This is a genomic window from Sphingobium sp. BYY-5 (assembly GCF_022758885.1).
In the GTDB taxonomy this organism is placed as follows: Bacteria; Pseudomonadota; Alphaproteobacteria; order Sphingomonadales; family Sphingomonadaceae; genus Sphingobium.
Genome location: NZ_JALEBH010000001.1, coordinates 3,231,773 through 3,344,015 on the forward strand (window position 1 = coordinate 3,231,773; position 112,243 = coordinate 3,344,015).

116 protein-coding genes (2 of these 116 cut by a window edge) are annotated in these 112,243 nt (G+C 64.6%); 69 read left to right on the plus strand and 47 right to left on the minus strand.

Annotation, left to right across the window (positions count from 1 at the left end):
* Together MOK15_RS15545 and MOK15_RS15550 are read left to right on the plus strand one after the other, a co-directional pair.
* A protein-coding gene (locus MOK15_RS15545; protein ID WP_242932428.1) for an RHS repeat-associated core domain-containing protein crosses the window boundary here: on the plus strand, positions 1-3,143 show its 3' portion. The gene continues 1,024 nt to the left of window position 1, outside the view; 3,143 of the gene's 4,167 nt are visible here — the last part of the coding sequence; the start codon falls outside the window, past its left edge; the stop codon is at positions 3,141-3,143.
* 818 nt (positions 3,144-3,961) lie between these two features.
* A protein-coding gene (locus tag MOK15_RS15550) for an IS630 family transposase (RefSeq protein ID WP_242929986.1) occupies positions 3,962-4,908 on the plus strand; the annotation gives its coding sequence in 2 pieces (ribosomal slippage) (positions 3,962-4,298 and positions 4,298-4,908; 948 coding nt in all).
* Positions 4,909-4,972: 64 nt separating this feature from the next.
* On the opposite strand, the gene MOK15_RS15555 is transcribed toward MOK15_RS15550, so the two are convergent.
* The 5 genes from MOK15_RS15555 to MOK15_RS15575 are packed head-to-tail and all read right to left on the minus strand — an operon-like array spanning position 4,973 to position 10,612.
* Complete coding sequence (locus MOK15_RS15555) at positions 4,973-5,242, minus strand: GIY-YIG nuclease family protein (protein ID WP_242932429.1); 270 nt, start codon at positions 5,240-5,242, stop codon at positions 4,973-4,975.
* Between the two features lie 51 nt (positions 5,243-5,293).
* On the minus strand, positions 5,294-8,074 hold the full coding sequence (gene polA, locus MOK15_RS15560) for a DNA polymerase I (RefSeq protein WP_242932430.1): 2,781 nt from the start codon (positions 8,072-8,074) through the stop codon (positions 5,294-5,296).
* A 40-nt stretch (positions 8,075-8,114) separates the two neighbouring features.
* Complete coding sequence (locus MOK15_RS15565) at positions 8,115-8,840, minus strand: anti-sigma factor (RefSeq protein WP_242932431.1); 726 nt, start codon at positions 8,838-8,840, stop codon at positions 8,115-8,117.
* Positions 8,830-9,351, minus strand: coding sequence for a sigma-70 family RNA polymerase sigma factor (locus MOK15_RS15570; RefSeq protein ID WP_242932432.1), 522 nt, complete (start codon positions 9,349-9,351; stop codon positions 8,830-8,832). Before MOK15_RS15570 ends, MOK15_RS15565 begins: the two co-directional genes overlap by 11 nt.
* A gap of 7 nt (positions 9,352-9,358) precedes the next feature.
* The gene (locus MOK15_RS15575; protein WP_242932433.1) at positions 9,359-10,612 is read right to left on the minus strand and encodes a glycosyltransferase family 1 protein; all 1,254 of its coding nucleotides are present in this window, start codon (positions 10,610-10,612) and stop codon (positions 9,359-9,361) included.
* A gap of 272 nt (positions 10,613-10,884) precedes the next feature.
* On the opposite strand from MOK15_RS15575, the gene MOK15_RS15580 reads away from it, so the two are divergent.
* Positions 10,885-11,688 carry a transporter gene (locus tag MOK15_RS15580; protein ID WP_242932434.1) on the plus strand — a complete coding sequence of 268 codons (804 nt, stop codon included), beginning with the start codon at positions 10,885-10,887 and terminating at the stop codon, positions 11,686-11,688.
* An 8-nt stretch (positions 11,689-11,696) separates the two neighbouring features.
* Here the strand turns inward: MOK15_RS15580 and MOK15_RS15585 are convergent, their stop codons facing one another.
* Entirely contained in the window at positions 11,697-12,830 is a 1,134-nt protein-coding gene (locus tag MOK15_RS15585; RefSeq protein WP_242932435.1) for a serine hydrolase, read from the minus strand.
* 174 nt (positions 12,831-13,004) lie between these two features.
* Here MOK15_RS15585 and MOK15_RS15590 point away from each other — a divergent pair, with 174 nt between their 5' ends.
* The gene (locus tag MOK15_RS15590; RefSeq protein WP_242932436.1) at positions 13,005-13,844 is read left to right on the plus strand and encodes an alpha/beta hydrolase; all 840 of its coding nucleotides are present in this window, start codon (positions 13,005-13,007) and stop codon (positions 13,842-13,844) included.
* A 78-nt stretch (positions 13,845-13,922) separates the two neighbouring features.
* On the opposite strand, the gene nadB is transcribed toward MOK15_RS15590, so the two are convergent.
* The 6 genes from nadB to MOK15_RS15620 all read right to left on the minus strand — a co-directional run bounded on the left by nadB (position 13,923) and on the right by MOK15_RS15620 (position 22,539).
* Entirely contained in the window at positions 13,923-15,527 is a 1,605-nt protein-coding gene (gene nadB, locus MOK15_RS15595; protein WP_242932437.1) for an L-aspartate oxidase, read from the minus strand.
* 118 nt (positions 15,528-15,645) lie between these two features.
* Complete coding sequence (locus MOK15_RS15600) at positions 15,646-16,584, minus strand: ABC transporter ATP-binding protein (RefSeq protein WP_242932438.1); 939 nt, start codon at positions 16,582-16,584, stop codon at positions 15,646-15,648.
* 383 nt (positions 16,585-16,967) lie between these two features.
* Complete coding sequence (locus MOK15_RS15605; protein ID WP_242932439.1) at positions 16,968-18,506, minus strand: Ppx/GppA family phosphatase; 1,539 nt, start codon at positions 18,504-18,506, stop codon at positions 16,968-16,970.
* 5 nt (positions 18,507-18,511) lie between these two features.
* On the minus strand, positions 18,512-20,650 hold the full coding sequence (locus MOK15_RS15610; protein ID WP_242932440.1) for an RNA degradosome polyphosphate kinase: 2,139 nt from the start codon (positions 20,648-20,650) through the stop codon (positions 18,512-18,514).
* 3 nt (positions 20,651-20,653) lie between these two features.
* Complete coding sequence (locus tag MOK15_RS15615) at positions 20,654-21,316, minus strand: chromosomal replication initiator DnaA (protein ID WP_242932441.1); 663 nt, start codon at positions 21,314-21,316, stop codon at positions 20,654-20,656.
* Positions 21,313-22,539, minus strand: a complete 1,227-nt coding sequence (locus tag MOK15_RS15620) for a heavy-metal-associated domain-containing protein (protein WP_347567228.1) — start codon at positions 22,537-22,539, stop codon at positions 21,313-21,315. The genes MOK15_RS15615 and MOK15_RS15620 overlap by 4 nt, the downstream gene beginning before the upstream one ends.
* A gap of 359 nt (positions 22,540-22,898) precedes the next feature.
* Between MOK15_RS15620 and purM the strand changes: the two genes are divergently transcribed.
* The 4 genes from purM (at position 22,899) to argB (ending at position 26,958) form a co-directional block, all read left to right on the plus strand.
* A complete protein-coding gene (purM, locus tag MOK15_RS15625; RefSeq protein WP_242932442.1) occupies positions 22,899-23,993 on the plus strand; it encodes a phosphoribosylformylglycinamidine cyclo-ligase in 1,095 nt (364 codons plus the stop codon).
* A gap of 86 nt (positions 23,994-24,079) precedes the next feature.
* The gene (gene purN, locus MOK15_RS15630) at positions 24,080-25,030 is read left to right on the plus strand and encodes a phosphoribosylglycinamide formyltransferase (protein WP_242932443.1); all 951 of its coding nucleotides are present in this window, start codon (positions 24,080-24,082) and stop codon (positions 25,028-25,030) included.
* A gap of 263 nt (positions 25,031-25,293) precedes the next feature.
* Positions 25,294-25,926: a queuosine precursor transporter gene (locus tag MOK15_RS15635; RefSeq protein ID WP_242932444.1), complete on the plus strand. Its 633-nt coding sequence runs from the start codon at positions 25,294-25,296 to the stop codon at positions 25,924-25,926.
* A 126-nt stretch (positions 25,927-26,052) separates the two neighbouring features.
* The gene (gene argB / locus MOK15_RS15640; protein ID WP_242932445.1) at positions 26,053-26,958 is read left to right on the plus strand and encodes an acetylglutamate kinase; all 906 of its coding nucleotides are present in this window, start codon (positions 26,053-26,055) and stop codon (positions 26,956-26,958) included.
* 35 nt (positions 26,959-26,993) lie between these two features.
* Here the strand turns inward: argB and MOK15_RS15645 are convergent, their stop codons facing one another.
* Entirely contained in the window at positions 26,994-27,518 is a 525-nt protein-coding gene (locus tag MOK15_RS15645; protein WP_242932446.1) for a GNAT family N-acetyltransferase, read from the minus strand.
* A 131-nt stretch (positions 27,519-27,649) separates the two neighbouring features.
* Here MOK15_RS15645 and MOK15_RS15650 point away from each other — a divergent pair, with 131 nt between their 5' ends.
* The 5 genes from MOK15_RS15650 to MOK15_RS15670 are packed head-to-tail and all read left to right on the plus strand — an operon-like array spanning position 27,650 to position 30,441.
* Positions 27,650-27,940: a YggT family protein gene (locus MOK15_RS15650; RefSeq protein ID WP_242932447.1), complete on the plus strand. Its 291-nt coding sequence runs from the start codon at positions 27,650-27,652 to the stop codon at positions 27,938-27,940.
* Positions 27,937-28,260 carry a DUF167 family protein gene (locus MOK15_RS15655; RefSeq protein WP_242932448.1) on the plus strand — a complete coding sequence of 108 codons (324 nt, stop codon included), beginning with the start codon at positions 27,937-27,939 and terminating at the stop codon, positions 28,258-28,260. The genes MOK15_RS15650 and MOK15_RS15655 overlap by 4 nt, the downstream gene beginning before the upstream one ends.
* Positions 28,257-29,150, plus strand: a complete 894-nt coding sequence (folD, locus tag MOK15_RS15660; protein WP_242932449.1) for a bifunctional methylenetetrahydrofolate dehydrogenase/methenyltetrahydrofolate cyclohydrolase FolD — start codon at positions 28,257-28,259, stop codon at positions 29,148-29,150. The genes MOK15_RS15655 and folD overlap by 4 nt, the downstream gene beginning before the upstream one ends.
* The gene (locus MOK15_RS15665) at positions 29,147-29,824 is read left to right on the plus strand and encodes a hypothetical protein (RefSeq protein WP_242932450.1); all 678 of its coding nucleotides are present in this window, start codon (positions 29,147-29,149) and stop codon (positions 29,822-29,824) included. Before folD ends, MOK15_RS15665 begins: the two co-directional genes overlap by 4 nt.
* A complete protein-coding gene (locus MOK15_RS15670; RefSeq protein ID WP_242932451.1) occupies positions 29,821-30,441 on the plus strand; it encodes a MarC family protein in 621 nt (206 codons plus the stop codon). Before MOK15_RS15665 ends, MOK15_RS15670 begins: the two co-directional genes overlap by 4 nt.
* 44 nt (positions 30,442-30,485) lie before the next feature.
* Here the strand turns inward: MOK15_RS15670 and MOK15_RS15675 are convergent, their stop codons facing one another.
* Positions 30,486-30,932: a DUF4188 domain-containing protein gene (locus MOK15_RS15675; RefSeq protein ID WP_242932452.1), complete on the minus strand. Its 447-nt coding sequence runs from the start codon at positions 30,930-30,932 to the stop codon at positions 30,486-30,488.
* A 75-nt stretch (positions 30,933-31,007) separates the two neighbouring features.
* On the opposite strand from MOK15_RS15675, the gene MOK15_RS15680 reads away from it, so the two are divergent.
* Positions 31,008-31,553, plus strand: coding sequence for a TetR-like C-terminal domain-containing protein (locus MOK15_RS15680; protein WP_242932453.1), 546 nt, complete (start codon positions 31,008-31,010; stop codon positions 31,551-31,553).
* 173 nt (positions 31,554-31,726) lie between these two features.
* Here the strand turns inward: MOK15_RS15680 and MOK15_RS15685 are convergent, their stop codons facing one another.
* On the minus strand, positions 31,727-32,407 hold the full coding sequence (locus tag MOK15_RS15685; protein ID WP_242932454.1) for an OmpA family protein: 681 nt from the start codon (positions 32,405-32,407) through the stop codon (positions 31,727-31,729).
* A 150-nt stretch (positions 32,408-32,557) separates the two neighbouring features.
* On the opposite strand from MOK15_RS15685, the gene MOK15_RS15690 reads away from it, so the two are divergent.
* Positions 32,558-33,874 carry a hemolysin family protein gene (locus tag MOK15_RS15690; protein ID WP_242932455.1) on the plus strand — a complete coding sequence of 439 codons (1,317 nt, stop codon included), beginning with the start codon at positions 32,558-32,560 and terminating at the stop codon, positions 33,872-33,874.
* A gap of 641 nt (positions 33,875-34,515) precedes the next feature.
* Here the strand turns inward: MOK15_RS15690 and MOK15_RS15695 are convergent.
* Complete coding sequence (locus MOK15_RS15695) at positions 34,516-35,139, minus strand: cytochrome c family protein (protein ID WP_242932456.1); 624 nt, start codon at positions 35,137-35,139, stop codon at positions 34,516-34,518.
* A gap of 173 nt (positions 35,140-35,312) precedes the next feature.
* Here MOK15_RS15695 and MOK15_RS15700 point away from each other — a divergent pair, with 173 nt between their 5' ends.
* The 6 genes from MOK15_RS15700 to MOK15_RS15725 all read left to right on the plus strand — a co-directional run bounded on the left by MOK15_RS15700 (position 35,313) and on the right by MOK15_RS15725 (position 39,424).
* Complete coding sequence (locus MOK15_RS15700; protein WP_242932787.1) at positions 35,313-36,203, plus strand: prephenate dehydratase; 891 nt, start codon at positions 35,313-35,315, stop codon at positions 36,201-36,203.
* Positions 36,204-36,380: 177 nt separating this feature from the next.
* Complete coding sequence (locus MOK15_RS15705) at positions 36,381-37,109, plus strand: sterol desaturase family protein (protein ID WP_242932457.1); 729 nt, start codon at positions 36,381-36,383, stop codon at positions 37,107-37,109.
* 11 nt (positions 37,110-37,120) lie between these two features.
* Positions 37,121-37,540: a DUF2141 domain-containing protein gene (locus tag MOK15_RS15710; RefSeq protein WP_242932788.1), complete on the plus strand. Its 420-nt coding sequence runs from the start codon at positions 37,121-37,123 to the stop codon at positions 37,538-37,540.
* Between the two features lie 164 nt (positions 37,541-37,704).
* A complete protein-coding gene (locus MOK15_RS15715; protein ID WP_242932458.1) occupies positions 37,705-38,616 on the plus strand; it encodes a tetratricopeptide repeat protein in 912 nt (303 codons plus the stop codon).
* A 5-nt stretch (positions 38,617-38,621) separates the two neighbouring features.
* Positions 38,622-39,236 (plus strand): LON peptidase substrate-binding domain-containing protein, encoded by a 615-nt coding sequence (locus MOK15_RS15720; protein ID WP_242932459.1) that lies wholly within the window; start codon positions 38,622-38,624, stop codon positions 39,234-39,236.
* Positions 39,233-39,424 carry a Trm112 family protein gene (locus tag MOK15_RS15725; protein WP_242932460.1) on the plus strand — a complete coding sequence of 64 codons (192 nt, stop codon included), beginning with the start codon at positions 39,233-39,235 and terminating at the stop codon, positions 39,422-39,424. Before MOK15_RS15720 ends, MOK15_RS15725 begins: the two co-directional genes overlap by 4 nt.
* Before the next feature lie 57 nt (positions 39,425-39,481).
* Here MOK15_RS15725 and MOK15_RS15730 read toward each other — a convergent pair whose 3' ends face one another.
* From MOK15_RS15730 to MOK15_RS15740, 3 genes are all read right to left on the minus strand, one after another.
* Complete coding sequence (locus MOK15_RS15730; RefSeq protein WP_242932789.1) at positions 39,482-39,922, minus strand: RidA family protein; 441 nt, start codon at positions 39,920-39,922, stop codon at positions 39,482-39,484.
* Positions 39,923-39,987: 65 nt separating this feature from the next.
* The gene (locus MOK15_RS15735) at positions 39,988-42,621 is read right to left on the minus strand and encodes a TonB-dependent receptor (RefSeq protein WP_242932461.1); all 2,634 of its coding nucleotides are present in this window, start codon (positions 42,619-42,621) and stop codon (positions 39,988-39,990) included.
* A gap of 246 nt (positions 42,622-42,867) precedes the next feature.
* Positions 42,868-43,467 carry a TlpA disulfide reductase family protein gene (locus MOK15_RS15740; protein ID WP_242932462.1) on the minus strand — a complete coding sequence of 200 codons (600 nt, stop codon included), beginning with the start codon at positions 43,465-43,467 and terminating at the stop codon, positions 42,868-42,870.
* Positions 43,468-43,510: 43 nt separating this feature from the next.
* On the opposite strand from MOK15_RS15740, the gene argH reads away from it, so the two are divergent.
* From argH to MOK15_RS15760, 4 genes are all read left to right on the plus strand, one after another.
* Positions 43,511-44,881, plus strand: a complete 1,371-nt coding sequence (argH, locus tag MOK15_RS15745; RefSeq protein WP_242932463.1) for an argininosuccinate lyase — start codon at positions 43,511-43,513, stop codon at positions 44,879-44,881.
* Positions 44,878-45,135: a hypothetical protein gene (locus tag MOK15_RS15750; RefSeq protein WP_242932464.1), complete on the plus strand. Its 258-nt coding sequence runs from the start codon at positions 44,878-44,880 to the stop codon at positions 45,133-45,135. The genes argH and MOK15_RS15750 overlap by 4 nt, the downstream gene beginning before the upstream one ends.
* A 157-nt stretch (positions 45,136-45,292) precedes the next feature.
* On the plus strand, positions 45,293-46,555 hold the full coding sequence (lysA, locus tag MOK15_RS15755) for a diaminopimelate decarboxylase (protein WP_242932465.1): 1,263 nt from the start codon (positions 45,293-45,295) through the stop codon (positions 46,553-46,555).
* Positions 46,555-47,313, plus strand: coding sequence for a bifunctional precorrin-2 dehydrogenase/sirohydrochlorin ferrochelatase (locus MOK15_RS15760; protein WP_242932466.1), 759 nt, complete (start codon positions 46,555-46,557; stop codon positions 47,311-47,313). The genes lysA and MOK15_RS15760 overlap by 1 nt, the downstream gene beginning before the upstream one ends.
* 3 nt (positions 47,314-47,316) lie before the next feature.
* Here the strand turns inward: MOK15_RS15760 and MOK15_RS15765 are convergent, their stop codons facing one another.
* Positions 47,317-47,910, minus strand: coding sequence for a TetR/AcrR family transcriptional regulator (locus MOK15_RS15765; protein ID WP_242932467.1), 594 nt, complete (start codon positions 47,908-47,910; stop codon positions 47,317-47,319).
* A gap of 155 nt (positions 47,911-48,065) precedes the next feature.
* Here MOK15_RS15765 and MOK15_RS15770 point away from each other — a divergent pair, with 155 nt between their 5' ends.
* From MOK15_RS15770 to MOK15_RS15780, 3 genes are read left to right on the plus strand one after another with little or no spacing between them, the layout of a single operon-like run.
* Positions 48,066-49,580, plus strand: coding sequence for an efflux transporter outer membrane subunit (locus MOK15_RS15770; RefSeq protein ID WP_242932790.1), 1,515 nt, complete (start codon positions 48,066-48,068; stop codon positions 49,578-49,580).
* Positions 49,573-50,718 carry an EmrA/EmrK family multidrug efflux transporter periplasmic adaptor subunit gene (locus tag MOK15_RS15775; protein WP_242932468.1) on the plus strand — a complete coding sequence of 382 codons (1,146 nt, stop codon included), beginning with the start codon at positions 49,573-49,575 and terminating at the stop codon, positions 50,716-50,718. The genes MOK15_RS15770 and MOK15_RS15775 overlap by 8 nt, the downstream gene beginning before the upstream one ends.
* A 13-nt stretch (positions 50,719-50,731) precedes the next feature.
* Positions 50,732-52,261, plus strand: a complete 1,530-nt coding sequence (locus MOK15_RS15780; protein WP_242932469.1) for a DHA2 family efflux MFS transporter permease subunit — start codon at positions 50,732-50,734, stop codon at positions 52,259-52,261.
* Between the two features lie 3 nt (positions 52,262-52,264).
* Here MOK15_RS15780 and MOK15_RS15785 read toward each other — a convergent pair whose 3' ends face one another.
* The 16 genes from MOK15_RS15785 to flgB form a co-directional block, all read right to left on the minus strand.
* Positions 52,265-53,848: an ABC-F family ATP-binding cassette domain-containing protein gene (locus tag MOK15_RS15785; protein WP_242932470.1), complete on the minus strand. Its 1,584-nt coding sequence runs from the start codon at positions 53,846-53,848 to the stop codon at positions 52,265-52,267.
* A 202-nt stretch (positions 53,849-54,050) separates the two neighbouring features.
* Complete coding sequence (locus tag MOK15_RS15790) at positions 54,051-54,740, minus strand: tetratricopeptide repeat protein (RefSeq protein ID WP_347567229.1); 690 nt, start codon at positions 54,738-54,740, stop codon at positions 54,051-54,053.
* Complete coding sequence (locus tag MOK15_RS15795) at positions 54,691-55,593, minus strand: hypothetical protein (protein WP_242932472.1); 903 nt, start codon at positions 55,591-55,593, stop codon at positions 54,691-54,693. Before MOK15_RS15795 ends, MOK15_RS15790 begins: the two co-directional genes overlap by 50 nt.
* A 114-nt stretch (positions 55,594-55,707) precedes the next feature.
* A complete protein-coding gene (locus MOK15_RS15800; protein WP_242932473.1) occupies positions 55,708-56,742 on the minus strand; it encodes a flagellar motor protein MotB in 1,035 nt (344 codons plus the stop codon).
* Positions 56,743-56,745: 3 nt separating this feature from the next.
* Positions 56,746-57,609, minus strand: a complete 864-nt coding sequence (gene motA, locus MOK15_RS15805) for a flagellar motor stator protein MotA (protein WP_242932474.1) — start codon at positions 57,607-57,609, stop codon at positions 56,746-56,748.
* A 122-nt stretch (positions 57,610-57,731) separates the two neighbouring features.
* Positions 57,732-58,577 (minus strand): flagellin, encoded by an 846-nt coding sequence (locus tag MOK15_RS15810; RefSeq protein WP_242932475.1) that lies wholly within the window; start codon positions 58,575-58,577, stop codon positions 57,732-57,734.
* Positions 58,578-58,594: 17 nt separating this feature from the next.
* Positions 58,595-59,932: a flagellar hook-associated protein FlgK gene (gene flgK, locus MOK15_RS15815; RefSeq protein ID WP_242932476.1), complete on the minus strand. Its 1,338-nt coding sequence runs from the start codon at positions 59,930-59,932 to the stop codon at positions 58,595-58,597.
* Positions 59,929-60,249 carry a rod-binding protein gene (locus tag MOK15_RS15820; protein ID WP_242932791.1) on the minus strand — a complete coding sequence of 107 codons (321 nt, stop codon included), beginning with the start codon at positions 60,247-60,249 and terminating at the stop codon, positions 59,929-59,931. The genes flgK and MOK15_RS15820 overlap by 4 nt, the downstream gene beginning before the upstream one ends.
* Positions 60,249-61,343, minus strand: coding sequence for a flagellar basal body P-ring protein FlgI (locus tag MOK15_RS15825; RefSeq protein ID WP_242932477.1), 1,095 nt, complete (start codon positions 61,341-61,343; stop codon positions 60,249-60,251). Before MOK15_RS15825 ends, MOK15_RS15820 begins: the two co-directional genes overlap by 1 nt.
* Positions 61,344-61,531: 188 nt before the next feature.
* A complete protein-coding gene (locus MOK15_RS15830; RefSeq protein ID WP_242932792.1) occupies positions 61,532-62,212 on the minus strand; it encodes a flagellar basal body L-ring protein FlgH in 681 nt (226 codons plus the stop codon).
* A gap of 9 nt (positions 62,213-62,221) precedes the next feature.
* Positions 62,222-63,010: a flagellar basal-body rod protein FlgG gene (flgG, locus tag MOK15_RS15835; RefSeq protein ID WP_242932478.1), complete on the minus strand. Its 789-nt coding sequence runs from the start codon at positions 63,008-63,010 to the stop codon at positions 62,222-62,224.
* Between the two features lie 81 nt (positions 63,011-63,091).
* Entirely contained in the window at positions 63,092-63,835 is a 744-nt protein-coding gene (locus MOK15_RS15840; protein WP_242932479.1) for a flagellar basal body rod protein FlgF, read from the minus strand.
* A gap of 31 nt (positions 63,836-63,866) precedes the next feature.
* Complete coding sequence (locus tag MOK15_RS15845; RefSeq protein WP_242932480.1) at positions 63,867-64,709, minus strand: flagellar hook-basal body complex protein; 843 nt, start codon at positions 64,707-64,709, stop codon at positions 63,867-63,869.
* A gap of 39 nt (positions 64,710-64,748) precedes the next feature.
* Positions 64,749-65,408, minus strand: coding sequence for a flagellar hook capping FlgD N-terminal domain-containing protein (locus MOK15_RS15850; protein WP_242932481.1), 660 nt, complete (start codon positions 65,406-65,408; stop codon positions 64,749-64,751).
* Positions 65,405-65,815, minus strand: a complete 411-nt coding sequence (gene flgC, locus MOK15_RS15855; RefSeq protein ID WP_242932482.1) for a flagellar basal body rod protein FlgC — start codon at positions 65,813-65,815, stop codon at positions 65,405-65,407. The genes MOK15_RS15850 and flgC overlap by 4 nt, the downstream gene beginning before the upstream one ends.
* A 2-nt stretch (positions 65,816-65,817) precedes the next feature.
* Entirely contained in the window at positions 65,818-66,186 is a 369-nt protein-coding gene (flgB, locus tag MOK15_RS15860) for a flagellar basal body rod protein FlgB (protein WP_242932483.1), read from the minus strand.
* Positions 66,187-66,429: 243 nt separating this feature from the next.
* On the opposite strand from flgB, the gene MOK15_RS15865 reads away from it, so the two are divergent.
* The 8 genes from MOK15_RS15865 (at position 66,430) to fliA (ending at position 72,713) form a co-directional block, all read left to right on the plus strand.
* Entirely contained in the window at positions 66,430-67,098 is a 669-nt protein-coding gene (locus tag MOK15_RS15865) for a MotA/TolQ/ExbB proton channel family protein (protein WP_242932484.1), read from the plus strand.
* Positions 67,095-67,580 carry a flagellar motor protein MotB gene (locus MOK15_RS15870; RefSeq protein ID WP_242932485.1) on the plus strand — a complete coding sequence of 162 codons (486 nt, stop codon included), beginning with the start codon at positions 67,095-67,097 and terminating at the stop codon, positions 67,578-67,580. The genes MOK15_RS15865 and MOK15_RS15870 overlap by 4 nt, the downstream gene beginning before the upstream one ends.
* A 40-nt stretch (positions 67,581-67,620) precedes the next feature.
* Positions 67,621-68,229 (plus strand): flagella basal body P-ring formation protein FlgA, encoded by a 609-nt coding sequence (locus tag MOK15_RS15875; RefSeq protein WP_242932486.1) that lies wholly within the window; start codon positions 67,621-67,623, stop codon positions 68,227-68,229.
* 46 nt (positions 68,230-68,275) lie between these two features.
* On the plus strand, positions 68,276-68,554 hold the full coding sequence (gene flgM / locus MOK15_RS15880; RefSeq protein ID WP_242932487.1) for a flagellar biosynthesis anti-sigma factor FlgM: 279 nt from the start codon (positions 68,276-68,278) through the stop codon (positions 68,552-68,554).
* 11 nt (positions 68,555-68,565) lie between these two features.
* Complete coding sequence (locus MOK15_RS15885) at positions 68,566-68,874, plus strand: hypothetical protein (protein WP_242932488.1); 309 nt, start codon at positions 68,566-68,568, stop codon at positions 68,872-68,874.
* 143 nt (positions 68,875-69,017) lie between these two features.
* A complete protein-coding gene (locus MOK15_RS15890; protein WP_242932489.1) occupies positions 69,018-69,836 on the plus strand; it encodes a lytic transglycosylase domain-containing protein in 819 nt (272 codons plus the stop codon).
* 10 nt (positions 69,837-69,846) lie between these two features.
* Entirely contained in the window at positions 69,847-71,967 is a 2,121-nt protein-coding gene (flhA, locus tag MOK15_RS15895; protein WP_242932490.1) for a flagellar biosynthesis protein FlhA, read from the plus strand.
* 14 nt (positions 71,968-71,981) lie between these two features.
* A complete protein-coding gene (gene fliA / locus MOK15_RS15900; RefSeq protein WP_242932491.1) occupies positions 71,982-72,713 on the plus strand; it encodes an RNA polymerase sigma factor FliA in 732 nt (243 codons plus the stop codon).
* Positions 72,714-72,876: 163 nt separating this feature from the next.
* Here the strand turns inward: fliA and mdoH are convergent, their stop codons facing one another.
* From mdoH to MOK15_RS15915, 3 genes are all read right to left on the minus strand, one after another.
* Positions 72,877-74,763 carry a glucans biosynthesis glucosyltransferase MdoH gene (mdoH, locus tag MOK15_RS15905; protein ID WP_242932492.1) on the minus strand — a complete coding sequence of 629 codons (1,887 nt, stop codon included), beginning with the start codon at positions 74,761-74,763 and terminating at the stop codon, positions 72,877-72,879.
* 64 nt (positions 74,764-74,827) lie between these two features.
* Entirely contained in the window at positions 74,828-76,312 is a 1,485-nt protein-coding gene (locus MOK15_RS15910; RefSeq protein ID WP_242932493.1) for a glucan biosynthesis protein, read from the minus strand.
* 228 nt (positions 76,313-76,540) lie between these two features.
* A complete protein-coding gene (locus MOK15_RS15915) occupies positions 76,541-77,374 on the minus strand; it encodes a flagellin (RefSeq protein ID WP_242932494.1) in 834 nt (277 codons plus the stop codon).
* Positions 77,375-77,687: 313 nt separating this feature from the next.
* On the opposite strand from MOK15_RS15915, the gene MOK15_RS15920 reads away from it, so the two are divergent.
* From MOK15_RS15920 to queE, 26 genes are all read left to right on the plus strand, one after another.
* Positions 77,688-78,947, plus strand: a complete 1,260-nt coding sequence (locus MOK15_RS15920; RefSeq protein WP_242932495.1) for a sigma-54 dependent transcriptional regulator — start codon at positions 77,688-77,690, stop codon at positions 78,945-78,947.
* Positions 78,948-78,960: 13 nt separating this feature from the next.
* Entirely contained in the window at positions 78,961-79,320 is a 360-nt protein-coding gene (gene fliE, locus MOK15_RS15925; protein ID WP_242932496.1) for a flagellar hook-basal body complex protein FliE, read from the plus strand.
* A 3-nt stretch (positions 79,321-79,323) separates the two neighbouring features.
* Positions 79,324-81,072: a flagellar basal-body MS-ring/collar protein FliF gene (gene fliF / locus MOK15_RS15930; RefSeq protein WP_242932497.1), complete on the plus strand. Its 1,749-nt coding sequence runs from the start codon at positions 79,324-79,326 to the stop codon at positions 81,070-81,072.
* Complete coding sequence (gene fliG / locus MOK15_RS15935; RefSeq protein ID WP_242932498.1) at positions 81,065-82,081, plus strand: flagellar motor switch protein FliG; 1,017 nt, start codon at positions 81,065-81,067, stop codon at positions 82,079-82,081. Before fliF ends, fliG begins: the two co-directional genes overlap by 8 nt.
* Positions 82,074-82,709, plus strand: coding sequence for a FliH/SctL family protein (locus tag MOK15_RS15940; RefSeq protein WP_242932499.1), 636 nt, complete (start codon positions 82,074-82,076; stop codon positions 82,707-82,709). Before fliG ends, MOK15_RS15940 begins: the two co-directional genes overlap by 8 nt.
* A complete protein-coding gene (locus tag MOK15_RS15945) occupies positions 82,706-84,034 on the plus strand; it encodes a FliI/YscN family ATPase (RefSeq protein WP_242932500.1) in 1,329 nt (442 codons plus the stop codon). The genes MOK15_RS15940 and MOK15_RS15945 overlap by 4 nt, the downstream gene beginning before the upstream one ends.
* Positions 84,031-84,456: a hypothetical protein gene (locus MOK15_RS15950; RefSeq protein ID WP_242932501.1), complete on the plus strand. Its 426-nt coding sequence runs from the start codon at positions 84,031-84,033 to the stop codon at positions 84,454-84,456. The genes MOK15_RS15945 and MOK15_RS15950 overlap by 4 nt, the downstream gene beginning before the upstream one ends.
* Positions 84,449-86,266, plus strand: a complete 1,818-nt coding sequence (locus MOK15_RS15955) for a flagellar hook-length control protein FliK (RefSeq protein ID WP_242932502.1) — start codon at positions 84,449-84,451, stop codon at positions 86,264-86,266. Before MOK15_RS15950 ends, MOK15_RS15955 begins: the two co-directional genes overlap by 8 nt.
* A gap of 29 nt (positions 86,267-86,295) precedes the next feature.
* Entirely contained in the window at positions 86,296-86,901 is a 606-nt protein-coding gene (locus MOK15_RS15960) for a flagellar basal body-associated FliL family protein (RefSeq protein ID WP_242932503.1), read from the plus strand.
* Between the two features lie 54 nt (positions 86,902-86,955).
* On the plus strand, positions 86,956-87,840 hold the full coding sequence (locus tag MOK15_RS15965) for a FliM/FliN family flagellar motor switch protein (protein ID WP_242932504.1): 885 nt from the start codon (positions 86,956-86,958) through the stop codon (positions 87,838-87,840).
* Entirely contained in the window at positions 87,837-88,172 is a 336-nt protein-coding gene (gene fliN / locus MOK15_RS15970; protein ID WP_242932505.1) for a flagellar motor switch protein FliN, read from the plus strand. Before MOK15_RS15965 ends, fliN begins: the two co-directional genes overlap by 4 nt.
* A gap of 98 nt (positions 88,173-88,270) precedes the next feature.
* Positions 88,271-88,534 (plus strand): flagellar biosynthetic protein FliO, encoded by a 264-nt coding sequence (locus tag MOK15_RS15975; RefSeq protein ID WP_242932506.1) that lies wholly within the window; start codon positions 88,271-88,273, stop codon positions 88,532-88,534.
* A 124-nt stretch (positions 88,535-88,658) separates the two neighbouring features.
* Positions 88,659-89,432 (plus strand): flagellar type III secretion system pore protein FliP, encoded by a 774-nt coding sequence (fliP, locus tag MOK15_RS15980; protein ID WP_278254309.1) that lies wholly within the window; start codon positions 88,659-88,661, stop codon positions 89,430-89,432.
* A gap of 120 nt (positions 89,433-89,552) precedes the next feature.
* A complete protein-coding gene (gene fliQ / locus MOK15_RS15985) occupies positions 89,553-89,825 on the plus strand; it encodes a flagellar biosynthesis protein FliQ (protein ID WP_242932507.1) in 273 nt (90 codons plus the stop codon).
* Positions 89,822-90,604: a flagellar biosynthetic protein FliR gene (gene fliR, locus MOK15_RS15990; protein ID WP_242932508.1), complete on the plus strand. Its 783-nt coding sequence runs from the start codon at positions 89,822-89,824 to the stop codon at positions 90,602-90,604. Before fliQ ends, fliR begins: the two co-directional genes overlap by 4 nt.
* Position 90,605: 1 nt before the next feature.
* Positions 90,606-91,739, plus strand: a complete 1,134-nt coding sequence (locus MOK15_RS15995) for a flagellar type III secretion system protein FlhB (protein WP_242932509.1) — start codon at positions 90,606-90,608, stop codon at positions 91,737-91,739.
* 8 nt (positions 91,740-91,747) lie between these two features.
* Positions 91,748-92,887: a glycosyltransferase family 87 protein gene (locus MOK15_RS16000; RefSeq protein WP_242932510.1), complete on the plus strand. Its 1,140-nt coding sequence runs from the start codon at positions 91,748-91,750 to the stop codon at positions 92,885-92,887.
* Between the two features lie 65 nt (positions 92,888-92,952).
* The gene (locus MOK15_RS16005; RefSeq protein WP_242932511.1) at positions 92,953-93,408 is read left to right on the plus strand and encodes a hypothetical protein; all 456 of its coding nucleotides are present in this window, start codon (positions 92,953-92,955) and stop codon (positions 93,406-93,408) included.
* Positions 93,409-93,499: 91 nt separating this feature from the next.
* Positions 93,500-94,915, plus strand: a complete 1,416-nt coding sequence (gene fliD / locus MOK15_RS16010) for a flagellar filament capping protein FliD (protein WP_242932512.1) — start codon at positions 93,500-93,502, stop codon at positions 94,913-94,915.
* A gap of 18 nt (positions 94,916-94,933) precedes the next feature.
* A complete protein-coding gene (locus MOK15_RS16015; protein WP_242932513.1) occupies positions 94,934-95,329 on the plus strand; it encodes a flagellar protein FliS in 396 nt (131 codons plus the stop codon).
* Positions 95,330-95,488: 159 nt separating this feature from the next.
* The gene (locus MOK15_RS16020) at positions 95,489-96,685 is read left to right on the plus strand and encodes an aspartate aminotransferase family protein (RefSeq protein WP_242932514.1); all 1,197 of its coding nucleotides are present in this window, start codon (positions 95,489-95,491) and stop codon (positions 96,683-96,685) included.
* Between the two features lie 102 nt (positions 96,686-96,787).
* The gene (argF, locus tag MOK15_RS16025) at positions 96,788-97,717 is read left to right on the plus strand and encodes an ornithine carbamoyltransferase (protein WP_242932515.1); all 930 of its coding nucleotides are present in this window, start codon (positions 96,788-96,790) and stop codon (positions 97,715-97,717) included.
* A gap of 164 nt (positions 97,718-97,881) precedes the next feature.
* The gene (locus MOK15_RS16030) at positions 97,882-98,754 is read left to right on the plus strand and encodes an Hsp33 family molecular chaperone HslO (RefSeq protein ID WP_242932794.1); all 873 of its coding nucleotides are present in this window, start codon (positions 97,882-97,884) and stop codon (positions 98,752-98,754) included.
* Positions 98,755-98,905: 151 nt separating this feature from the next.
* Positions 98,906-99,310, plus strand: coding sequence for a hypothetical protein (locus MOK15_RS16035; RefSeq protein ID WP_242932516.1), 405 nt, complete (start codon positions 98,906-98,908; stop codon positions 99,308-99,310).
* 66 nt (positions 99,311-99,376) lie between these two features.
* Entirely contained in the window at positions 99,377-100,069 is a 693-nt protein-coding gene (queC, locus tag MOK15_RS16040; protein ID WP_242932517.1) for a 7-cyano-7-deazaguanine synthase QueC, read from the plus strand.
* A 12-nt stretch (positions 100,070-100,081) separates the two neighbouring features.
* Positions 100,082-100,729 (plus strand): 7-carboxy-7-deazaguanine synthase, encoded by a 648-nt coding sequence (gene queE, locus MOK15_RS16045; RefSeq protein ID WP_242932518.1) that lies wholly within the window; start codon positions 100,082-100,084, stop codon positions 100,727-100,729.
* Positions 100,730-101,282: 553 nt separating this feature from the next.
* On the opposite strand, the gene MOK15_RS16050 is transcribed toward queE, so the two are convergent.
* The 3 genes from MOK15_RS16050 to lipB form a co-directional block, all read right to left on the minus strand.
* The gene (locus tag MOK15_RS16050) at positions 101,283-101,978 is read right to left on the minus strand and encodes a hypothetical protein (RefSeq protein ID WP_242932519.1); all 696 of its coding nucleotides are present in this window, start codon (positions 101,976-101,978) and stop codon (positions 101,283-101,285) included.
* 105 nt (positions 101,979-102,083) lie between these two features.
* Positions 102,084-102,380: a hypothetical protein gene (locus tag MOK15_RS16055; protein ID WP_242932520.1), complete on the minus strand. Its 297-nt coding sequence runs from the start codon at positions 102,378-102,380 to the stop codon at positions 102,084-102,086.
* A gap of 61 nt (positions 102,381-102,441) precedes the next feature.
* Entirely contained in the window at positions 102,442-103,149 is a 708-nt protein-coding gene (gene lipB, locus MOK15_RS16060) for a lipoyl(octanoyl) transferase LipB (protein WP_242932521.1), read from the minus strand.
* Positions 103,150-103,229: 80 nt separating this feature from the next.
* On the opposite strand from lipB, the gene MOK15_RS16065 reads away from it, so the two are divergent.
* Positions 103,230-104,024: a glycerophosphoryl diester phosphodiesterase membrane domain-containing protein gene (locus MOK15_RS16065; RefSeq protein WP_242932522.1), complete on the plus strand. Its 795-nt coding sequence runs from the start codon at positions 103,230-103,232 to the stop codon at positions 104,022-104,024.
* Here MOK15_RS16065 and MOK15_RS16070 read toward each other — a convergent pair.
* Genes MOK15_RS16070 through MOK15_RS16080 form a run of 3 tightly spaced genes read right to left on the minus strand, consistent with a single transcriptional unit; the run spans position 104,006 to position 105,949 of the window.
* Complete coding sequence (locus tag MOK15_RS16070; RefSeq protein WP_242932523.1) at positions 104,006-104,605, minus strand: GNAT family N-acetyltransferase; 600 nt, start codon at positions 104,603-104,605, stop codon at positions 104,006-104,008. The genes MOK15_RS16065 and MOK15_RS16070 overlap by 19 nt on opposite strands.
* Positions 104,606-104,609: 4 nt before the next feature.
* Complete coding sequence (gene hemF / locus MOK15_RS16075) at positions 104,610-105,494, minus strand: oxygen-dependent coproporphyrinogen oxidase (protein ID WP_242932524.1); 885 nt, start codon at positions 105,492-105,494, stop codon at positions 104,610-104,612.
* Positions 105,491-105,949 carry a TrmH family RNA methyltransferase gene (locus MOK15_RS16080; protein ID WP_242932525.1) on the minus strand — a complete coding sequence of 153 codons (459 nt, stop codon included), beginning with the start codon at positions 105,947-105,949 and terminating at the stop codon, positions 105,491-105,493. Before MOK15_RS16080 ends, hemF begins: the two co-directional genes overlap by 4 nt.
* A gap of 206 nt (positions 105,950-106,155) precedes the next feature.
* Here MOK15_RS16080 and petA point away from each other — a divergent pair, with 206 nt between their 5' ends.
* The 5 genes from petA (at position 106,156) to MOK15_RS16105 (ending at position 110,634) form a co-directional block, all read left to right on the plus strand.
* Positions 106,156-106,722 (plus strand): ubiquinol-cytochrome c reductase iron-sulfur subunit, encoded by a 567-nt coding sequence (gene petA / locus MOK15_RS16085; protein WP_242932526.1) that lies wholly within the window; start codon positions 106,156-106,158, stop codon positions 106,720-106,722.
* An 11-nt stretch (positions 106,723-106,733) separates the two neighbouring features.
* Entirely contained in the window at positions 106,734-108,026 is a 1,293-nt protein-coding gene (locus MOK15_RS16090; protein ID WP_242932527.1) for a cytochrome b/b6, read from the plus strand.
* 13 nt (positions 108,027-108,039) lie between these two features.
* A complete protein-coding gene (locus MOK15_RS16095; protein ID WP_242932528.1) occupies positions 108,040-108,888 on the plus strand; it encodes a cytochrome c1 in 849 nt (282 codons plus the stop codon).
* A 72-nt stretch (positions 108,889-108,960) separates the two neighbouring features.
* The gene (locus tag MOK15_RS16100; protein ID WP_242932529.1) at positions 108,961-109,497 is read left to right on the plus strand and encodes an adenine phosphoribosyltransferase; all 537 of its coding nucleotides are present in this window, start codon (positions 108,961-108,963) and stop codon (positions 109,495-109,497) included.
* A 54-nt stretch (positions 109,498-109,551) separates the two neighbouring features.
* Positions 109,552-110,634, plus strand: a complete 1,083-nt coding sequence (locus MOK15_RS16105; protein WP_242932530.1) for an endonuclease/exonuclease/phosphatase family protein — start codon at positions 109,552-109,554, stop codon at positions 110,632-110,634.
* 3 nt (positions 110,635-110,637) lie between these two features.
* On the opposite strand, the gene MOK15_RS16110 is transcribed toward MOK15_RS16105, so the two are convergent.
* Both MOK15_RS16110 and MOK15_RS16115 read right to left on the minus strand, forming a co-directional pair.
* Positions 110,638-111,264 carry a 5'-methylthioadenosine/S-adenosylhomocysteine nucleosidase gene (locus MOK15_RS16110; protein ID WP_242932531.1) on the minus strand — a complete coding sequence of 209 codons (627 nt, stop codon included), beginning with the start codon at positions 111,262-111,264 and terminating at the stop codon, positions 110,638-110,640.
* Positions 111,265-111,590: 326 nt separating this feature from the next.
* Entirely contained in the window at positions 111,591-112,136 is a 546-nt protein-coding gene (locus MOK15_RS16115) for a TetR/AcrR family transcriptional regulator (protein WP_242932532.1), read from the minus strand.
* 95 nt (positions 112,137-112,231) lie between these two features.
* Here MOK15_RS16115 and MOK15_RS16120 point away from each other — a divergent pair, with 95 nt between their 5' ends.
* Positions 112,232-112,243, plus strand: the 5' portion of a protein-coding gene (locus MOK15_RS16120) for an SDR family oxidoreductase (protein WP_242932533.1). 813 nt of this gene lie beyond the right edge of the window; only the first 12 of its 825 coding nucleotides appear in the window; it begins with the start codon at positions 112,232-112,234; the stop codon falls past the right edge of the window.

Below are 112,243 nucleotides of genomic sequence, written 5' to 3' on the forward strand. Positions count from 1 at the left end.
TCACCGACCCGCTCAACCACGTCAGCACCTATGTGTTCGACATTGCTTCGCAACGAATGACTTCGGCAACCGATGCGACGAGCAAGACGAGCAGTTGGCAATATGATGGCAATGGGCGTGTCACTCAGGCCACGGCTCCCGAAGGCAATTACACGCAATATAGCTATGACGGCTATGGCAACGTTACCCAGACTACATCCGTTGCCAAGTCAGGAAGCGGTCTTGCGAATCTGTCCACATCAGCATCCTATCCCTGTTCGAGCACGGCGACCTGCGACAAGCCGCAATGGACCAAGGACGCCAAAGGCAACCAGACCGACTACGCCTATAATCTGACCACAGGCACCCTCAGCGCCATCACGGCTCCTGCCGATGCCGCTGGCAGACGCCCAACCACGACCTATAGCTATACCGCCGTCAATGGCGTGCAGATGGTAACAGGCAGTTCGATCTGCGGGACTGCCGCTTCTTGCACTGGCACAGCCAATGAGCGCAAGGCCAGCATAGCCTATAACGCCAATGGCTTGCCCACGACGATCACTGTGCAGGCCGGGGATGGATCGGTCATATCATCCATTACCAACGCCTATGACGATGTCGGCAACGTCATCAGCGTGGATGGCCCGCTGGCAGGCAGCGACGACATCGTCACCTATCGTTATGATGCCAATCGTGAACGGATCGGTATCGTGTCCGCTGATCCCGATGGCGGGGGTGCGCTCAAGCGCCGTGCGGTGCGGAACAGCTATGATGCGAAAGGTCGTCTGACGCTTGTGCAAACCGGTACCGTCACGGACGCAAGCGATACCGCATGGAATAATTTCGCGGAAAGTTATCGCCTTACCAAAGTCTATGACGCGGTCGACCGCATCTATCGGCAGACCATCTGGTCGAATGGCGTTGATTATGCTGTGGCCGACTATGTGTATGATGGCGCGAGCCGCCTATCCTGTTCGATCAGATATATGGATCCAGCACAATGGGGACCACAGGCCACGAGTTGCGCGCCGCTGCAAACCAATGGACCCAAAGGCCCGGATCGCGTCGTAAAATATAGCTATGACAATGCCAATCGTCTGCTCAAGACGACCAATGGCTATGGTTTGGCCGAGCAGTCGGACGATGTGACGGTCGCCTATACCAACAACGGCCAACAGCAGAGCGTGACCGACGCCAATGGCAATGTCACGACCTATGGCTATGATGGCTTCGATCGCCTTTCCTCCACGACCTATCCGGGGGGCAGTTATGAGCAACTGGGATACGACGCTAACGGCAATGTAACCTCGCGCCGCCTGCGCGATGGGCAGATCATCAACTATGGCTACGACGCGCTCGATCGTATGACGTCGATCGATCGGCCTGCCGGCGAATATGACACCAATATCGCCTATGACCTCTGGGGTGACGTGAACACCGTCAGCCGTCCGGCCGACGGCGTCACGCAAACATTTGCCTACGACGCCTTGGGGCGGGTGCTGAGCGAAGGGCAACCCTTCGGGGCGATGAGCTATCAATATGATGGCGCTGGTCACCGCACGCGGGCGACGTGGCAGGACGGCTTCTATGTGAACTATAGCTATCTTGTAACCGGCGAGATGAGCGCGATCCTCGACAGCGGGAACAATGTACTGGTGACCTTCGGCTATGACGATCTGGGCCGGCGGACCAGCCTGTCCCGCGCCAACGGGACGACGACCAGTTACAGCTATGATCCTGCCTCACGCCAGTCGCAACTGGTGCAGGACCTGGCGGGCACCGGGCAGGATCAGACCCTGACCTTCGGCTATAATCCGGCAAACCAGATCAGCAGTCGAACCGCATCCAACGACACCTATGCCTGGAACGGGGTCTATAACATCAACCGCGCCTATACGGTGAATGGTCTCAATCAATATACAAGCGCGGGAGCAGCGAGCTTCAGCTATGACACACGCGGAAACCTGACGGGCGACGGCACGACGAGCTTCGGCTATACCGTCGACAACATGCTCAAGACCGCGAGCAACGGGGTAAGCCTCTATTATGATGCGCTAGGCCGCCTGTCGGAATATGACACGACCGTCTCGACGCGGATGATGTATGATGGCGCCAATCTTGCTGCGGAGATCGCCAACCCGTCAGGCGCTGTGCTCCGTCGCTATGTCTATGGCCCCAACAGTGACGAACCCCTGATCTGGTATGAAGGTTCGGGTACGGGGGATCGGCGCTGGCTGCATGCCGACGAGCGCGGCTCTATCATCGCCGTCACCAATGACAGCGGCGGCGCTATCGCCATCAACACCTATGATGAATATGGCATCCCCAAGAACGGAAACCTTGGCCGCTTCCAATACACAGGCCAGAAATGGCTCGCTGAACTGGGCCTCTATGACTATAAGGCCCGCATGTACTCGCCCACCCTCGGACGGTTCATGCAGACCGATCCCATCGGATATGGCGATGGGATCAACTGGTATAACTACGCCAAATCCGATCCGGTGAATGGAGCAGATCCAACCGGACTATATATGATCTACGATTGCAGATGGCATAGTTGTTCAGGCGGAACTGGCGGCCTCGGAAATCTAGGATCGAACAACTTCAATGTGGATGGAATGCTCGGCGCCGGAGGAGTTGGCGGTGGCAATGCTGGCATAGGTGGCGGCGGTGCTGGGGGAACCGGTAATACGCCTGGAGGTTCAACGGCGCAGCCAGGCGATCTCGTCGTGAATGGGCAAAGGCCATCGCAGCCGCTGTCATCTCTCGGAGCAGATGCCCGGCTTTCCGACCTCAATCTGATAACGGTCACGGCACACCCAACACCAGTTTATCGTGCTATTGATGACACTGAACTTGCTGCAATGGCTGGAAACGGCATGCGGTTTGTACCGTCGCCGGGAGGTTTGGAAGTAAAATATTTTTGGCCAAGGCCAGAGTACGCTTTCGCATTCGGGAAAGAATATATCAGGCAGGGTTGGGTTGGCACTCCCGTTCACATCGTGGCTTCTACATTGCCGGCCGGCATGAACTATTCTACGGTAAATGTTGCCGATTTATCGCGATACGGCATGGCAAACGTTTACGCGATAACCGTACCAAATTCCGATCTTTACAAAATTTCTCCTGCAACTGTAATTGGATATGTTCCTTTTAAGAGATGATGCCATGAATTGTGTCTTGCAACTTAATACAAATCAGGCCTTGAACATTAGCAAAGGCGCCAGATGTGAATATCTGACGAAATTCGCAAGTGGAAATCACTTTGTTTCCGTGAATGTTGTGGAGGCATGGCCTGAAAAAGGAATAATATTTGGACAAGCTAGAGTTCTTATCGATGATTTATTGCCTCCCCTGGTTGGTGAAGTCATAGGTCTCAATGAGTCAGACGTTCGGGGTTGGCTCTTGCTTATGCCGGATCACAATGAGGCAAGCGCGAGCGAGGGACGTTAGCAAGACAAATGGGTTCCCCTTTTTTGGAACCAGCCTATTGCTTATGCATCATAATTTGGGGAGATAGGCAGCGCTGCCTGCGATGCAAGTGTCGCCGTCGTCGCGTCAAGGCATTGATGTTACGGGTGGAATGCGTCACACGCAGTAACCGGGAGCGGACTGCATCAACGGGCAACCGGCTGCGATCGTGCCGATAAAAATGGTTCGATTGCAATCTGGAAGAATGAAAGAGCAATCGTTCAGCTGCAAAACTGGCCGACGCAGGATCGATGCCGTCTCGTTCCATTCTGAAAAATACCACTATATCCCGCAAACAATGTGGGAATAACCGTGGCTTGAAATCTAAGATCAAGAGATTTAACATATAGAAACAACGCGATAAATCTCTGGAGTGACTTTCTCCACTAACGCTGCGTCAGATCAGATTGCAATTTCTAGAGCGGTTTCCGCACGAACTGAATCGGCAGGGGTTCCCTTTGCTGCGCTGATGTGATTCACGCTGTCTGCTGGTGGCAGGAGGCCAGCATGGATGGCACGAACGCTTTCACAGGACCTGCGGGACAGGGTCATTGCTGCGATTGATGGGGGTTTGAGTTGTCGGGGTGCGGCTGACCGGTTTGGTGTCAGCGCATCGAGCGCGATCCGCTGGCGGCAACGCGCGCTGGAACATGGTGAGGCTGTCGCCAAGCCACGTGGCGGAGACCGGCATTCGAGCAGGATCGAGGCGCATGGCGGCTTCATCCGTGAACTACTTGCCGAACAGGGCGACATGACCCTTGTCGAAGTTCAGGCTCGGTTGATCGAGCGGGGCGCCCCGGTCGGGATCGGCACGCTGCATCGCTTTTTCGTGCGCCACGGCATCACGCGGAAAAAAAGACCGGGCACGCGATCGAGCAAGACCGTCCCGACGTCCTGAAGCAGCGTCGCCACTGGTTCGACGGTCAGCTCGATCTGGAACCAGAGCGCCTGGTCTTCATCGACGAGACCTGGACGGCGACCAACATGACCCGCAGCCATGGCCGCTGCGCCAAAGGCGAGCGTCTGCGGATGGGCTTCCCGCACGGCCATCGCAAGACGACCACGCTGGTGGCCGGCCTGCGCATGACCGGCATGATTGCGCCGATGGTGCTCGACGGCCCGATCAACGGCGACTGGTTCGAAGCGTACGTAGCTCAAGTGCTCGTGCCGGAACTGCGACCGGGCGACATCGTAATCATGGACAATCTGTCGAGCCACAAGCGCACGTCGGTCCAGGTGCTCATCGAGGCCGCAGGTGCAGCCCTGCGCTTCCTTCCACCCTACAGCCCGGACTTCAACCCAATCGAGAAGGCGTTCTCCCGGCTCAAGGCAATGCTGCGCAAAGCAGGCGAGCGAACCGTTAGCGGACTTTGGGGCCTGATCGGAAAGCTCGTCGATATCTTCCAGCCCGACGAATGCGCCAATTACTTCAAATCGTGCGGATATGAGCCTGAATGAGTGGAAACCGCTCTAACGAGTTACAACAATGGTGGTCCTGCGAAAGCTGGCATCTCCCTTTTCTTCATTCCAGATGCAGTTCCTCGAACAAATCCCGCCAAGTCGGATTGATCGTTTCGATCAGTTCGACCTTCCACGCACGTTTCCACGCCTTCATCGCTTTTTCGCGAGCAATTGCGTCCATGATCGTCTCATGCCGCTCCGCGTAAACGAGCCGATCGAGCCGATAGCGTCGGCAGAAATCGGAGCCTGTGCCGTCGCGATGCTGCATGGCGCGATGCGGCAGGCTCGCCGTCACTCCGATATAGAGCACGCCAAAAGCCCGGTTCGTCATGATGGACGTTCGCTGGAATGACGAGGTTGGGGAGCAACTGGAAGTTGGGCTTTAATGCGCCGCGCCCCAGCTCGGCCCCGTGCCGATTTCCACGCCCAGCGGTACGGAGAGCTTCACGATCGGCTCGGCGGCCGTCTCCATCACCTGCCGGATGACTGCGCTCGCTGCCTCGACATCGCCCTGTGGCAGTTCGAACACCAGTTCGTCATGCACTTGCAGCAGCATCTTCACGGCCGGTAGCCCCGCCGCCTCCAGCGCCGGTCCCATGCGGGCCATCGCGCGCTTGATGATGTCGGCGCTGGTGCCCTGGATCGGGGCGTTGATCGCGGCGCGCTCTGCGCCCTGGCGTTCATGCTGGACCGGCGCCTTGATGCGCGGGAACCAGGTCTTCCGCCCGAACAGGGTTTCCGTATAGCCGCGCTCGCGCGCCTTCTCGATCGTCTCGTTGATGTAGATGCTGATGCCGGGGAAGCGTTCATAATAGCGGGAGATCATGTCTTGCGCCTCGTCCGCGCTGATCTCCAGCCGGCCGGCGAGGCCCCAGCGCGAAATGCCGTAGAGGATGGCGAAGTTGATCGTCTTGGCCCGGCCGCGCGTGTCGCGATTGACCTCACCGAACAATTCCTGCGCAGTGCGGTTGTGGATGTCTTCGCCCTGTTCGAACGCCTGCTTTAGCGCGGGCACATCGGCCATATGCGCCGCCAGCCGCAGCTCGATCTGGCTATAGTCCGCCGCCAGGATGACATTGCCCGGTTCGGCGACGAAGGCATGGCGGATCTGCCGTCCTACTTCGGTCCGGATCGGGATGTTCTGAAGGTTGGGATCGGTGGACGACAGCCGCCCCGTCTGCGCCCCGGTCAGCGAATAGCTGGTGTGGACGCGGCCCGTATCCTTGTTGATCTGCGCCTGCAGCGCGTCGGTATAGGTGGACTTGAGCTTGGATAGCTGTCGCCAGTCCAATATCTTGGCCGCGATCGGCGCGCCCTGCGCCTTGAGCTGTTCCAATATGGTGACGTCGGTGGAATAGGCGCCCGACTTGCCCTTCTTGCCCCCCTTATAGCCCATCTTGTCGAACAGGATGGCGCCCAGTTGCTGGGTGGAGCCGATGGCGAAGGGCTGGCCGGCCAGTTCGTGGATTTCCGTCTCCAGCGCGGCGATGCCGGCGGTGAATTCGGCCGACAGGCGGGACAGCGCCTCGCGATCGACCTTGATCCCCGCAAGCTCCATCCGCGCGATCACGCCGACCAGCGGCCGGTCGACCAGTTCATAGACGCGGTTCGCGCCCTCATTCGCGACGCGCGTCTTGAACTGCTTCCACAGGCGCAGCGTCACGTCCGCATCCTCGGCGGCATATTCGGTGGCGCGGTCCAGCGGCACTTCGGCGAAGCTGATCTGGCTCTTGCCGGTGCCGACCACCTCCTTGAAGCTGATGCATATATGGTTGAGATGCACCCGCGCGGCTTCGTCCATGCCATGGCCGGCGAGCGATTGCCCGGCGTCCAGATCGAAGGACATGACGATGGTGTCGTCAAAGGGGGCGATTTCGATACCGTGGCGACGCAATACGGTCAGATCATATTTGAGATTCTGCCCGATCTTGAGGACGGAGTCGTCCTCCAGCAGCGGCTTGAGCCTGGCCAGCACCAGCGCCTTGTCGAGTTGTTCCGGCCGCTCGGCGAACATGTCGGTGCCGCCATGGCCGACGGGGATGTAGCAGGCGGCGTTCGGCCCGACCGCCAGGCTGACGCCGACCAGCGCGCAGGACACGCAATCGAGCATGTCCGTCTCGGTATCGACCGCCACCAGACCTTCGGCGTGGGCGGCCGCGATCCAGCGGTCCAGCGCCTCTTCGGTCACGACGGTTTCATAGAGGCTGCGGTCGATCGCCGGTTCTTCCGTCGGCACGGGGGAGGAGGGGCTGGCGGTCGTCGCCGTCGAAGCGGCCGCCACCGCGACCGCCGCCGCCGGTGCGCCCAAACGGTTGAGCAGCGTCTTGAAACCATGATGCGACAGGAAAGCCTGTAACGGCTCCTTGGGAATGCCCTTGAGAGTCAGGTCGTCCAGCGGTTCGGGCAGGTCCATCGCGTCGTGCAGCGCCACCAGCCGCCGCGACAGGCGCGCCATGTCGGCATGGGCGATGAGGTTTTCCTGCATCTTCGACTTCTTCATCGAAGGGGCGGCGGTGAGCACGCTTTCCAGATCGCCATATTCGGTGATGAGCTTGGCGGCGGTCTTCGGCCCGATGCCCGGCACGCCCGGCACATTGTCGACGCTGTCGCCCATCAGCGCCAGCACGTCGCCCAACTGTTCGGGCAACACCCCGAACTTGCCCACGACATAATCAGCGCCGCGCCGCTCATTCTTCATCGTGTCGTACATGTCGACGCCGGGCTGGATGAGCTGCATCAGATCCTTGTCGGAACTGACGATGGTGACATGCCAGCCCGCCGCGACCGCCGCCCTGGTGTAAGTGGCGATGATGTCGTCCGCCTCGAACCCGGCCTCCTCGATACAGGGGAGGGAGAAGGCGCGGGTCGCGTCGCGGATCATCGGGAATTGCGGGACCAGATCCTCGGGCGCGGGCGGGCGGTTCGCCTTATACTGGTCGTACATATCGTTGCGGAAGGTGTGGCTGCCCTTGTCCAGCACCACGGCCAGATGCGTCGGCCCTTCCGCCTTGCCCAGTTCCTCGGCCAGTTTCCACAGCATCGTGGTATAGCCATAGACGGCGCCCACCGGCTGGCCATGCTGGTTGGTCAGCGGGGGAAGCTGGTGATAGGCGCGGAAAATATAGCCGGAGCCGTCGACAAGGTAGAGGTGATTCTGGGTCATGGGCGATGGGATAGCGACTAACGGCTATCCCCTCCAGCCTTCAGGACCAGTCGCGCGTCAATGCCTCCGCCGTCGCGTCGATCAGCTGCGGCTCGATGCTGCCGGTCAGTGCATAGGATATGTCGCCGCGCCGCCAATAGGCGACGGATTCAGCCCCTTCCCGCACCGCGTCGGGCCGCTCCGGCGCTCGGCTGCGCTCGCGCAGGGCAAACAGCGAGAAATCTTCCCCCGCATTGGTCCTGACCGCCACCACCAGCGCCGGTCCACGCTCGGTGGGGAAAAGCTGAACGTCGGTCACGCGCCAGTCCTTGGGCAGATGCGGCATGGCGATCCGGGTGTTGGACGCGATTTCGCGCGCGTTATAATGGGGCGTTTCCACCTGCGACACCATTGCCGCGCGCATCATCGCGATCCGGTGTGAATTGACCGCATAGTCGATATAGTCAGGCGGGCCTGAGGGACGCAGGAAGACCAGCGCCAGGCTGGCCGCCGCAGCCAGCGTGCCAACGACCGGCAGCGACCGGCGCCACAATGGCCGGGGCGCCGCTGCCCGCAACCGCGCGGCCGTTTCGGTCATCCTATCGGATGCGCCGCCGGGCTGGGGCACGATCAACTGCAGCGCGCTGCGGGTAGACAGGTCCGCCATCACCTGTGCGGCCTGGTCGGGATGGCGCGACAGATGCGTTTCCACCACGAAGCGGCGGGAAAGGTCGAGCTGGTTATCGACATAGGCGTCGATCTCCAACGCGCTGACATCATTGTTCATCCCGTCCTCCCACCAGCCGAAGATGCTTCCCGGCCGTTCCCGTCTGTCCTTCACGCAGCGCCCCGCGTGCGCGCGACAGCCGCGACATGACCGTGCCGATCGGCACGCCCAGCACGTCGGCCGCTTCCTGATAGCTCATGCCCTCGACCGCCGTCAGATGCAGTACCGCGCGCTGGGCGTCGGGCAGGGCGGCAAAGCCCCGCGCAATCTCCTTCAGCCGGACATGCTCCTCCTGTTGCGGGTCGATGCTCGCCTGGAGGGTTTCGGCGAAACGGTCGTTGCGCCGCGCCTCGGCCACCTGCCGCCGCTTGCCCGACACGAAGACATTATGGACGATCGCCAGCAGCCATCGGGTGCGGCTGCGTTCGGGCTGGTAAGTGGCCTTGCGCTCGATCGCGCGCAGCAGCGCATCCTGCACGACATCATCGGCATCCTGGTCGTCACGCGCGAGCGCGCGGGCGTAGCGTCGCATTGCCCGCAGATCCGCCTCCATGTCGTGCTGATCGTCCATCGCCTGCTTATCCCGTGCCGGCCCGCGGCGCGCAAGCCGGGAGCGCGGCTGGTGAGCCCTTGTGCGGCAGCAGGCGGGCATAGGCCTGCGCCACGCTATCCAGCACATCCTCCCAACGATGCCTGGCCGCCGCGTCCGCCGCCGCCTGGCGCAGTGCGGTCAGCCGGCGCCGATCGTTCATCAGCCCGATCGCCGCTTCCGCATAGGCGTGCGAGTCGGTGGGCTGCAGCAACAGGCCGGTGTGGCCATGGTCGATCAGCGCGGTGGCGCTTGGTACATCGGCCGACAGAACCGCCAGGCCCGACGCCATCGCCTCCAGATTGACGTTGCCGAACGCTTCGGTGACGCTGGGGTTGATGAGCAGGTCGGCGCTCGCTACGGCGCGGCCCAGGTCGGCGCCGCTCATATGGCCGGTGAAGGTGGCGTTGGGCAAGCGCTGCGCCAGCCAGGACCGGGCCGGTCCTTCGCCGACGATCAGCGGCCGGACATGATGGCCCTGCGCCCGGATCGCGGCGATCGCGTCGGTGAAGACGCCCAACCCCTTTTCCAGCACCAGCCGCCCGAAGAAGAGCGGCACGATATCGCCTTCCTCATAGCCATGAGCGGCGCGGAAGGCGGGATCGCGCAGGGTCGGCGCAAAATCGCGCGGATCGATACCCCGGCCCCATACGGCCAGGCGATCCGCGCCATGCACCACCGCCATCTCGTCCCGGATCGGCGCGGTGGGGGCGAGGATCAGGTCGGCGTCGCCATAGAAACGGTCGAGATAGCGCTCGATCGTCCCGCGCAGGAAGGAAAGGCGATAATAATCGAGATAGGTCTCGAACCGTGTGTGCAGGCTCGCCACCACCGGGATGTTGTGGGCGCGGGCATATTTCTGCGCCTGCCGCCCCAGCCGATCGGGGCAGGACAGATGCACGATATCGGGCGCGAAGTCGTCGAGGTCGCGCCTTACTCCGGATGTCAGGCCGATGGCGACGCGATATTCGGGGCGGCCCGGAATGGCGAGCGAAGGAACCGATCGCACCTCTCCCACCGATTGAAACGCGGGCCTGGGTGCGGTCGGCGAATAGATGCGCACATCCATGCCGGCCTTGTACAGAAGATGGCCGACCAGCCGATTGAGCGCCCGGTTCGCGCCATCGCGCACACAGTTATAATTGCCCGAAAAGAGTGCGACGCGGATTGGCTTCCGGCCGGGAAGGCCGGGACGGAAAGCGATGACATTGCGATCGTTGGAGAAGCGAGAAGGTGCGTTCATCCCCGGCATACGCACGCGGACCGCTGTTTATTCCCTCAGGCACGCACTATTGCTTCCGTCCGGTTTCTTGTACGGGTGCAGGCACAAGCGGAAAGCTAGTGGTCCGATTCTGACATTGGACACCGCTTGAGGCTAGGTGGTTCTCGAATGTCAGAATCTCCTCGGACCACTAGAAATATTTGTTTCTAGTGGATTTTACGATTTTGACATTTGCAGACCCATCCCAACCGCCAGGGAATGCAAATGTCAAAATCAATCCACTAGGGGGCCTTATGAAGGCGCGCATTGCGATGGTTCTGGCGGGACTGTTTCTCGCTCCGGCATCGGCTCATGCGCAGGAGGAGCGCGCATTGTGCGCGGATCGGCCGGGCCTTGGCACCCCGCCCTGCACGGTGGAGCCGGGGCGCATCGTCATGGAATTGGGGTTGGGCGACTGGACGCGCGAAAGCGATGCGCAGAGCCGCACCGACACGATGGAAGCCGGTGAGCTGCTGATGCGCGTCGGCCTGACCGACAGTCTGGAGGCGCAGTTGGGTTGGACCGCTTATGGCCATGTCCGCTCGCGCGACCGGATCAGCGGCCTGATAGACCGGAGCGACGGCGTCGGCGACGTGCGTGTCGCACTGTTGCAGAATCTGCGAAGCCCCGACGGTTCCGGCTTTTCGATCGCCGTCATGCCCTATGCGACCGCACCGGTGGGTGGCGCGGCGATCGGGGCGGGGGATTGGGGCGCGGGGCTGCTGGTGCCGATCAGCTTCGATCTGGGCGCGGGCCTGTCACTCGGCCTGACGCCGGAGGCCGACGTGGCGATCGATGAAGATGGCGACGGCCGTCATCTCGCTTTTGGCAGCGTCATCGGGCTGGGCATGGCATTGGGGGAGACATTGTCAGCGACGGTCGAGACGTCTCTGATGCGCGATGACGATCCCGACGGTCACAGCACGCAGGCGCTGGGTGGCCTGTCGCTCGCCTGGCAACCGTCGGACGCCATCCAGTTCGACATTGGCCTCAATATCGGACTGAATGAGGACAGCCCGGACAGCGAAGTCTATCTGGGTATCGCCCGCCGTTTCTGAGCGCGGCTTCAGCGCGTCTCGTGATTGGCCGCCACCGCCTTGGCCACCGCCTGCATCAGCGCCCAGCGTTCCGGGATCGGCACGGTGGTCGATCCGATCATCACCGCCACCGCATAGCTGGTGCCGTCCGGCGCGGTCATGATGCCGATGTCGTTAAAGCCGGTCGAGCGCGGCGGCAGCTCCTGCCCCGTGCCGGTCTTGTGCAGATAGGACCAGCCCGGCGGCACGCCGCCCTTGATCCGTTGCGGCCCGGTCTTCGCTTCCGACATGATCGACATCAGCAGCCGGGAAGAGGGGGAGGAGAGCATGTCGCCCTGCTTCAACTTGGCCAGCGCCTGGACAATGGAGGAAGGCGCTGCGCCGTCCGGCGGGCTGGCGAGATAATTGTCGAGCGCCTTCACGCGCACCGACATGGGCAGCCTGGCGCGGGCGGCGTAGAAATTGCGGCCGATCGAATAATCCTGCCGCCAGTCGAGACCTGCGGTCGCCGATTGCAGCAGCCGCTCGCCCGGCCCGAAACGGATATCCTTTATCATCCGCCGCGCCAGATAGCCGCGCACCGCGTCCGGCCCGCCGACCGCGCGCAGCAGCGTGTCGTTGGCGGTATTGTCGCTCTGCGTCATCGCCCGGCGCATCAGGTCCGAATAGCTGGTGGTCCAGCTTCCATTTTGCAGCATGGCCGCAGACGGCTGATGGAACAGGGTCAGGTCGCTACGGGTGATGGTGGCGGTATCGGCCAGGCGCAGCTTGCCCCTGTCGACCGCGTCGAGGAAGGTCATCGACACCCACAGCTTCGACACGCTCTGCTGCGGGAAGAGGAGGTTGCCGTTCCAGGCGACGGTCCAGTCCGCGCCGATGCGGCGGACGGCGATCCCGACCCTGCCGTTGAAGCTCTGCCCCAGGTTGCGCACCACATGCACCAGCGCCGGGGGAGGCGCTTCGTTTTGATCGACGTCGCGATAGGGTTGCGGCGGATTGGCGACCGGCCTGATCGGCCAGTTGTTTGTGGTCGGTTGCGCCCTGCGTGGCGGGACCGATGCGGCCTGGGCAGGCGGCGGTTCGGGTGCGCTCACGCAGGCAGACAAAGCCGCCATCAACAGGACGAGGCGCGCGGACCCGCCCCGGTTTTCGTTCGATATCATTCGCGTCCCCGCACTTTATGGTTCCATTAGGGGTGGTCCCCCGTGTGTCCGGCAAGACTCATGCGATGAACGATTCTACAAATGCGATGTAAGGAGGCTGAACGGTGCAACCCCTTGATCGTGGGCAGCGGTCGCTCAGTTGCGGTTCAGCGGCGGACGGGCAATAGCGGCACCATGACAATGGAACTGGACAGGCGGCGGTTGGTGCTGGGAGCGTTGGCGGCCGGAGCGATGTCGGCCGCCGCCCCCGCATGGGCGGCCCCCTTCGCGTCGCGCCGTATCGCCATGACCGTGCGCGGGGCAGGGGGCGACGTGCTGCTGATCCCCGGCCTCGCCAGTGGTCCGGGTATCTGGAACGGCGTGCTGGGCGCATTGCCGGGCTATCGTTTCCATCTGGTCCATGTGCGCGGCTTTGCCGGCCTTGCGCCGGATGCCAATGCCAGCGGCGCGTTGCTCCAGCCGATAGCCGATGAGATTGCCCGCTATGTGGCGGCCGCCGGTCTGAAACGTCCCGCGATCGTCGGTCACTCGATGGGCGGCACGCTGTCGATGCTGCTGGGTTTGAAGGGGCTTGCCGGTCGCGTCATGGTGGTCGACATGCTCCCCGCCGGCGCGGCGATGGTCGGCGGCACGGCGAACGGTCTGGGTTTCCTCGCCGATCAACTGAGCGGCTATTTCACCGGCACGGCGGCGGGGCGTCGCTATCTGGCGCAGATGGTCGCCCAGGCGCCCGGCGCGCAGGGCAGCGATCCCGACGTCATCGCCAACGCGCTGCGCGACCTGGCCAATGTCGATCTTGGCCCGCAACTGCCCCGCATCGCCGCGCCGCTGGAGGTCGTCTACGCGGTGGGATCGGACGCGGAACAGGCCGCCGCCATCACCAGTCGCTTCCGGGCCGCCTATGCCCCCAAGAAGGACGCGCTGCTCAAGGCGATCGGCCCCAGTGGCCATATGGTGATGGGCGACCAGCCTGCCCGCTTCAACGCGGCGCTCAAGGATTTTCTGACAGTCTGACATGCGTCAAGCTGTGGGGCGGACCAATTTCCGTTCGCTTCGAGCGTAGTCGAGAAGCGAACGGAGCGGTGAGGGCATTCACGGCGTCAGCACCGTATCGACCGCGTTCGGCAGCGTTTCGGGATAATCCAGCGTATAGTGCAGCCCACGGCTTTCCTTGCGGTGGAGCGCCGAGCGCACCACCAGCCGCGCGACTTCCAGCAGGTTGCGCAGTTCGATGAGGTCGGACGTCACGCGGAAATTGCCGTAATATTCGTCCACTTCCCTGGACAGCAGGTCGATGCGATGCTGCGCGCGCTCCAGCCGCTTGGTGGTGCGGACGATGCCCACATAATCCCACATGAAGCGGCGAATTTCCTTCCAGTTATGCTGGACGATGACTTCCTCGTCCGAATTGGTGACGCGGCTTTCGTCCCATGGCTGGATCGGCGGCGGGGCGGGAAGCTCGTCCCAATGGGCGCGGATATGCCTGGCCGCCGCTTCGCCGAAGACGAAACATTCCAGCAGTGAGTTGGACGCCAGGCGATTGGCGCCGTGCAGCCCGCTTTCGCTCACTTCGCCCGCCGCATAGAGGCCGGGCAGGTCGGTGCGGCCGTCCAGGTCGATGACGACGCCGCCGCAGGTATAATGCTGGGCCGGGACGACCGGGATCGGTTCCTTGGTGATGTCGATGTCCAGGTCCAGCAGCCGGGCGTAGATGGTCGGGAAGTGATGCTTCACAAAGTCGGGGTCTTTGTGACTGATATCCAGATGGACATAGTCGAGGCCCAGCCGCTTGATCTCATGGTCGATGGCGCGGGCCACCACGTCGCGCGGCGCCAGTTCCTCACGCGGGTCGAAGCGCGGCATGAAGCGCTCGCCGCCGCCCGGCACGCCGGGGGGGAGTTTCAGATGACCGCCTTCGCCGCGCACGGCTTCGGTAATCAGGAAATTCTTGACCTCCAGATTATAGAGGCAGGTCGGGTGGAACTGGTTCATCTCCATGTTCGACACGCGGCAGCCCGCGCGCCAGGCCATGGCGATGCCGTCGCCGGTCGCGCCGCGCGGCGCGGTGGAGAAGAGATAGGTGCGCCCCGCGCCGCCCGTGCAGAGGATCGTCGCGCGGCCCAGCAGCGCATCGACCCGCTTCGTCTTCTTGTTGAAGGCATAGACGCCCCAGACATGACCGTCGCCCGAATAGCGCTCGCCATGGCGGGAGGTGATGAGGTCGATCGCGACCATATCCTCCATCAGTATGATGTTCGGATTGGCGCGTGCGGCCTTGAGCAAGGCGACCTGCACCGCATGGCCGGTGGCGTCGTCGACATGGACGATGCGGCGGTGGCTGTGCCCGCCCTCGCGAGTCAGGTGCCAGCGTTCGCCAAATTCCTCCCCGCCGTTGAAGGGGACGCCCAGCGCCGCCAGCCGGTCGATCGCGGCGGGGGCTTCGGACACGACGAACTCGACGGTCGCGCGGTCATTGAGGCCCGCGCCCGCGACCATCGTGTCGTGGATATGCGCCTCGAAACTGTCACCTGCGTCGAGTACGGCGGCAATGCCGCCCTGCGCCCAGTTGGTCGATCCGCCATCGAGCGCGCCCTTGGCCAGCACCAGCACCTTGCGGTCCTGCGCGAGGTTGATGGCGGCTGTCAGCCCGGCCGCGCCGGAACCGATGATGACAACGTCATGGGTGGTGGTGGGCATCTTCGTCCTAGCGCTTTTCTATTTCCGTTCGGGCTGAGCCTGTCGAAGCCCAGTCCTTTTCTTCAAAAAAGTACAGCCCTTCGACAAGCTCAGGGCGAACGGGGAAATAACGAATGCTTTAAGCAGCCGCCGTCAGATTCAGGAACACATCCTCAAGGTCCGGGTCGCGCGTCACCACGTCGACGATCGACAGGCCGCTGGCCTGCACCGCGCTCAGCACCTGGCCGGCATTGGCGCGGTCCTTCATATAGGTGATGGTCAGCGTACGATCGCCCGACAGCTCGATCTTTTCGAAGCAGGGGGCATCTGGCGTTACGGTCACGTCGCGGTCGACCGTCACCTGCACCACCTTTTCCTGCGCCATCGCCAGCAGTTCGCGGGTCGGCTTGTCGGTGATGACCTTGCCATGGTTGATGATGCCGATGCGGTCGCACAGTTGCTCGGCTTCCTCCAGATAGTGCGTGGTCAGCACGATCGTCACGCCCTGCGCATTGAGTTCGCGCACATAGGCCCAGAGCTGCTGGCGCAGTTGCACGTCGACGCCCGCGGTCGGCTCGTCCAGCACCAGGATCGGCGGGCTGTGGACCATCGCCTTGGCCACCAGCAGGCGGCGCTTCATGCCGCCCGACAGGGTGCGGGCATAGGCGTGCGCCTTGTCCTCCAGATGGACCGCGCGCAGCAATTCCATCGACCGGCGCTTATCCTTGGGCACGCCGTAGAAGCCGGCCTGATTGTCGAGCGTCTCGAACGGGGTGAAGAAGGGGTCGAACACGATTTCCTGCGGCACGATGCCGATGCTGTTCTTCGCGTTGCGCGGGTTGGCGTCGATATCGAAGCCCCAGATGCGCACGTCGCCCTCGGTCTTGTTCACCATGCCGGCCAGGATGTTGATCGTGGTCGACTTGCCCGCGCCGTTCGGTCCCAGCAGGCCGTAGATCTGCCCGCGCGGAATGGAGAGATTGATTCCGTCGAGCGCGCGCTTGCCACCCTTATAGACCTTGGTGAGGTTGCGGATCTCGATCGCGGACTCTGGCGCGGGTGCGGGAATGTCGGTCATCGCTGATCTCTATGGGGATCGAAGGGGACGAAAGAAAGGGGCTGATTATCCTGTCGGGACGCGACAGTCGAAGTTCACAGTGTCGTGGGGCTATTTTTGTCCCGATTTGCGGGAATCGCGCCAGGAAAGCGACGCCGAAGCAACAGGGACGCGACACTTACGCGCCAGCGACGCGACGCATGGTCCGTGCGGGGATGACGATTGGGGGATCAGAGATCGGATAACCACCCCAAGCATCCCGTTTACCTAGAACATCGAGCTTTAAATAAGAACCGTTCGGGCTGAGCTTGTCGAAGCCCCGCCCTTCTCTTCAAGAAAGAATGGCCCTTCGACAAGCTCAGGGCGAACGGAGGTAAGGTGATCCCGATTTAAGGCAGCACGCTCTAACTGGCGACGTCCCTGCCTTGTCCGCCCAATATCGCATATTTCACGCCCATCGCCTGGGCGAGGTGGCGCAGGCGGCGTTCCACTGCTTCGCCGTAGAGGTCGGCGTCCTCGTCGCGCAGATGGAGGTCGATGCGATCGCCATGGCGTTCCAGGTAGGAAATGGCGAGCGGGCCTTCGACGCCGCCTGAAAGCCGCTGAGCCAGGCGGATCGCCAGCCCCCAAAGCGCGGCGCGGCGCAGGGCTTCGGGCCCGGCGATATTGTCGAGGTCCGGCGGGGCGGACAGGCCGCCGCCGAAATGACTGTACAGCGCCTGTCCCAGCATCGCCCGTTCGATCGCGGTGATGCCGACCCAGTTGCTGTGCAGCGCGATCTCCACGCCGCGTTCGGCGCGGAAATCGGGATTGGCGCGCCAACTGACGTCGGCGAGCAGGCAGGCGGCGCGGCGGATGCGGCGCGCGGCGGCGTCATCGTCGGGGAAGAGCGGCGCGATCCAGCGGTCGATACGGTCGCCATGGCCGCGAAAGCGCGCCTGCGCCTCCCCCTCCGCCTCGGCGGCGACGAGCAGCGGATCATGGGCGCGAATGTCGTCGGGCAGCGCTTCGTAGAGCAGCCCTTCGCGCAGGCCATAGGCCGAAACGATCATGCGCGCGGATTTGAGCTGACGCACCACCACCGACAGCAAAGCCGCCGCATCGGGCAGGGTCGGCACGCGCGATCCGGTCATGGCCGGGATCTGCTTCAGGCGCGCCTTGTCGACATGGGACACGATGCGGGTCAGTTGCTCGGCGCGAGCGGCGCTCATCTCATATTGATGGATGACGGGCAGCGGGAAATGGGTAAGCTGCATGTCGAACCGGGCGAGGGCGCGCCACGATCCCCCGACCAGGTAGAAGGGTAGGTCCGGTTCGGGCCGCCAGCCAGCCTTGTCGAGCATCTTGGCGACGGTCCGCTCCAGCGCACGCGGTCCCTTGACGCGGATCTGCGGCAGGCGCAGCACGCCAAGCGGCAGCGAGATGGTCTGTTCGATCGCGCCGCCCCGCACCCGCGCCAGTTCCAGGCTGCCGCCGCCCAGATCGCCGACGATGCCGTCCGCATCCGGGATGCCGGACAGCACGCCCATCGCCGCGCCGATCGCCTCCTGCGCGCCGGACAGCAGTTCGACGGTGAGGCCCATATCCCTGGCGCGGGCGATGAATTCGGCGCCATTGGTGGCGTCGCGCACGGCGGCGGTGGCGACGCAGCGTATGTCCGTCACCTTCATCGCCTGGCAGAGATGGGCGAAGCGACCCACCGCGCGCAGGCCGCGATCCATGGCGTCCGGTTCCATCGCGCCTGTCTTCGCCAGTGAGGCGCCCAGGCCCGCCATCACTTTTTCATTGAAGAGGATGAAGGGGATGCGGCGCGGCCCGTCATAGACGACCAGGCGCACGCTGTTGGAGCCGATGTCGATGATGGCGGTGCGCGCATGGGCTGGTTCGGGCGATGTCGCCATGGTTTCGGCTGCGGCGCGGACACGGCTCAGCATCGAGTTCATCAGGCTCAAACCCTTCCGCGCAGGCGCAGGATCGGCACGGCTTCATTGTCGAACGCCGCCCCGCGCCCGGACAGCGATGGGTTGGTCATGAAATAGCGGTGCAGGTTGAACGGCTTGTCGCCCGGTTCCAGCCGGTGATATTGCCCGTCGCGGTCCAGTTCCCAACTCTGTTCGCTATCGATCAGGTTGGCGACCATCACCTGGTCGAGAATCTGGTCATGGACGGTCGCATTTTCCACCGGCGCCAGAAATTCGACGCGACGGTCGAAGTTGCGCGGCATCCAGTCGGCCGAACTGATATAGACCTTCGCGCCATTGTTGGGCAGCGCCTTGCCGTTGCCGAACACGGTGATGCGGCTATGTTCCAGGAAGCGGCCGACCACCGACTTCACCCGGATATTTTCCGACATGCCCGGCACGCCGGGACGCAGGCAGCAGATGCCACGGATGATAAGGTCGATCTGGACGCCTGCATTGCTGGCCGCATAGAGTTTCTCGATGATCGCCGGGTCGACCAGACTATTCATCTTGGCCCAGATGGTTCCCGGCCGCCCGGCGCGGACATGGTCGATTTCCGCATCGATGCAGGCGCACAACGTATCGCGCAGGTCGCGCGGCGATATGACCAGCTTCTCCAGATGCTGGGGTTCGACATAGCCGGTGATGTAATTGAACAACGCCGCTGCGTCCCGGCTATAGGCCGGATCGGCGGTGAAGAAACTCAGGTCCGTATAGATGCGCGCGGTGATCGGATGATAATTGCCGGTGCCGAAATGGCAGTAGCTGCGGAACTGCTCGCCCTCGCGCCGGATGACCATGGAGACTTTGGCATGGGTCTTCCAGTCGATGAAGCCATAGACGACCTGTACGCCCGCGCGCTCCAGCGCGTCGGCCCACATCAGATTCTGTTCCTCGTCGAAACGGGCCTTCAGCTCGACCACGGCGGTCACGGACTTGCCCGCCTCCGCCGCGTCGATCAGCGCGCGGATGATCGCGGACTGCTTGCCCGCGCGGTAGAGCGTCTGCTTGATCGCGACCACATCGGGGTCGGACGCTGCCTGCTTCAGGAAGGAGATGACGACGTCGAACGCCTCATAGGGATGGTGGACGACGATGTCCTTGGCGCGGATCGCGGCGAAACAGTCACCGCCATATTCGCGGATGCGCTCAGGGAAACGGGGCACATAGGGTTCGAATTTCAGGTCGGGGCGGTCGGCATCGACGATGCCGGAAAGGTCGCCGATGCCGATGAAACCTTCCACCTCGACCACGCTCGCCTCATGGCCCTGGAGCATGTCCTGCAACATCTCCTCGACTGGTTCGGGGATGCGTTCCTCTATCTCCATGCGGATCACGCGGCCGCGACGGCGGCGCTTGATGGCGCTGCGGAAATAGCGGACCAGATCCTCCGCCTCTTCCTCAATCTCGATGTCGCTGTCGCGGATGATGCGGAACACGCCACTGTTGCGGACGCGATATCCGGGGAAGAGATCGGCGGAAAAGCGGCGAATCACCGCCTCCAGCGCCATGTAGCGCGCCGGGTCGTCGGGGATGCGGACGAAGCGGGCGAGCGAGGAGGGGATCATCACCAGCTCGCGGATCGGCTGCTTGTCCGACAGCCGTTCCAGGTCGAAGACGATCGACAGCCCCTGATTGGGGATGAAGGGGAAGGGGTGCGCCGGGTCCAGCGCCTGGGGCGTCAGGATCGGGAATATCTGCGTCAGGAAATGCTCGCGCAGCCACTGGCTGCATTCGGCATCCAGGTCAGCCGAAGGACCGATCACCTCAACGCCGACCTGCACCAGTTCGCCATGGAGCGCGCCCCAGACCTTCTGCTGGGCCTGCATCAATGTGTCGGTGGCGTCGGTGATGGCGCCGAGCTGCTGCGCCGGGGTCAGCCCGTCGGCCGAACGCATGTCGACATCCTGCAACTGCTGCCCTTTGAGGCCGGCGACGCGGACGGAGAAGAATTCGTCGAGATTCGCGCCCGAAATGGACAGGAAACGCAGCCGCTCCAGCAAGGGATGGGCGCGGTTCATCGCCTCTTCCAGCACGCGCTGGTTGAAGGCCAGCCAGGACAGCTCGCGGTTGAAATAGCGCTCGCCGGTTGGCGAAAGGCTGGCAATGGGATCGGCTTCGGCCACGGATTACTCGCGCTGGTCGGTGGAAGGATCGGGCGGCACTATAGGCAAAAAGCCCGCAGATTGCAGGGTCTCTTTCGCCATTGCGACGGAAATCTTACGACCGGATGACAGTGCCTCCCGGTCGAGCAGTCGCGTCACCTCCGCGATCGCGCCATAACGGCGCTCGACCCGGCGCAGCAGCCAGTCAGGCACATCGGGCGCGTAGCTGGCCCCGGCGAGGTCGAAAGCGCGGCAGATGAGCGCGCGCGCCAGCGCTTCGTCCGGTTCCTCGATCGCAATATGAGGGACTGCGGCAAGGCGCGATCGCAGGTCGGGCAGCGCCACGGTCCAGCTTGCGGGCGGCGCATGGCCGATCATCAGCAGCGGGCGGCGGTGCGTCTGCGCCTCGTTCCAGGCGTGGAACAGATAATGTTCGTCCTGCCCGGCGCTCTTCCCCTGGGCGTCATCGATAATCTCGCCCCCGCTCATCTGCGCGAAATGACCGGCCAGGGTCGAACGGCCGGATAGCGGCGGACCGGTCAGCACGCTGACCGACAGCGGCCAGTCGCGCCAGCGTTCCAGATGGGCGACGGCCAGGCGGTTGGCGTCGCTGACCAGGAAATCGCCCGCGCCCGCGGCGTCCCCACCGCTGGCATGCCATTCGAAGGGCAGGCTGATCTGGCTCATTGCGACGGCGGGGATGCCTGCCGCCGCGTGATCCGCAGGGTCGTGCCCGAAACGGCGACCTGATAGCCGCGCGCCTGCAACCCGGCGCGCAAGGTCTCCACCGTGCCTTCGAAGCTGACCTGCATGACCGATGTGCCGCCCAGCGCCAGGCTGCTGGTCGCGGCCGAGCGGACGCCGGGGATGCCACGCACCGCCGATTCGCCCGCGCCGACCGATCCGACATCGGGCGTGTCGAACTGGATCGAGAAGCTCGTCGTACCGCTCGCCACCGTGGGCTGGTCGATGGCCTCGATTGGTGCTTCGGTCGCGCTCTCGATCGCCAGCGCCCTGGGATCGACCGGCGTTTCGATGACGAGCGAGGCGTCGGGGCGCAGGCGGCCGTCATTGAGCGCGCGGATATAAAGCTCGTCGATCCGGCGGGCGCCTTCGTCCATCATCTGCGGGATACCGCTGTCGTTGGACGCGCGCAGCGTGGCGCTGCCGATCAGGCTGTTGTCGGGACCGTAACGCGCGGTGAAGGTGCCGGTGACGGGACCGCCGGGATAGGCGCGGTCGAGCCGCACGATCGGGATCACCACGTCCGCCGCGCCATATTGGTCGAGCAGCACCCGCCACCAGAGGCGTCCGCGCCGTCCGGTCTGGCCGGCGTTCAGCAGAATCGGGTCGGCGATAGACCCCGCGACGCGGACATAGTCGATCGCGCTGTCGCCGGTGCGGTAACGCGCCCAGGCCTTCTGCCATTCATTGATCCGCTCATAGGACACGGCCGATCCGCCGTCCCACAGCACCGGAATGACCAGCAGCGGCGGCGATCGCATGACATTGCCCGACACGCCCAGCAACTGGCCGGTGCGGGCGCGGTCGAACAGGATGCCCAGCGTCGCGACATAGCGGTTGGGGCCGGACTGTTCATATTCGACCTCGATGCCCGATATCATCGCTTCGAGCTGCGAATCGGACAGGGCCGGTGCGCCACCGTCCCCATGGGTGCGGGTCCAGAGCATCCGCCACGCCTGCCGCTGCGCCATGCGCCAGCCGGCATAGCGGGCGCTGTCGGCATCCTTGGCATAGACGTCGACCTTCACGTCGCGCACTTCGAAATCGCCGCCGCTGGCGATGGGCGGCACGCCGCGTTCCCCCTCCATCTGCGCGAACAGGGCCGCGGCACCCAGGCCGATGCCGATGGCGATCGCTATCTGGACGGGCCGCGAGAACAGGCGCAGCGCGGCGCCGGACTGGAACGGCCTAAGGGACCGGAAGGGGCGGGCAAGGGTCTGGCTCAAACTCACGCGCGCCCTTTTGGCGGGATTTGCCCGACATGCCAAGCGGCAACCTTCGCGGCTCGACCCATTCCCCCTCCATTCGCCCTGAGTTCAGTCGCCCATAAAATCCTCCCCTGCAAGGGGAGGGGGACGTGGAGGGGTGTCCCGCTGTCGATAGGGTGACACCCCTCCGTCTGGCCTTCGGCCATCCACCTCCCCTGCCAGGGGAGGATTTGTGGTGGCGCACCATTCCACCCAGGGCGACTTCCCGCAACATCGAAGGTTCCCCTTTTTGCCCCTTTGCTCTAGGGGCCGGGATCATGAGCGAGAACGAATCCTACAGCTACGCCAAGGCTGGCGTTGATATCGCCGCGGGCAACGCCCTTGTCCGTGCCATCGCCCCGCTGGCCAAGGCCACCCGCCGCCCCGGCGCCGACGCCGAACTGGGCGGCTTCGGCGGCTTTTTCGACCTCAAGGCCGCCGGCTATGACGACCCGCTGCTGGTCGCGGCCAATGACGGCGTGGGCACCAAGCTGAAGCTGGCGATCGACCATGATCGCCATGACGGCGTGGGCATCGACCTGGTCGCCATGTGCGCCAACGACCTGATCGTACAGGGCGCCGAGCCGCTTTTCTTCCTGGATTATTACGCCACCGGCAAGCTGGAGAGCGGCGTTGCCGAGCGCGTCATTGCTGGCATCGCCGAAGGCTGCCGGATCGCGGGCTGCGCCCTGATCGGCGGCGAGACCGCCGAAATGCCGGGCATGTATGCCGATGGCGACTATGATCTGGCCGGCTTCTGCGTCGGTGCGGTGGAACGCAGCAAGGCGCTGACCGGCAACAGGGTGAAGGCCGGCGACGTGCTGCTGGGTCTCGCTTCGTCGGGTGTCCATTCCAACGGTTTCTCGCTGGTTCGCCGCCTCGCCGCCGACAAGGGCTGGAAGCTCGATCGCCCGGCGATCTTCGACAATGAAGTGCTGCTGATCGACGCGCTGATGGCGCCGACCCGCATCTATGTGAAGAGCCTGCTGCCGCTGGTGCGCGCGGGCCTCATCAATGCGCTGGCCCATATCACCGGCGGCGGCCTGCTGGAAAATATCCCGCGCGTCCTGCCTGACGGCGCCCATGCCACGGTGGACGCCGATGCGTGGGCACAGCCCCGGCTGATGGCCTTCCTCCAGGCGCAGGGCCATATCGAGCCGGAGGAAATGGCGCGCACCTTCAACTGCGGCGTCGGCATGGTGCTGGCCGTGGATGACGCGCATGTCGCTGCCGTGACCAAGGCGCTGGAGGACGCGGGCGAAACCGTCTTCCGCATCGGCGCGGTCGAGGCGGGCGACAAAGGCTGCACCGTTAAGGGCAGCCAGGAAACATGGAGCGCGCAGGCCGACTGGTCGGCGACGCATCTGGGCTGATCCTCACACACAACCTCCGTTCGGTTCGAGCTTGTCGAGAACGGCGCGCAGGGTTCTCGACAAGCTCGAACCAAACGGGGTTGGGTATGAACAAGGCAAAAGTCGCAGTCCTGATTTCCGGCCGTGGCTCCAACATGGCCGCCTTGCTCTATGCGGCGAAGGCGGAGAGCTGTCCCTATGAGATCGTGCTGGTCGCCGCCAATGATCCCGATGCCGCCGGGTTGACGCTTGCCGCCGCCGAAGGGATCGCGACCTTCGGCCAGAGCCACAAGGGAATGAAGCGCGCCGAATTCGACCGGATCATCGACGCGCAATTGCGCGAGGCGGGCGCGCAATATGTCGCGCTCGCCGGCTATATGCGCCTGCTCTCCCCCGAATTCGTGTCCGGCTGGGAAAACCGGATGCTCAATATCCATCCCAGCTTGCTGCCCAAATATAAGGGCCTCGACACGCACCAGCGCGCCATCGACGCAGGCGATGCCCATGCCGGCTGTTCGGTCCATATCGTCACGGCCGAACTGGACGATGGCCCGGTGCTGGGGCAGACCCCGGTCGCGATCCTGCCCGGCGACAGCGCCGACAGCCTCGCCGCGCGTATCCTGATCGCGGAGCATCAGCTTTATTCCCGCACCCTGGCCGATTTCGTCACCCGCGAGCGCCAGCCCGACTGGCTGCTGAACAAGGTGCGCGAAGCCGCGCTGGCGCTGCCGCAGGCGGACGAGATCGTCTCACACGGGATGCCCTGCTTCGGTATCGTCAAGGGCAAGAAATTCGCCTATTTCACCCGCGATCATCATGGCGACGGCATCATCGCCGTTCTGGTCAAGACCACCGCGCCCGACGAACAGGCGATGCTGATCGAAAGCGACCCGGCGCGCTATTATCGTCCCGCCTATTTCGGCGTCGACTGGGTCGGCATCCGTCTTGACCTGGGCGACACCGACTGGGATCATGTGGCGGAACGGCTGCACGCAAGCTGGCGCCAGATCGCGCCCAGGAAGCTGCTGGGCCTGATGGACATCGCTGACCCGTTTTAGGGCTGACCCGTTTTAGAGGCGTGTGGACGCTTCATTTTCCTTCGTCATGTCGGGCTTGACCCGGCATCCCGCTTCTTTCTTAAGCGCAACCGGAGAAGAAGCGGGACCCCGGATCAAGTCCGGGGTGACGGTTGTATAAATGGCTGGAAATGGTCGATTGCAGTCATCCTCCCCTGGCAGGGGAGGATGAATAGCCCACTTCCGCTCGTCGGCGGTCATGTCCCTATCTTCCCCAGCCGCGCGAATCCCGGTAAGGGCTGACGATGACTACGACCTCCGCGCCCATCCGCCGCTCTCTCTTCATCTTTTCCATCCTGTACGGCGGCATGGTGTGCATGGCCGGCGTGCTGGGGGTGAAGCAGGTGGCGCTGGGGCCGCTGGCGGTGGAGGCGGGGATTTTCGCCTTTCTGCTGCTGGTGATCCTGTCCAGCGCCGTGTCCGAACTGCATGGCCAGAAGACGGCGACCACGCTGGTGCGTCTGGGCTTCGTGCCGCTGCTGGTGTCGGCCGCGCTGATCCACATCGTTATCGCGCTGCCGCATGATCCGGGCATGTATCCCCCCGCGATCGACGCTTTCCCGATCGTCGTGGGTCAGGGTTCGCGCATGATGCTGGCGGGGCTTATTTCGTACGGCGCGTCGCAGACGCTCAACGTCTTCATCTTCTCCAAGCTGTCGCGCGGAGAGGGGAAGCTGGTCTGGCTGCGCGGCATGATCGCCAGCGTCATCTCGCAAGTCGTCGACACTTTGCTGTTCATCACCATCTCCTTCCTGGGCGAGCGGCCGATCCTGGACCTGATGGTCGGACAGATGATCGCCAAGGTGATCCTGTCGATCATCCTGGTGCCACCGCTCATCTCGCTGGCGGTGTCACTGGGGCGTCGGCTCGATCGTTGAGCATTTTCCAGTTGACCGGTACGGTCGACGGCTCGGAAAATGCGGTGGCAAAAGCAGGAGCGTTTCCGCTTGTGCGGAAAAGCTCTTTTCTTGCGGTAGCGGGCATATGGCCTTAAGCGCGCGCGCATGAACAGCAAGCACGCCCCCGATCCGGCCCTCCTCGCCAAGGCTGAAACCCTCGTCGAAGCGCTGCCCTATATGCAGCGTTATGCGGGCAAGACCTTCGTTGTCAAATATGGCGGCCACGCCATGGGCGATCCGGAAGCGGCGCGCGATTTCGCCGAGGATGTGGTGCTGATGAAGGCGGTCGGCATCAATGTCGTCGTCGTCCATGGCGGCGGGCCGCAGATCGGCGCGATGCTCAAGAAGCTGGGCGTCGAATCGCAGTTCGTCGGCGGCCTGCGCGTCACCGACTCCGAAACCGCCAAGATCGCCGAAATGGTGCTGGCCGGTTCGATCAACAAGGAAATCGTCGGCTGGATCGCCGGCGCGGGCGGCCGCGCGGTCGGCATATCGGGTAAGGATGGCGGCCTGGTCCTGTGCGAAAAGGTGCTGGGCAAGCGCGAGGCGGATCCCAATTCGGGGATCGAGCGCAATGTCGACCTGGGCTTTGTCGGCGATCCCGTCTCGGTCGATCGCCGGATTCTCGACACGCTGGCGCAGGATGGCATCATCCCCGTCGTCGCCCCGGTGGGCATCGGCACGGACGGCCATACCTATAATGTCAACGCGGATACCATGGCGGGTGCGATCGCGGCGGAGCTGAAGGCGTCGCGCTTCTTCCTGCTGACCGACGTGCCGGGCGTGCTCGACAAGCAGGGGCAGTTGCTGACCGACCTCGACCCGGAGGCGATCCATGGGCTGGAGGCCGACGGCACGATCAGCGGGGGCATGATCCCCAAGCTGGAAACCTGCGTCCGCGCGGTCGAGAGCGGGGTGGACGCCGCCGTCATCCTTGACGGCCGGGTGCCGCACGCGATGTTGCTCGAAATCTTCACCGATCGCGGCGCGGGTACGCTGGTGCGGAAGTAAGACGATCTCTCCCCCCTCCCGTTTACGGGAGGGGATTATGAGCGCATCAGCACCCTCGGATCACGCCACGCTATCCGCTTTTCCGCCAGCGTCCGGCCATCCGGCCCCGGCTTGTCCCAGTCCTCCACTTCCACGCCGCCACGCGCCGCGTAAAAGCCGCGCGCCGCGACATTGTCAGTGTAGCACCAGAGGAACAGCCCCGCATCTGGCCAGCCTTCTATCGCCCAGCGGACCGCCTGGTCCAGCAGCGCGGTGCCGATCCCGCTCCCCTTGGCGGCGGGCAGCGCGTGGAGATTGTCGACCAGAGTGCCCCAGCGCGGATCGGACCCGCCGATGACGCAGGTGAAGCCGATCGGCTGTCCCTCCCGCTCGGCGATGATGACCCGCTGCCCCAGTTGCGGCGCTTCCAGCCGCTGCGTCCAGGTCGCCAGCCGATTCGCCTCGATCCCGCCCGCCAGATAGGCCGGGTCCATGATATGGGCATAGGCGATGCGCCAGCTTTGCACATGCATGGCGGCGATCAATGGGGCGTCGGCGGGGGTGGCGTGTCGGAAGTTCATGGCTTCCCTATAGCGCGTGCATCGAATTTGTCCCGTCGTTGGTGGAATATGCATCGCATAACGCTGGTGCCGGGGCTTGTGGCGGAGGTGCCGCCTCGGCTAGAGCGGCCACATATATCAACGGAGACACCATGGCCTACGCGCTCTATCAGATCATCGTCATCCTTCTGGATGTGCTGTGGTGGATCATCATCATCCAGGCGATCATGAGCTGGCTGATCGCTTTCAATGTCGTCAACATGGGCAATGACTTCGTCCGCACGGTGATGGTCGCGCTCGATCGGATGACCGCGCCGATCTACAACCCGATCCGCCGGGTGATGCCGGACCTGGGCGCGCTCGACCTGTCGCCCATGGTCGTGCTGCTCGCCATCCTCATCATCCGTCAGGCTGTGTTGCCGCCGCTCTTCGGCATGGTGTGACGGCCTGGAGCCAGTCCGGCGACGACCTGCTGCTCAGTGTCCGGCTGACCCCCGGATCGGCGAAGGAAGCGGCCGGCGGCGGCTGGACGGACGGGAAGGGCGCGCGCTGGCTGTCCGCCCGCGTCCGCGCCGTGCCGGAAAAGGGCAAGGCCAATGCGGCCTTGATCGCCCTGCTGGCGAAACGGCTGGATTGGTCCAAAGGCGCGATTTTGCTGGAATCGGGCGACACCAACCGGCTAAAGCGGCTGAGGATCATTGGCGGAGGCAATGCGTTGACGCGCCTGACCGCCCTCATCGAAACATGGATAGAAACGACATGACCATCGGCAAGATCATCGACGGCAAGGCCTTTGCGGCGGGACTGCGCGACAAGGTGGCCGAGGGCGTCGTGGGCTTCGTCGCACAGGCCGGTCGCAAGCCGGGGCTGGCGGTCGTGCTGGTCGGCGAAGATCCGGCGAGCAGCGTCTATGTCCGCTCCAAGGGCAAGATGACTGTCGCTTCCGGCATGGAGAGCTTCGAGTTCAAGCGCCCGGACAGCATCGGCGAGGATGATCTGCTCGACCTGATCGAGGAGCTGAATCACGACGAGCGGGTCGACGGCATATTGGTCCAGTTGCCGCTCCCCAGCCATATCGACGAGGCCGCCGTGATCGGCGCGATCGACCCGGCCAAGGATGTGGACGGCTTCCATGTCGTCAATGCCGGCCGTCTCGCTACGGGGCAGGAGGCGCTGGTGCCCTGCACGCCGATGGGCTGCATCATGTTGCTGAAGGACGAGCTGGGCGACCTGAGCGGCCTGGAGGCGGTGGTTGTCGGCCGCTCCAACATCGTAGGCAAGCCGATGGCGCAGTTGCTGTTGGCGGAGAATGCGACCGTCACCCTGGCGCACAGCCGCACCCGCGACCTGGCCAGCGTCGTTCACCGTGCGGACATCGTCGTCGCCGCCGTCGGCCGGGCGGAGATGGTGAAGGGCGAATGGATCAAGCCCGGCGCGACCGTGATCGACGTCGGCATCAACCGCATCACCGATACCGAGGATGGCAAGAGCCGCATCGTCGGCGACGTCGCCACCGCCGAAGCGCTGGCCCATGTCGGCGCCATCACCCCGGTACCGGGCGGCGTCGGGCCGATGACCATCGCGGTGCTGCTGCGCAATACGCTGGTCGCCGCCCATGCGCGCGCCGGGCTGGCGAAGCCCGAGGGGCTGTGAGGGCGCGACTTGCCCTGCTGACCTTGGGGGCCGTGGTGCTGCCCGCTGCCGTGATGGCAGCGAAGCCGCCTTTGCGTTTCCAGCCTGATCCCAGTTCCGTGATCGCGGCGGAGATCGCCTTCAACCGGCTGGCGCAGGAAAAGGGGCAATGGACCGCGTTCCGTGAGACCGCCGCCGAGGATGCGGTGATGTTCGTGCCGCAGAAGGTGCTGGCGCAGGATTGGCTGAGGAAACAGGCCGATCCGCCCGCTTCGGTCAAATGGGCGCCGTCGATCGTCTATGTGTCCTGCGACGGCAACCTGGCCGCCAGCACTGGCGAATGGACACGGCCCGACGGATCGGTCGGCTATTTCACCACCATCTGGCGTCGCGGCAAGAAGGGCCGCTGGCAGTGGATTCTCGACCATGGCGACACGCTGGCCACCCCGCGCGCGACGCCGGAGTTCCTGACCGGCAAGGTCGCCACCTGCAAGCGCGGCGCGCGTCCGGATGGTCCGCCGCCGCCGCCGCCGCCGCCGGGCGGCAAACCTGGAGAGATCGCCCCGCCGCCGGACGAAAGTCTGGTCTGGACCGCCGATGCCGCTGTCGACAACAGCCGTCGCGTCACCGTGAGGATGTGGACCGGCGAGGCCTATGAAACCGTCATCGACGACCGGGTGAAGGCTGGATCATGACCGCTTTGTTCCTTTCCGCCTTCGTCACCCTGTTCGTGGTGATCGACCCGCCGGGCTGTGCGCCCATCTATGCCAGCCTGACCGCAGGGGCGAACCAGGCGCAGCGCCAGGCGATGGCGATCCGCGCGGTCGGCATTGCGGCGGCGATCCTGCTGGTCTTCGCGCTTTGGGGCAAGCAATTGCTGGGCGTGCTGGGCATTGCGCTCGACAGCTTCCGCATTGCCGGCGGCATCATGCTGTTCATGATCGCCATGGACATGGTGTTCGAAAAACGCACCCAGCGGCGCGAGGACCGGGCGCAGAAGATCAGCACCGAAGAGCCGCATGTCGAGGATGTCTCGGTCTTTCCCATGGCGATGCCGATGATCGCCGGGCCGGGATCGATCGCCACGGTCATGCTGCTGATGTCGCGCGCCAACGGCCTGTCGGAACGGATGGTCGTGCTGGGCGCGGTGGTGCTGACGCTGGCGCTGATGCTGGGCGCGCTGCTCGCGGCCGGGCCGTTGATGGCGATGCTGGGGCGCAAGATCGAGGCGGTCATCACCCGCCTGCTGGGCGTGCTACTGGCGGCGCTGGCAGCCCAGTTCGTGATTGACGGATTGAAGGCGAGTTTTTAGAGTAGCGGTCGAGCATAAGAAACCTTCCCCTGGCAGGGGAGGGTTTAGGTCCGTTTCATCCGCGATCGTGCTGAGAGGAACGGACCGACGGGCGCCAGCGGCGGCGCGAAGCGGCCGAAGCCGATAGGCTGGGGCATGTCGATATAGACCGCCTCCATCATGCCGTTGCGGCTATATGTTTCATGCCAGAAGCCCGCGCCGCCATCACCCCTGGCGAAGTCGCGCCACCAGCCGATATGGGGCATGGCGCAGGTGAAGCGCTCCAGGCTGTCGAGGTCGCGCCAATATTGGCGGATGCCGATATGGTTCCAGGCAAAAAGAAACTGTTCATGGCCCAGCAGCCCTTCGGGCGGGTCACGCTCGATCCTGCGCAGGCCGCGGCCGATGCGCAGCAGCGACAGCAGGCCGCGCAGGCGTGACACGCGGAAGCCGAGCAGGATGACGATCAGATCGGGATAGACGTCGAGGTCGACGGATTGACGGACTTGCATGATAGGACTCGGCGATGTTTATGATGTAAACATACCCAGGAATGATTACGGTGTAAACATGCTATGGCCAAAGACATGACTTCATCGCTGCACGCTCGTCTGGTCGACTGCGCGCTTGCCCTGTTGGAAGCGGGAGAAAGCGATCTCAGCCTGCGCGCGGTGGCGCGATCGGCGGCAGTATCGGCCATGGCGCCCTATCGCCATTTCGCCGACAAGGCCGCGTTGATGGCGGCGGTGGCCCTGCGCGGTTTTGCGATGCTGGAGGCGGATGCAGCCACCGCCGATTCCATCGGCGATTCGGCTGCGGACGCTCTGACGGGGCAGGGATTGGCCTATATTGCCTTCGCTCGTCGGCACCCGGCGCTGTTCCGGCTGATGTTCGCCGATGGCGCGGGCCTGGAATTGCCGCATGAACAATGTCTGGGCGCCTATGCGCTGATGGTGCGGCGGGTGGCCGAACTGGCGCCCGATCAGGCCGGGGCAGGGGTGCTGACCTGCTGGGGATTGGTCCATGGCCTCGCCACATTGGCGCTGGACGGCCGTTTGCCGCCCGATCCGGCGACGGAGCGGGCGGCATTGGAACTGATGACGCAGGCGCTTGCCGCCCGCGCCGGGGCCTAGCTCAGATCGACATTCAGGTTAAAGCGGAAGCCTTAGCCTCATTCTCAACGTCATGCCGGACTTGATCCGGCATCCAGAGTCGGAGGCGACGCCTTTTGTGGCCCTGGATGCCGGATCAAGTCCGGCATGACAGCTTGGGAAGCGCCAAACTGTGAATGTCGATCCGCCCTAGCTCAGCCCTTCACGTCGGCTTCGGTGACAGGCGCGATCTTGATTTCGACGCGGCGATTGGCGGCCTTGCCTTCCTCGGTCGCGTTCGACGCGATCGGCTGGCTCTCGCCAAAGCCGCGGGTGCCGATACGGGCCGACTGGACGCCGTGGCCGATCAGATAATCGGCGACCGATTGGGCGCGGCGTTCCGACAGCGTCTGATTATAGGCGTCGGAGCCATCGCTGTCGGTGTGGCCGTACACGTCGATATAGGTTTTGGGATATTGCGCCAGGACCGATGCGACATCGTTCAGCGTCGGCTGGAACTGCGGCTGCACGTCCGCCTTGTTGAACGCGAAGGTGATGCCCGACGGCATACGGAGCAGGAGATTGTCGCCGTCGCGAATCACGTCGACGCCGGAGCCGGCGGTTTCCTCACGCAGTTTACGCTCCTGCGCGTCCATATAGGCGCCGACGCCCGCACCGGCCACTGCGCCGATGCCCGCGCCCAGGATCTTTTCAGTGCGGTCGTTGCGGCCGCCGACCAGATCGCCCAGCAGATAGCCGCCCAGTGCGCCGCCGATGCCGCCGATCGCAGCCTTGGAAATGCTCCGCTGGCCCGTCTCCGGGTCGGTGGTGCAGGCGGTCGTGGCGAGCATCGCAGCCAGGCCCGCGGCGCCGATGATGCGGTGAGAAATCCTCATGATCCTGTTCCCTTGTCGTATCGCCCGGTGGAGCGGATGCCCCCAACAATAACTGAGCTGCGCGTCTTGTTCCACAAGCGAACTGAACTGGCGATGATGCCGATGTTGTGAAATTGAAAGATTAGCGTTTATAGGAGGAAGCTGACCGCCATGGCCACGATCCCCCCTCCCAATCCGACGCCCTTCCCCTGGGTAGACCTTGTCATCATCCTGGCGCTTGTCGCCGTGAATGGTGTCTTCGCCATGTCGGAGCTGGCCATCGTGTCCGCCCGCAAGCCACGGCTGCAGGCGATGGAGAAGGCCGGGCGCAGCGGCGCACGGACGGCGCTGGCGCTGGCGGCGGACCCCGGCAAGTTCCTGTCCACCGTCCAAATCGGCATCACCCTGATCGGTATCCTGTCGGGCGCCTATTCGGGCGCCAGCCTGGGCGGGCCGGTGGGCGATCGCCTGGAAGGGTTGGGGCTTTCCCCCAACACCGCCGAGAATCTGGGCTTCGTGCTGGTCATCGGCCTCACCACCTATGCGTCCCTTATCGTCGGCGAACTGGTGCCCAAGCAATTCGCGCTGCGCCAGCCCGAACCGATCGCCGTGCTGGTGGCGCCGCCGATGCTGTGGCTGGCGAAGCTGACCGGTCCGGTCGGCTGGGTGCTGGATGCGTCGAGCAGCCTGATCTTCAAGCTGCTGGGGATGACCCGCGAATCGGAAAACCATGTCACCGCCGAGGAACTGCACCTGATCGTCGCGGAGGCGAGCAAGTCGGGCGTCATCGAGGAAAGCGAGCGGGCGATCATCTCCGGCGTCGTGCGCCTGGCCGACCGGCCGGTGCGCGAGGTGATGACCCAGCGCATGGATGTCGACTGGATCGACATCGCCGCCGACGAGGCGACGATTCGCGCCGAACTGCTCGACACGCCGCACACCCGCCTGCCGGTGGGGCGCGGGTCGGTGGAGGATATTATCGGCATCGTCCAGGCGCGCGACATCATGGCCGCCCTGTTCCGGGGCGAGCCGCTCAACCTGGAAACGCTCATGCGCAAGGCGGAAGTGGTGCCGGATCAGGTCGACGCGATGGACGCGCTGGAAGTGCTGCGCCGGTCCGACGTGCCGATGGTGATGGTCCATGACGAATATGGGCATTTCGAGGGAATCGTGACCCCCGCCGACCTGCTGTCCGCCATTGCCGGCCATTTCGCGTCCGACCGCGACGCCTATGACGAACCCGATCTGGTGGAGCGCGAGGATGGCAGCCTGCTGGTGTCGGGCCAGATGCCGATCGACCAGCTAGCCGAGCGGATCGGCATCAACCTGTCGGAAGATCGCGACTATGCGACGGTCGCGGGCCATGCGCTGTGGCTGCTCAAGCGCCTGCCCGAAGTGGGCGATTTCGCCGAGGATCAGGGCTGGCGATTCGAGATTGTCGACATGGACGGGCGCAAGATCGACAAGCTGCTGGTGGCGGCGCGATAGGGCGGGGCTGGAGGCGCTGGGGGACTGGAAGCGTTAGTTAGCTGCCGTTGGCCATGTTAGACTCGTTCGTCTGAAGGGGGGCGTTATTTTGCTGATCTACGGTATCGTTATGACGCTAAGCTGCCTCTCGCTGGCCCTGTGGCCACACAAGCGAGCGCAGACCGTTGAAACCCGGATTGCGCAGGGTGACAACGAGTTCTTTGAGGAACAGCGCAGCTACCAAGCCTACCCTTGGTTGCGTGATCCGAAGCGCCTTCGCATCGCCGGAGTTGTCGGAACAGTTTGCGGGCTAATCTTTTGCGCGCTTGAACTCTACCGTCCTAGCTAGGTCCGCAATGGGCGATTATGCCGAATGATTTTTACCGCGTAAGGTCAGCTATCGCCGGTCATCTCCCCAAAAGCTGACTGACTAAAATCCACCCTTATCCGTCATGCCAGCGTAGGCTGGCATCTCAGGCAATGACGCGCCAAGTCGCTTGAGACCTCGGCGCTGACCTTTGGTCGCCCTTCGGGTTGCTGGGGTGACGATCGAGAATATGGAAAACACTCCACCCTTTCCTGTCGTCTCGCGCGGGCCTTGGCCCGCCTCTAGGAATAGCGGGCCTGTTGCGATGAGCCATTCTCATCGCAACAGGCGGTCATCATTCGCTGGTGTTGGTGGCGTTTGCGGCCGGGGCTTCGGCGGCGTTGGCCGCATTGCCGGGCGCGGCGGCATTGGCGCCTTCCGCAGCCGGGGCCGCATCGGCGGCGGGCAGGGGCAGGTTCGACCCTTGCGTGTTGAGCCATGCGATCAGGTTGGCGCGGTCGGCCGGATTGCCCAGGCCGGCAAAGGTCATCTTGGTGCCCGGCGCAAATTCACGCGGGCTTTTCAGCCAGTGATCCAGCGCGTCGAAGCTCCAGTTGCCGCCCTTGCTCTTGAGCGCTTCGGAGAAAGCGAAGCCGCCCTTGCCCTGGCCGATGCCTTCGCCGACCGTGGCGTAGAGATTGGGACCGATGCCGTTGGCTCCGCCCTGGTTGACGGTGTGGCAGGCCGCGCATTTGGCGAAAACCTTCTCGCCCGCCGCGACGTCCGCGCTGGCCAGCAGGGTGTTGAGGCTGGGGCCGCTGGCGGCGCCTTCGCCCTCCGTCTCGACGCCCTCGATGGCATAGCCCATCTTCTCTGGCCGTTCGGACGAATAATATTTCGAACTGATGATCGCACCACCCAGGGCGATGATCCCCGCAAACAAAGCCCAGCCCGCAACGGTATTGAAACGATCGCCCATCTCGCTCGACTTCCCTAAGATTTTTGTTCTGGAGACTGTCGGATGCGCCCCCTCTTGTGCGTTGCCATAATGGGGGACACGCGGTGAAGCAAGCCGGGTTCAACCCTATTGCGCTGTCGTGGCGGAGCAATGCTTGCGCGAAGGCGGCGGAAACCTTAAGCGCGCTTGCGTTCATGGAAAATTATCCCGCCCCCGCCCGTGCAATTGTCGCGGATCTCGCCGCCAAGGCCGCCGCCGATCCCGTCCGCGCCGTCGCTTATCAGGGTGCGCCTGGCGCTAATTCGCATCTGGCGGCGCTCGGCTATGCGCCCGATTGCGTGCCTCTGCCCTGCTTCGCGTTCGAGGATGCGATCGACGCCGTGCGCAGTGGCCAAGCCGCCCGGGCGATCATTCCGATCGAGAACAGCCTGCACGGGCGGGTGGCGGACATGCATTTCCTGCTGCCCGAATCGGGCCTGTCGATCGTCGACGAATATTTCCTGCGCATCCGCCATTGCCTGATGGCGCCGGATACGACCCCGGTGAAGAGCGCGATCAGCCATCCGCAGGCGCTGGGCCAGTGCCGCCATTATCTGCGCGAACGCGGCATCCAGCCGGTCGCCTATGCCGACACGGCGGGCGCGGCGGCGCTGGTGGCGGAAACGAAGACGCCGGGCGAAGGGGCGATCGCGCCCTATCTGGCGGCTGAGCTGTACGGCCTGCGCCTGATCGCCGAGAATATCGAGGATAGCGACGACAATATGACGCGCTTCCTGGTGCTGGCGCGCGAATCGAAGATGCCGGTCGCCAATGTCGGCCCGGTCATGACGACCTTCCTGTTCGAGGTGAAGAATATCCCCGCCGCGCTGTACAAGGCGATGGGCGGTTTCGCCACCAACGGGGTCAATATGACCAAGCTGGAAAGCTATCAGCGCGGGGCGAGCTTCGCCGCGACGGAATTTTATTGCGATATCGAAGGGATGCCCGGCGACCCGGCGGTCGACCGCGCGCTGGCCGAGCTGGAATTCCACACCAAATGGGTGCGGATGCTGGGCAGTTATCGCCAGGGACGGCCTCGGACCTAGGATCGGCCGAGCTTCCGCCCATACGGGCCTGCAAAGCGCGCTTTTCTGCGTTCCGGTGCTCACGTACTTTTAGTACGCTGCGCTCCGTTACTCGAAAATCACGCTTTTCGGCTCCGTCTGGACGAAATCTCGACCAATCCTGTTCGTGACGGCGGCAGAAGTCTGTATAGCCGCCCCATGGTCGCAGCCATCCTTCTGTCCGCCCTGGCGATGAGCGTCATTGTCGGCGTGCGCTATCTGCTGGCGAGCGGCGGGTTTGCGCTGGCGACGCGGATTCGCCAGCCGGGCCTCTATCGCGGTCTGGAGAGGCAGATGGGGCGGGAGATCGGCTGGTCGCTGCTGTCCGCGCTGATCTATGGCGTGCCGGCGGGCGTGGTCGCCTGGGGCTGGCAGGCGCGGGGCTGGACCCGCATATACAGCAACCCGGACAGCTACCCGCTCTGGTATCTGCCCGTTTCGATACTGCTCTATCTCGCCGCGCACGACACATGGTTCTATTGGACCCATCGCTGGATGCACCGGCCCAAACTGTTCCGGATTGCCCATGCGGTCCATCATGCCAGCCGCCCGCCCACGGCATGGGCGGCGATGAGCTTCCATCCGTGGGAGGCGATCACTGGCGCGGTGGTGATCCCGGCGCTGGTCTTCCTGATCCCGATCCATGTCGGCGCACTGGGACTGGTGCTGACGATCATGACCGTCATGGGGGTGAGCAATCATATGGGGTGGGAGATGTTCCCGCGCTGGATGGTGCGGGGGCCGCTGGGCGCATGGCTGATAACCGCCAGCCACCATCAGCGGCATCATGATATATATCGTTGTAATTACGGACTTTATTTCAGATTTTGGGACAGGTTGTGCGGCACCGACAAGGGGCTGGGCGACTTTGCGAAAGGGCAGGCGTGACGCGATATATCATGGTGCTGGCGGCGATGACGGGTCTGGTGGGCGCGGCCCCGGTCGGCCAGCCCCAGCCGCTCAGCATGGGGCTGGAGGGGTTGCGGTCGACCAAGGGGCAGATACTGGTCTGCGTCACCCGATCGCCCGACCATTTCCCCGATTGCAGCAAGGACCCGGACAAACGGCATTTCACCGTTCCGGCATCGGGCGGACCGTTGCCGTTGGGCCAGTTGGCGCCGGGCAATTATGCCATCGCCATCATCCATGACGAAAATAGTAATGGCAAGCTGGACACCTTCGCCGGTATCCCGCGTGAAGGCGTGGGCTTTTCGCGCAATCCCGCGATCCGCTTCGGCGCGCCCAGCTTCAAATCGGCCAGCTTCACCGTGGCGGGCGCGGCGGTCGAACAGGATATCAAGCTCAAATATTTCCTTTGAGAGTGGGTTTGTTTGAGAATGCGCGGAAGAGCGCATTTTCAAACAAACCCTACCGCGTCGGTGCGCGGCGCGTGCTCATCTTGCCTTGTCCCAGAGGGGTGACGCCCCACATAAGGCGCTGTATGACGGCGGCAAGTTGGACCGCATAGGCAGGAGATAGAAGCGTGGCGACCCTGGGATTGAGCGACACCGAAAAGACGGCGTTGGAAGCGTTTCGCCAAGATGTGGTAGAGCCTTCGCGCACGCAATTGGTGATCGTCGACTTCTGGGCGGAATGGTGCGGTCCCTGCAAGCAGCTCGCCCCGGTGATCGAGAAGGTGTGCGAGGAATATGCGGCCAAGGGCGTGAAGCTGGTCAAGGTCAATGTCGACGAAAATGGCTTCATCGCCAGCCAGTTTCGCGTTCAGTCGATTCCCACCGTCTATGCGGTGTTCCAGGGCCAGCCGGTCGCGGACCTGAGCCAGGCGCGCACCGAGGGGCAACTCAAGCAATATCTCGACCAGCTATTGGCGCAACTGCCGATCGAATCGGACGAAAAGGCGCTGGCGCAGGAAGTCGCGCCGCTGATCGCCATGGGCGAGGAAGTGCTGGCGGGTGGCGAGCCTGAGCGCGCTTTGTCGGTGTTCACCCAGATCGCCCAAATGGCGCCGGATAATGCCGAAGCCGCTTCGGGCCAGGTGCGCGCGCTGGTGGCGCTTGGCGAACTAGACGAGGCGGAGGCGGTTCTGGCCGCGCTGCCCGATGAGGTGGCGAAGCATGGCGCGATCGACCAGGCGCGCGCTGCCGTCGCGCTGGCGCGGGACGTGAAGCCTGTCGCCGACCTTTCGGGGGTTGCGGCGAAGGTGGCGGCTGATCCCGACGATCATGCGGCGCGTTTCGAACTGGCGGGCGGCCTGATGGGCAATGGCGACCGTGACGGCGCTGCCGATGCACTGTTGGAAATCGTGCGGCGCGACCGGGCGTGGAACGACGGGGCGGCGAAGGCGCAACTGCTCAGGATTTTCGAGGCGGTCGGGCTGGAAGACCCCTGGGTCGCCGGGCAGCGGCGCAAGCTGTCGCAGATCCTCTTTTCCTGACGCCCATGCCGCTGACGCGCGTCTCGATCTTTCCTTTGGCCGGTGCGCTGCTGCTGCCGGGCATGGAATTGCCGCTGCATATTTTCGAGCCGCGCTACCGGGCGCTGATCCATGACGTGATGGCGCGCGACCGGCGTATCGGTATGATCCAGCCGCGCGGGGAGGGGCTGGCCCCTCCTCTGTTCGACATGGGCTGCCTGGGCCATGTCAGCCATATCGAGGCGCTGGACGATGGGCGGTTCAACATCATCCTGACCGGCCTTGCCCGCTTCCGCGTGGTGCGCGAACTGGCGGTGGCGACGCAGTTCCGTCAGATCGAGGCCGATGTGGAGCAGGCGCCACAGGAGGACGAGGTGCTGTCCGCCGTCGAGCGCGCCGCGCTGGAGATGGAATCGCGGCGCTTCGCCGAGATATTGGGCTATGTGGTGGACTGGACCGCGGTGTCGGGGCTGGACGACACGGCCCTGGTCAACGGCATCGCCCAGATCGCGCCCTTCGACCCGGCGGCCAAGCAGACCCTGCTGGAGGCCGACACCCTGTCCGAGCGATCGGAACGGATCATCCAGTTGATGCAGATCGTCGGCCGGATCGAGCGCGGCGGCGGAGCGACCATGCAATGAATGGGACAATGAACGAGGTTGCGCCGATCGATCCGTGGCTGCTGGAAAAGCTGGTCTGTCCGGTGACGCGCACGCCGCTGCGCTGGGACGCGGCGCGCGGGGCGCTGGTGTCGGATGCGGCGGGCCTGGCCTTCCCGGTGCGCGATGGCGTGCCGGTGCTGGTGGTGCGGGAGGCGTGGGCGTTTTGATCGCTATCCGCAAGCCTGCTGTTCCCCGGCCTGCGCCGGGGAACATCTAGATTCTCATCACCCGAACGCCGCGATGCATTCCACTTCCAGCGGTGCGCCCATGGCCAGTCCGTCTGCGCCGAAAGCGCTGCGGGCGGGGAGGCGTTTTCCTTCGAAATAGGGCAAATAGGCGGCGTTGAAGCGCGGCCAGTCGGCCATGTCGTCCAGCATCACCGTGCATTTGACGACATGGCCAAAGTCCAGGCCATTATCCTTCAGGATTTTGCCGATCGACTCCATGGCGTTCCGGACGGCCGCGTCGAACCCTTCCTTGTGGCGGTCCATCCCCTCGGGCACCTGGCCGATCTGGCCCGACAGGAAGAGGATATCGCCCGCGCGCACGGCTGGGGAGAAGGGGAGCTTGGCCGGAAGAGGCTGCGGCGCGGGGGCGGGCTGGGCCAGCGCGGGCGGGGCTATCGCCACGGCGAGAAGGGCGGCCGCGGTCAATATCTTCATCATCGTCTCCCAAGAAAAGGGCCGCACCTTTTCAAGTGCGGCCCGAAAATTCCACATTCTATCGATGCTTACCAGTTCACGTTGATACGGGCGTAATAATAGCCGCCATTGATGCCATAGGGCGAGAAGTTCGGATAGAGATTGGTCGAGTAGGTGCGTGAATTGCCGGCGAGCTGTGGCCCGCGGATATTGGCATAGGAGCGTTCGGTCGGATATTTGTTGAACAGATTGTTCGCACCGATCGTCAGCTTGATCGGTTCGGCAATCTTGTAGCCCAGTTCCAGGTCGGTGACGAACGCCGCCTTGGCATAGACGCGGGTGTCGGCGCCCGCCAGCGGCCCGTTGCCCGCCGACACTTCCAGCGCATAGACCGAGCTATAATAGCTTTCGCGCAGGTTGGCGCTGAACTTGCCCAACGACCAATAGGCACCCAGCGTCGCCCGGAATTTGGGCGTGCTGTTTTCGAGCTGGGCGATGCTGTAGCGATCGATCAGCGCGGCGCCCGCGACGTTCAGGGTCGATGGCGGTGCGGCGACATTCAGCACCTTGTTCTTGTTGTAGTTGGCCGTGTAGGACCAGTCGACATTGCCCCAGTCGCCCAGGTTGGTCGAATAGTTGGCGACCAGATCGACGCCGGTGGTGCGCATCTTCACGCCATTAGCGAAGGTCTGGACAGAGACGCTGCCGTCGATGTTACGCGTGCCGTTCGTGTTTTCCAGCACATAGGTCGGGATTTCCCCGCCCAGGGCGCCCCGTACTGCGTCCAGCACCGCCTGCTGGTTGTTGAGCGCATAAGCGGCGGCGTTGAAGGCGTTGCAGCGATTGGCGTCGAACGCGCCGGATTCCCGGTAGCCTGCCGGACAGAAGGGACCACGGAAGCCGTAGAAGGAAGAGGAGATCACGATGCGGTCGCGGATCGTGATATGATAGGCGTCCAGCGTCACGGTCAGCTTGGGCAGCGGGTTCAGCACCAGGCCGGCGCTGAAGTTGGTGGACTTTTCAGGCTTCAGGCCGCCAAAGCCCAGCGACTGGGCCGCCGCCGAACTGGCGGGCAACACGCCGCTGATGCCGCTGGGGCCGACATTGATGCCCGAATAGCCGCCTTCCGCCAGGGTCGGCGCGCGGAAGCCGGTGCTGACGGTGCCGCGCACCGCGATCGCATCCGAGAAATCATAGCGGCTGGTCAGCTTGAATACGGTGGTGTCGCCGAAGTCGCTATAATGTTCGTGGCGCACCGCGCCGTCGACCAGCCAATTTTCCGTCGGCTTCAGGCTGATGTCCAGATATTGCGAGAAATTCTTGCGCGTATATTTGCCCGCGTCGTTCGGGCTGTAGCCGAAGAAGGACTGGGCACCGGCGCCATAATAGGACGCTGGGTCGCCCGACACGATTTCATAGGTTTCGCGCCGATATTCCAGACCGCCCGCGATGTTGATCGGTTCGGCCAGGCCCACGTCGAACTGGTGCGTCAGGTCGAGCGTGTTGCTCCATTGCGTGCCGATGAAATCGCCATTGTGAAATTCGGTCGGGGTGAAGCCGGTGTCGCGATAAAGCTGCGAATTGCCGGAATTTTCGACATGGACGCGAATGATGTCCTTGCCATAGGTCGAGGCGATGTCGAAGCTGGTGGCGCCGACCATGCCCTTGAAACCGCCGGTGAAGCTGTAATCGGTTTCGTCGATCATTTCGCGCGGCTGGAAACCGCCGGGGTAGAGAAGGACAGTGGTTTCGTTACCGTTGCGGTCGGCGGGCGCGACGAAGCTGCCGTCCGGATCGACCGTCTTGGAGATCACGGTCGGGTTGCGGGTGTTTTCCCAGGCGCGGGCCTTTTTATGGCCGTAGCTGCCGAAGCTATAGGCTTCGAACTCGCCAAATTCATAGCCGGCATTGTAGCTGACGATCGTCTGGTTGATCTGCGGATCGCCGGCGATGCGGTTGGTGTAGGGATAGCCGGGCAGGTCGGCGATGGCGGGATAGCGGCCGACCATGGATGTGGCTTCGGGGTTGACGTCGCCGCGGAAGCTGTATCCCTTGCGCTTCTTCTGCGCGGCGATGTTCAGATAGGCGCCCTCGAACGGGGCGAGGCCGATGTCGCCGCCAATGGCGTAGGTGCGGCCGCCGCCGTCATAATATTCGCCTGCCGTCGCATTGAGCGATCCGCCATGGTCGCGCTTCTTCTGGATGAAGTTGATGACGCCCGCGATCGCGTCCGTGCCGTACTGGGCGGCGGCGCCGTCCTGCAGCACTTCGACGCGCTCGATCGAATCGGGCGAGATGAAGCTGATGTCGGGTGCGGCGCTGCCGCCATAGGGGCCGCCCGCGACCGAGACGTTGGCGGTGCCGTGGCGGCGCTTGCCGTTGACCAGGATCAGCGTGTGGTTGGGCGACAGGCCACGCAGCTTCATCTGCAGATTATGGGCCTGAAGGTCGGAACCGAAGGCCTGGGCCTGCACTGACGGCAGGTTCTGGGCCAGGCTCTGGATGATGTCGGGCGACCCGGTGCGCTGGATCGCGTCCGCGCCCAGCAACTGGATCGGCGCCGGGCTGTCTGCGGCCTTCATGCCGGTGAGGCGCGTGCCGGTGACGATAATGGCGGCGCCGCCATCGGCCTGCGGTTCCTGCGGCGCGTCCTGTGCCAGGGCGCAGGCGGACCAGGACGACGCCAGGACCAGTGAAAGCTTCAATGCGGATAGTCGCGTCATTCATGCCCCCTTTTTTGCATTATCGATGACAGGGGGATGAACGAATGGTTTCAGAGAAGCCGCTATTGCACCGCACAATTTTTAGAAGAGAGCGAATATTTCAAGTGCCAGCCGCGCCAAAGTGGCATTCTTGTCTATTGGTCGGCGATTTATAACTTTATATCGATGCCGATGCATTTGACGCGAAACTGGCATGGTGGATTTTTCTGCTTCGTTCGTTTTGGCGGTCCGCTGATCGGTGAAGGGTCAGGTGGCCAGCGCCGCGTCGATCAGCGCCTTGGCTTCCGGCCCTTCCCAATCCATCGCGCCGATCACGCGCACCATTTCCTTGCCATGGGCGTCATAGATGACGGTGGTGGGGAGGAGGCCGGTCGCATAGTGGAAGCCGAAATGATTCTCCGGATCGGCATAGCCCTTGAGATGGGGCAGCTTGTGCTTTTCGAAGAAGGGCTTCACCGCCTTCATGCCTGTATTGTCCTGCGAAATGGTGAGGACGGCCAGTCCCCTGGCGCCGTGCGCAGCGGCGATGCGGTCGAGCGTCGGCATTTCCGCGACGCAGGGTGTGCACCAGGTCGCCCAGAGATTGACCAGTAGCGGCCGGCCGGCGAAATCCTGCAACGTCTTTTCCCCGCCGTCGGGATCGAGGAAGGCGAAGTCGGGGGCGGGGGCACCCGCCTTGCTGCGGTCCAGCTTGTAGTTGAAGGCGCTGTCCTTCTTGTCTGCGGCGACACCCTTTACCTCTCCGGACGTCGCGGGAACCTCTTCGCTGATGCCCGCATTGTCTTGCTCCGGGGGCGGGGATTGCCTATCGCAGGCCGCCAAAGCGGCAGGCAGGAGCAGTATCATTAGCGCGCGGAACGACGATATCACGGGAGCAGGCTCCAACAGCATGTGGGGCGGCCGGTTTGCCGCCGGCCCGGCATCGATCATGCGTGAGATAAATGCCTCCATCCCCTTCGACAAGCGATTGTGGAAACAGGATATCGCCGGGTCCAAGGCGCATGTCGCGATGCTGGCCAAGCAGGGCATCGTCGAGGGGCAGGATGCGCAGGCGATCAGCGACGGGCTGGACCGCATCGCTGCAGAATATGAAGCCGATGGCGTGCCGGTGAACCTGGACCTGGAAGATATCCATATGGTCACGGAGTCGCGGCTGGCCGAACTGATCGGCCCGGTGGCGGGCCGCCTGCACACCGCGCGCAGCCGCAACGACCAGGTGGCGACCGATTTTCGCCTGTGGGTGCGCGACGCCATCGACGAGGTGGAGGCGGGGCTTGGCGGCCTGCAACGCGCGCTGGTCGCACGGGCGGAGGAGAATGCCGACGCGGTGATGCCGGGCTTCACCCATCTGCAATCCGCGCAGCCGGTGACTTTGGGCCATCACCTGATGGCCTATTATGAGATGGTACGCCGCGACCGCAGCCGCTTCGCCGACGCGCGCGCGCGCCTCAACGAATGCCCGCTGGGCGCGGCGGCGCTGGCCGGCACCGGCTTTCCGACCGATCGTCATGCGACGGCGGCGGCGCTGGGTTTCGCCAAGCCGACGGACAACAGCCTGGACAGCGTCAGCGATCGCGACTTCGCGCTCGATTATCTGATGGCGGCGACCCAGGCGTCGCTGCATCTGTCGCGGCTGGCGGAGGAGTTCATCATCTGGGCGAGCCAGCCCTTCGGCTTCGTGAAACTGCCCGATGCCTATTCGACCGGCAGCTCGATCATGCCGCAGAAGCGCAATCCCGACGCGGCCGAACTGGTGCGCGGCCATGCCGGGCGGATCATGGGGTGCATGACCGCGCTGTGCGTCACGATGAAGGGGCTGCCGCTCGCTTATTCCAAGGACATGCAGGATGACAAGCCGCCGGTGTTCGAGGCGCATGACCTGCTGGGCCTGTCGATCGCGGCGATGACCGGCATGATCGAGACGGTGACGTTCCGCACCGACCGGATGCGGGGGTTGGCCGAAAGCGGTTTCGCCACCGCGACGGACCTGGCCGACTGGCTGGTGCGCGAGGGCGGCATTCCGTTCCGCGAGGCGCATCATATCACCGGCCGCGCGGTGGCGGCGGCGGAAACGGCGGGCGTGCCGCTTGACCAATTGCCGATCGAGACGCTGAAAGAGATTGACGCGCGGATCGACGATCGCATCTATGCGGTGCTGACGGTCGACGCCTCTGTCGCCAGCCGGCAGAGCCATGGCGGCACCGCGCCGTCACAGGTGCGCGCGCGCATCGCGCAAGCCAGGGAGGAACTTGGGTCATGAAGAAGCGGACGCTTGTCGGGCTTGGCATGGTCGCACTGGTGCTGACCGCCTGTGGCGGGCGTCAGCCGCTGAAACCGGTGCAGGGGCAAAAGCTGCCCGCCATACCGGTGGGCGCGCCGACCGCGCCGACCGCCGCAGACCTGATGCAGCCGTCGATCCAAGCGCGCCCGGAGCGCAGCGTGGAATTGCTGACCCAGTCGCGCCAGCGCGGCAATGACGAATTCGAACTGCCGCCCGAAGCGCATCCGAAATAAAAGAGACTCACCCAGGAGCCGTTCGCCCTGAGCCTGTCGAAGGGCTGCTTTTCTCTTCAGGAAAGTGCAGGGCTTCGACAAGCTCAGCCCGAACGGAATTGGGGTTTGTCCCGACTAACGCATAGCATTTTTTAGATCGAAGACGCAGGAACAGACCTTGGATCATTTCACCTATGTCGACGGCGCCATGCAGGTGGAGCAGGTGCCGATGGACGCGATCGCGCAGGCGGTCGGCACGCCTGTCTATATCTATTCGACCGCGACGCTGGCGCGTCATGTCGGCGTATTCCGCGAAGGCCTGTCGCAGCTTGCCGACCCGCTGATCGCCTTTGCGGTCAAGGCCAATCCCAATGCGGCCGTGCTGGCGACGCTGGCGAAACTGGGGCTGGGCGCGGACGTGGTGTCGGGCGGGGAATTGCTGCGCGCGGTGGCGGCGGGGATTCCAGCCAGCCGCATCGTCTTTTCCGGCGTCGGCAAGACCGCCGAAGAAATGCGCCTGGGGCTGGAGCAGGGCATCTACCAGTTCAATGTGGAAAGCGAGCCGGAAGCCGAAATGCTGTCCGCAGTGGCGCTGTCCATGGGGAAGGTGGCGTCCGTCGCCTATCGCATCAACCCCGATGTCGATGCCGGCACCCATGCCAAGATTTCGACCGGAAAGTCGGAAAACAAGTTCGGCATCCCCTATGACCGGGCGATCGAAAGCTATGCCGCCGCGCGCGCTCTGCCCGGCCTGGATGTGCAGGGCGTTGCTGTCCATATCGGCAGCCAGTTGACCGACCTTGCCCCGCTGGAAGCGGCCTTCATCAAGGTCGGCGCGCTGGTCGCGGCGCTGCGGGCGGAGGGGCATGATATCCGCACCGCTGATCTGGGCGGTGGCCTGGGCGTGCCCTATGATCCCGCGCAGCCGTTGCCGCCCAGCCCGGCCGACTATGGCGCGATGGTGAGCCAAGTGACGCAGGGCTGGAACGTCCGGCTGATGTTCGAACCCGGCCGTGTGATCGTCGGCAATGCCGGTGCGCTGCTGTCGCGCGTGGTGCGGGTGAAACAGGGCGCGCAGGCGCCTTTCGTCATTGTCGATGCGGCGATGAACGACCTGATGCGCCCCAGCCTTTACGACGCCTGGCACGATATCCGCGCGGTGAAGCCGGTGGGTGCGCGGGAGACCGCCAACGTTGTGGGGCCGGTGTGCGAGACGGGCGACACCTTCGCCATGCACCGCGACATGGACGTGGTGCGGGCGGGCGATCTGGTCGCCTTCATGACGGCGGGCGCCTATGGCGCGACCATGGCGGGCACCTATAATAGCCGGCCGCTGATCCCCGAAGTGCTGGTGTCCGGCGACAAATGGGCGGTGGTGCGGCGGCGCCCGCCGATCCAGTCGCTGATCGACGGCGACATCATTCCCGACTGGATTGCCTGATGAAGAGCCTGCCCGTCTTCCTGGCGTTGACGGGTCGACCGGTCATCCTGACCGGCAAGGGCGAAGCGGCCGATGCCAAGCGTCGCCTGCTGGAGCGGGCGGGCGCGCGCATCGTCGGCGAAGAGGATGGGGAGGCGCGCATCGCCATCATATCCGACGGCGATGAGGCGGTGGTGGCGCGGCTGCGCGGGCGTGGCGTGCTGGTCAATGCGACCGACCGGCCGGACCTGTGCGATTTCACCCTGCCCGCGATCGTGGACCGTGATCCGGTGCTGATCGCCATCGGCACGGGTGGCGCATCGGCGGGCCTGGCCAAGGCGCTGCGGCAACGGCTGGAGGTTTTGCTGCCCGCGCGGCTGGGTGCGCTGGCGGAGGCGCTGTTCGGCGCGCGGGCGGCGATCCGGGTGCGGTGGCCGGATGCCGGCGATCGACGGCGGGCGATCGACGCAGGGCTGGCGCCGGGCGGGATGATCGATCCGCTCAAGGAGGATGTGGCCGGGTCCGTTTCCGCCTGGTTGGCGCAGAGCGGTGATCCTGTGGCGTCCCGGCTGGAAAGGATCCGGCTGCTGTCGGGCGATCCGGACGATCTGACGCTGCGTGTGGCGCGGCTGCTGGGGGCGGCCGATCGCGTTTACCATGGGGCTGGCATACCCGGAGCGATCCTCGATCGGGTGCGCGCCGATGCGGTGCGGATCGTGGCGGAGGGAGCGCCGGAGAATCCGGGTGCGGGGCTTTCGCTCTGGCTGGAGCTGGGCTGACGGTCAGCCTTGCGGTGGCGCTCCGTCGGGCGCGTAGGCGCGCATGAAAAGATCGACGGCGAAGGTCGCGTCCTGCTCGATCTGTGCGGGGTCCGGTTCCTTGATCTGGGCCATCAGCAACTGATGATGGCTGCCCGCCATGCAGAGCGACATGAGCGCGCGGGCCGCATTCGTCGTATCGGCGGTGCGGAGCTGGCCGCGGGCCATGGCGCCTTCCAGAAAGTCGGCCAGCATGGCCCGTGTGTTGCGGGGTGCGAGTTCGAAGAATATCTGGCTGAGTTCCGGGAAGCGGCCGCCTTCCGAGATGATGAGCCGGTGCAGCGCGATGGCTTCGGGAGACGTGACCTTGGTAATCAGGCTGATGCAGGCGCGGTGGAGCGTGAGCGCCAAATCTCCTTCCGGATCGAGGATTTGCGAAAGCCGGGTGCGATAGGCCCCCGCCACCCGGTCAAGCACGGCGGCGAACAACTGGTCCTTTGAGGGGAAGTAATTCCACAAGGTCCCCTTCGACCCGCCCAGGGCCGCGGCAATGCCCGACATGGTCGTGCCGGCATAGCCATGATCCATGAAATAGTCCTGCGCCACCGTCAGGATCATGTCCCGGCGATCCCGGCGACGCGCTTCCCTGCGGCCACACATCAAGGGCGTTTTGCTTCCCGTCATAAAATCGTACTATATAGTACGCTAATACTGTTGACAAGGGTTCGCAACAGGCCCATTGGCGATTTTCATACTCTATGGTACGATTTTTTATGGCGATGAGTCGTATGGCTTTTTCCTCCCGCATGATGCTGGCGACGACGACGGCGATGTTGTTGTCGGCCTGTGCCGCAATCCCCAATCTTGGCCCCAAGCCTGCGATTCGCGCGCCTGAAAGCGTGGCCGCGCAGCAGAGTCTGGCCGCGCCCGATGCCGCCTGGCCGGACGAAGGCTGGTGGACCGCTTATGGTGATCCGCAACTGACCGCGCTGATCGAGGAAGGGTTGCGCAACGCACCCGACATGGCGGTTGCGGCGGCGCGCTTCCGTCAGGCGCAAGCCATGGCGCAGCAGGCGGGGGCAGCGGTCCTGCCATCGGCCAATCTGGAGGCCAGCGGCGCGGCGACCAAGCAGAGCTACAATATGGGCATGCCCAAGGAGTTCGTGCCGCAGGGTTGGCTCGGCACCGGCCGGGTGGCTCTGGACCTGGGCTTCGACCTTGATATCTGGGGCAAGAACAAGGCAGCGCTGGCGGCCGCGACGTCCGACGCGCGCGCGGCGGAGATCGACGCACGGCAGGCGCGGCTGGCGCTGACCACCGGCATTGCCGACGCCTATGCCGATCTGGCCCGCCTCTATGACGAGGCGGAAATTCAGCAGCGTACGCTCGACATCCGCATGGCGAGCCAGAAGCTGGTCGCCGACCGGCGGCAAAATGGCATGGAAACACGCGGCAATGTCCGCCAGGCCGACGCCACCGTTTCCTCGGCCAAGGCGCAACTGGCCGGTGCGCGTCTGGCGATCCAGTTGCGACAGCATCAGATTGCCGCGCTGATCGGGGCGGGGCCGGATCGTGGCCTGTCGATCACCCGGCCGCAACCGGGCAAGCTCGCGCCGCTGGGATTGCCCGGCGACGTCACCACCAATCTCGTGGCGCGGCGTCCCGACATTGCCGCCGCGCTGGCCCGCACGGAAGCGGCGGCCAAGCGGATCAAGGTGGCGCGGGCCGATTTCTTCCCGGCAGTGCGGCTGAGCGCGCTGATCGGCATTCAGTCGCTCGGCTACAACACGGTTTTCGCCAATGGCGGTGCGGTCGGTTCGGCCCAGCCCTTCGCCAATAGCCTGTTCAAGAAAGACTCGATCTTCGGCAATGCCGGTCCTGCGATCAGCCTGCCCATTTTCCAGGGTGGCTCGTTGCAGGGCCAGTATCGCGGCGCCCGCGCCACCTATGACGAGGCGGTCGCCACTTATGACAAGACCGTGCTGGGCGCTTATCAGGAGGTGGCCGACGCGGTGACGAGCCGTCGCACGCTGGACCAGCGGCTGACGGACGCGCGCGCTGCGCTGACCGCTTCGGGCGAAGCCTATGACGTGGCGCGCAAGCGTTATGCAGGCGGGCTTTCCACCTATCTCGACGTGCTGACTGTCGAGGATCAACTGCTTTCCGCGCGGCGATCGGTTTCGGATCTGGAAGCCAGCGCCTTCTCGCTCGATATTGCTCTCATCCGGGCGCTGGGCGGTGGCTTCACCGCCGGCGAACCTCTCTCCAAGGACCAACCGCATGGCTGACGCCGCTCTCGAAACCAACGACGCTCCCGATGCGACGCAGGAGGAGCGCCAGTCCGCGCGCAAGACATGGCTGATCCGCCTGGCGCTGGCGGTCATCGTCATCGGCGTCATCTGGGCGGCCTGGTATCTGCTGGTGGGGCGCACCCATGTCAGCACCGACAATGCCTATGTGAATGCGGAAATGGCACAGGTGACGCCGCTCGTTTCGGCGCAGGCGATCGAAGTGCTCGTCAGCGACACCCAGGCGGTGAAGAAGGGCGACATCCTGGTCAAGCTGGACCCGACCAATGCGCAGATCGCCGTGGCGCAGGCGGAGGCCGACCTGGCCGAAGCGCGCCGCCGTTTCCGCCAGACCGTCGCCACCAGCGGATCGCTGACCGCGCAGGTCGACGCACGCGGGGCGGACATCGTCCAGTCGCGCGCGCAGCTCGCCACGGCGCAGGCGAATTTCGACAAGGCGCGGATCGACCTGCAGCGGCGCGAGGCGCTGGTCGGCGATGGCGCGGTGTCGGGCGATGAAGTGACGATAGCGCGCAACGGCTATGCCGCCGCCAAGGCCGCGCTCGACCTGGCCCGCGCAGGCGTGAAGACGGCCGAAGCGACGCGCGGCGCGGCGACTGGCCAGTTGGAAGCCAATGACGCGCTCGTCCGCGGATCGACCATCGACACCGACCCGGCCGTGATGGCCGCGCAGGCGAAACTGGATTCGGCCAAGCTGGACCTGGACCGCAGCATTATCCGCGCGCCGGTTGATGGCGTTATCACCAAGCGGCAGGTGCAGGTGGGGCAGCGCGTGGCGCAGGGCAGTCCGATCATGACCATCGTCCCGCTGGCGCAACTCTATGTCGACGCCAATTTCAAGGAGCGCCAGTTGCGCGACGTGAAGGTGGGGATGCCCGCGAAAGTCACGTCCGACCTTTATGGCGGCGGTGTGGTCTATCATGGCAAGGTCGTCGGTTTTTCGGGCGGCACCGGATCGTCGCTGTCGCTGATCCCGGCGCAGAACGCGACCGGCAACTGGATCAAGGTGGTGCAGCGCCTGCCGCTGCGGATCGCACTCGACCCCAAGGAACTGGCCGAACACCCGTTGCGTGTGGGCCTGTCGATGGAAGTCGAGATCGACCTTTCCGGGAAGTGAGGACGGTCGGGCGATGAGCGGCGACGACGATATCTTCTCGCGGCTTTCGCCGCGCACCCGGACTCTGGCGGGGCTGGTGCTGGCGCTCAGCAACTTCATGGTGGTGCTCGACCTTACCATCGCGAACGTCTCGGTCCCGCACATCGCCGGCAACCTGGGCATCTCGCCCGATCAGGGAACGTGGATCATCACATCCTACGCCGTGGCGGAGGCGATCTGCGTGCCGCTGACCGGCTGGCTGGCCCAGCGGTTCGGCGTGGTGCGCATGTTCACATGGTCGATGGTCGGTTTCGGCATCTTTTCGCTGCTGTGCGGCATGTCGATGACCCTGGGGATGATCGTCGCTTGCCGCATCGGCCAGGGCATTTGCGGCGGGCCAATCATGCCCATGTCGCAGACGCTGTTGATGCGCGTCTTTCCGCCGGAGGCACGCCCCAGGGCGATGGGCCTGTGGGCGATGACGACCCTGCTGGGGCCGGCCATGGGGCCGATCATCGGCGGCTATATCAGCGACAATTGGAGCTGGCACTGGATCTTCTTCATCAACCTGCCGATCGCGGTGCTGTGCGTGTTCGCGGCGCAGGCGCTGCTGCGGCCGGTGGAGACGGACACCGCCAAGATACCGATCGACAGGGTCGGCCTGGTGCTGCTGGTCTTCTGGATCGGCTGTCTGCAGGTCATGCTGGACATTGGCCGCGACCATGACTGGTTCAGCGATCCGATGATCGTCGCGCTGGCCATTCTGGCGGCGATCGGTTTCGTGGTGTTCATCATCTGGGAACTCACCGAAGAACATCCGGTCGTCGATTTGCGGGTGTTCCGGCATATCGGCTTTTCGTCCGGCGTCTTTTCGCTGGCGCTATGTTTCGGCGCCTATTTCTCCGGCATCGTCGTCATTCCCCAATGGTTGCAGATGACCCAGGGCTATACCGCCACCTGGGCGGGTATCGTGACGGCCTTCACCGCCATGGCGGCACTGATGTCGGCGCCCTTCGCCGCGCGCTTCATGGGCAAGGTCGATCCGCGGATCATGATTTCCGGCGCGGTCTTCTGGCTGGGCCTGATGACCCTGTGGCGGGCGCACTGGACCAGCGGCATCGATTTCTGGACCATGGCCGCGCCGCAATTCATCCAGGGCTTCGCCATGCCCTTCTTCATGATTCCGCTCACGACGCTGACCCTGGGGTCGGTGCTGCCGAGCGAGACCGCTTCCGCCGCGGGGCTGCAGAATTTCCTGCGCACCATGGCGATCGCCATCTCGACATCGCTGGTGCTGACCGGATGGGGGGATGCGCAGCGTGTGTCGCGTAACGAGCTGGCGGGCGTGTTGCAGCCGGCCGACGCGCAGGCGCAGCTGAGCAGCCTGGGCTTTTCGACCGAGCAGATTCGGCAGACCATCTCCAACATCGTCGAGCAGGAGGCGATCGTCATCGCGGTCGATCATGTCTTCTTCATATCGGCCCTGGTGCTGTTCGCCGCCGCCGTGATCGTCTGGCTGGCGCCGCGCCCGAGCGGGGCGGTCGATACGTCGGCAGCGCACTGAGCGTCAGGATGCGGGGAGTGCGATCCGGCGGGTGATGCCGATCGCATCGAGGAAGGCCGGGTCATGGCTGACCACCAGTAGCGCGCCGTCATAGGCGGCAAGTCCCTGTTCGATCGCGGCGATCGAATCGAGGTCGAGATGGTTGGTCGGCTCGTCCAGCAGCAGAAGCGGCGGCAGCGTCGTTCCGCCCAGCACGCAGGCCAGGGCTGCGCGCAGCTTCTGTCCACCGCTCAGCGTCTCCACCCGTTGTAGCGCCAGATCGGCGCGGAATCGGAAGCGCGCGAGCGCGGCATGAACGGCGTTGCGGGTCGCGCCGGGATGCAGCCGGGCGAAATTGTCGGCGATGGTGGCGTGGGGATCGAGCAGGCCGGCATTTTGATCGAGCAGCGCCAGTGCGGCCGGGCGATGGATGTGACCGGATAGCGGTGTGATGTACCCCGCGATTAGATGGAGCAGGGTCGATTTGCCCGCGCCATTGGGACCAGTGATGGCGATCCGCTCCGGCCCGGCGATACGGAGGTTGAGGTTACGCAGCGGCGGGTCGGCGGGGTCATGCCCTGCGGTCACATCTTCCAGCGCCAGCAGGATGCGGCCCGGCGGCACCTGCGCGGAGGGGAGGGTGACGGTGAGCGGAGCGAGGATTTCGATCTGCCCGCGCGCGTTGGCGATGGCTGCCTGCGCTTCCGCACGCTGGCGATCGGCGCGACGAGCGGCGTCACCGCCGGAGCGTTCGGCCAGGTCCTTTCGCTTGCCGATCAGGATGCGGGGCATGTCGCCCTTGGCCGCCTGACGTGCGCCCGCGCCGTCGCGGCGCTGCTTGCGCTCGGTGGTGAGCTGAGTTTTGCGGACGAGATCCGACGCCTGACGTTCGGCATTGTCGAGCGCGTGTCGGGCGGCGGCCAGTTCCACATTCTTGCGCGTTCGGTAGGCCGACCAGTTGCCGCCATAGCGGGCGATGCCAAGGCTGGTCAGTTCGGCGATGGCGTCCATGGTCTCCAGCAGCATGCGATCATGGCTGACGACGATCGCGCCGCCCCGCCAGCGTTGCAGCAGGGCGATCAGAGCCTCGCGTCCCCCGGCGTCGAGATGATTGGTCGGCTCGTCCAGCAGCAGCCAGTCAGGCCGGACGAAAATCGCCGCCGCCAGTGCGGCGCGGGTGCGCTGGCCGCCGGAGAGATAGGCCAGCGACGTGGCGGGATCGACGCACAGGCCCACCTCTGCCAGCGCATCGGTAAGGCGGGCGGGCAGGGTCCAGTCGCAATCCTCCAACTCCTCCATCGTGGCGACGCCCGCCTCCGCCTTGTCGAGCAGGGCGAGGGCGGCGCGGGCATCGAACAGGTCGGCGATGCTCTGGCCGGGATCAGGCTCCAGCGTCTGGCGCAGGGTGGCGATGTTGCCGTCGACGCGGACTTCGCCGGTCGCTGGCTGGCGCTCGCCCGCGATCAGCGCGAGCAGGGTCGATTTGCCGACACCATTGCGGCCGATCAGGCCGATGTGTTCGGGAAGGAAGCGGAAATCGAGGCCGGAAAGAACGGGCGTCCCGTCAGGCGCGGACCAGCCGAGGTTCGAAAGGGTGATGGCAGGCATGGACAATAACTTTCCTGAAAGCAGAGCGAGCGGGCTGAGCGTTCAGGGTGATGTCTATGACGGCGATCCTTTCGAAATGGGTGAGGCGCCGATGTAGAGAAGCGCGCGCAGGGTGGCAAGCCGTCTGGGATATGTGGGGGAGCGGCGGAACGGAGTGGATGGGGAACAGAAAGCCCTTGCCAACCCTGAATATCGATCGGTGCTAGTCGAGCCTGCTCGTTTCAAGCGCGGTCAGCGCCTGCGCGGACTTGCCATGGCCGAGGGCGGCGGCCTGCTGCATCAAGGCAAGGGCTTGCCGCCGGTCGGCCGCGCCGCCTTCGCCGCGGATCATCATGGCGGCGAGATTGAACATGCCGTCCGGGTCGGATCGGTTTGCCCCTTCCTGAAACCAGCGCCGGGCCATGGTCGGGTCTTTGGGCAGGATCGCGCCTTCGTAGAAATAGGTGCCCATCGCCACCATGGCGGCCGGATCGTCGAGCAGCGCGGCGGACTTGTAGAAGCCGATCGCAAGCTGTTGATCGGCCGTCACGCCGTCGCCCAGGTCATAGGCACGGCCCAGCGCATACAGGGCGCCGGGATGTTCGTGCCTGGCCGCCGCCTGGAACCAGGCCAGTGCGCGTTTCTTGTCGGCGCGAACGCCTGCGGCGCCGTCGAACAGGAGCTGGCCGAGCGCGAATTGCGCAGATGCCAGGTCGAGCGTTGCGGCTTGCTTGTAGCACGCCATGGCTTTCTTCACGTCGCGCGCACCACCAATGCCGTCGCGATAGAGATCGCCCAGCCGCTTGGCAGCGGGGATATGGCCGACATCGCGCGCACGTTCGAACCATCGGCGGGCCGCCGCCTCATCCCTGGGGATATCGCGGAAACCCGTCAGATAGAGATTGCCCAGGATGACCGCAGCCTCGTTCCGGCTGGTCCGGGATGAACATCGGCGTGTCCCGGGTCGGGTTGAAAGATGCCGTCGCGGCCTTTTTGAGCCATGTCACGGCTTCGGCCGGCTCGGATTGCTCCTTCAATCCCTGCAGATAGATTTTACCGATGAAGAGCGCGGCTTCATCGCCCCCTTCATTCCATTGCAGCTTGTGTGCGGCCTGTCTGAACCAGTCGAGCGCTTCGCGATAGCGCCCCTGGTCGAACAGGGCGAAGGCCATGGGCAAGCTTTCGTCCCGCACGGCGATTTCGCTCCGTCCGCCGCCTGGCGGTGGCGTCGGCCCGGTCATGACCGAACCCGCTGCGGCCCGCCCAGCCATGCTGCTAATTCGATCCAGGCCCATATTGTCCGCGCGGCCACCCCGCGTATAATTGCTGCGACAGGCCAGGATCGCCGCGTCCAGGCTGCTCCCGCCCGCATCAGGGGCGAGGTTGACGACAAGCCGACGGACGCCGAACCGGGTCTTTGGCAGCGTCGGCAGGGCCGATCCTTCGGTGACGGCAGGTGGCGCATTATAATCGGGATTGCGGGGGAAGCGCGTCGACAGATAGGCGGTGGGGAGCAGCAGGTCGTTTCCGCCCACAGCGCCGTACAGGGCGGCGAAATGGGGATCGCGCATGAGCCTTTCGCAGGTCGCCCAGCGCGGCGCCTCCGCCATGGGTGCGCCCGTCACCAGCAGATCGCTTCGCTTTTCGGCCGGGATGTTGGCGGGTGGCCGGGCAAGTGCTGACGTCGCGCCTGCGCCCAGACCCAGCGCGACCAGCAGGCCGCCGCTTATGATGTCGATAAAGAGGCTGGCCTTACTGCACTTCATCCTTGCCTCTCCCGACGATATTCTGCGGTCGTCCGAACAAAGGCAAGTTTAGCATGATGGCGGTAGGAGGCAACTTGGCGTTAAGGCGGCGATATTCCATCGCCGCCCGCTATTTCAATTCTTGCCCGGAGCGGCCGGGTTGATGAGCGCCGCGTTGGCCGGGAGGCCGGTGCCGCCCATGTCGAGCCGCCTGGCCTGTTCCCTGGAGATGCGGGCCGGGTCGTCGCGCTCCTTGATCGCGGCCCTGCTGTCCTCGTCCAGTCCCGCCTCGTCGTCGGACGCATCGCTGCCGTTGGTCCAGCCCAGGATGATCGACATGCGCCGGTTGCGCGGATCATAGGCGTCATCCTTCACGAAAGGCTCGCGGTCGGCGATGCCCTCGATCCGGGCGAAGCGCTCGTTGCCGACATCGGCGTCCGCCAAAGCCTGGCGCGTCGCTTCGGCACGGGCGGAGGAGAGGCGCCAATTGTTCATCGTCCGGCCTGCCGCATAAGGCAGGGCGTCGGTATGGCCGCGCACGATCAGCGGGTTGGGCATGGTCTGCAACACGGTGGCCACTTCGCGCACCAGCGCGCGCGCCTGTGGCAGGAGCCGGTCGGTGCCCATGGCGAACATTGCGAAATCCGCCTCGTCGATCAGGTCGATGCGCAGCCCTTCGCGCGTCTCGGTGAAGCGCACATTCCTGCGCAGCTTCGCCATGCCGTTGCGCATCATGCGCGCTTCCAGTTCCTTCTTGATCGCCTCGAACTTCTTCCGGTCGGCCGCGCGCATCGCCTTGCCGCCCTGTTCCCTGGTTCCGGAAGCGTCGCGCGGAATGGTGATGCTGAGGTTCCCCTGTCCGCCGGTGGTCGGGTAATTTTCCTTGCCCATGATGGAATCGCCGCCCAGCAGGCCGGTCGATCCGGCCGACGCCATCTTCAGTTCGACCAGGGTCGGGGTGAAATAGTCGGCCAGCGCCTTGCGCTGTTTTTCGGTGGTCGCGCCCAGCAGCCACATCAGCAGGAAGAAGGCCATCATCGCCGTCACGAAGTCGGCATAGGCGACCTTCCAGGCGCCGCCATGATGGCCGCCATGTGCTTCGACGATGATCTTCTTGACGATGATCGGCCGGGGTTCCGGCTCGTTCGCGCCGCGTTTCTTGTCGGCCATGGCTTATTTGCCCCGCATACCGTCGAACACTTCGGCGAAGGCCGGCTGGTTCGCGTGGGTCAGGCTGGACCGTGCAGCCTCGATCACCAGGGGCTGGGGATGGCCGTGCAGCGAGGCGATGATGATCTGCTTGACGACATGATAGATGGCGCCGTCGGCCTCGATCACCGCGCGGCAGCGGTTGGCGAAGGGGTTGACCATGCCATAGGCGAGCAGCACGCCCAGGAAGGTGCCGACCAGCGCCGATCCGATCATTGCGCCCAGGATCGCCGGGGGCTGGTCGATCGCGCCCATGGTCTTCACCACGCCCAGCACCGCCGCGACGATGCCCAGCGCGGGCAGGGCGTCGGCCAGGCCCTGGAGATTGTTGGCGGGCTTCAGCGCTTCGTGATGATGGGTCTTGAGCGCATTATCCATCACCTCCTCGACCGCGTGCGGATCGAGCGTGCCGGACGATATCACCACCAGGCGCAGCGTGTCGCTTATCAGGTGGATCAGCGTCTTGTCCTTCATCAGCTTGGGATATTCGCTGAAGATGGTCGAACTGGCCGGGTCTTCGATATGGGGTTCGAGCGCCACCGGCCCTTCGACGCGCAGCGTCTTCATCAGCTTGCTGACCAGGAAGATGCAGTCGAGGAAATCCTGCTTCTTATATTGCGGCCCCTTGAACACCTTGCCCAGCCCGCCGCCCAGCGCCTTCAGGTCCGCGCCGCTATTGCCGATAATCAGCGCGCCGATGGCCGCGCCGCCGATGATAATCATTTCATGCGGCAGGGCGTGCAGCACCGGGCCGATATCGCCGCCGGTGAAGATGAAGCCGCCGAACACCATGCCCAGAAGCACGACAAGGCCGATGATTGCGAACATGAAAATCCCCGAATTGCGCCTGGAGGCGATGGCTCCGTCGGCGTCTTGAAAGCGCCAGTCCGTTTCTGGTTAATACGGATTGGTTAGCATTCGCTTTAGGACGGGGCCGCCCTTTTTCCGTCTTACTTGATGAGGTCGAACAGAGTCTGCTGGTTGATGCGGGCGAAGGCCGATTGCGCGGCTTCAAGCTGGAGCAATTGTGCCTTCACATTGGCGATCACTTCCTGAAGGTCGGTCGATTCCAGATCGGCGCGGCGTTCGCTCAGGTTCAGATCGACATTGGTCAACCGCTCGCCAATGGTTTCCAGCCGTTCGCCGCGCACGCCCTGCTTGGCCTGCTGCACGGTGATATGGCTCTGCGCTGCCTTGACCCCGGTGAGCGAGGAAGCGATGTCGCTGTCCACGCCGCTTTCGATCGCGGCGATGCTCTGGGCCAATATGGCGTCGATCGACATGGGCGCGCCGTCGACGTCGATACCTTCCGACACCTCTTGTCTCGTGCCCACGACCGCCAGGTTCAGACCGCGGCCGACCGGTACAAGCACGCTTTGTCCGTCGTCGAACACCGGCGCGCCCTGATAATCCTTCTGGTTCAGCAGTTCGTTGACCGTGGTCTGGATCGTCTTCATCTGCTCCACGATGGCGGCGCGGCCGGCGTCGTTCAGCGATCCGTTGCGGGCCGATGTCACCAGTTCCTGGGCATGGGTCAGCAGATTGTTGATTTCCGACAGATTATTCTCGGCCGTGGTGGCGCGGGTGCTGCCATGGCTGACATTGGCCTGCCAGGCTGCCTGTTGCGCCTGGGCGCGACCGACATCCGATAGCTGCACCCAGGCGAGCGCATCATCGGACGGCTTGGTGAGCGTGATGCCGGTCGAGATGGCGGTCTGGCCGGCGATGATGTCCTGCGACAATTTCTGCTGCCGGCGGATTTCGGCGAGCAGGATCTTGTTGGTGATGCCTACCATGGGTCAGCCCTTTCCGGTCACATGATCTGCAGGATGGAATCGATGGTTTCCTTGGCCATCTGCAATATCTTAGCGGATGCCGAATAGGCCTGCTGGATGCGCAGCAGATCGGCCGCTTCCATGTCGAGGTCGACGCCGCTCACTGCCTCGCGCGCGGCGACCGCCTGATCGTTGCGGCTGGTTGCAGTGTCATATTCCGCCTTGGTCGCGCCCAGTAGGTTGGCATGGCTCGCGACCAGGGTAGTCCAGCCCTGTTCGACGCTGCCATTGCCGCGCAGCGTCGCGCTGACCGTCAGCAGATTGCCGTTGAGCGTGCCGTCCGCTGATTTGAGCGCCAAGTCGGCGGGTTGGACGTCGAGCGCGGCCATCGTGGCCGCACTGCCGCTCCAGGCGAGCAGCGCGCCGCCCGCTGCGCCGCTGTCGGTCACACCCTGGGCGTGCCAGGCATTGACGTCAGTCACAAATTGCTCGGCTAGCGTGTCGAGGCTGGCGCGCCGGTCGGCCACCGTGCCGGCGGAGGAAAAGAGGCCGCCCAGCGTACCGCTGCCGGGCGCGGTCAGCGCCGTCCCGTCCGCCAGGCTGAGCGCCAGCGTGCCGTCGGCATTGGCGGCGACCGACAGGCTGGTTGCGCTGTCGCCGCTGACCAGCGTCTGCCCGCCGAAGCTGATCTGCACGCTGTCGTGCGCGCCGAAGCCGATGGTGACGTTCAGGTTTGCCGACAGATCCTGCAACGCCGAGTCCCGGCTGTCGAGCAGTTGCGCATAGGCCGACGTGCCCGGCTGCGCGCGCAGCAGGCTATTGTTGATGTCGGCCAGCGCGTCGAGGGAGCGGTTGATCGTGTCGACCGATGCCGTCGCTTCGGTGGCGATGCCTTCGGAAACGAGCTTGAGGTCGGCGGCGGTGTCGTTGAAGGCCTGCGACACGCGGCTGATGCTGTCCAGCGTGGTGACGCGCAGCGACGTGTCGGTCGGGCTGGCGGCCAGCTTCTCCATATTCTGGAACATGCCGGTCATGAGCTGGCCGACGCCGATGCTGCTGTCGTTCATCGCGTTTTCGGCATCGGTCAGCCAGCGCAGCCGCGCTGTCGCGCTGCCCAGCGTCATGCCGGTCTGGCGGACGCTCGCGTCCAGATAGGGGTCGGACGCGCGGTTGACGCTCAGTACCTGCGTGCCGCCGAAATTGGCGCGCGCGACGTAGAGCGACATGGTGGCGGTCGACGAACCGGATTCGGCGGTCGTCACCGTGCGGCGGGCGTAGCCGGGGGTGCTGGCGTTAGCGATGTTTTCCGAGATGGCCGCCATCGCCGTGCGGTTGGCCTTGACGCCCGAAGCGCCGATGATGAACAGGTCGCTCATGCGCCGGCCGCCGGGGTGGAGGCGTCGGAGACGGGCTGGTCGCTCACCCGGTCGCCAAACTGCTTCAGCAGCAATTCGGCGATGCCCAATGCGCCCTTGCTCGCCATCGCGTCGGCGGTGTGGGCGTCGGCCATATCGCGGAACTGCTGTGTAGCGCTGGAATCACCGATGCCCTCCGCGAGGCTCGCCGATCGCATCGCGCCGATCATCTGGCGCAGGAACACGGCCTCGAACTGTTGCGCCACCTTGCCGAGCGCGGCCTTTTGCGAAGGAGCGGCGCCGGTCGCGCCGGCGGCATTCGTCGAGTTAATCTGCATCACAGCACCACCAGCTCCGCTTTCATCGCGCCCGCCTGCTTGAGGGCCTCCAGGATCGCGACCATGTCCGCCGGGGAAGCCCCGATCGCATTGACCGCCTTCACAATATCGGCCAGCGAAGCCCCACCTTTAAAATTAACCATAGGTTTTTTCTGTTCGTCGATGCTGATGCTGCTCGATGGCTCCACTGCGGTCTCGCCCCGGCTGAAGGGGGCGGGCTGGACGATGCGCGGGCTTTCGTTGACGCTGACGGTCAATTTGCCATGCGCGACGGCGGCCGGATGGATCTTCACCGCACCGTTGATGACGACCGTGCCCGTGCGGGCGTTGACGATGACGCGGGCGGGGGCGTCGGCCGGGATGATCTCGATATTCTCGATCATGCCCATCATCAGGATACGCTCTTCGGCGCCCGGCGCGGCGTCGATCGCCACCGACACGGCATCGGTGGCGCGCGCCCGGCGATCGCCGAAGCTCTTGTTGATGCCGTCCGCGACGCGCAACGCGGTCGTAAGGTCGGCCTCGGCCAGGTTGAAGGTCAGGCTGGGCGCAGTGTCGAAACCGGTGGCGACCGCGCGTTCGACCGTTGCGCCCTCGGGAATGCGGCCGGCCGACGGGATGTTGACCGACACCTGGCTGCCGTCCGCGCCGGACACGCCCAGGCCGCCGACGGCGAGGTTGCCCTGGGCCATGGCGTAGATGTCGTTGTCCGCACCGCGCAGGGGAGTCATGATAAGCGTGCCGCCGCGCAGCGACTTGGCCTTGCCCAGCGCGGAGACGGTGACGTCAAGCCGCTGGCCTGGCTTGGCGAAGGCGGGCAGGTCCGCCGTCACCAGCACCGCCGCCGCATTTTTGAGCGCCGGGTTGACGCCCGGCGGCAGGGTGAGGCCGAAGCGCGAGACGACGCCCCTCATGCCCTGGGTCGCATATTCGATACTGTCGTCGCCGGTGCCGGCCAGGCCAACGACAATGCCGTAACCGGTGAGCTGGTTGGGACGCACGCCCTGGAAGGTGCCAAGATCCTTGATGCGTTCGGCATGGGCGGGGGCGGTGAAGGAAAGCGCGATGAAAAGCACGAGAATGAGGCGCGTCATCCATCCTCCCCTGTAAGGTTCAGCAGAGGGACGTGACTCTGCTGAAGGGGACCGCTCGCGAAGCGAGTGGTGGAGGGGTGCTTCCCTCTCGATAGGATGACACCCCTCCGTCAGGGCTACGCCCTGCCACCTCCCCTTAGAGGGGAGGATGAGAGGAAGGCGCGTGAAGAGGGTCACTGGGCTCTCCATCAGAAGGGACTCAGCGCGGAGAAGAAGCGTTGCAGCCAGCCCTGACGGCTGGCGTTCGCGATTTCGCCCTTGCCCTTGTAAATAATCTTGGCGTCGGCCACGCGGGTCGACGCGATGCGGTTGTCGGGCGCGATGTCGGCCTGACGGACGAGGCCGCTTATCTGGATAAATTCGTCGCCGCGATTGAGCGTCAGCGCCTTCTCGCCCTTCACCAGCATGGTGCCGTTCGGATAGACCTGCGCCACCGTGACGGTGATCTCGCCGGTCAGCGCGTTGGACTGGCTGGCGGCGCCCTTGCCCGTGAAGCTGTTCTGGCCGCCCATGGCGACATCGCTGGCGGAAAAGGCCTTGGAGAGCACGCCGGTCGTCGGCGGGTTCAGGCCCAGCGATCCGTTGCGGTTGGTGTCGGCGCTGGTGCTCTTGCTCGCCTGGGTGCGTTCGACCAGGACGATGGTGACGACGTCGCCGACGGCTGTGGCCCGCGCGCCGCTGGTCAGCGGGGTATAGCCGATCGATGTCTGGAAGATGGAACCGTTCGCGGGCGGCGCGGCCGGTTGCGCCACGACCGGCGCATAATAATCGCGCTCGGTGTCGCGCTTGGTCTTCTTGGCGGCCCCGACGGGCGAGGCGGCCAGTGCGATCAGCGAGACAGCGGCGATGGTGGCGGGGTACAGGTGCATCATCCAGGCTCAGATATTCTGGTTGACGTACTGGAGCATTTCGTCGGTCGCCTTGATCATCTTCGAATTGACCTCGTAGGCGCGCTGGGTCTCGATCATGTCGACCAGTTCTTCGACGATGTTGACGTTCGACGTTTCCAGATAGCCCGATCGGATGACGCCCCGACCCTCCAGCCCCGCGACGCCGACCTGCGGTACGCCGCTGGCGGCGGTTTCGACCAGCAGGTTGCCGCCGGTCGACTGCAGACCGGCCGGGTTCATGAAGCTGGCCAGTTCGATCTGGCCGAGCTGGCTGGGTTCGCTTTCGCCCTGCAACGTCGCGGACACGGTGCCGTCATTGCCGACCGCGACGGATGTCGCCCCCTGCGGCACGGTGATTTGCGGGATCAGCGGCAGGCCGTCGCTGGTGACGACGGTGCCTTCGGCGGTGACGCTGAAATTGCCGGCGCGGGTATAGGCGATGGAGCCGTCGGGCTGCTGCACCTGGAAATAGCCCGACCCCTCGACCGCCATGTCCAGCACATTGGTGGTCTGGCTGAGCGTGCCCTGGGTGTTGATCTTGCTGGTGCCCTGGAGCGCGACGCCCGAACCGAGGTTGAGGCCGTTGGCGAACCTGTTCTGGCTGTCCGAATTGGTGCCCGCCTGGATGATCTGCTGATAGGCCAGCGTCTCGAAGTCGGCGCGATCCTTCTTGAAACCGGTCGTGTTGACGTTCGCCAGATTGTTGGCGATCACGCGCATCTTCGTGTTCTGCGCGTCAAGGCCGGTGCGGGCGACATGAAGGGCGGCGTTGCTCATCGTTCAATCTCCGTGCGGCATTCCAGAAGGATGCTCATGCATCCATCGCAGCAAGATGCGTGCCAATATTAACCATGCGCCTCAGCTATCGAGGCGCATCAGCGAAGCGCCGCCGTCATCCATCTGCTTGGCGGTGTCGATCATCTTCACCTGGGTTTCCCAGGCGCGGCTTGCCTCGATCATCTGGATCAGGGCCTGGGTCGAATTGACGTTCGACCCTTCGAGCGATCCGGATGTGACGCTGGCCAGTGGATCGGACGGCAGCGCGCCGCCATTCACCTCGCGGAACAGGCCGTCATTGCTCTTGGCGATGCTGGAGCCGGCGGCGTTGACCAGCTTCAGCCTGTCGATCTGCTGCGGATTGGCGGGGTCGCCGCCCTGCGGCACGCCCCAGATGCCGCCATCCTTGGCGATCGATACGCTGTCCATCTGCGGCAGGATGATGGGGCCGCCTTCGCCCAGCACGGCCAGGCCGTCGCCGGTGGTCAGCAGGCCGCTATCGGTGATGCGCAGGTCGCCGCGGCGCGTATAGGCTTCGCTGCCGTCCGTGGCCTGAACGGCGAGCAGGGCATCGCCGTTCATCGCCACGTCCAGCCCGTTGCCGGTTTCGATGACCGCGCCTTGCGTCATGTCGGCGGCGATCACCTGTTCCGAAGCCTGAGCGCGGGTATCGAAGGTGTCGCCCTTGATCCAGCGCGTTTCGGCATTGGCGATTTCGGCGCGGAAGCCGACGGTGTTGACGTTCGCGAGATTGTTCGCGACCGACGCCTGCCGCGCCATCGCGCCGCGCATGGCCGTCAGAGCCGTGTTGACGAGCCGGTCCATGAGCTGCCCCTTCTATCTCTTGCCTGACGGTTCAGGTGCGCAGGTTGACGATGGTGGTGGTCAGCGTGTTTGCCGCCTCGATCGCCTTGCTGTTCGCCTGGAAATTGCGCTGCGCCGCGATCAGGTTCACCAGTTCCTCGGTGATGTCGACGTTGGAGCGTTCCAGCGATCCGGAATTGACCGCGCCGAACAGGCCCTGATTGGCGGTGCCCAGCATCGGATCGCCGCTGGCCACCGTCGACGTCCAGTGCGCGTCGCCCTGCTGGCGCAGGCCTTCCTGACTGTTGAAGGAGGCGAGGGCGACCTGGCCCAGATAGACGGTGCTGCCGTCGGCATAGACGGCTGAGACGAGACCTGCCTTCGATACGCCGACGCTGGTGAGTTGCGCGCCGCCGGCTGCGCCGTTCAGCGTGGTCGGAATTTGCAGGTCGCTAAGGTCGGCCGGGGTCGCGCCGGTCGTGGCGCCGGTCGGGACGCCGGTCTGGGGGTCGACCGCAAACACCTGGATGCGCGACCCGGTGGTGTCGACGACAAATCGGTTCTCATCGACCGCGAAGGCGCCATTGCGGGTGTAGCCGACATTGCCGTCTTCCCCCTTCACGGTGAAGAAGCCTTCGCCGGTGATGGCCAGATCCAGCGTCTTGTCGGTGGTTTCGACCGTACCCTGGGTGAACTGCTGGGTAACGCCCTGCACGCGCACGCCCTGGCCCGCGACCTGGCTGGTGGTCTGCATCGGCGCGGCGGCGAAGATGTCGCCGAACTGCGCCTTGCTCTTCTTGAAGGCGGTGCTGCTCACGTTGGCGACATTGTTGGCAACGGTCGAAAGATCGGTCTGCGAAGCCTTGAGGCCCGACAGGGAGATGTAGAAGGACATGGCGTTGCTCCTTGGGTGAAAAGGATGAGGGGAAAGGTCTTACATCAGGCTGATCGCGTCGGACGGGCTGTAGCTGCCGAGCGCGGTGATGAGCTTGGAGGAGGAACCGTCCGCAGGTGACTGGACGGCGGCGATGGTGGCCCAGGTCGCGACCTTGCTGGGGGTCGCGCCCGTAACCTTGACCTGCAGGGCGGCGGTGGTGACGGTTTCACCCGCATCATCCTTGCCATCCCAGTAGAAGGTGACGTCGCCGGCCGGCTGCGATCCCATATCGATGGACTTGACGACGTTGCCGCTGGCATCGACCAGGCTGATGGTCGCGCCCTCCACGGCGGAAGGCAGGGTGATCTGGCCGGCATAGGTGCCCGCCGCATCGGGGACGGCGATATTGCTCTGGACCAGCATCGACTTGCCGATCCAGCTCGCCGCATCGCCCAGCCGCGTACCGGTCAGCTCACTCGCCAGGCCTTTCAGCGTCGCGTTCATTTCCGCGATGCCCGTCGAATTGGTGATGGTTGCCATCTGCGACACCATTTCGGCATTGTCGACCGGCGCGAACGGGTCCTGATACTGCATCTGCGCGGTCAGCAGCCGCAGGAAGCTCGACTGATCCATGGTCGCGCTGCCCTTGCCGATGGTGGCGTTGGGATTATAGGTCGAAAGGCCCGCGCTGTCGGTGACGGTGGAGGTCATGCTCATTTGCCGATCCTTATGGTTTCGAGCATCAGGGATTTGGCGGTGTTCAGCACCTGCACATTATTCTGGTACATGCGGGCGGTCTCGATCATGTCGACCAGCTCCGCATTGCTATCCACGGCCGCTTCCCAGACATCGCCGTTGGCGTCGGCCAGCGGATGATTGGGGTCGTGGCGCTTTGTCGGCTGCGCATTGGTGGTGACGACAGACTTGACCTTGACGGTCGAGATGCCGGGCGTGTCGGTGACGGATTCGAACACCGGCTTGATCGCCCGATAGGCTTCGCCCGCGCTGCCGGTCACATTGCCGGCATTGGCCATGTTGGATGCGGTCGCGTTGAGCCGTACGAGCTGCGCGCTCATGGCGCGGCCAGCGATGTCGAAGACGTTCATAGGATTTGAGCCGCTCATGCTCATTCTCCCTTCAGCGCGCGGTTGATGGTGTTGATGCGCCCCTCCAGGAAGGAGAGGGTGGTGCGGTATTTGACCGCATTTTCGGCGAACAAGGTCTGCTCGGTGCTCAGTTCGACGGTATTGCCGTCCAGGCTGGGCTGGAGCGGGACGCGATAGCCCATCGAATCATCGACGGCCTTGGCCATGTCGGTGGCGGAGCTGCCGGCCTGTGTGGTGGCCTGCTTGAGCGCCGCCTCAAAATCGATGTCGCGCGCTTTGTAGCCGGGGGTCGAGGCATTGGCGATGTTGGACGCCAGCAGGGAAAGGCGCTGCGAGCGAAGCGCCAGCGCCTTTCCATGAATACCGAACAGATTGTCCTCGACCGACATGCGAAAATTTGCCCTAAAGTTTCCGATCCTCCCGCCGTTCTGATGCCTGATGGCGCCTTCTGCGGGTGATCCAGCCTGTAATCAGCAAGAGTCGTGCCAATTTGCGTGGGTAACGCATCGGCAGGACGGATCTTCGCCGGGAATGGCAGGCGCGCAAGAAGGGGCGGCAAGGGCGGCAAATTTTTGCCGGTCAGCGGCAGGGCGTTGCCGTCGGGCGACGAGATGATGAAGGACGGGACATTCATGATCGCGATTTTCAGCCATTTGTTCGATCCGCTGACCTTGCTGGCGATGCTGGGAGGCATCGGCCTGGTGGCGCTGTTCCAGAATGGTGCGGGGGCGATGGCGCGCGCCATGACGGCGCTGCGCCCGCTGCTGGTCGCCGACACCTCGCGTGATCGGGATGCGGCGCGGGCGGCGATGCTCAGGATCGATCAACTCGCGCAGTTGCGCGGCCTGGCCTGCACCGACCGGGTGAAGACCGCCAACCCGTTCCTGACCGATGCGGTGCGCAAGCTCGCCAATTGCGACAGCACGGAATCGTTCGAGCTGTGGGCGGCGCAGGCGCTGGCCGACCGGGCGCAGCGCCATGGCGCCGTGCACAAGGTCTGGCTGTCGATTGCCGATGCCGCGCCCGCTCTGGGCCTTGCCGGTACGATCATCGGCCTAATTGGCATGTTTGCGGCGATGGATGATCCCGCCGCGCTCGGTCCGTCGATGGCGTTGGCGCTGCTCACCACCTTTTATGGCGTCGTCATTGCCAACATGATCGCCGTACCCATTGCGGCGCGTCTTTCCGACCTTTCCGACAGTGAGCTGGCCTGGCAGCGAGAGGCCGTGGACCGGATGTCGGCGATAGCGCGGCGCGAAAATGCGCCGTTGCGCCGGGCCTCGATCCGCGAGGTCGCATGATCGCGTCTTCCCCCGCATCCGTCCGGCGCAACCGCTGGGCGGTGAGTTTTGCCGATCTGCTGCTGCTCCTGCTGGCCTTTTTCGTGCTGTTGCAGGCCAGCGGATCGCGTCGCGACGCGCTGCTGGCGCAGGTCAGCCAGCAATTTGGCGGTCGGGCGAGGGTGCAGGGCGAAGAACTGCGCGCGGCGGACCTGTTCGCGCCGGGCGAGGCACTGCTGACCGAGGCTGGCCGTGCGCGGCTGCGCGTGGTGGCGCGCGCATTTACCAAGGCGCCGGGCAGGGTGGAAATACGCAGCCATGGCGTCGATCCGTCGCGCCAGCGCTTCGACGAATGGGATCTCGCCGCCGCCCGTCTGGGTGCGGTGGCGCGCACGCTGCGCGAGGACGGAATCGTGGAGGACCGATTGCTGATCCGGGGCCTCGATCAGGCCGATGGCAAGGCCGGGCAGGGGCAGGTCATCCGCATCGCGCCGGGGCGGTGAAGAAGGATTGACGTTAACTGGCACGAAAATTGCTGAAATCATGGCTCAACCTGTCCGCCTCGTCAGGAGACATGCCGTGTTCCGATTTTCGTCCATCCTTCTCGCCGCCGCCGCGCTGCCTGTTGCGCAGCCTGCGCTGGCGCAGCAGTCATTCGAGAATCTCGACCGCATCGACAGCCTGGTCGCCATGACTGTGGGCGCCAATCTGGGCGAGCCGGGCGGCCCCGCCGCGCCGGTCGATCGCCGCCTGCGTCTGGCCGCCTGCCCGACCACGCCGTCCGTCGAAGGACCGGTGTTCGGCGCGGCAATGGTGAAGTGCGAGGCGCTGGGCTGGCGCATCCGCGTGCCGCTGGTGGCGGGCGCGGCGGCCGCTGCCTCCGGCCCGCTCCCCAATGGCGGTGCTGGCGCCAGCCGGTTCGTCCGTGCAGCCGCTGCCTCCGCTTCCAAGATAAGTGTCGTGCGCAAGGGCGATCCCGTCCAACTCCAGGCTGGCAATACGGCCTTCAGCGTCTCGCGCATGATGATTGCGGACGAGGATGGCGCCGTCGGCGAGACGATCAGGGTGCGTGAAGACAGGAAAAGCGCACCGGTTTTCGCGCAGGTTGTGGAAATGGGGGTTGTGCGCATTCCCGGATTTAATAGTTTTTGAACTTGTCCGTTATAATGCCCGAAGGACGAGTGAAGGATTTTACCCGATGATTAACGCCGTGGGTCAGAGCATCAGCAGCGCGATCGGCGCCACCAGCCTGCGTGAGGGGGGCAAGGCGCGGGCCGCCTCCACCGCCGATGCGACGACGATATCCGCCTCCTCGGCTTCGGCCAGCCCCGCCGCGCGCATGGCGGCCGAAGGCGCGCCGGTTGACCTTGATCGCATCGCTGCGATCAAATCCGCCATCGCTTCGGGCAATTACCCCGTCGATGCCGATGCCATTGCCGAGCGCATGATCGCGCTCGACCTGCCAAACGCCGGATAAGGACGACTGATATGCCGCTGGGTCTTGCCGCGCTGGATGATCTCTTCGATGCGTTCGAGGGTCTGCGCGAGGTACTTGGCGGTAATGATGCGGTCGCTATCGAAACCGCCAGCCAACGCGTCAGCACTGCCGCCGCAGCCGTTCGCGCGATCGGCGCCTGGCGCTCGGACCCGGCGGTGGTCGAGCGGTTGAGCACCCTGCTGCCTCTGCTTGAAAGCGCGCGCGTGCGCGTCAACCTGCTCGCCGATCACACCAGCCAGCGCCTGTCCATCCTGGCTTCGCATGGCGTGCAGGCCGCGCCGTTGACCTACGGGCGCTGAAATTTCTTCCCATCGATGCTGAAGCGGCGCCTGCGGGCGCCGTTTTGCGTTGGACCGGCTTCATTTTCTTGCGTCCGCGTTAACCAAATCTTGGCACAAGCCTTGCTCTAATGTCCTCACTAGCAAGTGGGGGTTTTGGTTCAGTGTCGGCTTTCGCAGACATATCGGCAACGGCAGGTTCGACCGGCAATCGCGTGACCAACGCGATTGCGATGGCGAGCCGTCGCACCGGTGTCGACTTCAGCTATCTGCTGGGGCAGGCGAAGATCGAATCCAGCCTCAATCCCACGGCGCGCGCGGCGACATCGTCCGCCAGCGGCCTCTATCAGTTCATCGACCAGAGCTGGCTTGCCGTCGTCGACAAGCATGGCGGCGAATATGGCCTGGGCTGGGCCGCCGATGCGATCAGCCGGGGCAGCAACGGCCGCTATTATGTGGCGGACCCCGAATTGCGCCAGCAGATACTGGACTTGCGCCAGCATCCGGAAACAGCCTCCGTCATGGCGGCGGAACATGCCGCCGACAATAAGGCCTATCTGGAAGAACGGCTGGGTCGCGACGCGGAACCGGTCGATCTCTATCTCGCGCATTTCCTGGGCGTGGGCGGCGCCAGCAAATTCCTGTCGGTTCATGACCGCGCGCCGCAGGCGAGCGCCGCGTCGCTTTTCCCTGCGGCCGCGCGCGCCAATCGCTCGATCTTCTACGATCGGGAGGGCAATGCCCGCAGCTTCTCCGAAATTCGCGATCGCTTCGCCGCCAAGCTGCAGAAAAGTTCCGATGGCCTCGGCGGACCCACCCAATATGTCGACGCCGCGCTCCCCGCGGGCGCGAAGACCGTCCAGCCCGCCGATTATGTGCGGATCGAAACCCAGCGCCTTTCGCAGCAGCCCGACGTGACCGTCGTGCCGCAGCCGCAAACGGCGCGCCTCGCCTATCTCATGCTCGCCACCCTCGGAAGGTAAACGGCTCGAAATGAACCCTGCCCAAGTCAAAGCGAAGATCTGGATGAGTGCCGCCAAGGGAGCCGTGCTGCCCTTCGCGACGTTGATGGTCGTGCTGTTCATGATGGTGCCGGTGCCGGCCGTCATGCTGGACATCGGCTTCATCACCAACATCATGATCTCGCTGGCCGTGCTGATGGTGGCGCTGAACGCGGCCAAACCGCTCGACTTTTCCAGCTTCCCGACGGTGCTGCTGTTTGCGACCCTGCTGCGCCTGGCGCTCAACGTCGCCTCGACCCGCGTCGTGCTTGTGCAGGGGCATGAAGGATCGGACGCGGCGGGCCAGGTGATCGAGGCGTTCGGTCACTTCCTGATCGGCGGCGACTATGTCGTGGGCATCTTCGTTTTCGCCATTCTGATGATCATCAACCTGGTCGTCATCACCAAGGGCGCGGGCCGTGTGTCCGAAGTGTCGGCGCGCTTCACCCTGGATGCCCTGCCGGGCAAGCAGATGGCGATCGACGCCGACCTCAACGCCGGTCTGATGACACCGGAAGAAGCCAAGCTGCGCCGCGCGGAAGTCGCGACCGAGGCTGACTTCTACGGTTCCATGGACGGCGCCAGCAAGTTCGTGAAGGGCGATGCGGTCGCGGGCATCCTGATCCTGGTCATCAACATCGTCGGCGGCATCATCCTGGGCGTGGTGAGCCATGGCCTCGCCATCGGCGAAGCGGCGCAGACCTATGTCATCCTCGCGATCGGCGACGCGCTGGTGGCGCAAATTCCCGCGCTGCTGCTGTCGATCGCTGCGGCCTCCATCGTCACCCGCGTCAAGAGCGAGCAGGATTTGTCGGCGCAGGTCGCCGGTCAGTTCGGCACGGGCAGGGCCTGGGTGCCGGTCGCCGCCATCCTGGGCTTCCTGGGCGTCCTGCCCGGCATGCCGCACATGATTATCCTGTCTGCCGCCGCCGTGGCCGGCGGCATCGCCTGGCAATTGCGCAAGGCGAGCCAGAAGAAAGCCGCCGAGCCGGCCCCGCTGCCGCCCGCGCCCAATCCCGCGCTGATCGAATGGGATGATGTGTCGGATGGCGCGATCCTGGGGCTGGAGATCGGCTATGGCCTCATCGCCCTGGTCGATGAGCGCAAGGGCGCGCCGTTGATGGCCCGCATCACGGGCATTCGTCGCCAATTGTCCAAGGAACTGGGCTTCGTCGTGCCGATGGTGCGGGTGAAGGACAATCTGGCGCTGGAACCCAACCAGTATCGCATCACCATCGCCGGCGTCATCGTGGGCGAGGATGAGATCTGGCCGGACGACCTGCTCGCGCTCGACAGCGGGGCGCTGGACGGCACGGTGCAGGGCCGCGTGACCAAGGACCCGACCTTCGGCCTCGACGCCGTCTGGATTTCACAGACCAGGCGCAGCGAGGCGGTGGTCGCCGGCTATACCGTGGTCGATCCCCCTACGGTGGTTGCGACCCATCTCAATCAGCTTATCGCCATGAACGCCGCCGAAATGTTCGGTCTGGACGAAGCGCGCAAGCTGCTCGACAATTTGAAGGATGCCGCGCCCCAACTGGTCGATGGCCTGACCCCCAATTTGTTGAGCCTGACGCAGATCAGCGCGCTGTGCCGTGCGCTGCTGTCCGAAGGCATCGCGCTCAAGGATTTCCGCCGCATCTGCGAGGCGATGGTCGATGGGGCGCGGCCCGATATGACGCATGAACAACTGGTCGAAGCGGTGCGCCAGCGCATCGGCGCGCTCATCATCCAGGGGCTTGTGCCGGTGAAGATGCCGCTGCCGGTCATCACCCTGGACGGCGATCTGGAAGCCATGCTGGCGCAGGCGATGCGCGTCGCGGGCGACGCCAGGCATCCCATCGAACCGAGCCTGGCCAACCGCATCGTCGAATCGGTCGTACACGCCGCCCGGCCGATGCTGGGCCAGGCGCGCAATTTTGCGATCGTTACCTCGCCGCTTGCTCGCCGGGCGCTTGCCCGCCTGTTCAAGCCGCATCTGCCGGAAACGCCGGTGCTATCCTTCCTGGAAATTCCCGACGGCAAGGGCGTGGAAGTGGTCGCTGTGGTCGGGAATGATCCCCGCCCAACGTCATCGCGCCACGACCCGCATCAGCACGAACCAGTCGCCTGAAGAGAGGCTAAGGCATGTATATGAACAAGATCGCGGCTGGCGCTCACACCTATGGCAAGCCCGGCGAACACAGCCAGGAACGGCTGGCCCGCCAATATATGCCGCTGGTGCGCAAGATCGCCTGGCATGTCCATGGCCGCGTTTCGAGCGCCATCGAGGTGGAAGACCTGCTCCAGATCGGCATGGTCGCGCTGGTCGAGGCGGCCAACGGTTTCGAGGATCGCGGCCTGGGCTTCGCCACCTATGCGCAATTGCGCGTGCGCGGCGCGATGATCGACCATCTGCGGCGGCAGGCGACGCTTTGCCGTTCCGCCATGACCCGGCGCAAGGAGCTGGCCGGCGTGCGCAACCGGCTGGAGCAGCGGTTCGGCCGCCCGCCGAGCGAAGCGGACATGTCGGCGGAAATGGAGCTGGAGCCTGCCGCCTATCGGGAGATCGCCGACAGCGCGGAGATGGTCCGGCACAGCAGCATGGACGAAGTCTATTCCGACCAGTCGATGTGGTTCGCGGACGTCGAGGATCGCGCCGACGACATCATGGAGCGCGAATCGCTCAAGGTCGCGCTCGCCAAGTGCATCGGCGACCTGCCTCAGCGCGAGGCGCTGGTGCTCCAGCTTTATTTTGTCGAGGAACTGAACCTGGAGGAAATCGGCCAAACGCTGGATATCGGCGCGGCGCGCGTCTGCCAGATCAAGAAGGCGGCGCTCGACAAGCTGCGCGAGACGCTGCGCGACTGGAACGATTGAGGCATCTGATCTAACGGGATAATTTCTATTCCCGTTCGCCCTGAGCCTGTCGAAGGGCCATTCTTCTCTTTAAGAAAGAGCTGGGCTTCGACAAGCTCAGCCCGAACGGATGTGGGGTGTTCGTTTTGGCCCCGGATAGCTATTCACGCGCGGCGAGCCAGCCTCATTCGTCGTTCGCCGGCATCGGCCCTATGCGGCGCTCGTCGCCGGTCGGCCAGCGAAAGCGCAGCGGACGGTAGCTTTGTGTCCGCCACCATGGATCGGCGACCTCGAACAGGCCGCTCTCCTCCGCCTTGCGGCCCAGGTCCTTGCGTGCGGTGATCGCCGCCAGCAGCGGCGCGAGGAACAGGCCAGCGACCACCGGAATGGCCCAACCCAGGCCACCCGCCTTGATCGCCAGCAGCGTCAGGCCGGCGCCCAGCAGCAGATGCCATTTGAACAGCCAGATCGCGCTGGTGATGGCCATGCCGTCGCGGTCGCGGGTCTGGCCGTTCCAACTGCTCTTGCGGCCCATCAATATGCCGAACAGGTTGATCGTTTGGGTCAGCATCGCGACCGGCGCCATCAGGATCGAAAGGGTGATGTCGGCGATCACGCCGCGCGTCATGCGCGCCGCGCCGCCAAAGCCGATGCGCCGCGCCGGGTCCGCCATCGCCCAGATGATCGCGAAAATCTTCGGCCCGAACAGCAGCACCGCCGTCACCGCCAGCAGCCCACCCGAAGGCAGCACCGCCGCCGGGGGCCACAGGCCGCTCGCCGCGCCGCCCAACACCACCAGGATCAGCGCCAGCCACATGGGCGAGGTGCAATAGGCGCTGGCGCCGACCAGCAATTGAAACCGGCTGACCGGGTGCAGCCCGGCGATCTTCACCAGCAGCGGCACATGCTGGATATTGCCCTGGCACCAGCGGCGGTCGCGGGTGAAGAGGTCGGGCATGGAAGGTGGGAATTCCTCGAAACTGTCGTCTGCCGTCACCATATGCACGTCCCAGCCGCGGCGGCGCAGCAGCGCGGCCTCCAGCATGTCGTGGCTCATGATATGGCCGCCGAAGGGCGCACGGCCGGGCAGTTCGGGCAGGCCGCAGCTTTCGGCGAAGGCGCGCACGCGCACGATCGCATTATGGCCCCAGAACATCCCTTCCGAACCCGCCCACCAGATCATGCCCGCAGCCGAGATCGGCCCGAACAGGCGGCTGGCGAACTGCTGCCAGCGCGCGAACAAAGTGGCCGCGCCCATCACCGTGGGGACGGTCTGGATGAGGCCGACATGCGGGTGCCGCTCCATGTCGGCGGCGAGCCGCGCCATGGTCTGGCCGCTCATCACGCTGTCGGCGTCCAGCACCACCATATAGTCATATCCGCCGCCGAAGCGCTGCACCCATTCGGCGATATTGCCCGGCTTGCGCCCGACATTGAGCGCACGGCGGCGATAATGGACGGGACGGGAGAAGGAGCCGCGCATCTCCTGATAGGCGCGCCGCTCGGTCTCGCCGCTTTCGGCGTTGGAATCGGACAGGATGAAAAATTCGAAACGCTCGCCACCCATCACCTGCGCCAGGGAGCGTTCCATGATTGACAGGCGGCCGAGCACGCCTAGGAAATCCTCGTTGCAGACCGGCAGCAGGATCGCGGTCTTGCCGCGCAGCGGTTCGGATGCGTTCAGCGGGCGGGGGGTGACGCTGCGCCCGCCGCCAACTGTCTGGAGCAGGAAGCCGATGGTCGCGGTCGCAAAGCCGAAGGAGATCCAGGCGAACAGCGAGATGAAGAGGGCGAGGTAGACGCCTTCCACGAAATCGATGCCGTCGAGGCCGATCGAGCGGCGCATTTCGTGCGCGGCCATGACGGCCGGGATCAGCGCCAGCAGCACGACCAGCAGCCGCCGCGCCCACAGGTCGATGTTGAAGCGGCGGCGCGCGATCAAGGGCGGCGCCGTCGAGAAATCCTGCTCAGGCATGGCGAGCGGACTTTCGGGCGGAACCTGTTCGAAGGCCCGCTTCAATGGTGTGTCTTCGCCGGTCGGCCCTGCCGACCGCGCGCCTCCATTCCCCATCTTGTCCAGACCTGCTTGTTGTTGACCCAGGCGTTAGAACCGTTCGTTACACTTAGGGTTCCCTTCATGCGCCGACGGGATAATGCACATATTCGCTGAATGCACGATTGCCAGCGCGTAATTGCAGACGAATATCGGCAGGACCGGCGGCATCGCGCTTCAGGTCGAGCACCGTGCGATAGGTTCCGGGCTTGCCCAGCACGGGATAGCCCGCAGTCTTGAGCAGCCTGCCGCCCTTTATGTCGCTCCAGATATCGAGCTTGCTGCCTTCCGGTACGCCGGTGAAATCGATCACGAGCCGGTCGCTGCCAGCCTCGCCGCCGCGTCCGCGCCAGACATTCTCGACGATGGCCAGACCTTTCGACGCTGGCGCGCGCGCCGCGCTCCAGTCCAGCCGATAACTGGCGTCGATCCGCCTGCCTGGCGTCACGGCGGCGGCGGGCGTCCAGTAGGCGGCGACATTGTCGGTATATTCGCTGTCGGTGGGGAAGGCGTAGAGCCGCACCTCGCCCTGACCCAGCGCCTTGGCCGGGGTTGCCCAGAGCGAAGGGCGGCGGTCATAATAGACGCCGTCATCCTGATAATGGTCGAAATCCCGGTCGCGTTGCAGCAGGCCGAAGCCCTGGGGATTGCGCTCTGTAAAGGCGCTGACCATCGGCGCCGACGGATTGACCAGCGGCCGGGCGTGGGCCGTGCCGTCGGCGCTGGCGATGGAGAAGAGGTCGGAATCATGGATTTCCGGCCGCCAGTCGGTGCCCTGTGTCCGGTTGGCCTGATCGTACCAGAACATGCTGGTCATCGGCATCAGGCCCAGTTCCGGGATGGCTCTGCGCGGGAAGAGGGCGGCGGTCACATCCTGCCGAACGCCATCCGTGCCAAGGCTGCTGACGAAGCGATAGGCGCCGGTGATGGAAACCCCGTCCAGCAGGGCGTAGACGATCACGCTGTTGTCGCCGCTCCGCTCCAGCCAGAAATGGGTGAAGCGGGGAAATTCCTCCTTGCCCAGGCTGGTGTTGATGGCGATCGCGCGCGCCGACAGGCCGAACTGCTTTTGCGGGCTGGGCGCGCGGAAATAGCTGGCGCCCAGGAAGGACAGCCAGTCGCCGTCGCGCTTGGCGTTCATGATGCGGAAGCCGGCAAAGCCCGCGTCCGGCCCCAGCGCCGCGACGGCATTGCCGGCCGGAGCGTCGAACATGGCGGGGTCGTAGCGGAGCGGCGTCGCCTGTCCATTGTCCACGATGGCGATCTGCACCGGTTGCGGCGCGGTGTTGGAAAGCGGGAAGAAGCGGACCCCGGTATCGCCGGGCAGGTCGCCCCACAAGGTACGGTCGTCGCGGAAGCGCGCCGCGTGCAGCGCGTCATAATCCACCCTGGCCGCGCCGGGATAGGCGGGTGTCTCCTTATAGGGCGCACGCGCCAGATCCTGCGCCTGCCCGACCAGCCTTTCCCAGGAAAAGGGCGTGGCCCGCGTCTGGGCGCGGAGCGTCTGGGGGAGCAGCAGGGTGGCGGCGGAAGCGGCGATCATCGCGCGCCGGTCTATCTGTGTCATGGGCATAATCATGGATGGCGGAAACGACCAAGCCAAGCCTTGTATCCCTCCATCGCCCCGGCAAATGCGATGAAGCCTCCGCCCGGGGGGACGGAGGCTTCCAAATGCTGGCCGTTCGATCGAAGGTTGTTACCCCCGGCACGGTGGGGACTGTTGATATGCCGAGAGTGACATGACTGGCTGGCGGTGGACCAATACCTCAGCCGGTCATTCTGGTTGCCGATCCGATTACTGGATCAGACGCAGCACGCCCTGCTGGCTCTGGTTCGCCTGGGCCAGCATCGCGGTCGAAGCCTGGCTCAGGATCTGCTGCTTGGCGAGCGCGGTCGTTTCGGCCGAGAAGTCGGCGTCCTCGATGCGGCTGCGGGCGTCGGTCAGGTTGGTGATGTTGTTGGTCAGGTTGTTGACCGTCGATTCGAGGCGGTTCTGCACCGCACCGAGGTTGGCGCGCTTGGTGCCCACAGTTTCCAGCGCCGTGTCATAGGCGGCGAGGTCGGTGTCCGTGAAGGTCGGCGCGGCGGTGGTGCCGGTCAGCGGGCTGCCGGTTGCGGTTGCGACGGCCGACAGGTCGAGCTGGCCAAGGGTGATATCGACGGTGTCGGTGTCGTTGGCGCCCGCCTGGACCGTGATGGTGGCCGGAGCGGTCGCCGAGAACAGGGCCTTGCCGTTGAACTCGGTCTTGCTGAGCACGTCGTTGATCTGCTTGCCGAGTTCGTCGATTTCGGACTTGATGTTGGCTTGCGACTTCGTGTCGTTCGTGCCGTTCAGGCCCTGAACGGTCAGTTCGCGCATACGCTGCAGCATGTTGCTGACTTCGCCGAGCGCGCCTTCCGCCGTCTGCGCCAGCGAGATGCCGTCATTGGCGTTGCGGACGCCCTGGGTCATGCCGCGGATCTGGGCGGTCATGCTCGACGCGATGGCGAGGCCGGCGGCGTCGTCCTTTGCGCTGTTGATTCGCTTGCCGGTCGACAGACGCTCCATGGCGGTGCTCAGCGCCTTGTTGGCCGAGGTCGAGGCGTTGGCCGAGCGCAGCGCCGCTGTGTTGGTTCCGATAACAGTCATGAAATTCCCTTTCCGTACATCAGGTCGCTGCCATCAGGGCGCTTGCGGCCTCGAAAGGGGATAACGGCGGGCGTCGCCGGGCTTTTAGGGCGATCGGCATTTTTTTCGCAAAAGCCGCAAAGTAGGCGGTTTGATGCGTGCGCGGCTATGAAATGAGCCACAAGGCTTTGCCGGGGCCGGAAAAAAATTGCCGCCCACCGGCAAACAAGTTGCCATGTTAACCATCTGATAACCACGCATCCGTAGACATTAACCATCGAAGGGGTTCGGGGCGTACGGGGGTACAAGCCAGCCAAAAATATGGGGACAGTTCATGTCATCGCTTGACGTGAGCCGTGGGGTCTGCGCGCTCGTTCCGGGTTTGCAGCACTGGCTCGAAAATGCGTTCTACATGGTGCGGATCGTAGATGCCGCCGGACCGCGAGACAAGGATAGCCGCCGTGTGCTGCTGGCGACCGAGATAGGGCACGCCACCTATCGCGATATCCTCATCAATCTGGTGGACGGCGCGCCTTCGCTGGTCGCCGCCGCCAATGGCTTGCCAGCGCGCGTCGCCTTCGGCCTGGAGGATATGGGCTTTGCCTTCGCGCTGATCGCCGAACTGGCGCGGCCTGCCTCGATCCCCGCCGTGGGGGACGCCGCCAGCGCCCACCTCATGCGCCTGGCCGCACGGGTCGCCCGCAGCGACGCCACCGTCCTGATCCAGGGCGATACCGGCACCGGCAAGGAAGGCATGGCGCGTTTCCTCCACGCCCAGTCGGGTCGTCGCGGTCATGACTTCATCGCCGTCAACTGCGCCGCGCTCCCCGAAACCATGATGGAAGCGATGCTGTTCGGCCACAGGAAGGGCAGCTTCACCGGCGCGACCAATGCGTCGGACGGCCTGTTCCTGGCGGCCGATGGCGGCACATTGTTCCTGGACGAGATCGCCGAACTGCCGCTGGCGCTTCAGGCCAAGTTGCTGCGCGCCTTGCAGGAAGGCGAAGTGCTGCCCGTGGGCGCTACCCATCCGGTGCCGGTCAATGTGCGCATCGTCGCCGCCTGCAACCGCAATCTGGCCGAAGAAGTCGCCGCGGGCCGCTTCCGCGAGGATCTCTACTGGCGTCTCAACGTCATGCCGCTGGAGTTGCGGCCGCTGGTCGAGCGTCGCGGCGACGTAAGCGCCATCGCCGCCGCCATGCTGATGCGCCAGCAGGACCTGGCCAGGGACAGGTTCGTCTGGCCGACCGCCGCCGCGCTGGAAAAGCTGGCCGCCCATGGCTGGCCCGGCAATGCCCGCGAACTCGGCAATGTCCTGCAGCGCGCGCTGGTGCTGCGCGATGGGGATCGCATCGAGGCCGCCGACCTGCATATTTCCGGCGCGCCCCAGCCGCTGCGCATGGTCGCCCCGATGCTGGCGACAGCGGCCGAACCGATCCTGCTGCGCGACGTGGCCCGTCATTCCAAGCTGGAAGCGGTCCGCCTCGCGCTGCGGGAGACCGACGGTCATCGCGCCGCCGCCGCCCGCAAGCTGGGCATTTCCGAACGTACATTGCGCTATCGGCTCGCCGAGATGCGCGAGATGGCTGCTTGAGGGGGGCTGACGCATGAACGGCATTTCCCCCACCGACAGCGTGATGGCGATCCGCAACGCCATCCTGCAAAAGAACGCCGCGCTGCGCGACGTCAACCAGACCGGCGCTGTCGGCGGTGCGACTGGCGCCAACGGCACGCAGGGCACCGCGCCCGGCGGCTTTACCGAGGCGCTGAACAGCGCGCTGCAACAGGTGAACGGCCTGCAGAACCAGGCCGGTGAGGCCGCCGCTTCCTTCGAGCGTGGTGAAACCACCGACATTGCGGGCGTCATGCTGGCCAAGCAGCAGGCTTCGGTCAGCTTTGAAGCGACCCTTCAGGTCCGCAACAAACTCCTGTCCGCTTACAAGGACATCATGAGCATGCCGGTATAAGCGATGAGCGAGAACGCCCTTTCCACCAATGTCGGCGCCGCCGCGCCCGCCCTTCCCGCCACTTCCGCCTTCGGTGGCGGGGCCAGGGGGATCGATGCGCTCAAGGCGCGCTTTTCCGGCTTCATGAAACAGCCCGCCGTGGCGAAGAGCCTGCCGCTGCTGGGCCTGCTTGGCACCGTCGCGGTCGCGGGCCTCGCCTGGATGGCGCTCCGCGAACCGCCGCAGCGCGACCTGTTTCGGGGGCTGCCCGACGCCGACAAATCGGCCGTCGCCCAGGTGCTCGACCAGAATGGCGTTCGCTACGGCTTCGACGGTTCGGGCGCGATGACCGTCGCGCAGGATGATTATTTCAAGGCGAAGATGATGCTCGCCGCCCAGGGCCTGCCCAAGAGCCCCCCCGACGGCAACAGCATGATCGACAGCCTGCCGATGGGCGCCAGCCGCGCCGTCGAGGGCGAAAAGCTGCGGTCGGCCCGCGAAATGGATCTGGCCCGCACGATCGAGGCGATCGACAGCGTCGAAACCGCCAAGGTGCACCTTGCCGTCGAACCGCCCAGCGTCTTTCTGCGCGACCGCGCCAAGCCGTCCGCGTCGGTGATGTTGCGCCTCGCCAATGGCCGCACGCTCACCGACCAGCAGGTCAGCGCGATCGTCCATCTCGTCGCCTCGTCGATCCCGGAACTCAATCCGGACGATATTTCGGTGGTCGACCAGAACGGCCGGCTGCTCAGCAACAATGACGGCGACGCCGTCAACGACCGCCAGCTTGCAATCCAGACCCGGATCGAGGATCGCTATCGTCAATCGGTGGTCGCCCTGCTGACCCCGATCCTGGGGCAGGGCAATTTCTCGACCGAGGTTCATGCCGAACTGAACTTTGCCGAGCGCCAGGCTACCCGCGAAACCTACCCGCAGGATGAGGCGCGGCTGCGCACCGAACAGGGCACCTGGGCGTCCGATCCGCGCGGCCAGGGCGCGGGCGAGGCGAGCGGCATTCCCGGCGCGCTCAGCAATCAGGCGCCGGTCAACCCGACCGTCACCCAGACCAACCCCAATGGCCAGGTGGTGACGCAGGGCCAGACGGCAGAAGGCGCCCAACCGGGCACCCCGCCCAATCCGCTGATGAAGACCGAAGAGACGTTCAACCGCAGCTTTGAACTGGGCCGCGAAGTGTCCGTCACCAAGGATGCCGTCGGCACGGTCAAGCGCCTGTCGGTCGCCGTCGCGCTCGACAACGCGCCCGACGGCAAGGCCCGCACCCCGCAGGAGATCGCCGCGCTCGAAGCGCTGGTGAAGGGCGCGATCGGCTTCGATCAGACGCGCGGCGACGTGGTCGCCCTCTCTTCGCGCAATTTCCTCAAGGCCGAACAGCCGGTCACGCCCTGGTATGAAGCCGACTGGGTGTCGCCGCTGGTCCGCAACCTGTCGGCGCTGCTGGTCGCGCTGCTGGTGATCTTCGGCATCGGCCGGCCGCTGCTCAAACGCCGCGCCGCCATACAGCAGGCCGCCACGATCGAGACGGCCGAGACCGGACAGCGCCTCGGCCGCGAAATTTCGAGCGAACTCACCAAGCAGGTCAGCGCCGCCAATCCGCATGGCGCGGACGCGCGGGTCACGCTCGACATGATCTCCTCCACCTATGACTATGCCCAGCGCGCCGACCTCATCCGCAATTTCGTGAAGCAGGACCCCGATCGCGCCGCCCTGGTCGTGCGCGACCTGCTGAAGGAGGGGAAGAAGGAAAATGCCTGAGATCGTCCCCGGCCGTCCCGAAGCGCTGAAAGGCAGCGCCGCCGCCGCCGTCCTGCTGATGCTGTTCAATGAGGATGAGGCCGCGCAGATATTGTCCCGGCTGGAACCGGAAGAGGTGCGTCAGCTTGGCTACGCCATGTATGATGTGCAGGATGTCGAGCCGGAGGAAGTGAACGAGGCACTCGACCATTTCGTCACCAAGGCGAAGAAGCGCACGACGATCGGCTATGGCGCCACCCGCCACATCCGCGGCGCGATGACCAAGGCGCTGGGCGAGGAGCGTGCGGAAACCATCCTGGCGCGCATCACCCCGCCGACCCGCTCCACCCAGCTTGAGATGCTGAAATGGATGGACGCGAAGGAAATCGCCGCGCTGATCGAGGCGGAGCATCCGCAGATCATGGCGATCGTGCTCGCCCATCTGGAAGCGCCGATCGCCGCCGACGTGCTGCAGCTTCTGCCGGTCGAATATCAGGAAGAAATCGTCTATCGCATCGCCACGCTCGGCCCCGTGTCGAACGAGGCGCTGGAGGATCTGGAGCAGCTCCTGCTGCGCGGTCCGGGCGGCAAGCAGGGCGCGGCGTCGCAGCGCGGCGGCACGGTCGAGGCGGCCGCGATCATGAACAATGTCCGCAAGGACAATGAGCAGCGGATCATCAAAGCTATCGCCAAGCGCGACAAGATGATTGCCCAGACGATCGAGGACGAGATGTTCGTTTTCGACAACCTCATCGACATGGACGACAAGAATCTGGGTACGCTGATGCGCACGATCGACAGCACGGTGCTGGTGGTGGCGCTCAAGGGCGCGAACGACATGCTGAAGGCGAAGATTTTCAGTTGCATGTCGGCGCGCGCGGCCCAGGCCATCGCCGACGAGATCGAGGAACGCGGGCCGATCCGCCTCGTCGAGGTGATCGACGCGCAAAAGCTGATCATCGCCACCGCGCGCCGCATGGCCGATGCGGGCACCATCATGCTGGCCGGCAAGGGGAACGACTTTGTTTAGGGTCTGGGACGCAGAAGCGGTTCAGGATGTCGCATCGGTCGCCGTCGCGGATTTCCGTCCGGCTGAAGGCGGCGGTTTTCGCAGCCTCTACACGGCGCCACCGGGACAGCAGACCGCCACCATGCGCGGTGCGGAGATGGAGCCGGCAATCGATCTGGTCGAGGAAGCCCGGATGGAGGCCTTCACCCAGGGCTTCGACGAAGGTTGCCGCGTCACGGCCGGCGCCAATGCCGCCGAAGCCGACGCACGCGCCCGGCTGGCCGAGGCGCTGGAATTGCTGGCGCCCGCGCCAAGCGGAATGTTGTCCACCATGTTGTCCGCCACCGTCGTCCGGCTGGTCGAACAGATAGTGGGCGAGGTCGAGATCGATATGGAGCGCCTTGTCCAGCGTTGCGACGCGGTCGCTGCCTTCATCGAGAGCAATCAGGACAAGAACGCCCTGCATCTCCATCCTGAAGATGTGGCGTTGCTGAAGGGCGAGGCGATCGGCCTGCCGCTGGTCGCGGACAACGCCATGCAGCGCGGCTGCGTCCGCCTCGAAACGGCCGACGGCTGGGTCGAGGATGGCCCGGATATACGCCTGTCGCGCCTGCGGGCGCTGATGGACGATATCGAGGGCAAGGCATGATCCGCGCCGCGCTCGCCCAGGCGGAGACGCTGTTCGATCATCTGCAGGTGCAGAACCGCCAGCCGCGCCATGTCGGCCGGCTGGTCAGTCACGATGCGGGAATGCTGGAAGTCACCGGCTTTCGCCGTCCGATCGGATCGGGCGCGCGGGTGCTGGCGAGCGACGGGTCGGTCTGTCGCGCCGAAGTGGTCGGCTTTCGCGGCGAACGTACGCTGCTGGTGCCGCTCGACGCCGACGCGCCGCTGGAAAACGGCATCCGCGTCGAACCGGACAGCCAGGCGAACATGGTGCAGGTCGGCGACGGGCTGATCGGCCGCGTCATCGACGCGATGGGCCAGCCGCTCGACCGCAAGGGACCTATCATCGCGGGCGGCAGTTGGCCGCTCAACGGCGTCAAGGGGAATGTCCTCGATCGCGGGCGCGTGACCGAACCGTTCGATCTAGGCGTGCGCGCCGTTAACGCGCTGCTGACCGCCGGACGCGGCCAGCGCATCGCGATCATTGCAGGGTCGGGCGTGGGCAAATCGGTGCTGATGGGTCAGATGATCGCCGGCGCCGAAGCCGATATCGTCGTCACCGGCCTGATCGGCGAACGGGGCCGCGAGGTCAGCGATTTCCTTGAAACCAAGCTCAAGGGCGCGATGCACAAGTCGATCGTCGTCGCCGTGCCCGCTGACCATCCGCCGGTGCTGCGCCTGCGCGCCGCTGCGCGCGCCACCGCGATCGCCGAATATTTCCGCGCGCGGGGCAAGAAAGTGCTGCTCCTGATCGATAGCCTGACCCGCTGCGCCCATGCCCAGCGTGAGATCGGCCTGGCGCTCGGTGAACCGCCGGCGATGAAGGGCTACCCTCCTTCCGCTCTCTCGCTCATTCCGCGGCTGGTGGAACGGGCAGGGGGCGATGCCCGCAGCGGCGGTTCGATCACCGCGCTCTATACGGTGCTGGCCGATGGTGACGACACCGACGATCCGATCGTCGATGCTGCCCGCGCCATCGTCGACGGGCATTTCGTCCTTTCGCGCCACCTTTCGGAACAGGCGATCTTTCCCGCCATCGACATTGGCAAATCGCTGTCGCGCGTCATGGCGGATGTGGTGGATGATGAGCATCGCGCCGCCGCCGCCGCCTATCGCCGCCTCTGGGCCGCCTATGAGGAAAATCGCGACCTCATCCTGATGGGCGCCTATCGTCCCGGCAACGATCCCGTCATCGACGAGGCGGTGAAGCGCCGGCAGGACATACTCGATTTCATCCGCCAGGATCAGAAGAGCCGCATCGACCTCGACACCAGCGCCGCCGCGCTCATCCTGGGCTTCGGCGCATGAAGGGACTGGTCGCCCGCCGCCAGCGCCTGCTGCGTGTACGCCATGTCCAGCACTCGATGGCCGTGGCGGAAACCGCGCGCGCGCGCGACGAAGCGAACGGCATCGCCCACAATATCGAACGGTTGCGCAAGGTGCGCGGCGAATTGTTCGAGACGGACGGATCGGTGACCGGCGCTTCCTTCGCGGCGATGCAGGAACTGGCAACCCGGCTTGAACAGGCGGGCCGCCAGCTTGACGGCGCGCTCTACGATGCACGGCGCAACGTGGAGGCCAAGGAAGATCTGACCATCGCCGCCAATCGCGAAAAGGAAATCGCCCTCCGCCTGAAGGACCGCGCCCGCGCGGACCTGGAGGAATGGCGTGAGAACAAGCTGGCGGCGCTGCCGCGCTATCGACGTATGCAACGGCCGGGGGATGTCTGATATGACCTTGTTGACCAGTCTCAAGGCGCTGCTGTTCGCTTTGCCGACCCAGGGTGCGGCCAAGGGTGATGCCGGCCTGCCGGCCGAAGGCGCGGGCGACTTCGCGCAATTGCTGGATGCAGTGAAGGGCGTCCCCGCCGCTGACGTGGCGGTGCCTGTTGCTGCGGCGCCGATGGCGCCAGGGCAAGGTGCGAAGAGCGATCATGCGGCCAGCCTGGACTTGCCGGGCCATAGGCCTCCGAACTTTCCGTCGCAGCCGGTTATCATGGACGAGCGGCAGGTCGGCCGGCCGGAATTGCCCGCCCCATCGATCGATGCGGATAGCGACGCGGCAGCCCCGGCGTCGGACCCGGCTTTAGTCATTGCGGCTCCCTCGATCCCAATCGTTCGGCCGGGGGCCGCAGTTCCCTCCGATGAAGTCGATACGGCGCCTGCCGTGCCGCAACCGGCGACGCCGGTTCTGGCCGTCACGGTTCCGCCGGACTTGATCGTTCCGCCGGCGGTGGTAGCCGCTTTGCCCGACGCGGGCGGTATAGCGCCGACAGCGCCACAACCGGCGAGATTAACGGACTCCGTCCGTGCGGACATCGCTGTCGAAGGAGCGGTGGACGAAGCGCGGGACACGGCCGAAGGTGCCGATGAGCCGCGCGATGACGATAAGGTCGACGTGGTCAATTCTGCGCCTGAGATGATCGCGCCCATGCCCATCATAATGGTCGTGCCGGTCGCACAACCCGTGCCGGTTCCGGCCGCAACCGATCTGCCGACTGACGGTACGCTCGCACCCGCAGCCCCTGTTGTCGCCGCGCCCGTGGTGTCGCCGCAGATCATTGTTCCGACACCGGCGCCGGCTTCTGTAGCGGAGCTATCTGTTCCGGTACGAGCGCCCGATCCACAGACGAACCTGGCTGCCGCGCCGCAGTCCGTGGACATGACGCCCGTGGACATGGCGCAGGTCTCCCACGATCCTGTTGCTGTTACGGCGCCCGACATGCCTGCGCCCGTCAAGGCGGAGGCGGTGTCGCTGCTCCAACTGGTCCGCGACCATATGAGCGCGCGGACTGCGTCGCGCTCGCAAGCTGGTGTGACCGGCGTCAAAACCAGCATGGCGAAGGATAGCGTCCCCGATATGATCGCGCAGCCGCCGGTCAACGACCGGACGGCCATGCCGACACCGCTGGGGCAGACCATCGCCATGCCGGCGACGGGTGCTGCCATGGCTTCCGCCATACCTTCCGTGGACCTGTCCGCTTCGCTGAACATGCAAGTGGTGGACATGGGGGTGTCGGGCCAATGGATCGACGGTTTGGCGCGCGATATTGCCGGCCTGTCCGCCAATGGCGCGCAGGGGCGGTTCCAGATCAATGCCGATCGGCTCGGTCCGATCCAGGTGGATATCCGCCAGGGCGAGGATGGCGCCGATGTCAGCCTGACCGTCGCCACCGAGGCGGCGGAACTGGCGTTGCGGCAGGACAGCGACCGGCTGAAACTCGACGCCGGCCTGTTGGCGTTGCGGATCGGCGAGGTGAAGGTCGAGCGTGCGGCCCATGTCGCGGAAACCGCGCGGGCCGATTCGACCGGCAACCAGGCGGGGTCGCAGCAGCAATCCCAGTCTCAGTCCCAGGGCCAATCCGCCGGCTGGCAGGGTCAGGGCATGGGCCAATCGTCCGCCCAGTCGCACATGCAGGGGCGGGGACAGCCGCGCGAAAATATCGCGCTTAACCATAAAGGCGACGGCGATCCGGCCGTTCTTAACCATGAACGGGTTGGCGATAGCGCCGCCGACACGCGCCGCGCGCGCTATGCGTGACTGGGCGCATTTTCCAGGGGACATGAAGCATGAGCGACGAGCCTAAGGCCAAGAAGAAAAAGGGCGGGAGCATGAAGATGATCCTGCTGCTGGCCGTGGGCCTGGTTGTCGGCAGTGCGAGCGCGGCTGGCGGCCTTTATGCCGCCGGCTTCTTCGGACACAAAACCGAAGGGCCGAAGGAAGACCCCAACAAGCCCGTTCTGGTGCTGGCCGGCGAGAATGCGGAGGAAATCGCCAAGGCGCATGGCGGGGGCGCCGCGCATCGCGGTGAACCGGGCAAGGGCATCGACCTGCCGACCCCGGCCAATCCGGTGGCCTATCAGGCCACCTATTTCCAGATGCAGGCGCCCTTCACGTCGAACATGACCGACACGGACGCCTTCGCCCAGATCTCGATCGCGGTGTCGACCTATTATGACATGCGCGTGATCGAAGCGATCAAGACGCATGAGATGGCGATCCGCAGCCAGGTGCTGATGATGCTGGCGCAACAGCCTGAGGAAATGCTCTCCACCCCGCAGGGCAAGCAGGTGCTGCAGGGCAAGATCAAGACGATTATCAACGATGTTTTGAAGCAGAAGAGCGGCTATGGCGGCATTGATAACGTTTATTTTACCAATTTCGTTATTCAATAGGGCAGCCTGAAAGGATCGGGATATCCCCTGATCCGATGCGGGCAGGGGATCAAGATGACCGACGTTCAAACCTTCGCCTTCGGGCGGGGGGAATCGCAGGCGCCCGTGATGCTGTCCGGGCTGGACCGGCTGGGCGACAAGCTCGGCCGGCGTATCCGCGCCATCATAGAACCGATCGCGGGTGTGCGCCCCCATGTCGAGGGGCAGGAAGCCCGCGTGCTGGACTTCGGCGCCTGGTCGGCGCAGGTGCCCGCTTTCTGCAGCCTGTCCATCTATCGCCTGCTGCCGCTGAAGGGGCAGATGCTGTTGCGCATGGATGCGACCATGATCTCGACCCTGGTGGACTGTTTCTATGGCGGCATCGGCAACCGTCCGCTGCCTGCCCGCGCCGAATTCACGCCCACAGAGGATCGGCTGATCGCGCGGTTGTGCGATTCGCTGATCGCGCGGCTGGTCGAGACCTGGGATGATGTCCTGCCGCTTGATCCCGGCCTGATCCTGCGTGAAAGCGGCATCGGCTATGCCGCCGCAGCACAACCCACCGACCAGATGGTTTTGCAGCGCTTCACGATTTCGCTGGTCCGCGATCAGCAATGGTCCATCGATCTGCTGTTCCCTCTGTCCGCACTGCGCGCCGTCGAGGGGCTGGTGAGCACGAGGCTGCCGGTTGATGAAGAGCATTGCGATCCGGTCTGGCAGGCGCGCATCGCCCGCCGGATGCGCGACATTCGCCTGCCCGCCCGTACCGTGCTGGCGCGTCCCAATCTCTCGCTGGCCGATCTGATGCAGCTCAAGGTCGGCGATGTCATTCCCGTGACGGTCGGCCGGTCGATGCCGTTGATCGTCGGAAACCGCATCGTCGCCCATGGGACGATCGGCGAACAGGACGGTCGCGCCGCCTTCCAGATTGAAAAGCTTGCACAGGAACCCGAACAATGAACGAGATGAGCGAAGACCTGCGGACGGAACGCGGCGAAGACCCGGTCAGCCGGATGACGAACAACCGCCAGTTCAAGCTGCTGGCCGATATTCCGGTGCGCATGTCGGTGGAAGTCGGCTCCACATCGCTGCGCCTGGCCGAAGTCATGGACCTGGCCGAAGGCAGCATCGTCGAACTGGATCGTCAGGCCGACGATCTGCTCGACATCATGGTCAACGGCGCGCTGATCGCCAAGGGCGAGGTGGTGACGGTCAACGGCCGGTACGGCATCCGCATCGTCGATATCGCCGCGACCGAAAATCGGCTGGCCGGCATAGAACGGCGCGGCTGATTGCCGGACGCTGACAGGGGTGCCGATTTAGCGCTTGCCTTCATCGGCGAAACGGCGAATCGCGGGCGAGTATTAACCATGGTCGGGGGCGGCTTTTCATGTTCTGGTATTTCGTCAAACTGTTGATTCTCCTGCCGCTGGTTGGCGGCATGGCCTTTGGCGCGCTGTGGCTGTGGCGCAAATATCAGCCCGGTATGATGGCGGGGCAGGGGGATCGCTCGCTCAAGCTACTGGAAGCCCTGCCGATGGGCGCCTTTGGCAAGCTCGCCGTGGTCGAATTCGAAGGCAAGAAAATCCTCGTCGCCGTCACCCGCGGCCGCATCGAAAAGATTGCGGAAGGCGACTCGCTTCGTGTCCGCTGAGGCCAGCCCAGAATATGCCCGTCACCCCGGCGGAAGCCGGGGTCCAGAATGGCGAAGGGCAATGCGAGCCGCCCTGGATTTCGGCTTCCGCCGGAATGACGGGAAAGAAGGAAGCAGTCGGATGATGCGGGCCGCAATGCTGGTCATTGCCCTGCTGACAATTGCCATCCTTGTCATCCAGCCCGCCCTGGCCCAGACCGCCCCGCCGCCGGTCGACAATAGCGGCGCGCTGAGCCGCGCCATGGGGCAGATTTCGGGCGATGGCCGCCCGCTATCGCTGTCGCTGCAAATCCTGATCCTGATGAGCCTGCTGACGGTGTTGCCGTCGCTCGTGCTCATGATGACCAGCTTCACCCGCATCATCATCGTCCTCTCGCTGCTGCGCCAGGCGCTGGGCCTGCAACAGACCCCGCCCAACCAGGTGCTGGTCGGGCTGGCTCTCTTCCTCTCGCTCTTCGTGATGCGTCCGGCGATCGACACGATCAACGCCCAGGCCTTCGACCCCTATGGCAAGGGGCAGATCAACATCGAGGAGGCCGTCGGCCGGTCGGGCAAGGTGCTGCACGGTTTCATGACCAAGCAGACGCGCGAAAGCGATCTCAAGCTCTTCGCCAATCTGGCCGAAGCGCCCGCTTTCCGTACGCCCGAGGACATTCCCTTCTCGATCCTGCTGCCCGCCTTCGTCACCAGCGAACTCAAGACCGCGTTCCAGATCGGTTTCATGATCTTCCTGCCCTTCCTCATCATCGATCTGGTCGTGGCGTCGACCCTGATGGCGCTCGGCATGATGATGCTGTCCCCCACCATCATTTCCATGCCGTTCAAGCTGCTGCTGTTCGTGTTGGTGGACGGATGGGCGCTGACCATGGGGTCACTGGCGGGGTCATTCGCGACATGATGCTGCTATGCAATTTCCCGTTCGGGCTGAGCTTGTCGAAGCCCTTGGCTGAGCGGAGCGAAGCCGCTTCACTATGTTCAGCGTGGCCCTTCGACTTCGTTCAGGGCGAACGGGCATAGTATGGAAAACGCCGATTTCTTCCTGGGTCTGGCCCAGCAGGCGCTGTGGATCACCGCGCTGGCGGCGGCGCCCGTGCTGATCCCCGCGCTGATCGTGGGTCTGGTTGTCGGCATGGTACAGGCGGCGACCTCGATCAATGAACAGACGTTGAGCTTCATTCCCAAGATCCTGGTCGTGGGCGGGATGCTGGCGCTGTTCGGCGGGTCGATCATGGTGCTGGTCGCCGATTTCACCCGCGAAATTTTCGAGCGCATCCCGGACTTGTTGCAATGATCGCCCCCGGTTTCGCGGGTGTGGAAACGCAGCTCTGGATCTGGTTGATCGCCATGATCCGGCCCGGCGCGGCCTTCATCGCCGCGCCCGTCTTCGGCGCGCCTGCGGTGCCGCTTCAGCTTCGCCTGATCCTTGCTCTGGCGCTGGGCCTCGCCGCGCTCAACAGCGTCACCATCCAGTTGCCGCACGATGGCGTCGCCAGTTTCGAGGGCGTGATGATGGTCATGGGCGAGATACTGGCCGGCCTCGCCATGGGGTTCGCGGTCCAGATCGGCTATGCCGCAGCCTTCGTCGCGGGGGAGACGATCGGTAACGCCATGGGCCTCAACTTCGCGGCGATGGTTGACCCTTCATCGGGCCAGTCGACCCAGGTGCTGGGCCAGTTTCTCTCGATCCTCGCGACTTTCCTCCTCCTCGGCATGGATGGGCATCTGCTGCTCGTCAGCTTCGTGGTGCAAAGCTATGTCGCCATTCCGCCGGGCGCGGGGATGCTGTCCAACGACACTATCTGGCGCCTCATAGAGTTTGGCGGGTCGCTGATGGGCATGGGCGTCACCGTGGCGCTGCCCGTCGCCTTCGCGCTGGTGCTGGTGCAGATCGTCATGGGCATGTTGGCGCGTGCGGCGCCTTCGCTCAACCTGTTCGCGGTCGGTATGCCGGTCGCGATGATGGCGGGGCTGGTGCTGCTTGCCATCGCCGCGCCGATCATGGCCGAAGGCATGACCGCCGCCCTGAAGGCCGGGCTGGAAGAGGCGCGCCACATCTCGGAGGGGCGCTGAGATGGCGGGCGGTGAGGGCGGCGAAAAGACCGAAAAGCCGACTCAGAAGAAATTACAGGATGCCGCCAAGAAGGGCGATATCCTTCAGTCCCGCGAACTGGCCACGGCGCTGGTCGTGATGGCGGGCATCGGCTGCCTTGCCGTCATCGGTCCCGCGCTGATCGACGCGCTGCGCGACATGTTGGTGGAGGCGCTGCGCTTCCGGCGCGATGATATCGTCGATTTCTCCCCAGCCCAGCGCGGGGCGGCCCTGCTGACGGGCATAGCCCTGCCGGTCGCGGGCGTGATGCTGGCTACCTTCATCGCGGCCATCGCAGCGCCGGCCCTGCTCGGTTCGCTCGGTTTCCGCCCCGGCGCCTTCGCGCCCAAGCCGGCAAAGCTCAATCCGATGTCGGGTCTCAAGCGCATCTTCGGGATGCAGGGGCTGATCGAACTGATGAAGTCGATCGCCAAGGTCGGCCTGCTCGGCAGCATCGGCGTCTGGCTGATCTGGGATCGGCTGACCAAGATTACGGGCCTTGGCAAGGCGGGGATCGCGCAGGCCATCGCCGATGTCGGCAACATCTTCATCTTCACCTGCCTGGTGATGGCGGGCGGGCTGTTCCTGATTGCAGGCATCGACGTGCCGGCGCAGATGGTGCAGCGCGCCAAGCGGCTGGGTATGACCAAGCAGGAAGTGAAGGACGAGCATAAGGAAAGCGAAGGTTCGCCGGAGCTGAAGGGCCATATCCGCCGCAAGCAGTTCGAGGTGCTGAGCGGATCGACACGCAAGGCGGTGGCCGAGGCCAGCGTCATCATCACCAACCCGACCCATTTCGCGGTCGCGCTGCGCTACCGGCCGGGGCAGGACGCCGCGCCCGTGGTGGTGGCGCGCGGTTGCGATGCGATCGCCGCCGCCATCCGCGAACTGGCGGACAGCAATGGCGTCACCGTCCTTCAATATCCCGATCTAGCCCGCGCCATCTATTTCACCTCACGTGCCGGGCAGATCGTGAACGAGGGGCTATATATGGCGGTCGCGACCGTGCTCGCTTTCGTCTTCCGCGTCGAAAACCGCATGGCGGGCGAAATGGACCGTCCCTTCATCACCGTGCCCGACGACCTGCGTTTCGACGCCGACGGGCGGAAGCTGTAGGCGTCGTCATGGCCGACCGATTGCGCATCCTGTGGATCGGCGCGGGCCTGCTGCTGCTGATTTTCATACCCGCCTATCTTTTCACCGTGACGCCGGGCCATGGCATTCCGCGCGATGGCACCTCGCTGGTGGTGGGGCGCGATTTCCTCAATATCTGGATGTACGGCCGCGCCGCGTGGGAGCCGCATCCCGAAATATACTATGACATGGACAGCTATCTCGCCGCATTGGGGCGAGAGGTCGGGGAGGGCTATCCCGGTCAGCTCTGGTCTTATCCACCCGTCGCGATGCTGGTCGCCGCGCCCTTCGGCCTGCTGCCCTATCCGCCGGCGCTCGCGCTCTGGACTTTGTGCGGAACTGTCTGTTTCGCAGTCGCATTTCGTGCCTGGAGCGGCGAAAAAAGAGGGGTCCTGCTACTGCTGGCCTCGCCTGCCGCGCTGCTCGGCATCATGTCCGGCCAGTTCGCGCTGTTCGCCGCCGCCATCCTCCTTGCCGTGCTGCGCTGGCGGGAGGAGCGGCCCGTTCTGGCGGGCGCGCTGGCCGGGTTGCTCTTGGTCAAGCCGCAACTCGCCCTGCTCCTGCCCATCCTCTTCCTCGCCACTCGCAACTGGCGCGCCTTCGCCGCCGCCGCCCTTTCCGGCCTGACGCTGGTCGCGATTGTCGCGTTGCTATGGGGGCCGGACATCTGGCGCATCTATGTCCAGACCGGCATCGCCAACCAGTCGCTGGTGCTGAGCGATCCCGATCATCTGGCCGGGCCGTTCATGCCGACGCTGTTCATGAACCTGCGGGTGACCGGCGTGCCAGTCCCGGTGGCGAGCGCTTGCCAGATGGCGCTGGCGCTGCTCGCGGCGATACTGGTCTGGTTGCGTTTCCGCCATCGTCCTGCGGCGACCGACCTGTCGGCCAATTTTCTCTTCCTTGCCTGTGCCGCATCGGCCACGCCCTATATGCTCTCCTACGATACGCTGGCTTTTGCGAGCATCGGCGTTTTGCTGCTTGCCGCCGGACAGGGACGCATCGGGCTGCTCCTGGTCTATTTTCTACCGTTGCTTCAACTGGTTGCAGGCATGGCGGGCCTGCCCGGTCCGGGCCTCATTCCGATCGCGATCGCCTTTTTCCTGGCATCGCGAAAAAATTTCACCTGACGCATTAAACTTTGGTCGTGCTCGTCCGTACTCTGTTCATTGGGGGCGCGTGAAGGTGGTGCGTCATGGACGACTATGTATCCCGTACTGAGTTGTCGTCGGTCGACCGCGCGGTCGTTCGCGCGCCATCGCCGGTGTCCGTTGTGCAGCCGGTGGCGGCAGGCCGCGCCAATGAATCCGCGACACAGGAACGGCGAACCGCCGTCGCCCGGCCTGAACCGTCGAGCGCCAGTCAGGAACTGGCCAGCGTCGCCGAATATGTCGAAGTTCATGCCCGCATCGCCGAGATATTGGCGGACCTGAACGCAGGCACCACCGATGTCGATGGCGCGGCCGGAGCCATCCAGGCGATGATCCCCAAACCGATGGTGCTCGTGCCCCTGCCGCCCGCCAGCAAGGAAGCGGTGGAACATGCCGCCGTGCTGGCCAAGCGGATCGTGGAGCGGGCGTCCTACGCCCATGTTGCGCAAGGACATCCGTCACGCGGAACGGTGGAGCAGATCGCTTCCTCGAACGGTTGATGCTCGCCCGATTCATCCTGATTTTTCAGAGCGAAAATCTTTCCTAAAGGTCTTTTCATTAGCGCCGTTCTACCTCTTGAAAGGATGGCCAATGACTTCGGTAGGCAGCAGCATCATATCCGCGCTCAACGCTGGTTCGGGGATTGATACCAGCGCGCTGGTGTCCAATCTGGTCAAGGCCACCCGTGAGCCGAAGGAAACGGCGATCACCAGCCGCCAGACGCTCAACACATCGCGCATTTCGGCCCTGGCTTCGGCGGCCAGTTCGCTCGATACCTTCGCCGATGCGTTGACCGAAGTGCTTTCCGGCACGGCCTATACCGGCACGGCTTCCTCCAACGACGCCAGCATCGCGTCCGTCAGCCTGCTGAGCGGAGGCAGTCCGACCGGCCTGCCTGCCCAACTGACCGTCGAGCAGTTGGCCACCGCGCGCGTGATTTCCTCCGGCGCGACGAGCGGCGCCACCAGCAGCACCGCCATCGGCACAGGCAGCTTCACGATCACATCGGCGTCGGGCGAAACCACGACGATCACGATCGATTCGACCAACAACAGCTATGCGGGCCTCGCCTCGGCGATCAATGCGACCAATAGCGGCGTCACCGCACGTGTCGTCACCGATGCAACGGGCACGCGCCTGGTGTTCAAGGGCGAAACCGGCGCGGACAATGATTTCAGCATCAGCGTCACGGCTGACGACAGCGGCAGCGTGCTGGCCGGTCTGGGCTGGGATGGCGCCAACAGTGGCACGATGACCAGCACATCGGCGCCGCAAAATGCCAAGATTACGCTGGACGGCGTCGAATATGAATTTGCCAGCAACAGCATTGACGGCGCGATTCCCTATCTGCGCATCGACCTGAACAAGGCGGCGCCGGGCACGACCGTCACCCTGTCGATGTCGCAGCCTACGGCGGGGCTTTCGGATCTGCTCAAGGAATTTGTCGACGCCTACAACACGCTGATGAAGGCGCTCAACACGGCGACCTCGACCGGCACCGACTCCTCGACCGCAGGCGTGCTGAACGGCGTGTCGGGCGTGCGCGACATGAAACGGCAGTTGGCGGCGATCACCTCGACCCCGCTCAGCGCGACCGGTGCCTACAGGACGCTGGCAGACATTGGCATCACCACCAATCGCGACGGCACGTTGACCCTGGACACGGCCCGGCTCGCGACCGCCATGGAAAATGATCCCGAAGGTGTGACCAACATGGTCAATCCGAAGGTATCGACCACGGTCAATCCGGGCCTGTCCACGCTGATGGACACGGTGCGCGACAATATTCAGAAGGATAACGGCCCGCTCAAGCTGGCGCAGGAACGCTATGCGGCGCTGGCCAAGGATTTCACCAAACAGCTCGAAGATCTGGATGTGAAGATGGCCAGCTATGAGGAGCATCTGACCGGCATCTATTCGGCGATGGAAACACGGCTCAGCGCGCTCAAGGCAACGCAGAGCTATCTCGAGCAGCAGATCGAGATGTGGAACAATAGCAGCAATTAATCGGGAACGGATAAGACGATGTTCTATAATCACGGATATGCGGGCGGCACGGCGGCACGGCGCTATGCGGCCGTCCATTCGGGCAGCCGGACGGAAAGCGCCACGTCGCACGGGTTGGTCAAGATACTGTTCGACGAGCTGATGCTGGCGATGGACGCGGCGGCGCTGGCCGAACGCAATGGCGATCGGATGAAGGTTTCGGACAAGCAGGCGCGCGCCATGTCGATCCTCTTCGCGCTCGAATCGAGTCTGGATTTCGACAAGGGCGGCGATGTCGCGGTCGGCCTGGCGCAAATCTATCGTGAGGCGCGCCGCCTGCTGCTGGTCGGCGCGAAGGAACGCTCGGCTGATCCGGTCGATCAGGCCCGCGCCATCGTTGCGGAAATCGCGGAGGCTTGGAACCAGATCGGCTGACGCCATTTCCCGTCGACTGGCCCCATGCTGCGGGGTTGCACCCCCAACATGGCGTCTGTATAGGCGATGTTCGCAAAGGGCGGCCCGGCGGGGGCCGCCTTTTTGCGTTCTACCCAATGCGCACAGGACGCGCAGCATCAACCCAGAAAGGGAAGGCCCATGTCGATTACGCCGCTCATGCCCGTTTACCCCCGGTGTGATGTCCGTCCGGTGCGAGGGGAGGGCTGCTATCTGATCGGCGAACGCGGCGAGCGCTATCTGGACTTCGCCAGCGGCATCGCGGTCAACCTGCTCGGTCACGGTCATCCCAAGCTGGTCAAGACGATTGCCGACCAGGCTGCGACGTTGATGCACGTGTCGAACCTCTACGGTATGCCGCTGGGTGAGAAGTTCGCGCAGAAGCTGGTCGATAATACATTCGCCGACACGGTTTTCTTCACCAATTCGGGCGCGGAAGCGGTGGAGTGCGCGATCAAGACCGCGCGCCGTTATCATTATGCCAATGGGCAGGCGCACCGGCACAAGATCATCAGCTTCGACAATGCCTTTCACGGGCGGACGCTGGGGACGATTTCGGCCACCAGCCAGCCCAAGATGCGCGACGGCTTCGAGCCGCTGCTGCCCGGCTTTACCGTGGTGCCCTTCAACGATCTCGACGCTGCGCTGGCGCAGATTGACGATAACACCGCCGGTTTCCTGCTGGAGCCGGTGCAGGGCGAAGGCGGCGTGACCCCGGCGACGCAGGCGTTCCTCAAGGGCCTGCGCCAGGCATGCGACGAACATGGCCTGCTGCTGATCCTGGACGAGGTCCAGTGCGGCTATGCCCGCACCGGCAGCTTCTTCGCCCATGAACAATATGGCGTGACGCCGGATATCATGGCCGTGGCCAAGGGTATCGGCGCGGGCTTCCCGCTGGGCGCCTGTCTCGCCACCGAGGAAGCAGCCAAGGGCATGGTCTTTGGCACCCATGGCACCACCTATGGCGGCAACCCGCTCGCCATGGCAGTGGGCCTGACGGTGATTGAGGAAGTGCTGGCTGACGGTTTCCTGGACCATGTGAAGGCGATGGGCGCGCGCCTGCGCGCCGCGCTGGAGCAGCTTATCCCCAATCATGACGAGATGTTCGAGGATGTGCGCGGCATGGGCCTGATGCTCGGTGTCAAGCTGAAGGACGGTTATGACGCACGCAGCTTCGTCGGCCATCTGCGCGACCATCATGGCCTGCTGGCCGTGTCGGCGGGGCAGAATGTGCTGCGCGTCCTGCCGCCCCTCGTCATCGACGAAAGCCACATCGCCGAAGCCATCGAGAAGATCTCCGCCGGCGCGCGGAGCTTCGCCGAAGCCAAAGCGGCCTGAACCAACCTCCGTTCGCCCTGAGCCTGTCGAAGGGCCGTTCTTCTTCAAAAGAATGAGCGGGGCTTCGACAAGCTCAGCCCGAACGGCTGTGGGGGTAATGATATGACCAAGCATTTCCTGAATCTCTCCGACGCGGGCGGCGACGCTATCGCCGCGATGATCGCCGACGCCATCGACCGGAAGGCAGCGCGCCAGGGCAAGCCCAAGGGATGGGCAGACGCCGACGCGCCGCTCGCCGGCCATACGCTGGCGATGATCTTCGAAAAGAACTCGACCCGCACCCGCGTCAGCTTCGACATGGCGATCCGCCAGCTTGGCGGCACGTCGCTGATCCTGAACGGCGCGACCAGCCAGCTTGGCCGTGGCGAGACGGTCGCCGACACGGCGCGCGTCCTGTCGCGCATGTGCGACGCCATCATGATCCGCACCGACGATCATGCCAAGATCGAGGAGATGGCGCATTACGCTACCGTCCCGGTCATCAACGGCCTCACCGACCTGTCGCATCCCTGCCAGATCGTCGCCGATCTGCTGACCGTGGTCGAACATGGGCTGGCGCTGCCCGGCAGTCAGTGGGCATGGCTGGGCGACGGCAATAATGTTCTCCACTCGATCGTGGAGGCGGCGGGCCTTCTGAAGTTCGACGTGCGTATGGGCATTCCCCATGGCTATGATCCCGATCCGTCCTTTGCGACGGAGGCGGAAAGGCTGGGCGCGCGCATCACCCTGACCCGCGATGCGGTGGCGGCGGTGGCGGGCGCAGATGTCGTCGTCACCGACACCTGGATTTCCATGGGTCAGGCCCATGCCGAGGAAAAGCTCAAGGCGATGATGCCCTATCAGGTCACGCCCGCGCTGATGGCCGGGGCCAGGGCGGGGGCGAAATTCCTCCATTGCCTGCCCGCCCATCGCGGCGAGGAAGTGGTGGAAGCGGTGATCGACGGCCCGCAGTCGCTGATCTGGGACGAGGCGGAAAACCGTATCCATGCCCAGAAATCGGTGCTGCTCTGGGCGCTGGGACGGCTCGGTTGAGTTTTCGGGTGGGCTTCCTATCTAGTGGTCCGATTCTGACATTCGATACCGCTTGACGCTAGGCGGTCCACCCGCATCGCTGGATGCCTATTCACACCGGTGCGTCCTATGCGCCGGCCGACCGGAGCTGTTACGTGACTTCTGCCACCTCTATCGACCAGGCCATGGGCTTCACCATCCCCGCCCGCCATGCGCGTGGGCGCCTGGTACGGCTTGGCCCGGTGCTTGACGATGTGCTTGCCGCCCATGCCTATCCCCCGCCGATCGAGCGGGTGCTTGCGTCTGCCCTGGTGCTGGCGGCGCTGCTGGGCAGCACGCTCAAGCTGGCGGATGGCCAGCTCACGTTGCAGGCGCAGACCGAAAATGGCGTCGTCAGCCTGCTCGTCGCCGATTATAAGAATGGCGAACTGCGCGGCTATGCCAAGTTCGACGCCGACCGGCTGGCCGAACTGGGACCGAACCCCTCGCTCTTCGGCCTGTTCGGCAAGGGCTATCTCGCGATCACCTTCGACCAGGCGGTGACGGGCGAACGCTATCAGGGCATCGTCCCGCTGGAAGGCGAATCGCTGGCCCATGCGGCCGAACATTATTTCTTCCAATCGGAACAGATACCGAGCCTGATCCGCATCGCCACCCGGCATGACGCAGGTGAGGGGTGCTTCGCCGCCGGCCTGATGCTCCAGCATCTGCCCGAAGGCGAGGTGGGACGCGAGCGGCTGCATGTTCGCCACGATCATCCGGAGTGGGAACATGTGCAGGCGCTGGCGGTCACGCTGACGGACGAGGAGCTGACCGACGCCGGTCTGCCGCTCACCGACATCGTATGGCGCCTCTTCCATGAAGAGGATGAGGTGCGCGTGACCGAGTCCACGCCGCTGGCCAAGGGGTGCCGGTGCGACATTGACCATATTCGCGGCGTCATAGGCCGATTTTCGGCGGAGGACCGTGCGGAAATGGCGGACGAGCGGGGTATCATCGGTGTCGATTGCGCATTTTGTTCGCGCATCTTTCCGCTGGCGGTGGACAGTTTCGCCTGAATGCGAAGGCGTCTGACACGCTAACGGCATTTGTAATTGGGGCAGCCTGACCCGTTCGCGCTATCAAATTGCCGCATTTATGCGTGATGGAGCATGGGATCGCTCGCGGCGAAGTTGCCGCACACCCTTTTGGCAGGATCGTACAGATATCATGGGCAAGGCAGGACTGCGGGCGTTGGGCGCTGCGGCAGCATTGATGATGGCGGGTTGGGCCGGCGCGGTGACGATGCCGCAGCTCGCAGCGCTGCGTGGGCTGGAAGCCGGCGAATGGGAATTGCGCGGCCGGGGCGAGGGCGCGGAGACGCGGAAGCTGTGCGTCGCCGACTTGCGCCAGTTGCTCCAGGTCCAGCATCCCGGTGCGCTCTGCCCCAGCTTCGTCGTCAGCGACAGCGCACATGCCGCCAGCGTGACCTACGATTGCGCGGCATCGGGCAATGGCCGCACCGACCTGCGTGTGGAAACCACGCGGCTGATCCAGATTCGCTCGCAGGGCGTATCGGGCGGGGCGCCCTTCGCCTTTGCGGTGGAGGGACGGCGCGTCGGCGCCTGTCCTTGACCATGGAGCGGCTGATGCTTGCCCAGATGCTTGCGCTGTGGCTTTTCGGGGGGTAGCGCGAACGCCATGGTTGCCAATCAAGGAAAATTCGCTGTCGTCCTGCTTTCGGGCGGACTGGATTCGATGGTCGCGGGCGGTCTGGCGCGCGAGGCCGGTTATCATGTCCTCGCTTTGTCGATCGACTATAACCAGCGTCACCGGGTCGAGCTGAACGCCGCCGCGCGCGTCGCCGAATCGCTCAACGCCATTCGGCATATCGTCCTGCCGCTCGACCTCACCGCCTTTGGCGGATCGGCCCTGACCGCCGATATCGCCGTGCCCAAGGGCGGCGTGGGCAAGGATATTCCGATCACCTATGTCCCCGCGCGCAACACCATCTTCCTGTCGCTGACGCTGGGTCTCGCCGAAGTGGCGGGGGCGAGCGACATCTTCATCGGCGTCAACGCGCTCGATTATTCGGGCTATCCCGATTGCCGGCCCGAATTCATCGACGCCTTCCAGACGATGGCCACGCTCGCCACCAAGGCGGGGGTCGAGGGTCATCCGATCCGCATCAAAACGCCGCTGCAATATATGAGCAAGGCCGACATTGCGCGCGAAGCCCATCGGTTGGGGCTGGATGCCGGGATTAGCTGGTCCTGCTATGATCCGACGCCCGACGGCAAGCATTGCGGCCTGTGCGACAGTTGCCGCCTGCGGTCCAAGGGGTTCGAGGAAGCGGGCCTGCCCGATCCCACCATCTATGCCGCGCGGCCCTGAAAGGCATAGTCGATGACTTATGCGGTCAAGGAAATGTTCCTGACCCTGCAGGGGGAAGGGGTGCAGGCGGGGCGTCGCGCCGTGTTCCTGCGCTTTGCCGGCTGCAATCTGTGGAGCGGGCGCGAGCAGGACCGGGCGAGCGCCATCTGCCAGTTCTGCGACACTGACTTCGTCGGAACGGACGGGCTTGGCGGCGGCAAGTTCGCCGATGCCGACGCGCTGGCCGACGCGGCGCTCGCCTTCTGGGGCGAGGACGGCGCGGGGCGCTATATCGTGCTGACCGGTGGCGAGCCGATGCTTCAGATCGACGATGCGCTGGTCGACGCGCTCCACGCGCGCGGCTTCACCATCGCGATCGAGAGCAATGGGACGCTGCCCGCCCATCCCGGCATCGACTGGGTCTGCATCAGCCCCAAGGCGGGCAGCGACGTGGTGCAGCGTTCGGGCAACGAACTGAAGCTGGTCTGGCCGCAGCCGGGCGGCGGGCACAGCCTGGCCGATGTCGACGCCATGTCCGGCTGGGCCTTCGACCATCATCTGGTCCAGCCGTTGGACGATGCCCATGCCGTCGACAATGCCCGCGCCGCGATCGCGCTGGTCATGGAGCGTCCGCAATGGCGCCTGACGCTGCAGGCGCATAAATATCTGGGATTGCGCTAGGCAAACGCGCGACACCGACGCGACAGGCCGAAGTACACAGTGTCGTTAAGCCAAAAAAATGGCCAATTGCGCCTGTAAAACGACAGAAACGCAACAGCGAGGCGACGGCAACGCGCCCATAACGCGACAGATATGCGCCACGGACGCGCCATCCACGCGACAGTGAGGCGACACCGGCGCGACAGGGGGAGCGGAAATAATAGCAGGATGCATTGATGGGAACCCATACCGACCTGTTCCCCGGCGAAGGCCGGGGTCCAGTTCCACGGGCTGAACTGGACCCCGGCCTTCGCCGGGGAACAGGCAGCCGATTTTAGGGAGTCATTCTCTCTTTGCAACTTGGCATAAGGTGTCGGATGCGGGTTCATCCGACAGGATAGATCAGAGAAAATCCTACATTGGAAGGGTTAGGGAGCGCAGCGAGCTTTTGCCTTATCCATCGGAAGAGCGCCACTAACGCGGCGTACCCACCCCCGGCCTTCGACAGAGTCACGTGCCTCTGTCGAACCTTGAAAGGGAGGGGAGAAAGAGGATCGCTAGCGGACCGGTCGAATCAGGGCTTCGCGCCGGTCTGTTCGTTCCAGGCCTGGCGGCAGGCGGGCTGCAATACGCCCTTCTTCCAGCATTTGGGAGCGAAGGAGGGCAGGGCGACGGCATAATCGTAACCGGGCGTGCCGTAAAATTGCTCGCCCGCCAGCACCAGCGACTTCTTGATCGACGCCAGCCCGGTGCGACCGACCTCGTTCAATGTGCCGCGATCGGCGAAGATCGCCTGCCGTCCGACTTCGGCGGCTTCCTGGCAGAAGCCCTTCTGCGCCTGCACGGTCGAATAGCCCGAATAGATGCGGGTATTATACATGTCCGACGCCGACTGGCCGGGCTTGCCCTTGCCCACGGTGCGCTGGAAATAGCCCAGCAGCGTGGCCTGCGCGGCATCCAGTTCGGCGTCATGATGCGCGATCATCGCGTTGTAATTGCCCACGGTCAGCAGGGTCGGTTCGAACTGGCACTGCAACGCCGCCACATTGAGCGCGGCGCGCATGTTCCAGGCGAGGCCGGCCTTGACCTCCGCCGCGGTCGCGCCGGGCAGGCCAAGCGCGGTGGTGGCGGCCTCGTCCGTCAGCGGCGGCGCGCTCATGTCGGGCGGCGACCAGTAGAATTGCGCGGCAGCAGGCTGGGCCGCGAAGGGGGCAGCGACGGCAATCGCCAGGCTGAGCAGCGCGCGGCGCGACGGCAAACGGACCTTCATCAACAAAACCCCTCAGGCAGGATGCACGCACCGGCGCATCCGATAGCTATTATGCGTTACGACTATATCGCCGCTGAACCGGCCCCCCATTGCTAGCGGACGATCTTATTGATCGGCAAGTACTTCGTCGTCCTGAGCGGGCGCTTTGTCGGCAGATTTGGGATTGGCGGGCTTGGCCGGCCTGGCGGCGTCGCTGCCGTTGGACGACGCATTGGCGTCCGGCAGGGCTATGGCGGTGCCTTCGCTCTGCACCCCGTCCAGGTCGGTCATGGCATCGGTGGCGGTGCCGTCCACCACCTCCATGTCCTTCATCTGCACGCTGTTGCCGCTCTTGTCACCGCCCCCGCAGGCGGCAAGAGGCAACAACGCGGCAATACAGATGGTCCTTGCAGTCAACCGCATCCGGGTCTCCTTGAAACGCAGTCAAAGCCCGGCAGCCCCCCGCCCGGCGAAAGGCGCGACACTAGCCGTCAGACCTGCATTGCTCAAGCCCCGCGCCGCAGCGGGACAAGCGGCTGAGGAAGGCGGGAAAGTGCGCCTTCAATGCCGTGTCGAGCGCGTGCATCGACGCATTTCCGCCCAATGCGGCGATGCTGGTCACGGGAAATTCGCTGATCCCGCACGGCACGATGCCGCCAAAATGGGACAGGTCGGGATCGACATTGATCGAAAAGCCGTGGAGCGTCACCCAACGCCGCACCCGGATGCCGAGCGCGCCGATCTTCGCCTCGCGCCCTTGGGGATCGTCGGTCCAGATGCCGATCCGGCCTTCCGCGCGCCGGGCCGGGACGCCAAGGTCGCCCAGCGCCGCGATCATCCAGCCTTCCAGATGATGGACGAAGTTGCGGACATCCTTGCCCCGTTCGCGCAAGTCGATGTTGAGATAGCCGATCCGCTGCCCCGGCCCATGATAGGTATAACGGCCACCGCGTCCGGCATCATGGACGGGAAAGCGCGGGTCAAGCAGTTCGGCGGGGGTCGCGCTGGTCCCGGCGGTGTAGAGCGGCGGATGCTCCAGCAGCCAGACCCGTTCCTGCGCCTCGCCCGCGAAGATGGCGGCGGCGCGCGCCTCCATCTCGGCCAGCGCAGGCGGATAGTCGACCAGCGCATCCTCGACGCGCCATTCGACGGCAGCGGGAAAGGACAGGGATTCAGCAGGGGGCGTAGACATGGACGCTTCCTTGACTTGGGGCGGGCGAGCGATCAAGTCTCGGCCCATATTTTCCGGACTATATAGGCAGGCACATAGATATGACGACGATGTCGATCGGCAAGGCATGGGAGGAAGCGGTCGCCTTCGTCGCACGGGAGGCATCGCTGCTTTTTCCGGTGGCGTTGCTGTTCGTGGCGCTGCCCGGCGTAATCCTCCAGGAAATGACCCCGCCCGAACTCCAGGCCTGGTTCGCTCAGCCCAAGGCGGACGCAATTCCCGCCATGCCGCCCGGCTTTGCCGTGGCGATGCTGTTGACGATCCTGTTGATCTGGTTCGGATCGCTGGCCTTGTTCGCGCTGGCTCTGCGTCCCGGCATCAGTGTGGGGGAAGCCCTGCGGCTGAGCTTCGCCCGCCTGCCGGTGCTGATCGGCACGGCATTGGTGGTGGTCGGCGCCATTGCCGGCATCTTTGCCGTCGCCTTGTTGTTGGGCGTGATCTTCTCGCTGGCGTCCAAGCAACTCGCCGCCCTGCTGGGTCTGCTGCTGGGGGTCGGGGCAGTGGGGCTGGTCCTCTACGCCAGCATTCGACTGGTGCTGCTCAACCCGGTCGTGATCGATGGCCAGACGGGCGTGATGGACTCGCTGCGCCGGGCCTGGGCGTTGACGCGCGGCCATTTTTGGCGACTGTTCGGCTTTCTCCTGCTCGTGATGCTGCTGTCGACCATCGTCGCGTCGGTGGCGCAGATGATCGTGGGACTGCTCGGCAGCCTGGTCGCCGGCGCGGACGGTGCGCGGATTGCGGGCGGCATTGCCGGCGCGGCGGTGTCGAGCATCATCCAGGTCTATATGCTGGTGATGCTGGCCCGCCTCTACCGTCAGGCGGTCGCCGTCTGATCCAGTAGCGGCACATGCGGCGCGGCGTCGCGCGGCAGCACGCCCGCCAGGCGCGGATCGGCGAAGGTTTCGATCTCGCGCCCATAGGGGATGAAGCCGGACTTGATGTAGAAGCCGAGCGCCGCCGGGCTGTCCAACGTGCAGGTATGGACCCAGAAGCGCTCCACCCCCTTGCGCCACGCGAGCGATTTGGCCTGCGCCATCAGCCAGCGGCCCAGCCCCTTGCCGTTCAATTCGGGCACCAGCCCGAAGAAGCTCAGCTCGCAATCGGGCAGCGCGCGGAAATCCAGTTCCAGCAGGCCCACTTCGGTCCCGCGCGGATCGGTGACGGCATAGACCTCCACCGCCGGGTCGTGGAGGATCGCCGCCAGCTCCGAATCGGGCATCACCAGCCGGGAAAACCAGAGCCAGGGTGCGCCCACCCGGCGGAACAGCAGGCGATAGGCGTCCAGGTCCGGCGTCTTCCATGGCGTCAGCCGCAACGGCGCGGGCGGGATCGGTGCGGGCTTCGGCCGGTCGCGCATCTCCAGATGCGTGACGATCGTTGCGACCATGCCCGGCTCGATCGACGTCAGCGCCATCGTTTCAGCTCCAGCTTGCCATCGGCGGCAGGCTCATCAGGATGGCGTCGATATTGCCGCCGGTCTTGAGGCCGAACAGCGTGCCGCGGTCATGCACCAGGTTGAATTCGGCGTAGCGGCCGCGCCATTCCAGCATGGTGCGATAGTCGCCTTCGGTCCAGGCATCGCTCATGCGCCGCCGCACGATCGGCGGGAAGGCGGCGAGGAAGGCGTCGCCGACCGCGCGCGTGAAAGCGAAATGCGCGTCGAACGCGGCATCGTCGGGGCATTCGAGATGGTCGTAGAAGATGCCGCCGACGCCGCGATGAACGCCGCGATGGGGGATGAAGAAATAATCGTCCGCCCATTTGCTGAAGCGCGGATAATGATCCGGATCATGCCCGTCGCACGCCGCCTTCAATATGGCGTGGAAATGCGCCGTATCCTCTTCGCGCGGCAAAGGCGGGTTAAGGTCCGCGCCGCCGCCGAACCAGCTTTTGGTCGTCACCAGATAGCGGGTGTTCATATGGACGGCGGGAACATGCGGATTGGCCATATGGGCGACCAGGCTGATGCCGGTGGCGAAGAAGGCGGGGTTGTCGGCTGCGCCATGGATGGTCTGGGCGAAGCCGGACGCCAGCTCACCACCCACGGTCGAGACGTTGACGCCGACCTTCTCAAATATCTTGCCCTTCATGACGCCACGCACGCCGCCGCCCCCTTCGCCGGGCGCCTGCCCCTCCGCCTCGCGGTCCCAGGCGATGAAGTCGAAGCGGGCGTCGCCCCCGGCTTCGCGCTCGATCGCCTCGAACTCGGCGCAGATTCGGTCACGCAGCGATTCGAACCAGGCGCGTGCCGCCTGCTGGCGCGCGTCGAGCGTGAAAGGGACCGTGGGAATCGGATTCGTCATTCGGGGAACCTTCCGGTCTGGCGCAGGGCTTCGGCGACGGCGATGCCCGTGGAAACGGCGACATTCAAGGACCGGAAACCCGGCGCCATCGGTATACGGATGCGAATATCGGCCAGATCGCGCACATCGTCGGGTACGCCCGCGCTTTCCGACCCCATCAGCAATACATCGTCCTCGCGAAATTCTACCTCCGGCAACCGCTGCGATGCATGGGCGCTCATCAGCAGCAGACGGCGGCCTTCGGCCCGGCGCGCCGCGTCGAAGGCGGCGAAATTGACATGACGGGCGACGTCGGCCGCCTCGCCATAATCCATCGCCGCCCGCTTCAAGCGCGCGTCGGAAAAGGCGAATCCGGTGGGCATGATGATGTCGACAGGCACCGAGAAACAGGCGGCCAGGCGCAGGATTGCGCCGACATTGCCCGCAATTTCGGGTTGATAAAGGGCGATACGCATGGGGCAGCGCCATAATGCATCCGGAGCATTTGCAATAGGCTAGGCAATATTGCGACTGGCAAAGACGGCGCAGTCCGGTTATCAACCCCTCCGAGCACGCCGGGGGGAAGGCGGGATCAGCTTAGGCTGGCAACCCAAATCCCTGATAATCAGGGCCGTTAACGGCATCCCGGTGTGGCAGGGAAGTCTTGCAAGGGTAGAGGTGCATGGCGAGCGTTGAGCATTCTGACGGCCAAGGTTTATCGGGCGGAGAAGGGGTACGCCGCCGCGATTTCATAAATGTCGCTGCGGTTAGCTTCGCAGGAGTCGGCGCTGTCGTCGCTGTTCTGCCGTTGATCGACCAGATGAACCCCAGCGCCGATGTGCTGGCGCTTGCCTCGACGGAAGTGGACATCTCGGCGATCCAGCCGGGGCAGGCGATCAAGACCACTTTCCGGTCGCAGCCGCTGTTCGTGCGGCAATTGACCCCCAAGGAAATCGCCGAAGCCGACAAGGTCGATCCTTCCACCCTGCGCGATCCGCAGACGCTGGAGGAGCGCACCGTCGACGGGAAGAAGCAATGGCTGGTGACGATGGGTGTCTGCACCCATCTGGGCTGCGTGCCGCTGGGCGCGGGCGAGGGCGAAAATCGCGGTGAATATGGCGGCTATTTCTGCCCCTGCCATGGTTCGTCCTACGACACCGCCGCGCGCATCCGCAAAGGCCCCGCGCCCAAGAACCTGGAAGTGCCGAAGTTCAGCTTCACTTCCGACACCGCCATTCTCGTAGGCTGAGGTAAGAAACCATGAGCTTTCCCTGGGCTGAGCATTATGCCCCGAAGCATCCCCTGATGCAGTGGGTCGACGAGAAGCTGCCACTGCCGCGTCTCGTCTACAACGCCATCGGTGCGGGCTATCCCGTCCCGCGCAACCTGAACTATTTCTGGAATTTCGGCGTTCTCGCCGGCCTGGCGCTGGTGATCCAGATCGTCACCGGCGTCATCATGGCGATGCATTATGGCGCCAATGACCTGGTCGCGTTCAGCACCGTCGAACAGACGATGCGCGACGTGAATGCCGGCTGGCTGATGCGTTACGCGCACGCCAACGGCGCCAGCTTCTTCTTCATCGTCGTCTATCTCCACATCTTCCGCGGCCTCTATTTCGGCTCCTACAAGGCGCCCCGTGAAATGGTGTGGCTGCTGGGCCTCGTCATCTTCCTGCTCATGATGGCGACCGCCTTCATGGGCTATGTCCTTCCCTGGGGGCAGATGTCCTACTGGGGTGCAAAGGTCATTACCGGCCTGTTCGGCGCGATTCCCGTGGTAGGCGAGCCGGTCCAGACCTGGCTGCTGGGCGGCTTCGCCCCCGGCAACGCCTCGCTCAACCGCTTCTTCTCGCTGCACTTCTTGCTGCCCTTCGTGATCGCGGGGGTCATCATCCTGCATATCTGGGCGCTGCATATTCCGGGTTCCTCGAACCCGACCGGCGTGGAAGTGAAGGGGCCGCAGGACACCGTTCCGTTCCACCCCTATTATACCGCGAAGGACGGTTTCGGCGTTGGCGTCTTCCTGATTCTGTTCGCGATCATGCTGTTCTTCGCGCCCAACTATCTGGGCCATCCGGACAATTATATCGAAGCGAACCCGCTTTCGACGCCCGCGCATATCGTACCCGAATGGTATTTCTGGCCCTTCTACGCGATCCTGCGCGCCTTCACGGTCGACTTCTTCTTCGTGCCGGCCAAGCTGCTGGGCGTGCTGGCGATGTTCGCGTCGATCCTGCTGCTCTTCTTCCTGCCCTGGCTCGACACGTCGCCGGTGCGGTCGGGCAGCTATAGGCCGACCTTCAAGAAGTTCTTCTGGATCCTCGTCATCGACGTCGCGGTCCTGGGCTATTGTGGCGGCGCGCCGGCGGCGGAACCCTATGTGATGATCAGTCAGGTGGCTGCGGCTTATTATTTCGCGCACTTCCTCATCGTCCTGCCGCTGATCTCGCGCTTCGAAAAACCGCTGCCGCTACCCGGCTCGATCACCGAGGCGGTGCTGGCGAAATATGGCAAGACCGACGGCGAAACCGCCGCAGTCCCGGCCGAATAAGGGGTAGACAGATATGGTTCGCATCGGCGCATTTCTCGTCGGCCTCTTCTTCGCGGGCTGGCTTTTCATCTCCTTCCTCGTGGGCGCATATTCCTACGTCACCGATCCGCCCGCCAAGACGGTGGAGCATGAATTCCATCGCGATCCCAAGCATGTGTCCTTCTCCTTCGACGGACCCTTCGGCAAATATGACCAGCAGCAGCTCCAGCGCGGTTTCCAGGTGTTCAAGGAAGTCTGCTCGGCCTGCCACAGCCTGAAGTTCGTCGCGTTCCGCGATCTGGAAGCGCTGGGCTATAATGAGGCGGAGGTGAAGGCGATCGCCAAGCAGTGGGCGATCAAGACCCCCGACGTCGATCCCGCCACCGGCGAGGCATCGAGCCGCGATCCGGTTCCGGCCGATCATTTCCCCAAGCCCTTCGCGAACAATGTCGCGGCGGCGGCGGCGAACAACAATGCGATCCCGCCGGACCTGTCGCTGATGACCAAGGCGCGCCACCATGGCCCGGCCTATGTCTATTCGCTGCTGACGGGGTTCCAGGCGCAGCCGGCTGAACTGCTCAAGGAGTTCCCGGACGCCAAGACGCCGGAGGGGCTGCACTACAACCCCTATTTCGCCAACCTGAACCTGGCCATGGCGCCGCCGCTGACGGCCGAGGGCCAAGTGACCTATGGCGACGGCACCAAGCCGACGGTGGACCAGATGGCGCAGGACGTATCGGCCTTCCTGGCCTGGACGGCGGAACCGAAGCTGGAAAACCGCCACGCGGCGGGTCTGGGAACGGTCATCTTCCTGCTGATCGCGACGGCGCTGGCCTATCTGTCCTATCAGAATATCTGGGCGGACAAGAAAAAGGCCGCCTGACGGCCGGATGAACGGGAAAAAGAAGGGGCGCGGTTTCTTGAGGGGACCGCGCCCTTTCTCTATGGAGGCCCCATGAGCATCGACAGCCTGACGGCCCTCATCCGCCCCATCCCCGATTTTCCCAAGCCGGGCATCATGTTCCGGGACGTGACGACCCTGCTCGCCGATGGCCCCGGCTTTGCCGAACTGGTCGACCGGCTGACCAATGTCGCCCGGCCGCTCGATCCCGACCTGATCGTCGGTATCGAGGCGCGGGGCTTCATCCTGGGCGCGGCGCTGGCCGCGGCGCTGGGCAAGGGCTTCGTGCCGGTGCGCAAGAAGGGCAAGCTGCCGGGCAAGACGGTCGGCATCGACTATGTGCTGGAATATGGCACCGACCGGCTGGAACTGCATGAAGGGCAGGTGCCGCAAGGCGCGCGCGTCATCCTGGTCGACGACCTGATCGCCACTGGCGGCACCGCGCTCGCCGCCGCGCAACTGCTGCGCGAACAGGGCGCGAGCGTGCTGATGGCGCTCTTTGCCGTCGATCTGCCAGATCTGGGCGGCAAGGCCGCGCTGGAGGCCGACGGCGTCGCCGCGCAGGCGCTGATCGCCTTCGAGGGCGAATAGGCGCAGGCACGCTTCGGCGCGATCATATTGCCGGGAAACGGGCATGAGGAAGATATGGCCATAGCGATCAGCCGACCGATCCCCGCCTTGCGCACGGCCGCGCTGGCGCTTCTTTTGCTGGCGTCAGGTTGTGCCACGCCGTTGCCGTTGCGCTCCATGGCGTGCGGAGATGCCGTGCCGCCGACCATTGTCCCCGCTGCGGACGGGCAGATGGCCACCACGACCCTGTCGGTGCTGACCTATAATATCGAGGGATTGGGCTGGCCCGCCCGATCCGGGCGGGAACCGTCGTTGCGCGCCATCGGCGACCGGATCGCGGCCCTGCGCGCCGAGGGACGGGCGCCCGACGTCATCTTGTTCCAGGAAATGTTCAGTGGCGCGGCGAAGAAGGCGGTGGCTGCCACGGGCTATCCGGCCATTGTCACCGGCCCGCGTCGCACGACCAGGGCCAAGGGCGCGACCAAGGATGCCTTACCCGGCAAGTCCAGGTTCAAGCGCGGCGAACTCGGCCTGCACCTGACCGGCAGCGGCCTTGCCATCGCGTCACGCTATCCGATCGTCCATGTCGACATGCACGCCTATGGCCGCCGCTCCTGCGCCGGGAGGGATTGCCTCGCCAACAAGGGGATTGTTCTGGCGCGGTTGACCATTCCCGGCGTGCCGACGCCGATCGACATCTACGACACGCACATGAACAGCCGTGGGGCATCCCGTGCGCCGGCCCCCCGCAATCTCGCCGCGCATGATCGTCAATCACTGGAGGCGTCGGCCTTCATCAACCGCACGCATGACGATGCCTATCCCGTGATTTTCGGGGGCGATTTCAACATGCGCCATTCCGAACCGCGATGGGAGAATTTCTCCCGCTACCAGTCGCTCAAGCTGGTGCATCGTGTCTGTGCCGACCCTGCTTCAGGTTGCGATGTGCATATGTCCTGGGATGGCGACGAACCCTGGATGGATACGCAGGATCTGCAATTTTTCTGGCCGGGCGATCGGGTGTCGATCCGCCCGATTCGGGTTGAGGCGATGTTCGACGGCGGCCCCAGCGGTCCCGAACTGTCCGATCATGACGCTTTTCTGGTCACTTACCAACTGTCCTGGCGCCGGACGGAGGCTGAGCAAAGCGGCTGCTGACAATCAGGCCGCGCGCGCCAGTGCATCCGGCAGCAGGTCGACCGCCGCCGCCAGCCGCTCGTCGAGCAGGCCCAGCAATGCCATCCAGTCATTGATATGGTCGAGTTCGCCCGGTCCGTCCGACACGCCGCGCAGCCCCATCAGCGGCACGCCGAATCGCGCGCAGGCCCGCGCCACGGCGAAGGTTTCCATGTCGACCATGTCGGCATCGATTGCGGCATATTCCTCGCCGCCCACGATATTCGCACCGGTGGACAGTCGGGCGAGGGGCAGGGAAAGCGGGGTTGCCAACGGCAGGTCGATCGGATGATCGACGAAGGGCGTCACACCCTTGGTAAAACCCAGGCGCGACGCATCCATGTCGCGCCAGGACACGCTGGCGACCTGGAAAATATCCCCCAGGGAACAGGTGCGCGATCCCGCCGACCCCAGGCAGACGGCGAGGTCGGGCAGCGCCTTCTCCCGCGCCAGATCATGCAGCGCCATGCCGGTGGCGAGCGCGGCTTCGACCGGACCGACCCCGGTCAGCAAAGGGGAAAAGCGGGCGCGCAGATGCGGCCCATATTCCGCCTCCACCGCCATCACGAACAGCACGCGCCGCGTGCCGATGATTTCGCAAGCCACCGTCATTTCCCGCCTCTCGTCCGCATTGCCCGTTTGTAATGTTCGGGACACTCCCGTGACATCCGCGCGCGCTATAGTCGATAGCTTGTTCGTTTCGTGAGTTGACCATGCGTGCGCCTGTTCCGATTCCTCGCCCTATCCGCTCCACCGACGAAGAGGGGATTACCGCTGCCGACATCGAGGCCTGGGCCAAGGTCGAACGCGCCCTGTCGTACAAGCGCGAGGCGTGCCGCAACTTTCGGCCCGCCACGAGCATGAGGAAAGCCACCAGATAATCTGTGGATCGTCAGCGGCCCCGTTGACCAGTCGCACATTGATCCTGGGAGGCAGGCCTATTCCGGGGCGGACATCCGGTTGATCCCGGCATCGATCCATGCCCGCGTCTGTTCCAGTATCTCGTCTGAAAATTCGCGGTCATCGACGGCGCGGGCAAGGATGATCGCGCCCACCATCGCTGCCCAGCTTCCGATCGCTGCGCGGCGCTTGTCTACCATCGTCGATTCAGGGAGCGCCTCGCTGATCCGGTCGATCTGCGACCTGAAGCCTTCAGACATAGCCAAACGGGCCTCCGCAGTCTGGTGACGGACATCGGCGGCCAGGCCCGCCGTTGGGCAACCATTGGCCGCATCGTCGCGATGGCCCGGCGAAAGATAGGCGTCGAGATAGGCACGAAAATCGCTTCCACCCTCCGCATTACTGGTAAGAGCATGGGCAACGCTATGCGCAATCAGATCGTCCTTTGAGCTGAAATGGCCATAGAAGCCGCCATGCGTGAGGCCTGCCGCCTTCATGACTTCGGCGACGCCGACCGCATCAAAGCCCTTTTCCCGAAACAGGCGGCCGGCCGCATCCAGTATCCGCCGCCGGTTCTGGCCCATTTGCTCCCGACTGACTCTCATTTTCAAAATTCTCCGCAGGCGCCGTTGAAATTAGATGACAGCTATCATATTTGATGGCAATCATGATGATCATCATGAATATAGGT

Coding starts and splice junctions, on each gene's coding strand:
- MOK15_RS15975 (WP_242932506.1), top strand. CDS start 88,271: ATGTTCTGGTATTTCGTCAAACTGTTGATTCTCCTGCCGCTGGTTGGC.
- purM (WP_242932442.1), top strand. CDS start 22,899: ATGAGCGAGAACGAATCCTACAGCTACGCCAAGGCTGGCGTTGATATC.
- MOK15_RS15810 (WP_242932475.1), bottom strand. CDS start 58,577: ATGGTAGGCATCACCAACAAGATCCTGCTCGCCGAAATCCGCCGGCAG.
- MOK15_RS15680 (WP_242932453.1), top strand. CDS start 31,008: ATGACTTCATCGCTGCACGCTCGTCTGGTCGACTGCGCGCTTGCCCTG.
- MOK15_RS16000 (WP_242932510.1), top strand. CDS start 91,748: ATGGCCGACCGATTGCGCATCCTGTGGATCGGCGCGGGCCTGCTGCTG.
- motA (WP_242932474.1), bottom strand. CDS start 57,609: ATGTTCGCAATCATCGGCCTTGTCGTGCTTCTGGGCATGGTGTTCGGC.
- MOK15_RS15735 (WP_242932461.1), bottom strand. CDS start 42,621: ATGACGCGACTATCCGCATTGAAGCTTTCACTGGTCCTGGCGTCGTCC.
- MOK15_RS15920 (WP_242932495.1), top strand. CDS start 77,688: ATGTCATCGCTTGACGTGAGCCGTGGGGTCTGCGCGCTCGTTCCGGGT.
- MOK15_RS15910 (WP_242932493.1), bottom strand. CDS start 76,312: ATGACACAGATAGACCGGCGCGCGATGATCGCCGCTTCCGCCGCCACC.
- flgM (WP_242932487.1), top strand. CDS start 68,276: ATGATTAACGCCGTGGGTCAGAGCATCAGCAGCGCGATCGGCGCCACC.
- MOK15_RS15590 (WP_242932436.1), top strand. CDS start 13,005: ATGACAATGGAACTGGACAGGCGGCGGTTGGTGCTGGGAGCGTTGGCG.
- MOK15_RS15705 (WP_242932457.1), top strand. CDS start 36,381: ATGGTCGCAGCCATCCTTCTGTCCGCCCTGGCGATGAGCGTCATTGTC.
- MOK15_RS16055 (WP_242932520.1), bottom strand. CDS start 102,380: ATGCGGTTGACTGCAAGGACCATCTGTATTGCCGCGTTGTTGCCTCTT.
- MOK15_RS16110 (WP_242932531.1), bottom strand. CDS start 111,264: ATGACGGTGGCTTGCGAAATCATCGGCACGCGGCGCGTGCTGTTCGTG.
- MOK15_RS15960 (WP_242932503.1), top strand. CDS start 86,296: ATGAGCGACGAGCCTAAGGCCAAGAAGAAAAAGGGCGGGAGCATGAAG.
- argH (WP_242932463.1), top strand. CDS start 43,511: ATGTGGGGCGGCCGGTTTGCCGCCGGCCCGGCATCGATCATGCGTGAG.
- MOK15_RS15830 (WP_242932792.1), bottom strand. CDS start 62,212: ATGCACCTGTACCCCGCCACCATCGCCGCTGTCTCGCTGATCGCACTG.
- MOK15_RS15965 (WP_242932504.1), top strand. CDS start 86,956: ATGACCGACGTTCAAACCTTCGCCTTCGGGCGGGGGGAATCGCAGGCG.
- MOK15_RS15700 (WP_242932787.1), top strand. CDS start 35,313: ATGGAAAATTATCCCGCCCCCGCCCGTGCAATTGTCGCGGATCTCGCC.
- MOK15_RS15775 (WP_242932468.1), top strand. CDS start 49,573: ATGGCTGACGCCGCTCTCGAAACCAACGACGCTCCCGATGCGACGCAG.
- MOK15_RS15760 (WP_242932466.1), top strand. CDS start 46,555: ATGAAGAGCCTGCCCGTCTTCCTGGCGTTGACGGGTCGACCGGTCATC.
- purN (WP_242932443.1), top strand. CDS start 24,080: ATGAACAAGGCAAAAGTCGCAGTCCTGATTTCCGGCCGTGGCTCCAAC.
- MOK15_RS15570 (WP_242932432.1), bottom strand. CDS start 9,351: ATGGACGATCAGCACGACATGGAGGCGGATCTGCGGGCAATGCGACGC.
- MOK15_RS15645 (WP_242932446.1), bottom strand. CDS start 27,518: ATGAACTTCCGACACGCCACCCCCGCCGACGCCCCATTGATCGCCGCC.
- fliD (WP_242932512.1), top strand. CDS start 93,500: ATGACTTCGGTAGGCAGCAGCATCATATCCGCGCTCAACGCTGGTTCG.
- MOK15_RS15770 (WP_242932790.1), top strand. CDS start 48,066: ATGGCGATGAGTCGTATGGCTTTTTCCTCCCGCATGATGCTGGCGACG.
- MOK15_RS16050 (WP_242932519.1), bottom strand. CDS start 101,978: ATGAAGGTCCGTTTGCCGTCGCGCCGCGCGCTGCTCAGCCTGGCGATT.
- MOK15_RS15685 (WP_242932454.1), bottom strand. CDS start 32,407: ATGAGGATTTCTCACCGCATCATCGGCGCCGCGGGCCTGGCTGCGATG.
- MOK15_RS15675 (WP_242932452.1), bottom strand. CDS start 30,932: ATGCAAGTCCGTCAATCCGTCGACCTCGACGTCTATCCCGATCTGATC.
- MOK15_RS15575 (WP_242932433.1), bottom strand. CDS start 10,612: ATGAACGCACCTTCTCGCTTCTCCAACGATCGCAATGTCATCGCTTTC.
- MOK15_RS16030 (WP_242932794.1), top strand. CDS start 97,882: ATGGGCTTCACCATCCCCGCCCGCCATGCGCGTGGGCGCCTGGTACGG.
- MOK15_RS15780 (WP_242932469.1), top strand. CDS start 50,732: ATGAGCGGCGACGACGATATCTTCTCGCGGCTTTCGCCGCGCACCCGG.
- MOK15_RS15820 (WP_242932791.1), bottom strand. CDS start 60,249: ATGCAGATTAACTCGACGAATGCCGCCGGCGCGACCGGCGCCGCTCCT.
- mdoH (WP_242932492.1), bottom strand. CDS start 74,763: ATGGGGAATGGAGGCGCGCGGTCGGCAGGGCCGACCGGCGAAGACACA.
- MOK15_RS15955 (WP_242932502.1), top strand. CDS start 84,449: ATGTCTGATATGACCTTGTTGACCAGTCTCAAGGCGCTGCTGTTCGCT.
- MOK15_RS15635 (WP_242932444.1), top strand. CDS start 25,294: ATGACTACGACCTCCGCGCCCATCCGCCGCTCTCTCTTCATCTTTTCC.
- MOK15_RS15945 (WP_242932500.1), top strand. CDS start 82,706: ATGATCCGCGCCGCGCTCGCCCAGGCGGAGACGCTGTTCGATCATCTG.
- MOK15_RS16115 (WP_242932532.1), bottom strand. CDS start 112,136: ATGGGCCAGAACCGGCGGCGGATACTGGATGCGGCCGGCCGCCTGTTT.
- hemF (WP_242932524.1), bottom strand. CDS start 105,494: ATGACGAATCCGATTCCCACGGTCCCTTTCACGCTCGACGCGCGCCAG.
- MOK15_RS15865 (WP_242932484.1), top strand. CDS start 66,430: ATGATCGCGATTTTCAGCCATTTGTTCGATCCGCTGACCTTGCTGGCG.
- MOK15_RS15710 (WP_242932788.1), top strand. CDS start 37,121: ATGGTGCTGGCGGCGATGACGGGTCTGGTGGGCGCGGCCCCGGTCGGC.
- MOK15_RS16100 (WP_242932529.1), top strand. CDS start 108,961: ATGAGCATCGACAGCCTGACGGCCCTCATCCGCCCCATCCCCGATTTT.
- MOK15_RS15765 (WP_242932467.1), bottom strand. CDS start 47,910: ATGATCCTGACGGTGGCGCAGGACTATTTCATGGATCATGGCTATGCC.
- queE (WP_242932518.1), top strand. CDS start 100,082: ATGACTTATGCGGTCAAGGAAATGTTCCTGACCCTGCAGGGGGAAGGG.
- MOK15_RS16080 (WP_242932525.1), bottom strand. CDS start 105,949: ATGCGTATCGCCCTTTATCAACCCGAAATTGCGGGCAATGTCGGCGCA.
- MOK15_RS15915 (WP_242932494.1), bottom strand. CDS start 77,374: ATGACTGTTATCGGAACCAACACAGCGGCGCTGCGCTCGGCCAACGCC.
- fliN (WP_242932505.1), top strand. CDS start 87,837: ATGAACGAGATGAGCGAAGACCTGCGGACGGAACGCGGCGAAGACCCG.
- MOK15_RS15795 (WP_242932472.1), bottom strand. CDS start 55,593: ATGAAGTGCAGTAAGGCCAGCCTCTTTATCGACATCATAAGCGGCGGC.
- polA (WP_242932430.1), bottom strand. CDS start 8,074: ATGACCCAGAATCACCTCTACCTTGTCGACGGCTCCGGCTATATTTTC.
- MOK15_RS15750 (WP_242932464.1), top strand. CDS start 44,878: ATGAAGAAGCGGACGCTTGTCGGGCTTGGCATGGTCGCACTGGTGCTG.
- flgG (WP_242932478.1), bottom strand. CDS start 63,010: ATGAGCAACGCCGCCCTTCATGTCGCCCGCACCGGCCTTGACGCGCAG.
- MOK15_RS16070 (WP_242932523.1), bottom strand. CDS start 104,605: ATGGCGCTGACGTCGATCGAGCCGGGCATGGTCGCAACGATCGTCACG.
- MOK15_RS15785 (WP_242932470.1), bottom strand. CDS start 53,848: ATGCCTGCCATCACCCTTTCGAACCTCGGCTGGTCCGCGCCTGACGGG.
- MOK15_RS15825 (WP_242932477.1), bottom strand. CDS start 61,343: ATGACGCGCCTCATTCTCGTGCTTTTCATCGCGCTTTCCTTCACCGCC.
- MOK15_RS15870 (WP_242932485.1), top strand. CDS start 67,095: ATGATCGCGTCTTCCCCCGCATCCGTCCGGCGCAACCGCTGGGCGGTG.
- fliP (WP_278254309.1), top strand. CDS start 88,659: ATGCGGGCCGCAATGCTGGTCATTGCCCTGCTGACAATTGCCATCCTT.
- MOK15_RS15605 (WP_242932439.1), bottom strand. CDS start 18,506: ATGAACTCGATGCTGAGCCGTGTCCGCGCCGCAGCCGAAACCATGGCG.
- MOK15_RS15740 (WP_242932462.1), bottom strand. CDS start 43,467: ATGATACTGCTCCTGCCTGCCGCTTTGGCGGCCTGCGATAGGCAATCC.
- argF (WP_242932515.1), top strand. CDS start 96,788: ATGACCAAGCATTTCCTGAATCTCTCCGACGCGGGCGGCGACGCTATC.
- fliG (WP_242932498.1), top strand. CDS start 81,065: ATGCCTGAGATCGTCCCCGGCCGTCCCGAAGCGCTGAAAGGCAGCGCC.
- folD (WP_242932449.1), top strand. CDS start 28,257: ATGACCATCGGCAAGATCATCGACGGCAAGGCCTTTGCGGCGGGACTG.
- fliE (WP_242932496.1), top strand. CDS start 78,961: ATGAACGGCATTTCCCCCACCGACAGCGTGATGGCGATCCGCAACGCC.
- MOK15_RS16105 (WP_242932530.1), top strand. CDS start 109,552: ATGGCCATAGCGATCAGCCGACCGATCCCCGCCTTGCGCACGGCCGCG.
- MOK15_RS16035 (WP_242932516.1), top strand. CDS start 98,906: ATGGGCAAGGCAGGACTGCGGGCGTTGGGCGCTGCGGCAGCATTGATG.
- flgB (WP_242932483.1), bottom strand. CDS start 66,186: ATGTCGGTCGAGGACAATCTGTTCGGTATTCATGGAAAGGCGCTGGCG.
- MOK15_RS16020 (WP_242932514.1), top strand. CDS start 95,489: ATGTCGATTACGCCGCTCATGCCCGTTTACCCCCGGTGTGATGTCCGT.
- MOK15_RS15725 (WP_242932460.1), top strand. CDS start 39,233: ATGAATGGGACAATGAACGAGGTTGCGCCGATCGATCCGTGGCTGCTG.
- MOK15_RS16005 (WP_242932511.1), top strand. CDS start 92,953: ATGGACGACTATGTATCCCGTACTGAGTTGTCGTCGGTCGACCGCGCG.
- fliA (WP_242932491.1), top strand. CDS start 71,982: ATGTATATGAACAAGATCGCGGCTGGCGCTCACACCTATGGCAAGCCC.
- fliF (WP_242932497.1), top strand. CDS start 79,324: ATGAGCGAGAACGCCCTTTCCACCAATGTCGGCGCCGCCGCGCCCGCC.
- MOK15_RS15850 (WP_242932481.1), bottom strand. CDS start 65,408: ATGAGCATGACCTCCACCGTCACCGACAGCGCGGGCCTTTCGACCTAT.
- MOK15_RS16095 (WP_242932528.1), top strand. CDS start 108,040: ATGGTTCGCATCGGCGCATTTCTCGTCGGCCTCTTCTTCGCGGGCTGG.
- MOK15_RS15690 (WP_242932455.1), top strand. CDS start 32,558: ATGGCCACGATCCCCCCTCCCAATCCGACGCCCTTCCCCTGGGTAGAC.
- nadB (WP_242932437.1), bottom strand. CDS start 15,527: ATGCCCACCACCACCCATGACGTTGTCATCATCGGTTCCGGCGCGGCC.
- MOK15_RS15885 (WP_242932488.1), top strand. CDS start 68,566: ATGCCGCTGGGTCTTGCCGCGCTGGATGATCTCTTCGATGCGTTCGAG.
- MOK15_RS15800 (WP_242932473.1), bottom strand. CDS start 56,742: ATGGCCGACAAGAAACGCGGCGCGAACGAGCCGGAACCCCGGCCGATC.
- MOK15_RS16015 (WP_242932513.1), top strand. CDS start 94,934: ATGTTCTATAATCACGGATATGCGGGCGGCACGGCGGCACGGCGCTAT.
- queC (WP_242932517.1), top strand. CDS start 99,377: ATGGTTGCCAATCAAGGAAAATTCGCTGTCGTCCTGCTTTCGGGCGGA.
- MOK15_RS15555 (WP_242932429.1), bottom strand. CDS start 5,242: ATGACGAACCGGGCTTTTGGCGTGCTCTATATCGGAGTGACGGCGAGC.
- MOK15_RS15845 (WP_242932480.1), bottom strand. CDS start 64,709: ATGTCCTTCTACATCTCCCTGTCGGGCCTCAAGGCTTCGCAGACCGAT.
- MOK15_RS15950 (WP_242932501.1), top strand. CDS start 84,031: ATGAAGGGACTGGTCGCCCGCCGCCAGCGCCTGCTGCGTGTACGCCAT.
- flgC (WP_242932482.1), bottom strand. CDS start 65,815: ATGAGCGGCTCAAATCCTATGAACGTCTTCGACATCGCTGGCCGCGCC.
- MOK15_RS16065 (WP_242932522.1), top strand. CDS start 103,230: ATGACGACGATGTCGATCGGCAAGGCATGGGAGGAAGCGGTCGCCTTC.
- MOK15_RS15875 (WP_242932486.1), top strand. CDS start 67,621: ATGGCTCAACCTGTCCGCCTCGTCAGGAGACATGCCGTGTTCCGATTT.
- MOK15_RS15720 (WP_242932459.1), top strand. CDS start 38,622: ATGCCGCTGACGCGCGTCTCGATCTTTCCTTTGGCCGGTGCGCTGCTG.
- MOK15_RS15650 (WP_242932447.1), top strand. CDS start 27,650: ATGGCCTACGCGCTCTATCAGATCATCGTCATCCTTCTGGATGTGCTG.
- MOK15_RS15695 (WP_242932456.1), bottom strand. CDS start 35,139: ATGGGCGATCGTTTCAATACCGTTGCGGGCTGGGCTTTGTTTGCGGGG.
- MOK15_RS16090 (WP_242932527.1), top strand. CDS start 106,734: ATGAGCTTTCCCTGGGCTGAGCATTATGCCCCGAAGCATCCCCTGATG.
- MOK15_RS15585 (WP_242932435.1), bottom strand. CDS start 12,830: ATGATATCGAACGAAAACCGGGGCGGGTCCGCGCGCCTCGTCCTGTTG.
- fliR (WP_242932508.1), top strand. CDS start 89,822: ATGATCGCCCCCGGTTTCGCGGGTGTGGAAACGCAGCTCTGGATCTGG.
- petA (WP_242932526.1), top strand. CDS start 106,156: ATGGCGAGCGTTGAGCATTCTGACGGCCAAGGTTTATCGGGCGGAGAA.
- flhA (WP_242932490.1), top strand. CDS start 69,847: ATGAACCCTGCCCAAGTCAAAGCGAAGATCTGGATGAGTGCCGCCAAG.
- flgK (WP_242932476.1), bottom strand. CDS start 59,932: ATGAGCGACCTGTTCATCATCGGCGCTTCGGGCGTCAAGGCCAACCGC.
- MOK15_RS15730 (WP_242932789.1), bottom strand. CDS start 39,922: ATGATGAAGATATTGACCGCGGCCGCCCTTCTCGCCGTGGCGATAGCC.
- MOK15_RS15565 (WP_242932431.1), bottom strand. CDS start 8,840: ATGAACAATGATGTCAGCGCGTTGGAGATCGACGCCTATGTCGATAAC.
- MOK15_RS15840 (WP_242932479.1), bottom strand. CDS start 63,835: ATGGACCGGCTCGTCAACACGGCTCTGACGGCCATGCGCGGCGCGATG.
- MOK15_RS15670 (WP_242932451.1), top strand. CDS start 29,821: ATGACCGCTTTGTTCCTTTCCGCCTTCGTCACCCTGTTCGTGGTGATC.
- fliQ (WP_242932507.1), top strand. CDS start 89,553: ATGGAAAACGCCGATTTCTTCCTGGGTCTGGCCCAGCAGGCGCTGTGG.
- MOK15_RS15600 (WP_242932438.1), bottom strand. CDS start 16,584: ATGACCGACATTCCCGCACCCGCGCCAGAGTCCGCGATCGAGATCCGC.
- lipB (WP_242932521.1), bottom strand. CDS start 103,149: ATGTCTACGCCCCCTGCTGAATCCCTGTCCTTTCCCGCTGCCGTCGAA.
- MOK15_RS15580 (WP_242932434.1), top strand. CDS start 10,885: ATGAAGGCGCGCATTGCGATGGTTCTGGCGGGACTGTTTCTCGCTCCG.
- MOK15_RS15615 (WP_242932441.1), bottom strand. CDS start 21,316: ATGAGCCAGATCAGCCTGCCCTTCGAATGGCATGCCAGCGGTGGGGAC.
- argB (WP_242932445.1), top strand. CDS start 26,053: ATGAACAGCAAGCACGCCCCCGATCCGGCCCTCCTCGCCAAGGCTGAA.
- MOK15_RS15995 (WP_242932509.1), top strand. CDS start 90,606: ATGGCGGGCGGTGAGGGCGGCGAAAAGACCGAAAAGCCGACTCAGAAG.